Source organism: Saccharopolyspora sp. NPDC003752 (genome assembly GCF_053605825.1).
Map to the genome: position 1 here is coordinate 222,987 of NZ_JBSGJZ010000006.1, position 82,840 is coordinate 305,826.

An 82,840-nucleotide genomic window follows, 5' to 3' on the forward strand; every position below is an offset into this window, starting at 1 on the left:
GCACCGGATCTGCCGCGGCTACGCCGTCGCGGGCATCGCGGTCCCGGTCTTCGGTCTCGCGACCGGAGCCCAGCTCGGCGTCCTCGCCGACCCCTGGCTGATCATCTCGATCGTGCTGACGGCGATCGCCGCGGCCATCCTGGTGATGGCGATCCTCCCGGCCCAGCGGCGCATGCTCGGCTCGGCCGACGACCTGAGCGCCACGGCGACCCGGCTGGCCATGCTCACCGGCATCTTCAACGTGCTCTGGGTGATCGTCGTCGTGCTCATGATCGTCCGCCCCGGCTCGACGACGGGAGCGTGACGGCCGTGCTGACGCTGCGAATCGCGGCCGGCATTGAGGCGGCCTCGCTGGTGATCCTGCTGCTCAACCTGTTCACCGCGCACCTGTCCGCGATCACGTCGCTGGGCGGCCCGGTCCACGGCATGGCCTACCTCGTCACCATCGCGGCGACATTCCTCGTCCCGGCCCCGCCGAGCGCCCGATGGCTCGCGGTCATCCCGGGCATCGGCGGCCTCCTCGCCCTGCGCCGGATCTCCGTCGCTCACCAGCGCTGACGCGCACCGCGCCGTTTTCGCGCGAAACCAGCGTCCTCGCGCGTGGCGGGTGGCGGTTTCGCGCGAAATCGCCGCCATCTCGCTCAGCCGAGCGCGGCGCGGTCGGCGTCGGGGAGCCAGTGGTGGGCGGCGTCGTAGTCGAGCCAGCCGCGCCGGGTCGCGGCTTCGGCGCAGGAGCGGCGAAGCGCGTCGAGGGAGCGGCTCGGGTTTCCCCGTCGCCAGAGCAGGGACCAGGCGTACAGCGGCGTGGGCCGGGTGAGGCGGACCCGGCTCAGCGGCGCGTTCTCCGGCAGCGGGACGCCGCTGGGCAGGATCGCGACGCGCTCCGGTTCCGCGCGGATCTGGTCGAGGAAGTGGTCCAGTCCCAGGTTGACCCCGGCCGCCTCCGCGTCGAGTCCGAAGTGGACGGTAAAGCGGTCGAGGAAGTCCAGGCGATCCAGCGCGGCCGGGCACCAGATCGTGCTGCCGCGCAGGTCGGCGGGCCGGAGCTCCGCCGAGCCCGCCAGGGGATGGGCCGGGCCGACGATGGCGTCGACCGGTTCGAGGCGCACCACCTGGTGCTCGAACTCCTCGCCGAGCGGAGGAACCCGGCCGAACCCGGCGTCGATCTCGCCGCGCGCCAATGCCGTCCTCGCAGCCGCCAGATCGCGGCTGAGCCCCAGCTCGGCGCCGAGGGAGTTCTCGACGACGAGCCCGATCGTGCGCATCGGGGCGTACAGATGGCCCCAGACATCGACCCGCAACGACCGCTGCTCGCGGCGGGCCTCGGTCACCGCGAAGTCGGCGGCGGCGAGGGTCTGCTGCGCCGGTTCGAGGAAGCGGCGCCCGGCCTCGGTCAGCGCCACGCCGTGCTTGTCGCGGTCGAACAGCCGGACGCCCAACTGGCGTTCCAGGCGGGCGATCCGCTTCGACAGCGCCTGCTGGCTGACGAAGAGCTGCGCGGCGGCTCGCCCGAAGTGCGACTCCCGGGCGGCCGCGACGAACGCCCGAACCTGCGCCAGATCAAGATCCACGCCCTCACCTCGAACGACAACCATCGGTTGTCACAGCGTACGGATCGCTGTTGGACCGCCACGCCTCGGCCGATGTCTGCTTGGGGCGCAGCAGAACTTCCAGACGGAGCCGACGTGCACACCTTCTTCGACCAGCCGGACCTCCTCCCCGGCTTCGCCGACGCCAACCGCCCGCGCGCCATCGCAGCGGGCATCGACCCCTTCCAGTACGACGCCGTGACCGCCGAGCTCGCGTCGATCCGGGACTGGCCGACGGCGTTCGTCCGCGCCGGCCGCGAACACCTCGCCCGTGCCGAGCGGGCCGATGAGCAGGACCTGAGCGCTTCGGCGGCGGAGGCGTACCGCGATGCCGCGCTGTGGTTCCACTTCGCCACCGTGCTGCCGAACCCGGACCTCGACGCGCACGCCGCAGCCGCCAAGGCATCCGCCGAAGCGCAACGCCGCGCCGACCCGACCGCCGAGCACATCGCCGACCCCGACTTCACCGGAATCCTGCGACGCCCGCCGGGCACCCGCGCGCCCGTCGTCGTGCTGATCCCGGGCATGAACTCCGGGAAGGTCGAGTTCATGCCGATCGCGGACAGCCTGCTCCGGCGCGGCGTCGCGGTCCTCGCCATCGACGGGCCGGGCCAGGGCGAGCTCGCGACGCGGAGCCACTGGGAACCCGAGTACCAGAAGGTGGTCCACCGGGTGCTCGACGCCATCGCCGATCGGTCCGATGTGGACGGACAGCGGGTCGGCGCGATGGCGCTGAGCATGGGCGGCTACCTCGGAGCCCTCGCGGCGGCGCACGAACCGCGCATCCGCGCTCTGGTCAGCGTCAGCGGCCCCTCGGCCCTGCACTGGGACCAGCTGGCGCCCTACGTGACGGACACCTTCGCGCTGCGCACGGGCAGCGCCGCGGCGGGCCGCGACTTCGCCAGCAGGATCAACGCCGCCGAGATCGCCCCGCGCATCGTCCAGCCGATGCGGGTCATCGACGGCGGCCTCGACGTGATCCCGGGAGTCACCAACGCCGAACCCCTGGCGCGCCACGCCCCGAACGCCGAGTACCTCCTGATCCCGGAGGGCAACCACCTGCTGGAGACCACCCGCTGGAAGTGGCTCCCCGACACGGCCGACTGGCTCGCAGACCACCTCCGCAGTTGACCTGCCAGAACACCGGAGCGCTGAGCCCTCCGGCAGCGCGGACACTTGCTCCGTGCGCCGGTTTCGCGCGAAACCCGGCATTCCTCGTGCCTGCGGATGGCGATTTCGCGCGAAATCGACATTCTCCACGCCTGCGGAGCGGCGATTTCGCGCGAAATCGCCCGCGGCGTCAGGCCGGCGCCCGGTAGGACACGACGTCGCCGGGCTGGCAGTCGAGTTCGCGGCAGATGGCGGTGAGGGTGCTGAAGCGGATCGCCTTGGCGCGGTTGTTCTTCAGGATGGACAGGTTGGCGATCGTCACGTCGACGCGCGCGGCGAGCTCGGCGAGGGTCATGCCGCGCTCGGCGAGCAGCCGGTCCAGGTGGCACTCGATCTGGTGCGGTTCCTCCGGCGGCATCAGACCAGTCCTTCGGTGTCGGCGCGCAGCCGGGCGCCGTTGCGGAACGCCACGGCGGCGGCCGCGACGAGCAGGCCCAGGAACAGCGAGGTCAGGTCGAACTCGGCGACGACGCGAATGGCATTCTCCGCCGGCGTCCCGGCGGCCAGCAGATCCGTGGTGACCATGTCCGCCAGTGGAACCAGGAACCCCCGCAGCGGAAGGGCGATCGCGATTGCGAGCAGGCGCGGCGCGTTCCGAGGCGTGAAGAGGTCGCCGTCGCGGAAGGTCCTGGCGATCTGGAGCAGGATCGACAAGATCGCCACGAGCAGCAGGTTGCCGACGAGTTCGGGCAGGACGAGCAGCAGCCGGTCCGCGAAGCCGGGCGCGGTGAAGATCAGTTCGGCGTGGTCGGTTCCGCGCAGCGCGATCGCACCCGGGACGCCGGGCAGCTGCGCGGCGTCGGCGAGCCGAACCTCACGTGTGTCGACCGGTGGCAGCGGGCCGGTCACGCCGAGGACCGGGAAGAGGACGCCGAACAGGCCCACCAGCAGCAGCCCGAGCCCGATCGCGGCCTCCAGGGCCCGGCTGTCGGCCCGCGTCCACCAAGACGTGCTTCCCATGTGCGCCACCCCTCCGACATATCGTTTCTCGATAATATCGAAAAACGATATGACCAGGGAGTCGGGTGGCTCAGAACAGCGGCTCGCCCCAGGTGTCGGTGAAGACCAGCTCGGACAGCGGCTTGCGGATGCGCGGGCGCAGCTCCTTCTCCTGCAGCCGCTCCGGCATGCCGTTCAAGGTGCCCAGGCCGCCGACCGCGATCGCGATCACCGGCTCGAACTCGGCGGGCACGCCGAACTCGGCGCGCGCGGCGTCCCGGTCCATCCCGGCCATCTGGTGCGCGTAAAGCCCCTCGGCGACGGCCTGCAGCACGAGGTTCTGGGCCGCCAGCGCCAGCCCGTACTCGCCGTAGGGCATCGGCTCGCCGTCCTCGTCGACCACCCGCGCGACGCCGATCGCGAGCGCCGCCGCATTGGCGGTCCACCCCTTGTTGCCGCGCGACAGCGTGCCGTGGATCCGCTCGAAGGTCGCCTCGCCCCGGCGCGCCGCGATGAACCGCGCGGGCTGGGTGTTGCCCCACGAGGGCGCCCACCTGGCCGCCTCGAACAACGCCGTGAACTGCCGGTCGCTGATCGTCGTGGCCGGATCCAGCGCGCGCGGGCTCCACCGCTCGGCCAGCAGCGGGTGCAGCGGCACCGACGTCTCGGCGGGCTTGCTCACCGGAACCTCGGCGGTGTATTCCTCGGCAGTCACGGGCACCTCCTGGATCGCTGGTGGCGAGTCTGTCCGCCGCCCGCGCCGATGTCCATCAGATCGCGTACTGCCACGCCGTCAGCGAGTAGGCGCCGAACCACGACCCGAAGAACACCAGCAGCACCGCGGTGGTCACCGCCGTCGTCGTCCGGCGTCGCGCCAACCCGATCGCGACCGGGATGAGCAGCGGGAACGCCGGCAGCATCAGGCGGACCTTGGAGTACATCAAGCCGTCCGAACCCAGGTCCAGCACCACCACGGCGGCCGCGAACGCCACCAGCGGCCACGGCATCCGCTGCCGCACGCACAGCACCAGCAGCACCAGCGCGGCCAGCACGATCCACACCGTGAACGTCTCGAACACCGACTTGTCCGTGGTCAGCGCCTCGATCATGAACTTGAACGTGGCCTGCCCGCCGTCGAACGCCGACGACCAGCCCCGCTGCTGGAGCGCGAAGTAACCGGTGAGGCTGTCCGTCTGCAACCCCACCCAGCCGATGTAGGCCAGCATCCCGGCGGGAGCCAGCACGATCGCCAGCCACGGGCGCCAGGTGTCCCGGCGGCGCACGATCGCCACCAGCGCGGCCAGCCCGACGACCCCGATCAGCGCCGCGGCCGTCGGCCGCACCAGCCCGGCACCGGCGCAGCACAGCCCGGCCAGCAGCCAGTTCCGCTCGACGACCCCGACCATCGCCCAGATCGCCAACGCGCAGAACAGCGCCTCGGAGTACGCCATCGACAGCACCACGGACATCGGGGCCGCCGCGAACAGCACGACCAGCAGCAACCCGGCGAGGTGCGAGCCGCCGACCAGGCGACCCAGCCGGGCCAGCCCGTACGCGGCCACCACGCCGCAGGCCAGGCTCGCGGTGATCGCCGCACCGACGACGCTGACGCCCGGGACCAGCGACAACGCCATGATCAGCCACGGATAGCCGGGGAAGAACGCCATCGGAGTCTCGGGATAGCGGTTCCCGAAACCGTCGACCATGCTCGGGTCGACGCCGGCGTACCCGTTCGCCGCGATCTCCAGGTACCAGTGGCCGTCCCAGGCCTGCAGGTTGTCGACCAAGGCTTCGTCGTTCGCGGCCGACAGCCACGCCAGCACCAGCAGTCCGACCAGCCGGATTGCGAGGTAAACCACAGCAGGGGCGAAAGCGACGATCATCCGGCGCTGCCGCGGCGAGCCCCGGCGCGGCCACTCGGACAACCCTGAGTCCGGTTGTTTCCGCAGCGTAGCCGCGGTGTTTCCAACATCACTCAGAGGTGGATCGATCGCTCCTGGAGGGGTGGACAACCCGGTCCTCCGCTCTTGTCGACAATCGCGTCCCACAGGGTAGTGGCGGCATTTGGGATTGGGGTCGGGCGGTACCGGTTCGGTAGGCTAGTCCGGCAGCGGAGCGACCTGGTAGGAGGCCGTTTCGGCCCGGTGGGCCGACGCTGTCACCTGCCCGGTCGCGGGGCCCTCCGGCCCGCCACGCGGTGTGCCGGGGTGCTCCTTCGTCCACTCGGTGTCAGTGCGGGGACAACCCGCGCCCGGGACGACCGCACGGTCGAGGAGGTTTGTTTCACGTGGCGCTCGTCGTCCAGAAGTACGGCGGTTCCTCACTCGAAAGTGCTGATCGCATCAAACGGGTAGCCGAACGCATCGTGGAGACCCGCAAGGCGGGCCACGACGTGGTCGTCGTGTGCTCTGCGATGGGCGACACCACTGATGAGCTGCTCGACCTCGCCAAGCAGGTCAACCCGGCTCCGCCGGAGCGGGAACTCGACATGTTGCTGACCGCCGGGGAGCGGATCTCCAACGCGCTCGTCGCGATGGCGATCGAGTCGCTCGGCGCGGAGGCGCGCTCGTTCTCCGGCTCCCAGGCCGGCGTGATCACGACCTCGGCGCACCAGAACGCGCGGATCATCGACGTCACCCCGGGCCGGGTGCAGGAAGCGCTGGAGCAGGGGCAGGTCGTCCTGATCGCCGGTTTCCAGGGCGTCTCCCAGGACACCAAGGACATCACGACGCTCGGCCGCGGCGGCTCGGACACCACGGCGGTCGCGGTGGCCGCCGCGATGAACGCCGACGTCTGCGAGATCTACACCGACGTCGACGGCGTGTACACGGCGGACCCGCGCATCGTGCCCGACGCCCAGCACCTCGAGCGGATCACCTACGAGGAGATGCTGGAGATGGCGGCGACCGGCGCGAAGGTGCTGCACCTGCGCGCCGTCGAGTACGCCCGCCGCTACGGCGTGCCGTTGCACGTCCGCTCTTCCTACTCACCCAAGCCCGGAACGATCGTGTCCGGCTCAGTGGAGGACCTTTCCGTGGAACAGGCGATGATCACCGGCGTCTCGCACGACCGGTCGGAGGCCAAGGTCACCGTGCGCGGTGTGCCCGACAACCCGGGCGTCGCGGGCCGGATCTTCCGCGTGGTCGCGGACGCCGAGATCGACATCGACATGGTGCTGCAGAACGTCTCCAGCACCTCTTCCGGCCTGACCGACATCACCTTCACGGTGGCGCGCAGCAACGGTGAGGTGGCCGTCACCGAGCTGGAGAAGATCAAGGACGAGGTCGGCTTCGAGCAGGTCGTCTACGACGACAAGGTCGGCAAGGTCTCGCTGGTCGGCGCCGGGATGCGGTCGCACCCGGGCGTCACCGCGACGTTCTGCGAGGCGCTGTCCAACGCCGGGGTGAACATCGACATCATCAACACCTCGGAGATCCGGATCTCGGTGCTGATCCGCGACACCCAGCTCGACGACGCGGTGCGTGCCCTGCACAACGCGTTCGAGCTCGGCAGCGACGAGGAAGCCGTCGTGTACGCGGGGAGTGGTCGCTGATGGCCCCGACGCTGGCAATCGTGGGTGCCACCGGCGCGGTCGGCACCGTCATGATCGACATCATCAACAACCGCGCGTCGGTGCCGTGGGGCGAGATCCGGCTGATCGCCTCGGCCCGGTCCGCGGGCAAGAAGATCACCGTGCGCGGCCAGGAGCTCACCGTCGTGGAGCTCGCGCCGGAGGCGTTCGACGGCGTGGACATCGCGCTGTTCGACGTGCCGGACGAGGTATCCGCGCAGTGGGCGCCGGTGGCCGCCGAGCGCGGCGCCGTCGCGGTGGACAACTCCGGCGCGTTCCGGATGGACCCCGACGTGCCGCTGGTGGTGCCCGAGGTCAACGCCGAGAAGGTGCACGAGCGCCCGAAGGGGATCATCGCGAACCCCAACTGCACGACGCTGTCGATGATGGCCGCGCTGGGCGCGCTGCACCGCGAGTTCGGCCTCCGCGAACTGGTCGTCTCCTCCTACCAGGCCGCCTCCGGTGCCGGTCAGGAAGGCATCGACCGGCTGTACGCGGAGATCGCGGCGGTGGCGGGCAAGGGCGTCGGCCAGCGGGCCGGCGACGTCGCCGAGGCGCTGGCCGCGGCCGGGCTGCCGGAGGAGACGCCGTTCAAGGCGCCGCTGGCGCTCAACGTGGTGCCGTGGGCGGGTTCGCGCAAGGATGACGGCTGGACCTCCGAGGAGCTGAAGGTCCGCAACGAGTCCCGCAAGATCCTCGGCATCTCGGACCTGAAGGTCTCCGCGACCTGCGTCCGGGTGCCGGTGGTGACCACGCACTCGCTGGCGGTGCACGCCACCTTCGAGCGCGAGGTGACCGTCGAGCAGGCGCACCGCGTGTTCGAGGCGCAGCCGACGATCGTCCTGCAGGACGACCACGACAACGGCGTGTTCCCGACCCCGGCCGGCGTGGTCGGCGGCGACCCGACGTACGTGGGCCGGGTCCGGCAGGCGCTGGACTTCCCGAACACGCTGGACTTCTTCGTCTGCGGCGACAACCTCCGCAAGGGCGCGGCGCTCAACACCTACGAGATCGCCGAAACCCTCGCGAAGTAAGCCCCACGGGCTCGAAAGGGCGCCTTCCCCTGGTAGACGGGGGAGGGCGTCCTTTTGTGATACGGGTTCATTCGAACGTGTGTTTGTGTCTGATTCTCCTTGAACGCGGGAACCGGCGCCCGCCACAGTGGACCCATGAACATCATTTCCTGGCCCGATCACCTGCTGACCCTGGACGAATTCACGGCGCTACCGGAGGACAAGTCGCGCCACTACGAACTGCAGGAAGGAGTACTGACCGGAGCTCCCCGGCCCAGTGAATGGCACCAGCGCATGGCGCTCTCGATGGCCGTCGCTCTCGATGATGCATTGCCGCCCGAGTGGGAGCCGATATTCAGCACCGGAGTCGTCGTAGAGGAGCGATGGCCGCCCACGGTTCGTGCACCGGACATCGTGATCGCCTCCGCGCCGGCGATCGACGAGGGGCGTCCGCTGCTGTTCGCGTCGGATGTCGTCGGCGTAATCGAGGTGAGCGAGCCCGGCTCTCGAATGCTTGATTCGGTCTGCAAGCGTGATGAGCACGCCGTGGCGGGCATTCCGCTCTACTGGATCGTCGACGTTGGCCCGCCGGTGACGCTGGTGGACCACCGTCTCGCAGGTGCCGCGTATCGCGAGGTGTGGCGGGGTGGTGGAACGTACACGTCGAGCGAGTTGGTGGCTGTAAGTGTTGAGCTCGATTCGCTCGGTTTACGACCACGCACGGCCGCGACCTGAGCGGCTTGGTTGCGACATCCGGCGGTTAGGTTGGGGGCATGAGTCATGCTCCGGTCGTCCTCGGAATCGATCTCGGTACCACCGCGACGAAGGTCGTCGCGGCGGGCAGCGATGCTCACGTGCTGCACCAGACCGAGCGCGGTTATCCGCTGCGCACCGAGGAGCCCGGGGAGGCGACGCAGGACGCCGTCCAGGTCCGGGACGCGGCGATCGCGGCGCTGGCCGAGTGCGTGGCCTGGGCGAAGGAGCACGGCCACCCGGTCGCGGCGCTGTCGTTCAGCACCTCGATGCACACGGTCGTCGGGCTCGACTCGGCCGGCGAACCGGCCACGCCGTCGTTCAACTGGGCCGACACCCAGGCGGCCGAGGTGGCGGCGCGGCTGCGGTCCGACTGGGACACCTCGTCGGCCCTGCACCGGGCCACCGGGACGCCGGTGCACACCCAGTCGGTCATGGTGAAGCTGGCTTGGTTGACCGGAAGTCGCCCGGACCTGACGCGTGACGTGGTGCGGTGGTGCGCGCTGAAGGACTTCGTCGTCGCCGACTTCGTGGGCGGGTTCGTCACCGAGTACTCGCTGAGCTCGGGCAGCGGCCTGCAGGACATGACGACGCTGCGGTGGCACGAGCCGGCGCTGGAGGTCGCGGGCGTCCGCGCCGACCAGCTGCCGGAGATCCACGCGCCGACCGACACGCTGCCGCTGAAATCGCAGGTGGCCAAGGCCGTCGGCCTGCCGGAGGGGCTGCCGGTGGTGCTCGGCGGCGGGGACGGCCCGCTGGCGAACCTCGGCGTCGGGGCGGTCAGCCCCGGTGTCGCCGCGCTGTCGCTCGGCACCAGCGGGGCGCTGCGGGTGACGCGCGACCGGCCGGGAGTCGACGACCGATGCCGGACGTTCAGCTACGCGATGGGCGACGGGCTCTGGGTGATCGGCGGCGCCGTGAGCAACGGCGCGGTGGTCGCCCAGTGGGCGTCGGAGACCTTCGGGGCCGACGTCGCGGACCTGCTCGACGAGGCCGCCGCGGTGCCGGCGGGGGCGAACGGGCTGATGGCCCTGCCGTACCTGCTCGGTGAGCGGGCCCCGTGGTGGGAGCCGGGCCTGACCGGCTCGTTCGTCGGGCTGCGGCACTCGCACGGCCGCGCCGAGATGACGCGTGCCGTGGTGGAGGGTGTCGCGCAGCAGCTCGCGCTGGTGCGGGACGCGGTGGTCGATTCCGGGGCCGAGGTGCGTGCGGTGCGAGCCACCGGCGGGGGCTTCCGCAGCGCGTTGTGGGCCGATGCCATCGCCGCGGCGCTCGACATCGACCTGGAGCTGGCCGAGGGCAGCGGCGGGTCCGGGCTCGGCGCGGTGCTGCTGGGCTGGCGGGCGCTCGGCGAGTTCGACTCGCTGGAGCGCGCCGCGGAGCTGGTGACGCCGGAGGGCAAGGTCTCGCCGGACCCGGCGGCGGCCCGGGAGATGGCCCGCCGTCGACCGCTGGTGGAGCAGCTGCACGCGACGCTGCGCGACTTCGAGCTCTGACCAGCGCCGGTCGGATGCGCCGATCGGTTGAGCCAACCGGTCGCAACCGGTGGGCCGGGTGCAGCAATCCGGAGCGCCAACCGGGTTAAGTTCTGGTTCAGACCAATTTTTCGGTGGCATACTGGCCTCGCTATGACCCTCAGCGCGGCCGAGAGCAACCACGCCACCAGCGCGGACGACCCGCGCGAGCGGTTGCGCGCCGCCGGACTCCGGGTCACCAAGCCACGGCTCGCCGTGCTGCGGTGGCTGGTCGGTCACCCGCACGCGACGGCCGACCAGGTGGCGACAGCGGTGCGCCGGCAGCTGGGTTCGGTGTCCACGCAGGCCGTCTACGACGTGCTCAACGCGTGCAGCAACGCCGGGCTGCTGCGGCGGATCGAGCCCGCCGGCCACCCGGCGCGCTTCGAGACCCGGACCTCTGACAACCACCACCACCTGGTGTGCCGCAACTGCGGCCGGACCGAGGACGTGGACTGCGTCCACGGCGAGGCCCCGTGCCTGACGCCTTCGTCCACGTCGGGCTACGAGGTGGACGAAGCGGAAGTCGTGTTCTGGGGCTACTGCCCGGGCTGCCGCTCCTCGGCGACCGCGCCAGAGTAGTCCGGCTGCCGCGACGAGGAACGATCATGACCCGGCATGACGTGCATCCCTGCGGCCGGGGGCGTCGCGACGGCCGGGGAGCTCCGCCCGGATCCGAAACTCCGCATCCACTGAACTGGGGTGTTGCGACGACTCCTAGAACCCAAGCGGGCCCCAGGTCTTCGCGCTTTCCGGTATTGCGGCGTCGTCATCGACTTCGCCGTCCGGCGCTGGTGAGCTCATGAATGCACTTCTCGGTCGGGTCTCGTACGTCCTGTTCTCCGCACTGGGCTCGGATCGGGTTCACGAGTGATCCGACCGGGACGACGATTCGGCTCGCCCGCGCCGCTACGTGACCTGGGGTTCTGGGCGCTCGCAGGGCCTGAGTGGGACGGGCGGGTGCGGGCGATCGGGTGAGTCCGAACACGGCGGGCCCATTTTCTTGACTAATTCCAGTTTTCTGATGGCATACTGGAGCGCGTCATGATCCGCGGCGAGCGAGCCGGGCCGCACTGGCGATGAGATCGCCGCCGAGGTCAAGGGCCGACGACGTCGGCCCGCCGCTGCTGACTGTGGCAACCACCACGAGCGAAGACCCGGGAGCCCCCGTCTCCCGGGTCTTCGCCCATCCGGGCCGGTGATCGCGCCCGACCGCCCTGTCGCTTCAGGCGAAATCGGCTACCGCGGCCGAGGTCATGGCCAATCCACAATGGATGGTGATGACCCGCGGGAGTGCGCCGGGGTGCGCTGATCCATGGCAGTTTCAATTGAAACTGCCATGGATCACGCCTGCACCGGCGTTGCCCTGCGCCGATGGGGATCCCCGAACCCCTCGTGCCGGTCAGGGGCGCTGGCGGACCTCGTCGACGAACGCGGTCTCCACTTCGGCCGAGAACGTCGAGCCGAGGTAGGCGTAGGTGGCGGGATCGAAGACCAGGATCTCCTCGCGGATGTTCTCGCCGTCGGGCTTCGGGAACGAGATGCCGACACCGGTCCTGCCGATCGCGTCCTTCGCGTCCTTGACTACGGAGATGCCGGGGACCTTGGTCGCAGCCTCGAACACGGCTGCCCTCGATTCCGGTCGCACGTACGACTCGGCGACGATGTCGCGGATCTCCTCGCCGATGAGCCACGCGCTATCGGGGTCGGAGCTGCGCTCCTTCAGGTAGTCGAGCATTCCGGCGGCGTCGGTCGGCAGGACGTAGATGTGCCCGGGAACCGGCGAGCAGTATCCGGTCTCCTCGGTTGCGGGGGTGTATGTCTTGCTGTCCCCGCAGCGGGGCACCTCCAGCTCGGTTTCCCCGCCGTACTGCACGATGAGGCCGTCACGCGTCCCGTCGGCGGACAGCCACGTCTCGCGGATTCCGGCTGCGCTCTGGGACTTCGTGTAGACGAACTGATCGGGCCGCGGCGGGTGGTCGGGGAGATCCGGCGCCGCGGTGACCAGCGCCGATTCGGCGTTCGCCGTCGGGGTGCCCCCATCGCTCTCCCCGAGCGGAGCGAGCGTGAGCACGCCGGAGATCGCGGCGGCGAGACCAACCGCGACCGCGCCCGGCCACGCCATCCGTCGCAGCGGTCGGCGCTGTCGCGCCACGGCGGGTGCGTCGCCGGATCGTTCCGCGGCGGCCAGGTGGTCGTGTGCCGGCGCGAGTGTCTCGTCGAATTCCGTCATGAACTGCCCCAAAGAGGTCTGCGAGTGATCTGGTGTTTCGCGACCCGATCGACTTGGCAGGCCGAGACCCCGCCGGCCGAGCGCACTGGCGAGGCCATCGACGTCCTCCTCGATCCGATCAGGTACATCTCGTTATCCGCACGGAATCGACATCTGGTTCACGCTTGATGCGGCAGGCGGCATCGCGAGGCGCAGCCGCCTGCCGCGCGGGAAGGCTCCGTGCCGGGGCGAGCAGGGCGGCTCGCGGCAGATCTCCCGCAGCCCGAGCGGAATCTGGACATCGCGAAAACCGGTGCGTGCACCATGTCCACAATGGATCGTGGTTAGTCGCGGGCGTGGGCTCCCGGGGCGTTCTGGGGCTGGCCGGGTTGTGGGTGGTGGTGCCGCTGCGGGTGCCCTTGCTGCGGGTGCTGGGGGCCCGGTTGCGAGTGAGCGCCGCGCTGTGCCGAAGCGCCGTGCGCGCCAGGGGAACCCTGCTGACCCGAAGAACCGTGCTGACCGTGGGCGGATTGCTGGCGTTGAGGATTCTGCTGGTGCTGCGAGCTCTGCGGCGTCTGTGGGGTCTGTGGCTGCTGCGGGCCGTGGGTTTGGTGGAGGATCAGCCGTTCGCAGCTGCGCAGGACCGTGCGGACCGCGTCGCGGTGCGGCCGGTCGTGCAGCGGGTTCACCGCCTGCTCCCGCCAGCGCGACAGCGCCGCGGCCGCTTCGTCGGCCAGATCCACGGCCAGGGCCGTCTCGTCCCGGCCGAGCCGCGCGTGCGGCGCGCTGCCGAACGCTCCCAGCAGCCGCTTCGCTTCCGTCTGCAGCGGACGGGAGAACCGCACCTGCCCGGAATCCAGCGCCGACAGCAGCCGCAGCTCGTTCCACTCGTGCGCGTTCGCCAGCAGCCGCTCGAACTCGCCGCGCAACTGCTGCACGCCGGGACGGGGATTCGCGCGCAGCACCATGTCGACGGCCAGCAACGCCGACCGCGCGCGCAACGCGTCTTGCCGCTCGACGAACTGCTGGTGCACGGTCTCCTGCAGCAGGTTCATTCCGCTCTCGTCGAGCAGTGCCGACTGCAGCTTCTTCAGCTCCGTCACGCCGCTGCGGATCAGCGTCAACGCGCGCACGACGCCGTAGTGGCCGAATCGTTCGAGGAGGCGCTGACGGGCCGGTCCCGGCGTCGATTCCATGGTGCTGTTGATGAATCGATCCGCCGAAAGAAGCAGCGCGTCCTGGTCGTTCTGGGGGAGTCGGGCAACGTTGTGCAGAGCCCGGAAGTCGTCGTCGGTCATCGTCGCCACGGCCTGCCCGAGCAGCCCGATCACCGGGATCAGGTGCTGCGCGAACGAACGCAGCGTGGGGTCGTTGCGGTAGCGGTCGGCGATCCGCTCGGCGGCTTCGAGCGCCTCCGCGCCGCCGCTGCCCGTCTCGTCGGCGCGCGAGAACGCGACGATCGTGTTGATCGGCACGCACCGGGCGGTCTGCAATTCGTTGACGGACTGGAGGAACTGCAGGTCCGTCTGCCGCGGGTACCGCGTCAGGTACAGCACCGCGTCCGCCTCGGACAGGATCTGCGCGAGCGCGGAGCGGCCCGTCTCCTGCACCGCCGCGGACGCGACGCCGGGCGTTTCGATCAGGGTGATCGCCTGCAGTCCCGGCGTCGGCGATTCGATGACCAGCCGGGACACCTCGTCCGGCCGCCAGTGCTGCAGGTCGCGGATGGTGCCCGTGTCCAAAGTGGTCACCGGCACGTTCTGCACCGCGCCGTGCGGGGTGTGCAGCAGGATCTTCGGTTCCGGCCCGTACTGGTAGAAGGTGCTGACCTGGGTGCGCTCCTCGGCGTCGGTGGGCGCGAGCTCCGCGCCGACCAGCGCGTTGATCAGCGTCGACTTGCCCGCCTTCACGCGCCCGCCGACGGCGATGCGCAGCGGCTGGTCCAGCCTCTCCAGCCGGCCGCGCAGCCACGTCGAGGTGCGCGGATCGTCCCGGTAGAAGGTCATGGTGCGGATCAGCAGCGCCCGGGCGCGTTCCAGCAGGGGATCGCCGCTCATGCCGCGGTGATCCGGTTCTGCGTCAGCATCGTCGCGCGCCGCTGCAGCACCGCGAGTTCTTCCAGCTTCCGCCGGATCTCCCTGGCGCGCTGGTCGCGGTCGACCGCGCTGCGTTCCGCCGATCGCTTGATCTCCTGGATGGCCCGGCTGATCTCCATCTGGGCATCTTCGGTGATCTGCATGTAGTGCGCGTGCAGGCCCCGGTGGACGCCGCGGATGGCGTCCCTGGCCTCCTTGTTCACGTGGAAGATGACCTGCTCCACGTAGCGCTGCACGGCGGCCTTGGCCTCGGCCTGGCGGCGGCGCAGCCGCAGGTCCTTGTCCTCGCCGAGGCTCTTGAGGCCCAGCAGCACGCCCGCCGAGATCGACACCACGTTGATCAGCGGCAGGAACGCCGAGGTGATCAGGCCGAACATCAGCACGCCGCCGTAGGAGCCGCGCAGACCGGTGAGGAACTGGTCGAAGCGCTTGTACTCCGAGCCGGGCGGCAGCTTCGGCTCGGGAACCTCGCCCAGCGGTTCCGGCTGCTGGAGCTCCGTCAGGTCGGGCAGGCTGCGCCCGTGTTCGGCGAGCATCTCGTTGGCGACCTGCTCGGCGAGCCGGGCCTGCCGTTGGTCCAGCCACTCGAAGGTTTCGACGATCGCGTCGGTGAGCCGTGCTTCGAGCCAGTCGAGGAACTCGTCCCAGACCTCCAGCGGATCCGCGGTTTCGAAGGCCTCGTTGACCTGGTGCAACACCGCCCAGCTGCGTTCCCGGAAGTCGAACTCGATGTCGGTGTACAGCTCGGAAATGCCGTCGTTGAGCGCCTTCTGCCAACGGGCCGAGACGCGCCGGAGGTCTTCGGCGCGGTGCTGCGCGGTCTCCAGCTCGATGAGGGTTTCGGCCGCGGTGCGCGGGTTCTGCGCCGCCAGCTCGGCGCGCAGCGCGTCGTTGACCTGGGTCAGCGCCTCGGAAACGTTGTGCGCCACCAGGCGCCGGGTCATGTTGTCGTGCTTGCCCGCCATCTCCTTGAGGAACTCCAGCAGCGGCGGGAATCCGGACTCGGCGTTGAGGTTGGCGTCCCTGGCCTGCATCGCGTGCATCCGGATGTTGGCCGAAACCGGGAAGATCTTGGCCGCTATCCCGGCGTTCTCCAGGTGCTTCCGGTTGACTTCGAGGACTTTCCGCCAGTGCGGCGTGCGGTCGATCTTCGGCAGCACCAGCGCGACGTTCGGGCACAACGCGGTGGCCTGCTTGAGGAACGTCAGCTCGTTGGTGGTCAGTTCCTGGGTCGCGTCGGAGACCATCAGCAACGCGTCGGCCTCGGCGACGACGGAGAGCGTGGTGGCCGTCAACGACGAAGACACGCTGCCGACGCCGGGCGTGTCCATCAGCGCGAGGCCGTTCTGCAGCACGGCGCGGGGGATGCCGACCTCGCCGCGGGTGACCGGGCGCCCGAGCGAGAGGGCGCGTTCCAGCTGCTCGCCGACCTGTTCTATCGGCACCGGCACGCGATCCAGGGCGGCCGGGCCGCGCTTCGCCTCGTGCTCGATGAGCAGGGCGGACGGCTCGTCGGAATACCGGACGAGGGTGGGCACGACGGTGGTGACGTCGTCGCCGGAGGCGCACACGGACGCGTTCACGATGGCGTTGACCAGGGCGCTCTTGCCCTGCTTCGACTCGCCGACGACCAGCACGAGCTGCGTCGGGTCGAGCACGCGGGTGCGGATCTGCCGCAGCCTTCCGTGCAGATCAGCGCGTTGCTGCTCGGCACATTCCGCAGTCGCGCGATCGATCAGTTCCACCAACGCCGTCTCGATCACGGCGTCGATTGTGGCGTGCCGCGGCGAATAGAGAAACCCAAACGGCTGAACTCACATCACAGGCGTGCACTGGGAGTACCAAAAGTGCAAGTTTCCCGAGCGAAAGGCGAAGAATGCCGGGATCCGCGAATCGCGGATCCCGGCATTCAGTTGCTCACTGCGTTCAGAGCACGCCGTCCAGCGGCAGGGCGCCCGTCACGGTGTCGAGAGCGCCACCGGCGACGTCGCCGACGACCGGCAGGTCCTGCGGGGCCGGCAGCGGCAGCGCGGCGGTCACGTCGTCGACCGGGAGGGCCGAGGTCACGTCGTCGACCGGCAGAGCCGAGGTCACGTCGTCGACCGGCAGGGCGGAGACGTCGCCAGCGCCACCGGCGATGCCACCCACGGTGTCGACCACGCCGCCGACGACCGGGACGTCGCCCAGGACACCGGTCACGTTGTCGGTCACGTTGGTGATGTCGCCACCGGCGACGTTGGAGACCAGGTCACCGGCGACCGGGATGTTGGTGGCGACCGAGGTGACGTCGCCGACCACGTTGCCCACGACCGGAGCGTTGGTGACGACCGAGGTCAGGTCGCCGTTGCTCACGTTGGTGGTCACGTCGCCCAGCACGTTGGTGACGTTGTTGGCGATGTCGCCGACGACCGGGGCCTCGTTCACGACGTTGAGGACGTCGATGTTGGTCGAGTTGTCGACCACGTTGGTGACGTCGCCGTGCACGACGGTGGCGGCACCGGCGGTCAGGTCGACGCTGGTGTCGAAGACGTGCGTCGCGGTCTGGTTGACCTCGCTGACGGTGTTGCCCACGACGTTGGTGACGTCGCCCAGGGCGAGGCTGTCGCCGACCTGGCCGACGGTGTTGCCCACGACGCTGCCGACGATGTTGCCGTTGGCGATGTCGTTGCCGCTGGCGATGTCGTGGATGCTGATGAAGTTGTGCGAGTCCGTGTCGTTGTGACGCACGTCGATGTCGACGTTGTTCGACGGAGCCGGGGTCGCCGGGACGGCCGGGATGGTGGGCTCGACGTCGCCGTTCTTACCGAAGTCTTCGGCGGGGGCGGGGTTCTTCAGCATGCTCAGATCTTCCTGCTCGTTCGGATGTGCGGGATGCAGTTGGTTGATCGCGACGTGTTGGGTGCTCGCAGCGAACTTCTCGACGCTGCTCTGGAGTGAGCGGTCGTACTCGGTCACGACCTCGACCGGCGCGTAGTCGAGGACGAGTGACGTGGCTTGCAGTACGTCCGTCGCGGTCATGCCCCCGAGGCCGGCCTGATCCAGCGTGGCTTGCGGATCAGAGTCGAAGGCCGATCGGGCTGCCGGGTCGCTGACGAGGCGCGTGAGGAACTCGTGCAGCGTCGGCTCGTCCGACGGGCCGGTGGTGGAGTGCGTCCCCGGGTCGGGAGTGGAGGACTCGGCCGCGTGCTGAGGGTTCACCATCGTTGGGCCTCCCGATGCTCAGCGGTTACTCGGCTGGGTGTCCGAGTGAGGTCGTGTCCCTCACTCCCCTGTGTTGATCACGTTAGGGCGACGGGGCCCCCTAGCCATCGGGTACGACTCCTAGTTATTCGAACCTCTATTAGGGGATCCAGTAGGTGGCCCATTGGGGGGTAGGTTGGGGCATCTGACACCTGTGAGTAACCGAGTACGCGCTAAATTGTGTCCACCATCGGGCCGCGCGGCATCGCCCGATGGTGGCCGATCCGGTGACACGAAGGGATTGCATGCCTTACGTCCTGGGCATTCATCTAGGCGCGACGGCGACCACGGCCGCCATCGCCCGTCGGGACGGCAGCCGGTGGGCGGCGGCCGTGCCGGTCCCGCTGGCGGCCGGGCCGGTGGTGCCGACGGTGCTGTGCAAGGTGCAGGACGGCTCGTTCGTGGCTGGTGAAGCCGCCCAACGGCAGGAGATCACCCACCACGAATGGGTCGCCCGCGGCTTCACCGGGCGGCTCGGGGACGACCTGCCGCTGCTGGTGGGCAGCGAGTTCATCCCGGCGCAGCGGCTGGTCGCGACGATGGTCGAGTGGGTGGCCGACGCGGTCGCCCACCGGCAGGGACACCCCGCCGAGCACATCGCCATCGCGCACAGCGCCACCTGGGGTCCGCACCGCACCCGGCTCGTCCACCAGGCGCTGATCCAGCTCGGGCTGACCGATGTGACGCTGGTGGCCGAGCCGATGGCCGTCGCCCTGGACTACGCCGCCAAGCAACGGGTCGCCGAGCACGAGCCGATCGTCATCGCCAACGTCGGCGGCAGCGGCTTCGACGCGACCGTGCTGCGGCGGCGCGAGCGCGGGTTCGAGGTGGTCGGGTCGCCGCTGAACGCCGACCACCCCAGCGGCCAGGACCTGGACGACGAGATCTTCGCCGCCGTGCGCGCCGAGTTCGGCGACCGGCTGGACGCGCTGGACCTCACCGATCTCAACCAGCGGGCCGCCCTCGCGCACCTGCGCGCGGAGTGCGTCCGGGCGAAGGAAGCGCTGTCGCACCAGTCCGGCGTGCAGCTGCGGGTGGAATTGCCCGGTCTGCGCACGGAATTCGCGTTGTCCCGTTCGCGGTACGAGCAGCTCGCCCGGCCGCACCTGGAGCGGGTTCCCGAGCTGATCCTGCAAGCGGTGCAGTCGGCGACGCTGTCGCCGGACGACCTCGATTCCGTCGTGCTGGCGGGTGGAACCGCGCGCACGCCGCTGCTGAAGCAGCTGGTGGCCGAGCGGTTGCAGCTGCCGCCGCAGGTCGACGTCGCGCCCGAGCTGGCGGCGGCCGGCGGGGCGGCGCTGGCGGCGGTGCAGGTGCTTTCCACCGACACCGACCAGGGTTCGGTGGCCGAGACCAGCGTGCTGATGCGCATCGAGGGCCCCGACGAGTCGTTCGACGACGATGCGGAACCGGTGGCGGCGCCGCGCCCGCCGGTCGACGTGGAGCCGCTGCCGCTGGAACCGCCGGACGAGGACCGGGCGCGGCGGATCAAGATCATTAAACTGTCGATCGCCGCCGTGCTGATCATCGGCGGGCTGCTGCTCACCTACTTCCTGCCCAACAACGCGCCACTCGGCGGCGTCCTCAGCGCGATCCAGCACATGCGCCAGTGACCCGGATGACAAGGAATCCAGGCGTGAACCACTCGACGACATCCCGTCCCGCCCTGCTGCCGGACGGGCACGCGGCCGGGCTGCGGTCGGTGATCGCCGCCGATCCGGCCGCGTCGCTCGTCGTCGGAGTGCAAGGTGCGGGCGGATACGGGAAGACGGCGCTGCTGGAGCAGCTCGCCCGCACCTACCACGACGCCGGGATCCCGGTGTTCGACGCGAATGCGCTCGACCGGGCCGACGACGGCGCGGTGCTGGTCGACGATGCCCACCGGCTCGACGACGCGGTGCTCGGCGAGCTCCGCGAGGTCGCCCGGCGGCCCGGCGCGCGGCTGGTCGTCGCCTACCGGCCGGGCCCGCGGCCCGTGGCGCTGGCGGAGCTGATCGGCGAGCTCGGCGCACCGGTGCTGCTCGCCGCGCTCGGGCGGGACGAGATCGCGGCGCAGGCCGGGGCGGTCGCGCCGGAGTGGATCGGCTGGCTGCAGGCGCAGACCGGCGGCGTGCCGCGCTACGTGAGCCGGGTGCTCGCGGCGGCCGAGCCGGGCGCGGCGGAGCTGCCGGCGCGCGCGCTCGACCAGTTCCAGCACGACCTGGACCAGCTCGGCGAGGCGGGCCGGGAATGCGTGATGGCGATGGCGATCGGTGCGACCCCGCACCCCGATCTGCTCGCCGCGCTGCTCGACCTCGACCCGGCGGAGGTCGGCTCCGCGCTGCTCGCGGTGCGAGCCGCCGGCCTGGTCGGCGCCGACGACGTGCTGCTGCCGATCGTCCGGGCGGCAGCGCTGCGGCTGGCGCCGTGGGAACGGCGGCTCCGGGTGACCCGTCGCCTCGTCGAAACCCAACTGGCCCGCGGCGGTTCGGTGTTGCCGCTGGTTGCTCCGCTGCTCGGGGCCGACATCGCGTTGCTGCCGGAAGCGACCCTGGCCGCGGCGTTCGAGAAGGCGGGCGACGAGGCCCTGCGCGATGCCCCGCACCTGGCGCGGCCGCTGTTCGCCGCCGCGGTTTCGGCGGGGACTCCGGTGGTGTCGGTGGCCGCGCGGCAGGCGCGCGCCGCCGCCGTGGCCGGCGACCTCGACGAGGCGTTGCGCCTGGCGGATCAGGTGATCGTCGACGACGCGGTGCCGGACAAGGAACTCGGCGTGCAGGTCGCGGCGAGCGTCCTGGCGCACCGCGGGCTGCTGGAGCGTTCGGCCGAGCTGTGCCGGTGGTCGGTGGGGAAGCTGCGCTGGCCCGGCGACCGCGCGTTCGCCGCGCTGGGCCTGATCGGCTCCGGTCGGCTGGGCGAGGCCGACGAGCTGCTCAGCTCCTCCGACGACGCCGGGCCGCCGACGTCGATGACCGGCGCCGCCGCGCAACTCGCCGCCGGAGTGCGGGAATCGGTCGTCGGCTCGGCCGCGGCGGCACTGTCCACATTGGTGCGATCGGCCTCGCTTTCGGAACCGGTGGGCCGCGGCATCCTGGCGCCGGACAGCCCGGCTGCGATCGCAGCCCTGGTCGCGCTGCATTGCGGTGAGCTGGACGTCGCGCAGTCCACGCTGGACAGGGCGATCGGTGCGGACGCGGGCGGCCCGCTGCTGCACCACCGGCACCGGCTGCTGGCGGCCTGGCTGCCCCTCGTGCGCGGCGACACGGTGACGGCGCGCGTGAAACTCCAGGCTGCCGCCGGTCCGGCGGCGCGCGACCGGCTGCTGGCCACCGCGATCGAGGCGGGCATCGCGAGCCGGGACAACGACATGGGGGCCCTCGCCGCTGCCCGGGGGCAGGCGAGACAGGCCGTCGCCGAGCACTCGGTGGACCTGTTCGCCCTGCTGCCGCTGGGCGAACTCGTGGTCGCGGCGGCGCGACTGCGCGACCAGGACTGGATCGCGCCGTACCTGGCGGAGGCGCGCAGCCTGCTGGAACGGCTCGGCAACCCTCCACTGTGGACGTCGATGCTCACCTGGAAGCGCCTGCAGGCCGCGATCGTGCTGGAAGATCTGGACGACGCGCGGCATCTCGCGGCGGACCTGGACGGCATGGCGCACCACAACCCGCTGGCCACGGCGATGGCCGAAGCCGCCCGCGTGTGGCTGCAGATCCTCACCGGCCAGGTGGACCAGGACGAGGTGGAACAGGCGGCGAGAGGGCTGCACTCGGCCGGGCTGGCCTGGGACGGGGCGCGGCTGGCGGGGCAGGCGGCGATCCACACGAAGGACCGGCGCGCGATGCTCGCGCTGCTGGAATGCGCGCGGGCCCTGCAGGGCAAGCCGCCGCGGCCGCGGGCGGTGCGCGGCGGCGACACCGACCTGCTCAGCGAGCGGGAGAAGGAGGTCGCCGAGCTGGTGCTGGCCGGACTGACCTACAAGCAGGTCGGCAAGCGCCTGTTCATCTCGGCGAAGACGGTGGAGCACCACATAAGCCGCATAAAGCAACGCCTGGGCTGCGCCAACCGCGAAGATCTCCTCAACCGCCTCCGCGAACTCCTGGGCCGGTGACGACCCGGTCCGGAGCCCGGGTCCGGCGGCGATTTCGCGCGAAATCGCCAACCCACACGCGTCAGGACCGCTGATTTCGCGCGAAATCGGCGTCCGCCACGCCTGCCAGGCGGCGGTTTCGCGCGAAATCGTCGTTCTGCCCGCGTCGGGACGCCGGTTTCGCGCGAAAAGGGCGCCTTCGCCCGGTTAGCCGACAGGCGCCAACCGCATCCATCGGCGTCCACGGGCCCTGCGATCAGGCCTTCTGGAGTTCCAGCCCGGCCCGGAGGGTGCCGACGATCTCGAACAGCGCCTCCTGGAAGCGGTCGCCGATCGGGCGGAGGTTGGCGAAGCCGTGGATCAGGTCCGGGAACCGCCGCGCGATCACCGGCACCCCGGCCTCGGCCAGCCGCCGCGCGTACTCCTCGCCCTCGTCGCGCAGCGGGTCGAAGCCCGCCGTGACGACGTGCGCCGTCGGCAGCCCGCTGAGGTCCTCGGCGAGCAGCACCGACAGCCGCGGGTCGCCGCGGACGTCCTCCTCCGGCGCGTAGTGGTTCATGAACCAGTCCATGTCGCCGTCGGTGAGCAGGAATCCGTTGGCGAACAACTCGCGCGACCGGCGCCGCGTGGTGGCGTCGACGGCGGGGTAGATCAGCAGCTGGAACACCGGCTTCGCGGACCCGGACCGGGTGGCGTGCAGGGCGACCGAGGCGGCCAGGTTGCCGCCCGCGCTGTCCCCGCCGACCGCGATCGCGTCGGGGCTGGTGCCCAGCTCGGCGGCGTTCTCGACGGCGAACCGGTAGGCGTCGAGGGCGTCGTCCAGGGCGGCCGGGTACGGGAACTCCGGCGCGAGCCGGTAGCCCACGGACAGCACCCGGATGCCGGCGTGCTTGGCGAGGAACCGGCACAGGTCGTCGTGGCTGTCCAGGTCGCCGATGACCCAGCCGCCGCCGTGGAAGAAGACCAGCAGCGGACCCGGCTCGGAGAGCTCGCGCGGCCGGTACAGCCGCGCGGTCAGATCGCCCGACGCGGTCGGGATCCGGCGGTCCGCCACCACCACGCCGGGCACCTGGCCGGCGGTGATCTTGGTCGACCGCCGCATCGCGGCGCGGGCGATCTCGGGCGTGGCCGCCGACAGCTGCTCGTGGCCGGCCAGCCGCATCAACTTGAGCAGCAGTTGAGCATCGAGCGCGAGTTCCTGGTCGTCCAGTCGAATCGCGCGCCCCGCGAGGAGCCGCCGCGCCGGCTTGGGGAGCGCGAAAACGCCGCGTACGACCGCGGCCTCCAGCGTTGGCTGCACCAGTTCGAGGACCTTCGACATCGGCGTTGACCTCCCCGGAAGGCGACAAGTGGTGCTGAGGTTACCCGCAGGTAGCTGTGGTCCGGGACACGGCCGGTTGGCTTTGACCTCCAGCGCGCTCGAAGTTCTAGCGTGGCGGACAGCCCCGCAGGAGGGGGGACAGACGCGGGCAGCGGGTGAAAGGATCGAACGCATGACGGTGACCGTGGTGGGAATCGGCGGATCGGTGCGACCGGACTCGCAATCCGAGCGGGTGCTGCACGCGGCGCTCGCCGGGGCTCGAGAGGCCGGGGCCAAGGTCCACGCGATCACCGGCAGCAGCCTGGCGATGCCGTTCTACGACCCGCACCTGACCGAGCGCACCGACAACGCGCTGGAGCTGGTCGACGCCCTGCGCTCGGCGGACGGCGTCATCCTCGCCTCGCCCGGCTACCACGGCACGATCTCCGGGCTGATCAAGAACGCCCTGGACTACGCCGAGGACCTGCGCGGCGACGAGCGCCCCTACCTGGACGGCCGGGCGGTGGGCTGCATCGGCATCGCCTACGGCTGGCAGGCGACGGTGACGACGCTGCAGGCGCTCCGCTCGGTGGTGCACGCCCTGCGCGGCTGGCCGACGCCGCTGGGCGGCGCGGTGAACTCGGCCGAAACCCAGTTCGAGGCCGGCGGCGAGTGCGCCGACGAGAAGGTGGCGAACGTCCTGCGCACCATCGGCCACCAGGTCGTCGACTTCGCCAACCGCACCTGACCCCTGCTCCCGGCCGCCCGCACCACGCTCCGCCAGGCGCGGAGGTCATCAGTTTCAATTGAAACTGATGAACCCCAGTTTCAATTGAAACTGGGGTGGGGACTGATCTCACGGCAGGTCACACCGCTTCGAAGTGCGAGGGCACCGCCGAGGCAGGACCCTCGAAGGGTCTGCTCGCGTTCGAGGAGGTAGCCCAGCTCATGGCCCAGAAGACCGTCAAGAAGGCCCCGATCTCCAGCCCGCTGGCCGACCAGGACCGGGAGATCACCGGCAAGGTGCTGCAAGGCACCCTGCTGGACCTCATCGACCTGCACCTGGTGGCGAAGCAGGCGCACTGGAACGTCGTCGGCAGGTTGTTCCACGACGTGCACCTCCACCTGGACGAACTGGTCACCACCGCGCGCGGCTTCGCCGACGACGTCGCCGAGCGCGCCGCCGCCATCGGCGTCTCGCCCGACGGGCGTGCCGCGACCGTCGCCGACGGCTCCGGCGTGCCGAAGTTCGACTCGGACTGGCGCAGCGACCGCGAGGTGGTCGCGGCGATCGTGGCCGCGCTGGCGGAGCTGATCCGCCGGCTGCGGGCCCGCATCGACGAGACCGACAAGACCGACCTCGTCACCCAGGACCTGCTGATCGGCATCGCCCGGGAACTGGAGAAGTCGCACTGGATGTGGCAGGCCCAACTCGCCGAATAGCCGCATCTTCGCAGTTCAGAGCCCGTGCGTACGTACGTTGTGCCGCGAGAGCGGCGCAAAGTGCGCACGGGCTTTCTGCGGCCGGAACGGGGAGTTCAGCGGCCCGCGTCGCGGACCAGGAGCGCGAGCTGGACCCGGTTCGACAGGTTCAGCTTCGCCAGCGCCCGGCTGACGTGCACCTTCACCGTCCCCTCGCTCATCGCCAGCTCGGCCCCGACCTCGGCGTTCGACAGGCCCCTGGCCACCGCGCGCACCACGGCGCCCTCCCGCTCGGTCAGCGCCGCCAGCCGCTGCCGCGCCTCCGCTGCCGCAGGCGACTCCAGCTCCGCGAAGGTGTCGAGCAGTCGCTTGGTGATGCTGGGGGTGAGCATGGCGCTGCCTTCGGCGATGATCCGGACGGCGTTGGCCAGATCGCGCGGCGACGTGTCCTTGAGCAGGAATCCCGCCGCGCCGTTGCGCAGCGCGGTGTGCACGTAGTCGTCCAGGTCGAACGTCGTCAGCATGATCACCCGGGGCGGGGCGGGGGAACGCCGCAGCTCCCGCAGCGCGGTCAGCCCGTCCACGCCCGGCATGCGGACGTCCATCAGCACCACGTCCGGCCGGTGCTTCGCGACGGCGGTGATCGCTTCGCCGCCGTCGCCCGCCTCGCCGACCACCTCGATGTCCGCCGCCGGTTCCAGGATCATCCGCAGCCCGGCCCGGACCAGCGCCTCGTCGTCGACCACCAGGACCCGGATCACGCGCGCTCCTCCAGCGGGAACCGGACGGACACCGCGAACCCGCCGTCGGCGCGCGGTTCGGCCGCGAACGAGCCGTCGAGCAGCTCGACGCGTTCGCGCAGGCCGACGAGCCCCATGCCGCTGCCGGGCAGCGGCTCGACCGGCTCCCGCGGTGCTTCGTTGATCACGTCGACCTCCAGAACCGAGTCCAGGTAACGCAATTCGACGTCGGTGCGAGCCGTTCCGGCGTGCTTGTGGACGTTGGTGAGCGCCTCCTGCACGACGCGGTACGCGGCCTGCTCCACCAGGGTGGGCAGCGGCTGCGGTGCCCCTTCGTCGTGCCGGTGCACCGGGATGCCGGCTTCCCGGGACCGGTCGAGCAGGCCGTCGAGGTCCACCAGCGTCGGCTGCGGCCCGAGGCGGGTGTCCGAGGTCGCGCTCTTGAGGACGCCGATGGAATCCCTGAGCTGCGCCAAGGCTTCCCGGCCGGTGGTGCGGATGAGCTCCGCGGTCGCGGCGGTGCCCGGGTCCACGGCGTTGACCTCCAGCGCGCCCGCGTGCAGCACCATCAGCGACACCCGGTGGGCGACCACGTCGTGCATGTCTCGGGCGATCCGCGCCCGCTCCTGCATCCGCGCCTGCTCCGCGCGGGCGGCCTGCTCGCGCTCCAGCTGCGCGCTGCGTTCGCGGAGGCCGTCCAGCACGTCGTGGCGGGAGCGGCTCCACAGGCCGAGCACGAACGGCAGCGCGACGAACAAGCCGACGCCGCCGAGCGCGGCCAACATGTCGTCCAACGCCAGGCCCGCTCGGCCGAAAGCCAGGCCGATGGTGGTCGGCAGGAGCACCGCCGCGCTCGCCACCGCGAAGCAACCGATCAGCCGTCGCTGTTCGCGGATCGTGCGGGCGGCCAGGTACGAGCTGACGCACAGCGGCACCCAGGCCGAGATCAGCAGCCAGGCCACCAGCCCGGCCACGATCGTCGGCCAGGGCTTGCGCGGCAGCAGCAGAACGCAGATCACCGATGCGGCCGCCAGCACGGCGGACAGCAGGCCGCCGAAGATCGGCGGCGCGCCGGAAACCGCCAGCTGGTACGGGATCGGCCCGCCGCTGACCGGCACGAACGTCCCCGCCGCGACCACCGCCGCCAGCAGCACCACCTGCATGCGCTTCGCCACGCCACGACCGTAGCCGGGCCGGCCCGCTCCGGCGTCCCACCGAAGTTGAGGCCCGGTGTAACCAAAGTTAGCGCTGGCCGTGGCCTTTCCGGTGACGTGCCGGAGCGGCCTCAGCGCGCACGATTCCGTGCCATGACATCGAAATCGGCCGTTCGGGCAACGGGCCTGGCGAAGCACTACGGCGCGGGAGGTTCCCGGGTGACTGCGCTCGCGGGCGTCGACGTGGCGTTCCGGCACGGCGAGCTCACCGCGATCATGGGGCCGTCCGGCTCCGGCAAGTCGACCCTGCTGCACTGCGTCGCGGGCCTGGACGAGCCCGACGAGGGCCGGGTGTGGATCGGCGACACCGAACTCACCGGCCTGCGCGACGACGAGCTGACCAGGCTCCGCCGGGACCGCGTGGGATTCGTCTTCCAGGCCTACAACCTGCTGCCCGCGCTCACCGCGCTGGAGAACATCACGCTGCCGTTCGACCTGGCCGGCCGCAAGCCAGACCGGGACGTGCTGCGGAAGGTCGTCGAGGCGGTCGACCTGCAGGACCGGCTGCACCACCGGCCCAGCCAGCTCTCCGGCGGCCAGCAGCAGCGGGTGGCCTGCGCGCGGGCCCTGGTGACCCGGCCCGAGGTGGTCTTCGCCGACGAGCCGACCGGCGCCCTGGATTCCGCGACCGCCGAGGAGCTGCTCGGCTTCCTGCGCCGCAGCGTCGACGAGCTCGGGCAGGCCGTCGTGCTGGTGACCCACGAGCCGAGCGTCGCCGCGCACGCCGACCGCGTGCTGTTCCTCAAGGACGGCCGGATCGTGGATGAGATCTCCGCGCCGACGTCCGACAGCGTGCTGGAGCGCATGAAGTCGATGGAGAGGACCGCATCCCGATGCTGAGGACCATGCTGCGCGACCTGCTCGCGCACCGGGCGCGGTTGGCGATGACGCTGTTCGCCATCGCGCTCGGCGTGGCCGCGACGGTCGGGAGCTGGGTGGTCACCGATTCCATCGCGGCCACCCTCGCCGCCCGCGAAATCCGCCACGACGTCGGCGTTTCCGTGCAAAGCCCCGGCAAGGAGCCGGTGCTCGCGCCCGCGGACCGGGACCGGCTGGCCGCGGTGCCCGGGGTGGCGCGGGCCGAGGGCGTGATCGTCGGCCGGGCGGGGATCGTCGGCCGCGACGGCAAGCTCGTCCAGACCGGCACGGTCCTGGACCGGGCGGCCACGAACTGGAGCGGCGACGAGCGCTTCGAACTGGTTGCGGGCAGCCCGCCCGCCGGGCCGGGGCAGGTCGCGCTGAACGCGTCGGATGCGCGGACCGCCGGGCTCGCCGTGGGCGATACCGCGCGGATCCTGCTGGCCGAGGGGAAGGTCGACGAGGCCACGGTGACCGCGCTGTTCGGCTACCGCCAGCTGGGACCGGAGTCCATAGTGGACTCCAATGGTCCCTCGGATGCGGTGCCGGTCGTGGCCTACGAGTCGGCGACCGCGGCGGGCCTGCTCGGCGACCGCTTCCACCGGATCGAGCTGACCGGCGCGGATCCCGGAGCGATCGCGGACGCCGTGCGCGCGCTGGTCCCCGACGACCACCACGTGACGACCGGCCGCGCCCTGGCCGGCGCGCTCGCCGAGCAGTCGGCCTCCGACGTGCAGGACCTCCGGATGACGATGCTGCCGTTCGCGGCGGTCGTGCTGCTGGTCGGCATGTTCGTCATCGCCAACACCTTCGCGGTGCTGGTGACCCAGCGGACCCGCCAGTTCGCGCTGCTGCGCGCCGTCGGCGCCCGGAAGCGGCAGGTCAGGGTGGGGATCGCCGCCGAAGCCGCGGCGCTCGGCGTGGCGGGCGGCACGATCGGCACGCTGGCCGGGGTGGCGATCGCCCCGCTGCTGCTCTCGGCGCTGCGCCCGGACGACGAGGTCGCGTTCACCGTCACTCCGTACGCAGTCCTGCTCGGCTACGCCGTCGCAGTGCTGGTGACGGTGCTGGCCGCCAACGGCTCCGCGCGGCGCGCGGCCGCCGTGCCGCCCGTCGCCGCACTGCGCATGGACGCGGTCGTGCCGCGAGGAGTCAAGCGCAGCAGGAACTTCCTCGGCCTCGGCTGCCTCCTCATCGCCGCCGGGCTGATCGCCGCCACGGCGGATCCCAGCTCGTCGAACGCCGCGCGGATCATCGCGCTGGTGGGCGCGGTCGTCGGCGTGATCGGGGTGATCGTGCTCGCGCCGCAGCTCGCCGAGCTGGTGCTGCGCCCGCTCGCGCGGACCTTCGCGAGATCGGGGCCGGCCGTGCGGCTCGGGCTGCGCAACGCGGCGGGCGATCCGCGGCGCACCGCGGGCACGGCGACGGCGATCACCATCGGATTGGCCCTGGTGTGCTCGTTCGCCACGATCAGTTCGACGTTCGCCGCGCTGATCGCCTCGACGACCCGCGCGAACCTGCCGGACCGGACGACGGTCCTGCAGTCCGCCGCCGGCGGCGAATCCGCGCTCACCCCGGCCGAGCTGCGCAAAGCCATCGGCCTGCCGGGCGTCACCGAGGTGGCGGGGAGCCGCGACGTGCTCATCGAGCTCGCGTACCCGGGAGGCGAGACGGTGCGGCGGATCTCCGCGATCGAACCCGCGGCCCTGGGCACCGTGCTCACGCCGAAGCTGACCGCGGGCAGCGCGGATCTCTCGCGCGGCGTGGTCGTTTCGCAGAACCAGGCCGACATGCTGGGCCTGCGGATGAACGACGAGGTCACCCTGGAACTGGATGCCAAGACCTCGGTCACGCAGCGCGTGGTGGGCGTCTACGACGCGACGGAACTGGGCGCCAGCCTCTTCCTGGACGTCGGCCTGGCGCCCGAATCCCTGCGCAAGCAGGTCACGACGGTGTACGCCTCCGGGCCAGACCCCGCCGCCGCGCGGCAGAGCATCGAGAACGCCTTCCGCGACCGGCCGGACGTGACCATCGGCGACCGCGAGTCGATGGTCCAGGACGGCGTCGACCAGCAGGCGTTCGCCTTCGCCCTGATGTACGCCATGTTCGGCGTCGCGATCGTCATCGCGCTGTTCGGCGTCGTGAACACGCTGATGCTCTCGGTCGCGGAGCGCACCCGCGAGATCGGCGTGTTCCGCGCGGTGGGCGCCACGCGGCTGCTGGTGCGCCGGACGATCCGGGTGGAGAGCACGGTGGTGTCGATCTTCGGCGCGCTGCTCGGGGTGCTGGTGGGCGTGCCGGTGGGGGCGGTGATGCAGCACGCGATGTTCGGCCAGCGCCTGGGGGACTTCACGATGCCGACCGAAGTCATCGCGGCGTCCCTGGTGGCCATCGCGATCTGCGCGGTGCTGGCGGCGATGTGGCCCGCCCGCAGAGCGGCCAGGACCGACGTCCTGAAGGCGATAGCCGCGGAGTGACCGCCACCTGCGCGCGTAACGGCCCGTGCGTGTTTTGTGCTGCTATAGCGACACAAAACACGCACGGGCCAAGCCTCCCGAGCAGGGGCCGGTGCGGTGATCTCCCCACCGGTCCACCCCGGTGACCGGGCGCGACACGTCCCCGACCCGCACCCGGTCGCCGGTTCTTCCGCGACGGGTCAGATCCGGCGGGCTCGTTCGTACTGCTTCGGCCAGATGTTGTCCGCGTGCAGCGCGTCGGCCGCGCGCAGCGGCCAGTGCGGGTCGCGCAGGAGCTCGCGGCCGAGCAGGACCGCGTCCGCCGATCCCGACGAGACGATCTCCTCCGCCTGCTCCGGCGAGGTGATCAGGCCGACCGCCGCCGTCGGGACGTTCGCCTCCGCGCGGATCTGCCGGGCGAATCGCACCTGGTAGCCGGCGCCGATCGGGATGTCCGCCTTCGGCACCGCGCCGCCGGTCGACGTGTCGACGAGGTCCACCCCGCGCTCCGCCAGCAGCCCGGCCAGCCGGACCGAGTCCTCGCCGGTCCAGCCGCCCTCGACCCAGTCGGTCGCCGAGAGGCGGGCGAGCAGCGGCCGGTCCGCGGGCCAGGCCGCGCGCACCGCTTCGGTGATCTCCAGCAGCACCCGCACCCGGTTCTCGAAGTCGCCGCCGTAGCGGTCGGTCCGGTCGTTGACCAGCGGCGAGTAGAACTGGTGCGCCAGGTAGCCGTGCGCGAAGTGCAGCTCGATCACGTCGAATCCCGCCGCTTCGGCCCGGCGCGCGGCCGCGGCGAACTGCTCGGGCAGCTCGGCGATCTCGGCCTCGGTCAGCGCGCGCGGCGCGGGCAGGTTGCCGAAGGCGTTGCCGGTCGAGCTGACCGTCTCCCAGCCGCCTTCGGACGCCGGCACCGCATTGCTGCCCTCCCACGGCGGGGTCGTGGACGCCTTGCGCCCGGCGTGCGCGAGCTGCACACCGGTCGCCGCGCCCTGCGCGTGCAGGAAGTCGTTGATCCGCCGCCACGCCGCGACCTGGTCGTCGTTCCACAGCCCGGTGTCCTGCGGGCTGATCCGGCCTTCCGGGACCACCGCGGTCGCCTCGGTGATGATCAGCCCGGCCCCGCCGGTGGCGAACTGGCCGAGGTGCACCAGGTGCCAGTCGTCGGGCAGGCCGTCGACGGCCGAGTACTGGCACATCGGCGCGACCCACACGCGGTTGCGGACGACGACGTCGCGAAGCTTGATCGGTTCGAAGAGATGGCTCACGGCCAGCTCTGACGCCCTGGCGGAACGAGGTATTCCGAGGCTCCGGCCATCTCACAATCCGGGCGCTCAGAGCGCGCGCAGCAGATCCTCGAAAGCGGCCTCGACGCGGTCGGTGTCGCCGGTGGCGAGCAGGTCGAGCAGCAGGCCGCGCAGCGCCGCGAGCGCCAGCGTCGCCTCGGTATCGGAGCCGCCGAATGCCTGGCGGAGCCGCGGCAGCCACTCGCGGACGCTCGCCTCGCCGAAGCCGTCCCACGCGCCGCCGTGGGCGTGCAGCGAGCGGGCATAGCTCTCGAAGAAGAACCGGATGATGTTGTGGTGCGCCGGATCGCTGAGCCACCGCCACAGGGCGCGTAGCACCTCGGCCCGGTCCGCGCAGTCGCCGATGGTGTCGGCGAGGAGCCGGAGCTGGACGTCGCGGGCGTGCCGGTGGACTTCCCGCACCAGTTCTTCTTTGGAGCCGAAGAAGTACAGCAGCATCCGCGGACTGGAGCCGACCGCCGCCGCCAGCGGCCGCAGCGACACCTCGGAGAGCCCGTGCGTCGCGGAGTAGTCCAGGAGCTTCGCGAGCAGTTCGCCGCGGCGGCCGTCGTCCTGCTGGGTCATCTTCGCCCTCTGTTCCGTTCCTGGTCAGGCTGCTAGCCTACGACTGAAACGATTGTTTCACTCGGCTGGAGCTCCGCATGCCCGACATCACCATCCGGATCGGCCCGCGCCCAGGTGATCTGGGCACCGTGCTCGCCATGCACGGCGAGCTCTACGCGCGCGAGCACGGCTTCGATGAACGTTTCGAGGCGCACGTCGCGCACGGGCTCGCCGCCTTCGCCGCCGCCCTGGGCGATGCCCGGGACGAGGCGGGCGCCGAACCCGGCCGTCTGTGGGTCGCCGAGCGCGACGGCGAGGTCGTCGGCACGGTCGCGCTGACCGACGAAGGCGACGGCGTCGCGCAGCTCCGCTGGTTCTTGGTCGCACCGGCCGCGCGCGGCGCCGGGGTCGGCCGGAAGTTGTTGCACGCCCTGCTCGATCACGCGCGCGACCAGGGCTTCGAGCACGTGAAGCTGTGGACGGTCGGCTCGCTGGAATCGGCCGCCCGGCTGTACCTGGATGCGGGATTCCGCTGCACCGAACGAAATCCCGTCCGGCAGTGGGGTCACCGGCTCGAAGAGCTGAGGTACGACCTCGAATTGGGGTGACGGCCATGCGGACCCGAACATGGCTGCGCGCGGTGGCCGAGCACGTGCGGACGATGAACGACCTGTACGACCGCTACCTGCTGGCCTGGCCGCCGCAACCGGAGCCGCTGCACTGGATCCGCCGCGGCGACGCCTGGATCCTGCGCGGCGAGGTGCTCCCCGGGCAACGCCCCGACTGATGCAGGAACGGCCCGCACGAGCACAGCCGTGAGCGTTTTGGGGTGCTATGGCGCCCCAAAGCACTCACGGCCCCGGCGGCCCCGGCTGATCAGCCCAGGTCGGGTTCCGGGCGGAGTTCGATCGAGCCGCCGGGCTGGTGCAGCTCCAGCACGACGAGCTCGTTCTCCCCGGCCCTCCACAGTGGACTCGGGGCGTAGAGCGTGCGCTGCGGGCCGATCGACCAGTAGCGGCCGAGCAGGAAACCGTTCAGCCACACCATGCCCTTCTCCCAGCCGGGCAGCGCCAGGAAACCATCGGCGGGCTCGCCGATCCGCAGCGTCGCGCGGTGGAAAGCGGGACCGCTCGCGGTGCCGGGCCGGAACCGCAGGCCGGACAGGTCGTCCAGCGGTAGCGGCCGGATCTCCCAGCCGAACAGCGCCTGCGAGCCGTGCAGGACGCGGTCGGTGATGCCCTTGGGATCGTTGAGCCGATGCCCGTAGTTGACCCGGCCCCCGGTGTCGACGAGCAGATCCAGCTGCACCGACTCGCGCGGTACCGGCACCTCCACAGAACCCTTCGGATCGTTGCGGTCGAGCGTGCCGAGCGGCGCGCCGTCGGCGAAGACCAGCGCCCGGTCGGCCAGCCCGCGCACCCGGAGCCCGGCCGTCTCGCGCGGGCCCTGCACGCGCGTCCGGTAGTGGATCAACCCGTACGGCTGGCCCAGCGCCTCCATGTGCACCGGCGCGGACCGGTGGACCGGCTTGCTGAGCGCGTCGAGGGACTCCAGCAGCCCGACCGCCGCGTTCGGTCGCACGCGCTGCGCCGGTAGCCGCGGTGGCGGCGCGGGCAACGGCTCGTCCGGGACCGGTTCGTGGCGTGCGATGACCTCGCGGATCCGGTGGAACTTCGCGGTCAGCTCGCCGGCCTCGCCGATCGGCGCGTCGTAGTCGTAACTGGTGATCGTGGACTGGTACGTGCCGTTCTCGTCGTCGAAGTTCGCGCCCGCCCACCAACCGAAGTTCGTGCTGCCGACCGCCATGTAGAGCGACACGGATGCCCCGGCGGCCAGCATCTTCTCGACGTCCGCGGCCGTCTCGACCGGGTCGGTGGTGTGGTGCGGCTTGCCCCACTGGTCGAACCAGCCGTCCCAGAACTCCGTGCACCACAACGGCCCTTCCGGCTGGTACCGGCGCAGCGCGGCGAAGGGTTCCGTCGGATCGCCGCTGAAGTTCACCGTCGCCAGCTCGTCCGGCAGGTTCCCGCCGCGCAGCATCCACTCCGACGGCCCGTTCGAGCAGAACAGCAGGCTGTCGATCCCGTTGCCGCGCATGGTGCTCCGCAGGTGGTCCAGGTGCGCCCGGTCGTTGCCGTAGCTGCCGTACTCGTTCTCCACCTGGAACGCGATCACCGGGCCGCCGCGCGTCGCCTGCAGCGGCGCCAGCCGCGGCAGCAGCTCGCCGAACCACTCGTCGACCAGGTCGCGGTAGGCCGGCTCGTCGCAGCGCAGCGGCAGGTCCGGGTCGGCCAGCAGCCAGGCGGGCAGCCCGCCGAAGTCCCACTCCGCGCAGATGTACGGGCCGGGCCGGACGACGACCTTCAGCCCGACCTCGGCGGCCGTCTCGACGAACCGGACGATGTCGCGCCAGCCGGTGAAGTCGATCGCGCCGCGCCGCGGCTCGTGGAAGTTCCAGGCCACGTACGTGTCGACGCTGTTGAGCCCGAGCGCGCGCATCCGGGCCAGCCGGTCGCGCCAGTGGTCGGGATGGGTGCGGAAGTAGTGCATCTCGCCGGCCATGATCCGGAACGGCTCACCGTCGAGCAGGAATTCGTCGCCGCGGACGGTCAGCCCGGACCGCTGCTGGGCCTGCGCGACGACCTGGTTGGTGCCCACCATGCCGAGGGCGAGGCCGCCGAGCGCGATCGAGCCGAGGAATCCCCGCCGGTTGACGCTTCCCATCGCCACCCCTTTTTTCGATGTTGCGCGAAACTGCCTAGATTCTTGCAATTTCGAGCACTCTGAGGCCAGAGGTGCAACCGGATCGGACCAGCGACCACGGGCCGGAAGCCCCTGGCGATCTGTCCCCGCGAGTGCTCATGCTGCGGACATGACGTCGGGCGACGCCGTCCGCTCCGCCACCGTGTGCCACTACAAGCGGGCCGGGGTGGCACCGCCGATCGAGATGATCGAGCGGTTCCGGGTGCTGACCGGGAAGCGGGCCGCCGGACGGGTGCTGGACATCGGCGCGTTCCTCCTCGAAGACCTGCTGGCCTACCGCCACATCTGCTACCTCGCGATGCTCGGCGCCAAACCGGAACTGCGCGGCGAGCGCCCGGACCTGGACCCCGAGTTCGTCGACGGCGATCCGGCGGACCTGCCGTTCCCGGACGACGCCTTCGACGTGGTGGTCTGCCGGTTCGCCTTGTGCAGCACGGAGAAACCGCAGTCGGCGCTGAGCGAGATCGGCCGGGTGCTGCGGCCGGTCGGCCAACTGCTGTTCCTCGAGCACACCCGGGCGCCCGGCGTCGTGGGGCAGGCGCAGGACCGGGCGCAGGAGATGCTGCGCGGCTGCCGGCGCTGCCGCCTCAACGTCGAGGTGATGCCGCAGCTCTACCGGGCGGGCCTGGTGGTGCGCCGCGCCGACTGGTACTGGCCGTCCGCGCACGTGCGCGCGCCGCTGGTGCAGGGCATCGCCACCCGCCCGGACCCGCAGTACGAGCGCGAACTCGCGTGGCTGCGCAATCCGATTCGCAAACCAGGAGATCCGCCGTGGTCAGGAAGATAGCGGACTGCCGCAAGTACCCGAGCGAGAGCAACTGCTCGCTCACCATCAGCGGCGAGGAGGAAGAGGTGCTGCGCGCCGCCACCGAACACGCGGTGACGGTGCACCGGCACGAGGACACCCCGGAGCTGCGCGAGCAGATCCGGGAACTGCTGGAGGACGAGACCCCGGCCGGCGAGCCGGACGGCATGAACTTCCTGCAGCTCATCGAGTTCAAGACCGGCAAGTTGGACCAGCTCGACGAGCTCCTGGACGAATGGGAGGAAGCCACCGGCGGCAAGCGCACGGCGAAGCGAGCGGTGCTCACCCAGGACCACGAGCACCCGGGCAGCTACTACGAACTCGTCGAATTCCCGTCCTACGAAGAGGCGATGCGCAACTCCCGGCTACCGGAAACGGATGCGCTGTCCCGCAAGATGAGGGACCTCTGCGACGGAGAGCCGACCTTCCACAACCTCGACGTGGTCCGGGCCGAACGACTCTGACCCGAGCACCACGCCACCGGACGAACCCCACCGGCCACCCCACCCCGCGGACCCCGAGTCCCGTCCGGTGCAGTTTCAATTGAAACTGCACCCCAGGTATCCGCTGGAACCGGATCCCCAGCCCCAATGGAACCCTGGGGACCATCGGTGTGTCGGGACCACGGCACACCGACACCTGTGGAGAACTCCCGGTGGCTGTGGACAACTTCCGCAATTTCAATGGAAATCGGACCTCTGATTTCCATTGAAATTGCGGACCTCCGAGACCTGGGGAGCAGTGGGGGTGGGATGGCCGGGGGAGGGGTCAGCCCTGGCCGACGGCGCGGCGGGCGAAGTGGATCTCCGCCGCCACCTGGCGCAGCGTCTCCGACACCACCAGCGAACCGTGCCCGGCGTCGTAGCGGTAGAACTCGAACGGGATCTCCCGCCGCCCCAGCCGGTCCAGGTAGTTCAGGATCTGCTGGATCGGGCAGCGCGGATCGTTGTCCCCGGCCAGCACCAGCACCGGCGCCCGCACCTCGTCCACGTAGGTGATCGGCGAAGCCTTCTCGTAGATCTCCGGGACGTCCTCCGGCGAGCCGCCGAACAGCGCCCGGTCGTAGGCCCGCAGCGGCTCCATCTCGTCGGCGTACGCCGACACGTAGTCGGCCACCGGCACCCCGGCGACGCCGCCCGCCCACCGCTCCGGCTGCGTGCCCAGCGCCAGCAGCGTCAGGTAGCCGCCCCACGACGCGCCCGCGACGACGCTCAGCGCCGGCGTGGTCAGGCCCGCGTCGATCGCCCAGTCGTGCACCCGCGCGACGTCGGCCAGCTCGGTCAGGCCCGGGCGGCCCTCGATGGCGTCCCGCCACGCCGAGCCGTACCCGGTCGAGCCCCGGTAGTTGATCTCCACGACCGCGAACCCGGCGTCCAGCCAGGCAGCCCGGTAGGCGGAGAACCGGTCCTCGTCGGCCGCGTGCGGGCCGCCGTGCAGGTTGAACACCGTCGGCAGCGGCCCGTCGCCGGCATCGGCCGGGCGCGCCACCAGCGCGTGCACCGTCTCGTTCGGCCCGTACGGGACCTCCACGAAGACGTCGGTGACGGCCTCCGAGCCCGGCGGGCGCTCACCGGGCGGCGTCAGCAGCACCCGGTCGTCGCCGTCCCGCGAGACCGTGCGCACCAGCGACGGCGTCGCCGCCGACGACCACACGTACTCCACCGAGTGGTCCGGGCGCACCGACGCCCCGGCCACCGTGCCCGGCTGGGTCGGCAGCTCGGTGAGGGTGTCCGCAGCCAGGTCGTAGCGGTGCATCGTGGTCCGCGCGTGGTGGGTGTGCGCGATCAGCAGCGCCTTGCCGTCCGGGTACCAGTCGGCGGAGACCTCGCCGGGCAGGTCGAGCTTGATCTCGCTCTCGGTGTCCTCGGCGACGTCCCAGACCAGCAGTTCTTCCTTGCCGCGCCGCTCGTGCAGCACCAGCAGCCGCGGGTCGCCGGTGACCGGCGCGAACGCCAGCGCGTCCAGGCCCTTGCCCGGACCGTCCCACTTCTCGGCGACCTCGGATCCGTCGACGCGCAGCACCCGCAGCGCGGGGTGGCGGCTGTCGCCGTGCTCGGAGTGCGAGATCACCACCATCGACTCGTCCCAGGACATCGCGGACAGCCCGCCGTCCTGCTCGTGCTCGTAGAGCACCTCCGGCCGCCCGCCGTCGCGCGCCACCCACACCGTCACGCCGTCGTCGGTGGACATCCCGATGCCGATCACCGACGAACCGAGCTCCAGCCCCGCCGGGTAACCGGGGTGCGTGCCCGGCAGGGCGGGCCGGGACTCGCCGGCGGCGAAGGGCTCGACCACCCAGCTGCCGAACTCGTCGCCGTCGGTGTCGTCGAACCACCAGATCTGCTCGCCGTCGGCGGACAACGTCCCGTGGAACGTCCCTTGTGGACGGTCAGTGACCTGGCGGTGCTTGTCCGCGTCGCGGTCCCAGGTGTAGATCTCCCAGGTGCCGCTGAAGTTCGACACGTACAGGCTGCGTTGCGGGGCGTCCCGCGCCCAGTCGGGTAGCGACACGCGGGGCGCGCTGAACCGGGCCCGCCAGCGGGCCTCCCGCTCCGGGTCGTCGAACAGCTTCTCTGGGATCTTCGCCTCGGGGTAGGTGCTCACGCCCCGATACTGCCCGATGGAGCGGCCGACTGCGGAGCAGGCAGGCGCTCAGCGCCGGACCTCGAAGAAGAAGCAGCCGTACTCCACCGCCCGCACGTGCACCAGCGCGACCTCCGGGTCCATCAGGAGGTCCTCGGCGGTGCGCTCGGAGAGCTGGGTTTTCCGGTCGAGCAGGCAGCCGCCGAGGATGTGGCCGTCCTTGGAGTAGGCGCGCAGCACGCGTCGGCTGCCGCGCAGTTCCTCGGGCCACTCCGCCGAAGCCGGGCCGTCGCAGGACTCGGCGTGGATGAAGACGGGCCCGACCTCGTCGTAAGCGCCCGGATCGGCCCCGGTCGCCTGAGCCCAGCGCCGCAGCGGGGCGTAGGAGACGAGCGCGATCCGCTCGCCGGGCTGGGCGCGCCGCAGGCAGCAGCGCAGGTGAGCGCCGTCCTTCGCGTCTTCGATGCGGATGGAAAGTTCGCGCCCGGCGTCATCGAGCTTGCGGAGTTCGTCGAGCACGTCAGGCCCGATGGGCAACACGCGGAAGGTCATACCTCGATCGTCGTCGCGTCCCGCGGCGGATTCTGGCGGGAAACGGCCGCCTCATTCAGGAAGCCGTCCGGTGAGCACCTCGGCGCGGCTGCGCCACGCGGTCCGGAGGAGCGTCCGCCGGAGTTCCTCGTCGCCTCCGGTGTGCTCGCAGACCCAGTCGAGCTCCTCGTCGAGCGTGGTGTCGAAGATGCCGGGGTCGTCGGAGGAGATCACCACGGGCAACCCGGCGGCGAGGAACCGGTGCACCGGGTGTTGCGCCGGGTCCGAGATCCCGGCGACCCGCCGGTTCGACGTCGGGCACACTTCGAGCACCGCCGCGGTCGAGCGGACGCGGCTCATCGCGTAGTCCTGGCGGCGCCGGACCTCCGCGAGCCGCGCGCCGTCGTACTCGACGTCGACGGTGGCGGTGCCGGGCAGCGCGACGAGCCGGTCCTGTTCGTCTTGCAGCGCAATCGGATCGACCAGGACTCCGGCGGCGCGCAGCCCGTCGCGATGGCGCAGGCCGTAGGCGATCTGGTCGCGGCGTTCCGCGACGGATTCGGTGCGGATGTGGCGGCCGAACATGGCGGGCTCCACGCCGAGCGCGATGCCGTGGCCCAACCGGTGCACGCCGAGCTCGGCCGCCTCGTGCACCCAGCGCACCGCGCTTTCCAGGCTCTTGTCGCCGAAGCTCTCCCCGACGTGGTACAGGATCGCCAGCGCGCGATGCCCGATCACGTGCGGATCATGCGCGCCTACCGCGAACGCGGCGCCCTGCGGTCGACGATGTGGCGGACCGAGCGCTTCGGCCGGCCCGCCGTCCGCGAAGCCGCCCGCGCACTCATCACCGGGCGCTCCGCTTGGCCGGCGTAGGCGAGAACGAGAAAGGGCCTTGGCCGGAAACTCCGGCCAAGGCCCTCTTCTGCGTCGGGGTGGCGGGATTTGAACCCACGACCTCTTCGACCCGAACGAAGAACACACTGCGGCGCTATCTGCGCGGTTGTGCATCGGCGCAGGTCAGCGCATTGGTTTCCGTTGGTCTCCGGAGGTGTGATTCGGCCTACGAGGCAAGATCATCTCCCAGATTTCTCCCCAGGCCACCCCATGAGTCAGGTTGGGATCTGTCGGTCACCCACGGCCGACCAACCTGTGTAGCGACCCTGCTGCGGCCAGGCCGCTCGCGACGGCGGCGGCAAGCCCAGTCAGCACCCCGATCGCGAGGCCGGCACCCGGCCCGGCGATCGGCGCCACTCCAATGCCTGCCGGGACCCCGGCGGCAAGACCCGTCAACACGCCGACAGTCATCGCGACTGCGGTGATCAGCAACATCCGAACCGAGAGAAGGCTGACTTCCTGTTCACGATCTGCCTGCGAAACGTCTACAGTCATACGCGCACCCTTAGCTACTCGAACCCGTGGATAAGGCGTGAAGGCGGCTCCCGTTGGCGCGGGGGCCGTCTGTTGTTTGTCAACAGTCCGGCCGCGCCGTCTTCGGTATAAAGGTTCGCACATGGGGACGACGACTTCCGTCAAATAGACTTGACGAATGAGCGACGGTGTGGCGTGGCCCCGGTCAGGGCCAGGAGATGAGTACTGGGTGGAGTTCAGTCCTTCGGGAGGCGGTAAAGCGCTTCGCCGGGGAATGGAGTACGTGCTGTCCGATGGTCGGATGGGGTGGGAGTCTTACTCCGAACCGCTCAAGGCGCTAGTCGCCTTGGACTGGATGGAACGCGCTTTGAAGTTCGAGCGGGCCATGTTGGTCGCGCAGGCGAGGGCCGAGGGGTCCAGCTGGGGTCGAATCGCCCAGGCTGCCCGGACAAGCAAGCAGAACTTGCACAGCCAGTACCGCCAGATCGTCGAGGACCTAACCGAGGTTGCCGAGAACGACGACGATCTTCTTGACTACATCGACCGTCACTTCGACATGTGGGGTCCGTTGGATTTTTAGTCGTGGTCGCCTGCGCAGTCGATATGAGAGGGGTGCATCGCTTCGGGTGCGGCGATCGGCCGCGTGGCTGGCGGCAGGCTTCGCCTCCGACGCGGCAGTGCAAGTCCGGAACTCGCGTTCGATTGATCGTCAGGGGTCTCGCCCGTGTCATGCTCGGCGCTGGGCTGTCACGAACGTGCCACGACCGTGCACCACAGTCACCACGTCGGACTCAGTCAGCGCGGCCAGCGCGCGCCGCACCGTTCCCCTGGCGACTCCGTACAGCTCGGCAAGTTCGGCCTCGCTCGGCAGGCGGGAGCCCGGCGACAGCTCGCCTGACTCGATGTCGGCCGTGATGTCGTCGGCAACTTGCTGCCAAACGGTCGTCGGGCCGTCGTGATCGATGCGGCCGGACCGGTCGTTCCAAGACATGCCTCCCAGCCTGGATACCCACTGACCTGTACGGATGAACCTCTACGACCAGAGATGTCCAGAGACGTACATAGTCGTCTACTCTCGGACCATGTCGGAGAACACGCGCCTGGCCGTCGTGCTTCGCACTGCTCAGTGGGAGTTGGACGAAGTTGCGTTCGCGCTTCCTCGCGGCGAGGTCACACACGAGCAGCGCGCCCATCTCGCGGAAACCTTGGCGGCCCTCGCCCGCCTGCTGGCAACGCCGTTGCCGGGCGAACCCACTTCTGCCTCAGTTGTTGCAGTTGAAGCCACCCGGACCGCTTAGAAGCGATTTCAGCGGGCTCTCAGATCGCCGCAGAAGCGACGAAAGTCGCCTGCCTATGCCTTTCCTCAGGCCAGGCGAACGGTTCAGCAGGCCGAACCGCGTCGGACGAGACCACAATGGCCGCATGGACGCCAACCGCCTGCGCCGTCTTGAATCACCCAGGGCAGAGCGAACAGCCGCGGACCTGCCGGCACCCGAACACCAACGCCCCGACGGCGTCGACAGCTCGACGGTGGCCGCCGTCGGCAAGCTCACCGAGGCGCTGGAAACCGTTGAGCGGGCGCGCGGGCACCTCTACTCGTTCCACCAGTTGATCGGTTCCGGCGCGGCGGCCCTCTCCGAGGCTGTGGCGGCTCTGAAGAGCTGTGGCCACGGCGAGCTCGCCGACACGATCGAGCGCGAGCTCGTTGGCCGCAACGTCATCCCAGGACGATGGACCTTCCAGGTCGTCGAGGAATTCGACGACGGCTTCTGGACCCACTTCCGCGAACACGAACAGCGAGCACGTGACCTGCTGTTGCAAGGTCGGCGGCACGTTTTCGAGGCAGAGATGAAGGAACGGGAGCGGAGCGTCGACGAACACGGGTTGCCGCTCCCGGGGCATGAGGCGACGCCGGATTGAGCACGTAAAGCAAACGGCCGCCATGGTGCGCACCATGGCGGCCGTTTGCGTCGCGATCAGCGGCCCGGGTAGTTCTCTTTCGGGATGAGCTGGCCGACCTCGACCGCTTCAACCGCGGTCCCGTCGACCGGCACGTTCGGCTCTGCCGCGAAGATCCCAGCGGCGCGGACCGCGGCTGCGCGCTGAAGGGCGATCCTTCGGCCGGCACCGCCCCATGCCTTCCAGGCCTGCGCCTTGTGGGTCTGGTTGGGGTGTTGCCGGTAAAGCCAGGTCAAGGCGGGGTCGTTGTAGCCGTCGACCACTTCGGACAACGCCGCGAGCATCACCAGGTCGTCATCCGCAGGGGAAGCGGCCCAGCCGCCAAGAGCGCGGAGGGTCGCGGTGCGCATCATCAGCCCGGCGCAGTGAATTGGCCAGTTCCCGCCGTTGTCGGCAGCCCATTCGTTGACGCGGCCAGCCGGGACGACGCCGTGATCGAGCATCGATGCGAACGAAGCTCGACTGCCGTCCGGCATTAGGTCGTCGGCCTGCCCGATCGCCCAGTGGATCGAGGGGGCGGCGAACCGTGGAATCAGGGTCGTGAAGGCGTCGGGCAGCAAGATGTCGTCGTGGTCGAGGATCTGCACCAGGTCGCCGGTCACCCTCGACAGTGCGAGGTTGCGCGTCATCGCGAGACCCAGCTGTGCTTCGTTGGCCTCGTAACGAGCGAAGTCGAGCCCGTCGAACTGCGCAGCCAGGGACGGGCCGGCCCCGTCTTCCTGGACGACCCATTCGAGCTCCCAACCGGTTGGGAGCGCTTGAGCCTTGACGCTCTCGATCGTGTCACCCAGGTAGGTCGCGGTGGGTCCGTACGCTGCCGTGACGATCGAAATCCGGGGCATGAGGTCTCCGTTCCTGCGCAGTTCGGGAAGGGTGGTCACCACAAGTTCAGTGGTGTTGAGAAGTGCAGCTTGGTTCGATCGGCGGGGAAGTCGGCATCGGAGATTTCAACGGTCCGTCCCTGGGTGTCGATGGAGATTCGACGGACGCGGATCATGGGAATGCCGGGGTCCATGCCCCACAGCTGCGCCGTGACCGTGCTCGGCATGGCCGCCGTGACGTCGTCATCGATGCGGGCAAGCTCGATCCCGGCCGCCGCGTAGAGCTGGTGCTGAGTGCCGCCCGGGTGGGGCTTGGTCGATTCGAAGACCTCAGGCTTTGCGCTGACCAGGTCGTACGGGATGTACGAGACGCTCCATGCCTCGAGGTGGCCTGACTTCGGGTCGGTCCACTCGAACACGCGGCGAAGGACGTCGGCGCCCTGCTCGATGCCAAACCCTTCTGCGAGGTCGGCATCAGCCTTGATGACGTCGTGCGCGGCCGCGAACTTCAGATCATCGAGTGAGACCTTGAGCTCGTTCTCGGCAACGCCGTTCTGACCCCGGTCATCTTCCCCTGCCAGCACTAGATCCTTCTCGGCCTGGTGCCGCTCCGAGGAGCGAACAACTTGCCGGGGCTGGGTGCGTACAACCGGCGCTTTCCCTCGGCCTCCGGTGATCAGGCCCTGCTGTTTGAGCAGGGAAATCGCTGACCGAGCGGAGCTGAGCGAGCACCCCCACCTGTCGGCCAGCTCGTGCAACGTCGGCAGCGGGTCGCCCGGTGCAAGCTCACCGCGCTCGATCTGCATTCGGATGTCGTCCGCAATGCGCAGCTGCATCGGCGCTGCGACGGCGGTCGGTCGAGGTTCCATGCATCGCATAGTACGCCGGTTTGAAGGTTTGTACGCAAACCCCCTTGCGCATGATCCGTGGCCGGGCTAGCGTGTTCAACATCGCCAGTTTGCAGGCAAACCTTCAAACCGGCAGACCTGCAAAGTTAGGAGAGTCATGAAGTACGGATCGGTCCCCCGCTCGATCGCCAAGTGGCTGGACGAGGCCCCGGTCGAGTCGTACAACGCGCCGGACGGGCTGAACGAAACCGCGATCAACATCCTGATCGGCGAGGCCTACACCGAGCTGGACGAGACCGCCCTCCGGCTCCCGTCGTCCTTCACGGCGGACCTCGCCGTGAAGCGCCGCAACCGACGCACCGAGCGGCGAGTGCTCCGAGCCCTGCCGACGATGAACGCGCCCCGCGCCCCGTTCCCGGCGAGCGACGAGGTGGCTGCGTGATGACGTCGTCGGTGAAGCCCGAGTGGCTGGGTGCGGCGGTGCGGGCGGTGATGCACCGGTTGGAGGGCCAGCGGTCGGCGTTGCGGAACTCGCGTTCGTCGGCGGCGTTGGAGCAGATCGCGGCGCTGTACAAGCGTCAGGCACGGTGCTGGCGGGTCCTGGCGAACCACGTTGACGAGCCGATTGTGTTCAAGGCGATGCTCCACGCGGAGGCGCACTGCAACAACTCCGCGTGGAACTACCGGGAAATGGCCGACATCCGCCGTACGTCCGAGCAGTGGGCCGAGGCCCGCGCCTCGTACACGGGGGTGGCGTGATGACCTCGGCGCTGGTGTTCGCGTCGGTGCTGCCGGCGCTGTTGGTGGCGCACAACGTGGCGGACCACTGGGTGCAGACCTCGCACCAGGCGGCGAACAAGGGCCGCCCGGACTGGTCGGGCCGGTGGGCGTGCTTCAAGCACGTGGCCAGCTACACGCTGGTCACCGCCCTGGCGGTGGGTCTGGTGTGGACGGTGCTGGGCCTGCCGATCACGGCCACCGGGTTCGTGGCCGGCCAGGTGGTGTCGGCGGTGACGCACTACTGGGCCGACCGCCGCTTCACGCTCTCCCGGCTGGCGGAGCTGCTGGGCAACGGCGAGTTCTACAGCCTCGGCGCACCGCGCACCGGGCGCGACGACAACCCCAGCCTCGGCACCGGCGCTTACGTGCTCGATCAGTCCTGGCACTGGGCGTGGCTGTTCGTGGCCGCGCTGATCACCGCAACCATCTGACACGCGAAGAGAGAAATCCGTTATGGGTAAGGGCTTCCGGATCCAGGTCGGTGGCAGGACCTACACCGACGAGAGCCTGCACGAGCTGGCCGACGACCCGAACGTCACCCCGGCCGACGACCGCACCGTCAACGTCTCCTACGGCGAGAACCACGGCATTCAGGCCGGGACCATCAACGGCCCGATCCACTTCGGGCGGTAGCGCTGATGAAGTTCTTCAGCAAGAAGCAGCCGCAGGAGTACCTGGTCGGGGACTCGTCAAAGGGCGGTCGACGGCGTGAGGAGCTGACCTGCCCGGGGCATAAGCCGCACTACGGCGAGCAGGTCACGGGCATGACGGTGCGCTGGCACTGCGAGTGCGGCGCCTACCGGGACGAGATCGACGCGCCGCCCCCGCACGGAGCGGACATGCCGTCCGGGGACTACCTGGAAATGCGGGTCAGGGGCCTGCAAGGCGACACCGGTCCGTGGCGTTCCCAGGTCACCGGCAAGCCCTTGCCGACCGGTCGATCCAAGACCGCGAAGACACCCGAACCGTCATCGCAGCAGCAATCCGTTTCTGAAGGGAGTTCCGCCATGGCCGGTATCGAGGACATCCGCATCGCGATCTCGAGCACCAGCGACAAGAGCGGGCAGATCCAGGCCGCGTTGGCCCAGGTGAAGGAGTGGGCCGGGGAGATCGCCGGGCACCTGAACACCGCGCTCGGTCAGGCCGGGGCGCACGAGGTGCAGCAGGTCATCGGGGCGTTCCAGGAGCTCTCCGGGCAGCGCATCGACGAGCTGCACCAGCTCGTTTCCGGTGCCGTCAGCGAGATCGAGCAGTACGGCCAGCGCCTCTGAATCTGCCCACTGTGGAGGTTTCCCAGTCATGTCCGACGTGAACTACGTCCGCAATGCGTTGATCCAGACCGGTGAGCACTGCGGCGAGCTGATCGCCCGGCTCGTCGAGATCCAGCAGGAGATGGACCACATCACCGAGACGATCACCAGCGTCACCAGCGGTTCGGAGAGCCCCGAGATCCAGCAGGCCCTGGCGACCTACGCCCTGGCCAGGGAGAACATCGCCGCCCACGTGCAGGGCCCGATGGGCGCCGCGCACGAGCACGTCCAGAACTACTTCTCGCAGCTCTGACAGGAGGAAAACCGCGATGAACTCGCCTGTCGTGGTGGTCACCAGCTTCGGCTACGGCCACGCCCCGGCCCCCGGGCGTGCGGACGTCACGCTCGACGTGCGCCGGCACTTCCGTAACCCGCACCGCGACCCCGCGATGCGGTACCTGACCGGCCAGCACGACGCGGTCCGCAAGCACGTGCTCAACACCCCCGGCGTCCTGCGGCTGGTCGAGTACACCGCCGAGCTGGCGCGGGACCTGCTCAACGCGTCCGCCGCCACCCGCCAGGTGATGATCGCGGTCGGCTGCGTCGGCGGCCGGCACCGCAGCGTCGCCATCGCCGACGAGATCGCCGACGCCCTGAGGGATGCCGGGATCACCGCCGCCGTCCAGCACCGCGACATCACGCGCGACGTCCTGCCCACCGGCACCCACCAGCGCCTCGCCTGAACCGAAAGGAACACCGTCATGAGCATGAACAAGAAGGACGCCGTCGCCGAGTACAAGGCCGCTCAGGCGGAGCTGGAGGCCGTCAGCCGCCGGGACCGGGCCGAGACCGACGAGTACCTGCGGGCGAACGACCGCGTCGCTGAGGCCGCCGAGAACGTGTCGTGGTGGCGGCGCTGAGAAGGACGCGAAGAACCGCGGTTAGCACCGCCCCGGCCCAGCAGCACATTCCGCCAAGAACACCTGCTGGGCCGGGTCCCCAACCAATCAGCGAACTGATCAGGAGGACTTCAGATGCTAGGCGAGAGGTGGACCGACTACGACGGGTTGGTCCTGGATTCGATGGGGATCGACGGCACCGATCTGGTGCTGGGCACCGGACCAGCGCCGCGTTCGGAGATCGTGCCGGAGCGGGTTTTGCAGGCCGCTGCGGACGGCGAGTTGCAGGTCTCCGGCTTGGACGAGGGCTGGGAAATCGTGCGGGTGTACCTGGATCAGCGCCCGGTGACGGTGCGAGAGCAGGAGTACATCAACGAACTGATCACCGAAGACCACCTGGTGATCATCGGCACGCGAATCGCCTTGACCGCGTTCGGCCGGGAAACGCTCGCCCGCTGGTCGAAGAACTCGGACCTCAAGGGAAAGCGGGGGGAGCAGTGATGGCGCGGCTGCTGGAAGACCTGCTCTGGTGGATCGGCTACCTGGCGGTGGCGCTGCTGGCGCTGGTGTTGGTGCTGACGTGGCGGGCGGTGCTGCCCGGCGTGGTGATCGGCGCGGTGGCCATCGCCACCGGCCTGGTGCGCACGGTCGCGTTGGGCTGGTTCCTCGGCGGTGCCGGCCTTCGAGCGCTGATGCTCGGCCTGGAGCGGCTCGGCGAGCTCGTCCCGGCCCCGCGACTGCGGGCGGAGGTGACCGGCCGATGACCACGATCTACGACCCGCGTGCGGCCCGGCAGATCGCCAAGGCAGAAGCGGCGAAGACGAACGCCCAGACCGAGGCGCTGCGGGAGCAGATCCGCCAGGGCCGCGAGGACCGGCAGGCCGAGAACGCCCGCCGGGAACGGCAGGAACGGCGAGAGGAACGCCGCCAGCGGTGGGAGCGGTGGCGCAAGACGGCCCCGGACACCACCCTGAACGGGCTGTGGGCGGCGCTGATCGTCGCTCCGCTGCTGCTGGCCTGGGACGCCCAAGCCCGCTTCGCCAACACGGTGCTGCACGTCCCGGCCGGAATGGCCTGGTTGTTCCCGCTGGCGATCGAGGCCGGGGCGTGGGTGTGTGCGTTCGAGGCGCACCGCCGCGCCGGCACGGGTGCTCCGGTGGGGTCTCTGCCGCGGTGGATGTGGGTGCTGGCGGGGATCGCCGCCACGATCAACGCCGCGCACGGCACCGCCGACTTCGGCATCGTGGCCGGGCTCGCGCTGGGCACCCTGTCGCTGCTCGGTGTGCTGCTGCACCACATCCGGCAGAACCTCAACGCCGCCGCAGCCACCGGCGTCCCGACCGGGTCCCGGCTGGCGCGGTGGCTGCACTTCCCGCGACTGGCCCTCGCCGCGGCGCGGATCGCGATCCGCGCCGGAGTCGACCACCCGACGGCGTGGGAGGCGGCGTGGATCGACCGGCACGGCGTCGGCCCCGCCGCCACCAAACGGGACCGGAAGCTCGCCAAGGTGATCGTCAAGCGGCAGATGGCCGCCGATCGTAAGGCCGCCGAAAACGGCGAGTTCACGATCATCAACGGCGTCATCCTCCGCACCGTCCTGCCCCCGCTGGGCACGCCCGCCGATCAGGTTCCGGCGGCGGAGATCTCCGAGGTTTCTACCCCGATCGAACAGCCAAAACTCTCCCCGCGCGGTGGCGCGCTGATCATCAAGACCCATGCCGCGATCGAGGCGGGAGAGCTTCCGGAAAGGCCCTCGGCGAACGCCATCCGCAAGCGCTTCGGCGGCGCGATGGAGACCGCCCAAGAGGTCCGCGACTTCATGAACCACATGCGCCCGGTGGCGACCGAAAGCGAGGCCGCGTGATGACCGAACAGCACACTGACCACACCGAGCGGACCGAGGCTGCCGACGACGCGCGGGTGCTGCGCTTCCCGGCGCAGCGGGTCGACACCGCCGACGCCGAGGCAGGCGAGGTGATCGAAGGCGAGCTGGTGGAGCCGGCCTCCGTCGACCAGCCCGAGAAGCACCAGCCCGGAACCGCCCTGGTGCGGGCGGAGAAGCGACGCGCGATCCTGCCCGCGTGGGCGAAGGACACCCAGGAGTTCCGCGAGGCCGCACGGTGGGCTGCGGGCTACACCGGGCACACCGTCGCGTATCACGCGGTGCGCTGCCCGGTCTACATCGCCCGCATCCTCGCCCGGGTCCCCAACGGGTCGCTGCGCCTGATCCGTGGCCTGGTGGCGTGGCTGACCGACGCCGAGGGCCGTCCGGTACGCGGTGCGTCGGCCCGCCGCGAGGACGCCGGGGAGTACCTGAAACTGTCGATCCAGCGTGACCACCGCATCCGCGCCCGAGCCCTGATGACGGTGGGGCTGGGTGCGGCTGGGATCGCTGCGTTCCTGGTGGGTCGGGCGATGCTGCCTGAGCTGGTGCAGTGGGCGATCGTGGCCGGCGCGGTCGGCGGTCTGGGCTGGTTGGGAGCGCCTGCGGACAAGCCGATCGCCAGCCGGGCGGTGGAGGCCACCAAGGTGCCCAAGCTGACCAGCGACGCGGTGACCCGTGCCCTGTCCGCGCTGGGGATTTCGCAGATCAACCAGGCCCTCGGCAAGGGTGGGGAGGGGATCGGGTTCCCCCGGCCGATCAGCCGGGACGGCAAGGGATGGCGCGCCGATGTCGACCTGCCGTACGGGGTCACGGCGGGCGACATCATGGACCGCCGCGAGAAGCTCGCGTCCGGCCTGCGCCGCCCGCTGGGGTGCGTGTGGCCCGAGGCCGACAACTCCGAGCACGCCGGGCGGATGGTGCTGTGGGTCGGTGACCAGGACATGCGCAAGGCCAAGCAGCCCGCGTGGGCGCTGCGCAGCGGCAAACAGGTCGACCTGTTCCAGCCCCAGCCCTTCGGCACCGACCAGCGCGGCCGGTGGGTCGACCTGCGGCTGATGTTCACCAGCGTCGCCATCGGCGCGATCCCGCGCATGGGCAAGACCTTCGCCCTGCGTGAGCTGCTGATCATCGCCGCCCTCGACCCGCGCGCCGAGCTGCACACCTACGACCTCAAGGGAACCGGCGACCTCGACCCGCTGGAGAAGGTCACCCACGTCCACGGCGTCGGCGACGACGAGACCGAGATCGAAAAGGCCGTCGCAGACCTGCGCGGACTCCGCGAGGAGCTGCGCCGTCGGGCCAAGCTCATCCGGGACCTGGCCAAGCAGGGCCTCGCCCCCGAGAACAAGGTCACCCCGGACCTGGCCAGCAAGAAGTCCCTGAAGCTGCACCCGATCGTCATCGGCGTGGACGAGTGCCAGGTGTGGTTCGAGCACCCCGACTACGGCGAGGAGCTGGCCGGGATCTGCACCGACCTGGTCAAACGCGGCCCGGCACTGGGAATCATCCTGATCCTGGCCACCCAGCGCCCGGACGCCAAGAGCCTGCCCACCGGCATCAGCGCGAACGTCAGCACCCGGTTCTGCCTCAAGGTGCAGGGCCAGACCGAAAACGACATGGTGCTCGGGACCTCGAAGTACAAGCAGGGCGTGCGCGCCACCACGTTCGCGTGGGCGGACAAGGGCATCGGCTACCTCGTCGGCGAAGGCTCCGACGCCCAGATCGTGCGCACCGTCGCCGGACTCGACGGCCCGACCTCGGAAAAGGTCGTCGCCTACGCCCGCGCCCTGCGCGAAAAGGCCGGCACCCTCACCGGGCACGCCATCGGCGAAACGACCCAGGCCGAGGAGACCGCCACGCGTCGGGACACGCTGCTCGAAGACATCCTGGCTGTGGTGCCCGAGACCGAGAAGAAGCTGTGGAACGAGCGCGTCATCGCCCGGCTCTACGAGCTGCGCCCCGACATCTACGACACCTACCGGGAAGCCGCGGACCTCACCGCCGCCCTCAAGCGCCACGGCATCAAGACGGTCCAGGTGTGGGGCAGCACCGACGATGGCAAGGGCGCCAACCGGATCGGCATCACCCGCGCCGACATCGCCAAGAAAATCACGGAACGTGACAGTGAGCGGGAAGCGAGCTAGCCCGCAGGCGGCCTCTAGGCCTAGACCCCAGCCCCTCTAGGTCTAGAGGCCCCGCTAGACACCCCTCCCATTTCCCACCAGCGCCCTAGTTCCTAGCGGCGCCTGGCTCAACACGCCCAAAAACACCCACAGGAGCCCTTTGTGACCCCTTCCGGCCTCGCTAGCTCGGCCCTGACCATAGCCCTCACTCTGTTCACTCTCGGTTACCTGCTGACGTGCGTGATCTGGCCGTTCAAGGCCTGCCGCACCTGCCGAGGCGCCGGCCGAATCCGCTCCCCGTTCCTGCGGAGCTACCGGCTCTGCACCGTCTGCAAGGCCACCGGACTGCGCCTGCGCGCCGGACGCAAGGCCTACAACGCCGCACGCCGCCTCACCCGCGCCAACCGCCGCCGCTGACCACCCGAGAGCCCCGAGACCTGGAGGTGAACCCATGACGACTCCGCTGCACATCGCCACGTGGCTAGCAAACCGCGGAATGCACGTCTTCCCGCTGCGGCCGGGCAGTAAGCGGCCGTTCGGCAACTGCCCGCGCTGCACCGCCGGGCAGTGCACCCCGGCCGAGTGCCCGTGCCTGACCGCCGACCGGCCGTGCCACGGGCTGCTGGCCGCCACTCTCGACCTCGACCAGATCCACCGGTGGGGAATCCGCAACCCACGCGCCAACTTCGGCATCAACACCGAGCTGTCGGACCTGGTGGTGCTCGACCTCGACCGCAAGCCCAAGCCACCCGCGCCCGCCGCGCACGACGTGCCCGAGCTCGTCACCGACGGGTTGGGAGCTCTGCACGCCATCACCGCCATCGAGGGTGTGCCGTGGCCGGACACGCTCACCACCGCCACACCCAGCGACGGACGACACCTGATCTTCCGGTGCCCCGAAGGCCTGCGGGTGACCAGTGACAGCAAAGGCCGTGTCGGGCACCAGATCGACATCCGCGCCGAAGGCGGCTACATCGTCGCCCCCGGCGGCCGGATCACCGCCCCGCCCGAGGACGTCACCGGCACCTACACCCGGGTATCGGTGACCACCGAGATCGAGCTGTTGCCGGACTGGTTGCGACCGCGCGTCACCCCGCCGCCCCCGGCGGCCGAGCCGGTCAAGGCTCCCAACCTCGGGGAACTCCGGCCGGGCAACCACACGCCCGGTTACTGGCAGCGGATCTGGAATGGCGTGCTGTCCGAAGTAGAGACCGAGGACGGCGAGCGGTGGCGCCTGGTCTACAACGCCGCCCGGCGCCTGGCCAACCTCGCCATCCACGACCACGCCCCGTGGGGCGACCGCGACGCGATCGACGCGCTGGTGGCGGCAGCGGTTCGTCGGCGGCAGCGCACCGGCAAGCCGATCGAGGAAGCTGCCGCGGTCCGCAACGCCACCCGTGGCTGGCAGCGCGGCACCCAGGACGGCCCGGACTCGCTGCGCGGGTTGGGCGGTGCGGCATGACCGAGGCACACAGCAGCACCGGCCGGTCGTTGTGGCCGGTCGGTGACGACGGCCGGCCGACGGTGCGGGTCAAGACGAACCCGGACGCGATCCGGGTGCTCACCAACGCGGTGGGCTCCCGGATCATCCCCGACACCTACGTCCAGGACGGTGTGCCGGTCGTCGTCGAGGCCGTGTCCGGCGCGGGGGACCCGACCGCCGGTGACGACGACGTGGCCCTGCCGCTGGCGGCAACGTCGCTGCGGGCGCCGTTGCTGGCCAGCCTGCTGGCTGAGCACGCCCACGTCGTGCGACCAGAGATGGACAAAGAAGGCGTGCCTACCGAGGTCGAGATCTCCCCAGCCGGGCCAGTGCTCAATGCGGTGCTCTCGCGCCGCTCGTGGCCGGACCTGCCGGTGCTGCGGCGGATCATCTCCACCCCGGTACTGCGGCCGGACGGCACCCTGCTGCAGCGTCCCGGATACGACCCGGCGACCGGGTTCCTGCTGGCCACTCGCGCGCATCTCGACCCTGTCCCAGAACGGCCGACGGCGGAGCAGGTCGAGGAGTCGCGGCAGTTCCTGCTGGAGCGGTTCCTGCGGGACTTCCCCTGGCGCACCCCTGCGGACCGGGCCAACTACCTCGGACTCCTGGTGACTCCGATCATCCGGCCGTTCACCCGGGCGCTGTCGCCATTCGGGGTGATCGACGCGACCATGCCCGGCAGCGGCAAAACTATTCTCTCCGGCTGTGTCGGGTTGCTCGTCGGGCAGCGGGTGATGACCTGGACCGACTCCGAGGACGAGCTGCGCAAGGCCATCACCACCGTGCTGGCCGACCAGGTCGGAGTGGTGGTCTACGACAACCTCGAAGAGGGCGCCGTCATCAACTCCGCCGTGCTCGCGCGGCTGGTGACTGAACGGACCTGGACCGACCGCAAGCTCGGCTCCAACACCGCCTCGACATTCCCCAACGACCGGCTGTGGCTGGCCACCGGCAACAACCTGCGCGTCGGCGGGGACATGGCCAGCCGCACCGTGTGGGTACGCCTCGACCCTGACTGCCCCCGCCCCGAAGCCCGCAGCGGGTTCACCATTCCCAACCTCGACAACTGGATCCTCGACCCCGCCAACCAGGCCACCGTCCTGCGCCACGTACTCACGCTGATCCTGGACTGGACGGCCGCCGGCGCACCGATCTCCACCAGCGTTCCGCAGATGCGGCAGTTCACCCGCTGGGCCCAGCACATCGGTGGGTTCCTGGAACACCACGGCATCGGCGGGTTCCTGGCCAACGCCGAGGACTCACGCGAGCTCGACGACGATGCCGCCGAATGGCGCGCGTTCCTGCTGCGCTGGCACGCACTTCACGGTCAGAAGCGGTTGACCGCCAACGAACTTCGGGCCAGCGCCGAACCCGAGCTTGGCACCGACCCCTGGGTTGGGAGCTTCCCCACCACCAACACTGGCAAGTTGCCCAGCGCCAAGTCCCTCGGACGTCGTCTAACTGGCCAGATTGGACGGTGGCGCGGCGACATCGTTCTACGCAGCGCGATGGATACGGACACCAACGCGCGGGCCTACTGGGTCGAACGCCCAACCGGAGCATCGAAGCCCTCCCTTTCAAACCCGGAAACCCGGAAACCCGGAGGGACCCAGGATGAGCTGCGATAACGTCGCCAAATCGTCCCAGCGTTCAAACCCGGAGGGGACACCGGCAAACCCGGAACTTCCGGTTCTGCAAACCCGGAAACCCGGGTCAAAGCCGGAGCCAAATCCCCAGGTCATCGACCCGTCCCGGGTTTGCGGGTTTGAAATCGCAACTCCTCAGCCTGAGAGAAATTCCAGGAGATGCGAGGCCCTCCCGTGCACCACCAGCGCCTCGGATGTCACCAGCCGTAGCCAGTCCAGATCCATAGCTCCCAACCTCAGGGGATCCGCAGGAGGTATGTATGAGCACCGATCGCGCGGTCGGCGGTCTGCCGATCCTGTTCACGGCGGAAGAGGTGGCCAGGTCGCTCGGCCGCTCCGGGTGGTGGGTCAAGGAGCAGTGCCGACGCGATCGCTTCCCCCATACGCGGGCGGCAGGCGCTATCCGGTTCACCCGCGCGCAGTTCGAGGAGATCCTCCAACTCTTGGAACGTCGACCCGAGCAGCCGAAGCAGGGCCGGTCGGCCGCTCGGCGGCCTAGTCGCCGGGCCACCTCGGGGACGTCGGTCGTTGAGCTGCGAGCTCGCCCGCCGCGTAGGGCTCGGTCTGCGGCTGCGCCGGCGGACGTTGGCCGCACGGCGTGAGGCTTCGAGTCCAAACAGGACAACAGCGAAGAGAATGACCAGCAAGAGAGGAACAACCCCACGTCATGGGCTACGCGGAGAACCGCGGTAACTACTTCCGCGCCAGGTTCAAGATCGCGTCTGGACGCTACGGCACCGTCCGGGACGCGTCCGGCGTGACAGCGAAGTTCCGCACCAAGCGTGAGGCCGAGACGGCCGCGAACGACGAAGAGGCGAAGATTCGATCGGGTGGTTGGCGCGACCCGTCGGCCGGCCGGATCACCTTCGGTGCCTACGTGCGGCGTTGGTACGCCACCCAGGACTTGGCAGCGTCAACGATGCAGAACTACCGCCGACACATTGAGGAACACCTGCTGCCGGAGTTCGAGCACCACGCATTGGCCGACATCTCGACTGCGGACGTAGATGGATGGGAGCGCAAGGAGCGGGAGCGCGGCTACGCGGTGTCCAGCATCAAGACTTGGCGGGGAACGTTGCATTTGATGTTGGCCGACGCGGTCGAGGAGAAGCTGATCGGCGCGAATCCGGCCACGAAGCGACGGGGGCGAGGCAAGCGCGCTGGCCGTTCCAGCGACCGAGGCCCGGAGAAGGTCATCACGACGCCGCTCGGGCTGTTGCTGATCGCCGAGCGTGCCGCCTTGCTCTCTGGTCGCGATGATGAGTTCGTCGCCGTCGTGCTGGCCGGATTTACCGGACTGAGGTGGGGTGAGCTCGTCGGGCTGGAAACGCATTTCGTCCGTTCAACGTCGGTGCGGATCGAGTGGCAGCTCTACGAGCTGGACACCGGCGAGCTGCTGCGCTGCCCACCGAAGGACGACTCCTACCGCACGATCGACACACCGCCGTGGTTGTCGAGGTTGGTGTCCGACCACATCGCGCAAACTGCGCCGGCGCCGTGTCCATGCCACGGCCGGACGTACGTGTTCCGTGGTTTCGGCACTGCGAACGGCGCTACTGGCCGACCGGGGGCGAGATTGGCTGATGTGGCGCGCCGGGCCGGGGTGTCCACGGGCACGGTGTCCAACGTGCTGAACCGGCCGACAGCGGTCGCCGAGGACACCCGGACGCGAGTGGAGAAGGCGATTGCCGATCTCGGGTACGTGCGTGGCGTTGGCGCGCCGGCGCCCGCGCCACACTGGAGGCGCACCGGCTTCGCCACCTGGCTGTTCCAGCCTGCTGCCACGGGGTGGTACCCGAAGAAAAGCCCACAGCCAGCGCGGCCCGTCCCGGTGCTGGCCGAGCCATGGCCGGGCGTGCCCGCACGTGGGCGAGGCGCGCACGGGCGGGCTGACGCCTGCTGGCTGCCGATTGCGCCAGGACTGACCCCGCATGGGCTTCGCCACACCCACAAAACGCTGATGGAGGAGCTGGGTACGCCCCCGGTCTTGGCCGACGAACGCATCGGGCACACGGACGGTTCGGTTCAACGGCGCTACACACACGTCACGGCAGGGATGCGAACCCGACTGGCCGAGGGCTTGACGCAGCACTGGGAAGCGGCGCTGGACGCTCGACTGGCCATGTCGTCAGGGTCACCAGTGGCAGTTCTGGACGAGCTCTTGCGGGCGCGGGCAGGCAGCCGATAGGGGAGACGATTCCAAGATCTTCTCCCAGAATTCTCCCAACGGCGGGATCCAGGCACGAAGAAAGGGCCTGGTCAGAACTTCTCTCGAAGCTCTGACCAGGCCCTTTCACCTGTCGGGGTGGCGGGATTTGAACCCACGACCTCTTCGACCCGAACGAAGCGCGCTCCCAAGCTGCGCCACACCCCGATCTTCCAGCGGTGAACATCTCGGGTGCTCGTTCAACCGCTGGATCATAGTCTAGCGGACGCTTTCACCCGCTCCGAACGGGGTCCTCTTAGCGGCGTTATTACTGGTAGGAACCGGTTTTTGGGTCCTCGGCAGCAGCGTCAGCAAGGTCGCCTCCGGCGGGCACGCGAAGCGCACCGGCGCGTACGGCGAGGTGCCCAGTCCGGCCGACACGTGCAGGTGCATGTGCTCGCCCCAGGTGGACGCGCCGCGCGCCCGCGACCGGTCCAGCTCGCAGTTGGTCACCAGCGCCCCGTAGCCCGGCAGCCGCAGCTGCCCGCCGTGGGTGTGGCCGGCCATCACCAAGTCGTAGCCGTCCTCGGCGAACGAGTCCAGCACTCGCGGCTCGGGGGAGTGCGTCACGCCCAGGCGCAGGTGGGCGTCGGACGGCACCGGGCCGGCGATCAGGTCGTAGCGGTCCAGGTGCAGGTGCGGGTCGTCGAGCCCGGCCAGGTGGATCCGCATCCCGGCGACCTCGATCTCGTGCCGGCGGTGCGTCGCGTCCAGCCAGCCGCGCTCGGTCATCGCCGCCCGCAGGTCCCGCCACGGCAGCGGCTCCCCGTGGAGCCGCTTCGCCTTCCACGACGGCACCAGGTAGCGGGCCGGGTTCTTCTTGGTCGGCCCGTAGTAGTCGTTGCTGCCGAAGACGAACACGCCGGGCTTGTCCAGCAGCGGTCCCATCGCGCGCAGCGCCGCGGGCACCGCCTGCGGGTGCGCCAGGTTGTCGCCGGTGTTGACCACCAGATCCGGGTCCAGGTCGGCGAGCTCGGCCACCCACCGCTGCTTGGACCGCTGGTTCGGGGTCATGTGCAGGTCGGAGATGTGCAGCACGCGAAGCGGTGCCGCGTCCTCGGCGAGCACCGGCAGCGTCGCCTGCCGGAGCGTCCAGTGGCGCCGTTCGATCGCGGCCGAGTAGGTGACCGCGGCGGCGCCGAGGGCGCCCGTGCTGAGCAGAATCCGCCCGAACTTGTTCACCCCACCAACCCTACGACGACACCGGCCCGGGTGGCGTTCGGCCTGACGCCGGGCTGCCCGGCGCGCAGCGGGATAATCACCACATGGCCGAGCTCAAGGACAAGCTGCGGGCGGACCTCTCCGCCGCGATGAAGCAACGCGACACCGTCGTCACCGGGGTCCTGCGGATGGCGCTGGCCGCCGTCGGCAAGGAGGAGGTCGCGGGCAAGCAGGCGCGCGAGCTCACCGACGAAGAGGTGCAGCGCGTGCTGAACAAGGAGGCGAAGAAGCGCGACGAGGCCGCCGAGGCGTTCCGCGGCGCCGGTCGCGCGGAGCAGGCCGACGCCGAGGTCGGCGAGGCCGAGATCCTGCGGCGCTACCTGCCGCAGCCGCTCGGCGACGACGAGCTGGCGCAGCTCGTGCGGGACGCGGTCGCGGAGGTCGAAGGCGAGCTCGGCGAGCGCCCGGGCATGAAGCAGATGGGCCAGGTCATGAAGGCGGCGAACGCCAAGGTGGCGGGCCGCGCCGAGGGCGGCAAGGTTGCGGCCCTGGTCAAGGCCCAGCTGGCGGGCTGACTCCCGAGGTCATGTTTGCGCTGGTCACGGGGCCGTGAGTGTTTCGGGGTGGCATAGCGCCCCAAAGCACTCACAGCCCCGTGCCTGCTGAAACCGTCGTGACACCGCGGTGAAACCCGCATCCTCGGCGTGGTCATGGACCTCGGTCCGTTCCACGCGAAGAGGAGCCACGATGCAGCACGAACCGAACGAGGGCGCCGCGCCACCGCCGGTACGAGGTCGACGGGCGGCGGCTGTTCCTGCACCGCTCGGGCACCGGCGGTCCGCCGCTTGTGTTCCTACCCAGCGCCGACGGCCTGGACTACCTGAACGTTCTATTCGCCTGCGGCGTTGTGGCGCCAGTAGGCGAGGGCGTAGAGGCGGCGCCGGTCCAGGCCGAGTTCCCGTTGGCAGTGCTCGCGGAGCTGGTGCACCACGTCGGCCTCCGCGCCGATCCACACGTGCGGGTCCGGGCCCAGCTCGGCGGACCGCAGCGCATCCACGAGCAGCGTGCTCTCCGCCGCCGGAACGCCGTCGCGGTGCAGCCAGTGCCAGGTGACATCGGCGGCGGAACCGAGCGACTGCTCCTCCGCCGCATCGGCGACCTCGGCGAACACCTGCACGCGGGCCTCGGCGGGCAGCTCCTCCAAGATCGCCGCGATCGCCGGCAGCGCCGTCTCGTCGCCGACCAGCACCAGCGGATCGGCGTCCGGCTGCGGCCGGTACGCGGGGCTGGGGCCGACGGTGACGATCTGCTCGCCCGGCGCGGCCTGCGTCGCCCACGTGCTGCCCGGCCCCTCGTGGTCGTGCACGACGAAGTCGATCGCCAGCTCCTGCCGCTGCGGGTCGAACCAGCGGACGGTGTAGGTGCGCTGCCGGGGCTGCTGCTCGCGGGGCAGCGCGAACACCTCGGCACGGGTCCGGCCCAGCGGCATCGGCTGGCCGGGCTGCGGCAGGCACAGCTTGATGCGCTGGTCGCTGCCGTTGCTGACGAAGTCCGAGAGCTCCGGGCCGCCGAGCGTGACGCGCACCATCCGAGGCGTGATGCGCTCGGTCGACCGCACGTCCAGCAACCGGTATCGGGATCGCGCGCGCCTGGTGCTCGCCTGCGTGTTCGTCACACCTCCGAGTCTAAGAACCGCCGGTCCGGCCGATCGCGCGACCGCAGTTTCAATTGAAACTGGGAACCCCCGGTACGTCGGGCCCCCGGTGCCTCGGGCCTCCGGCGTGTCGGGGTCCGACACGCCGGAGATCCGCAATTTCCATTGAAATCGAAGGTCCAATTTCAATGGAAATTGCGGCTGGTCACGGCGGAAGCAGCCGGTCACGAGCAGCTGGTCACGGCGGGAAGATGCCCGGCGGCAGCACGGGTTGTTCCGGCTGCTGCGGCGGCCGGTCGCCCGGCGGCTGCGGTGGTTGCTGCGGCGGGCCGGGCGGCGGCCTCTCCGGCGATGGCGGCGGCACGTACCCGGTGCTCACCGAGATCGTCACGATCTCGCCCGGCAACGCGAAGCCGCGGGGCGTCTGGCTGGTCACCGTGCCCTGCTTGCGCGTGCTGCTCACCGCGCGCTCCTGGACCTGGTAGCCCGCCTTCTGCAGCGTTTCCGAAGCCCGCTTGCGGTCCATGCCGACGACGTTGGGCACCTGGAACTCGTCGCCGCCGTTCTCGTACCGGTCGGTCGTCGGCGGCAGCGGCAGGACGGGCAGGCCCTCGTGGATGACCTTCATCGCGTCGAAGAACGTCCGCGCCGGCACCTTGCCGCCGTAGATGTTCCCGCCGTTGACCCCGCACAACCGCGGCGGATCGGAGTCGCAGATGCCCTGCGGCGAGGTTCCGTCGCTGAAGGTCAGCACCGCGCCCGCGAACTGCGGGGTGGCACCCAGGAATCCGGCCGACTGGTGGGCCTCGGTGGTGCCGGTCTTGGCGGCCAGCGGGCGGGTCCACCCGGCCCCGTTGGCCGCCGCGTAGGCGGTGCCGCCCGGCTGGTCGTCGCGGCTCATCCCGACGGCCATCGCGTTCGCCAGGCCCTCGTCCACCGCCTGCTCGCACGGGTCCTCGGTGATCGACATCGGGTTGCCGTTGCGGTCCAGGATCTGCTCGATCGGCGTCGGCGGGCACCACACGCCGCCGCTCATGATCGTGGCGGCGACGTTGCTGAGCTCCAGCGGACTGGTCGGCGCGTAGCCGAGCGTGAAGGCGCCGATGTTGCGCTGCTTGACCTGGTCGGCCTGGGACAGCCCGTTCGCGCCGCCGGGCGCCAGCGGATCGCCGCCCGCGGTGTGGCTGAGCAGCGTCTCGCGCATCCCGAGCCGCGCCGCCATGTCCACCGTCTGCGCGAGCCCGACGCGTTCCTGCAGCGCCACGAAACCGGTGTTCGGCGAGGTCGCCAGCGCCATCTGCAGGGTGCGCGGACCGGGCCGCACGCCTTCGGCGTTGCCGACGGTGTAGGGCGCGGTGCCGTTCTTGTACACCGACGACGTGTAGGAACCCGGCGCCTGGATGGTGTTGTAGATGCCCATCCCCTTCTCCAGCGCCGCCGCCGAGGTGAACACCTTGTAGATCGAGCCCGCGCCGAACTTGACCACGCCGCTGGGCAGCGCGTACGCGGTCTGGCCCTTGGTGGCGTCGAGCCCGAAGTCGCGGTTGGCGACCAGCGCGCGGACCCGGTGCTTGTCCTTGCCGGGCTCCACCACGCTCATCACGTTGGCGACGCCCTTGGTCGTTTTCGGCACGCCGCGCTCGGCGGCGGCCTTCGCCGCGTCGGTGGCGCGCGAGTCGAGGGTGGTGCGGATGGTGTAGCCGCCGCGCTTGAGCTGCTCCTCGGTGAACCCGGAGCGCTCCAGGTAGTCGATCACGTACTTGCAGAAGAAGCCGTCCGACGGCCCGGCGCCGACGCACCCGTTGGGCGGGCTGTTCAGCGGTTGCACGAGCCCGAGCGGCGAGTTGCGGGCCTCCTCCGCGGCCTGCGGCGTGATCCGGCGCTGGTCCTCCATCGCCTTGATCACCAGGTTGCGGCGGTTGAGCGCTTCGCCGGGGTTGTTCTGCGGGTTCAGCGCGCTCGGGCTGTTGACCATGCCGGCCAGCAGCGCGGCCTGCGCGATGGTCAGCTGGTCGGGCGTGGTGTCGAAGTAGGTGCGCGAGGCGGCGGCGATCCCGTACGCCTGGTTCCCGTAGGGCACCACGTTGAGGTACCGGGTGAGCACGTCCTCCTTGCTGAGCTGCTTCTCCAGCTGCAGCGCGATCCGGATCTCGCGGAGCTTCCGCGCCGGGGTCTGCTCGATGGCCTTGGCCTGCTTGACCGGGTCGCCGCCGGCGACCACGTGGACCATGTAGTTCTTCACGTACTGCTGGGTCAGCGTCGAGCCGCCCTGGGCGATCGCGCCGGACATCTGGTTGGTCACCGCGGCGCGGACGGTGCCCGCCCAGTCGACGCCGTGGTGGTCGAAGAACCGGCGGTCCTCGATCGCCACGATCGCCGCCTTCATGGTGTCGGCGATCTGGTCCGGCTGGGCCGGGGACCGGTTCTGGTCGAAGAGGTACGCGATGGGCAACCCATCCCGGTCTGTGACGGTCGTCACAAGAGGTGGTTCCTTGGTCATCAGGTCGGTGGAGATGCTGTTGACCGCGTCGCTGGCGCGGTTGGAGACCACTCCGAGTGACCCCGCTGCCGGGAACAGCAGGCCGGCCACCAGGACCCCGGCCAGCACACACAGGCCGAACAACTTCAGCAAGCCGTCTCGGACACGCACTTCGCCAGAGTAAATCGAGGTTGCTTCGTGACGGAGTGTCACGGCGTAGATCCGCCCGATGTGATGAGCAAGAAAGATAACGGAGCGACAACCGTTGGTTGGTTGTGGAACCAGCGGGCTCTACAGTCCGTCTACGTCCAGCGACAGCACTGTTGTGGTTGAAGCAGTTCTGAGCACAACATCCGGTGCCGGGGGGCTCCGGACGAAAACGGTCGCCGACGATCCAGTGAGGAGCTGGGGGAACTCTATGTTCGAGCAGGGGGACTGGCGGGTCAACGCCGCATGCCGTGACCAGAATCCGGACCAATTGTTCGTCCGGGGCGCCGAGCAGCGCAAGGCGCGAATGGTCTGCTTCGGCTGCCCGGTCCGTACCGAGTGCCTCAGTGAGGCACTAGACAACAAGATCGAATTCGGTGTGTGGGGCGGAATGACGGAGCGGGAGCGGCGTGCGTTGTTGCGGCGCCGGCCCGACGTCCGGAACTGGCGGGAATTGCTGGAAGCCGCCCGGCAGGATTACGCCGATTTCACCGAGTACCAAGTGAGCTAGTCCGTTCGAGGTCGGTTCGGTCAATTCGCCACGGCGGATTGACCGAACCGACTTCTGCTATTCACCGGCCAGTCGCCGGCCGATCTCCCGGAGTCCGGCCAGGTCGTGCACGTCCGACGGCAGCGCCGGAACGCCGATCAGCGACACCTCCGGATGGGCCCGGGTGAACCGGGCGAGCATCCGCTTCTCCCGCTCGGCCACCGCGACGCGGTCGGCGTGCACCCGCAGCACCGCCGCGGCCAGCGGCGCCGAGCCGGCCTGCTCCACCTCTTCGGCGGCGGTGGCCGCCCGGGGTCCGGCGAGCCCGGCGAGCACCGGGTGGGTGCGGTTGGCGACCAGGCCGACCAGCGGCATCCCCTCCCCGGCCAGCCGCTCCACGAAGTAGGCGGCCTCCCGCAGCGCGTCCGGTTCCGGCGCGGCGACCACCAGGAACGCGGTGCCGGGGGAGCGCAGCAGCCGGTAGGTCTGGTCGGCGCGCTCCCGGAACCCGCCGAAGGTCGAGTCGAAGGCCTGCACGAACGCGGCGGCGTCGGCCAGCAGCTGCCCGCCGATCACGGTCGACACGGCCTTCGCGAACAGCCCGAACCCCGCGCCGACGATCTTGCGCAGGCCCTTGCCGCCGACCCGCGCCGGGCTGGACAGCATCTTGATCAGGCGCCCGTCGAGCACGGTGGACAGCCGCTGCGGCGCGTCCAGGAAGTCCAGCGCCGACCGGCTCGGCGGGGTGTCCACCACGATGAGGTCCCAGGTGCCGGTGGCGGCGAGCTGGCCGAGCTTCTCCATCGCCATGTACTCCTGCGTGCCGGAGAACGACGTGGAGATCGTTTGGTAGAAGGGGTTGTTCAGGATCTGCTCGGCGCGTTCCCGGCCGGCGTGCGCGAGCACCATGTCGTCGAAGGTGCGGCGCATGTCCAGCATCATCGCGTTGAGGTCGCCGGCCGGTTCGAAGTCCTCCAGCACCACCTGCTTGGGCTGGTTGCTGAGTTCTCGCAGGCCGAGCGCCTGGGCCAGCCGCTTGGCGGGGTCGATGGTGAGCACCACGGTCTTGCGGCCGCGCTCGGCGGCGCGCACCGCGAGGGCCGCCGCGGTGGTCGTCTTGCCCACGCCGCCGGACCCGCAGCAGACGACGATGTTCGTGTTCGGGTCGTCCAGCAACGCGTCGACGTCGACCTGCGCGGGTCGCAGCGGTTCGCTCATCGTGGGCTCCGGATGCCGTGTTCGTTGAGTATCTCGGCGAGTTCGTAGAGCTCGGCGACGTCGATCCCGGTGAGGTCGGGCAGCGAGACGGTCGGCAGGTCGGCGTCGGCGAGCTGCGCGCGGGCGGCGTCCTCGGTCTGCGTCCGGATGGCGTGCTCGACCGTCTCGTGCACCAGCCCGTCCAGCGTCTCGTCGTCGACCTTGAGCCCGGCGGCGGCCAGCCCGGCGCGCACCCGCTCCGCGTCCACCCGGCCGCTCGCGGCCGCGGCGGCCGAGCGGGCCGGCAGCCGGTTGGGCCGGACCCGGTTGCACACCACGCCGCCGGGCCGCAGGTCGGCGGCGTCGAGTTCGGCGACGGCCTCCAGGGTCTCCCGCACCGGCAGTTCCTCCAGCAGCGTCACCAGGTGCACGACGGTGTCGCTGGAGTGCAGCAGGCGCACCACGCCGTCGCTGTGGTCGCGGATCGGCCCGGCCTTGGCGAGGTCGGCCATCGCGCGGGTGACGTCGAGGAACTTGACCACCCGGCCGGTCGGCGGCGCGTCGACCACGACCGCGTCGTAGACGTGGCGGCCGCGCTCGTCGGTCCGGCCGACGCATTCCTTGATCTTCCCGGTGAACAGCACGTCGCGCAGGCCCGGCGCGAGCGTGGTGGCGAACTCGATCGCGCCCATCTTGCGCAGCGTGCGACCGGCGAAACCGAGGTTGTAGAACATCGACAGGTACTCCAGCAGCGCCGCCTCGGCGTCGATGGCCAGCGCGCGGAGCTCGCCGCCGCCGGGCGCCGCGGCGATCCACTCCTCGGCGTAGGGCAGCGGCGCGGTGTCGAAGAGCTGGGCGATGCCCTGCCTTCCTTCCACCTCGATCAGCAGCACCTTGTGACCGCCGGTGGCCAAGGCGAGGGCCAACGCGGCGGCGACGGTGGTCTTGCCGGTGCCGCCTTTGCCGCTGACGACGTGCAGTCGGGCGTGATTCAGTTCCCCGTCCCAGTCGGTCACACGATCAGCGTAAGTGCCGCGTTCCCCGGATGTCTGCCGACCGCGAACTCCCGCCACGCCGTGGGATCGGCGCCGATCAGCGCAGGGCGCGCGCTGCCAGGTCGCGGACGCCCGCGCGCAGCCGCGCCCAGCTGTAATCCGCCTCCCGCAGGGCGAAGTTGAGGTCCGCGTCGACCGCTGCCAGCAGCGCGTGCGCGAGGTGCTCCGGATCCGCTGCGGCGCCGCAGTGGAGGGTCAGGTGCTGGTGCCAGAACCGGTAGGAACCGATGCGGTACCGGGCGCCCGGCGCGGCGGTTTCCGAGAGCCGGACCAGTTCCAGGTGCTCGGTCAGGTAGTCGACGTAGGCGTCGAGGAAGGCCAGCACGCGTTCCGCGTCGGCAGCCCCGGGCCCGAGCGGCGGCGGTCCGTTGAGCACCGCGTCCTGGAGCGCTCGTTCCCGCTCGTCGAGCAGCGCGGCCACCAGCCCGGACTTGTCACCGAAACGGCGGAAGACCGTGCCCTTGCCGACTCCCGCGGCCTGCGCGACCGCGTCCATCGTCACGCCGTCCACGCCGTGCTCGGCGAACAGGCCGGCGGCGGCGGACAGCACGCGCTGCCGGTTGCGGGCGGCGTCGGCGCGCTCCTGCGGTGGTCGGCTCGCGATCTGGTGCAGCTCGTCGGTCGCATCGGTCACGGAGGCAATCGTACTCGACAACCGGACCGTGGTCCGGTAACTTCGACGCAGTAATCGGACCACGGTCCGGATAAAACCGAGGAGGCTGTCATGACCGAGCTGATCAGCAGGGAAGAGCTCAAGCGGCGGATCGACGCCGGGGAGGTGACCGTCGTCGATGCGCTCGGCGGGGCCTACTACGAGCAGCAGCACCTGCCCGGAGCCATCGCGCTGACCGAGGACCGCGTCGAGGAGGAGGCGGGCGAGCTGCTGCCGGACAAGGACGCCGCCATCGTCGTCTACTGCTCGAACACCGCCTGCGGCAACAGCCAGGCCGTCGCCACGAGGTTGGAGCGGCTCGGCTACACCGGCGTCCGAAAGTACCGCGAAGGCATCCAGGACTGGGTCGAGGCTGGCCTGCCCGTCAAGACCGGAGCGTGAGCGCGGCGGCGCGGAGGGCGGGCGGCCGGTCTCCTAAGCTGCACGCATGCAGAAGTGGGAGTACGCGACGGTTCCGCTGTTGATCCACGCGACCAAGCAGATCCTCGACCAGTGGGGCGAGGACGGCTGGGAGCTGGTCTCCGTCCTGCCCGGTCCGACCGGCGAGCAGATGGTGGCCTACCTGAAGCGGCCGAAGGGGGCCTGACATGGGGCGCTGGACGGATCGCCTCGCGGAGCTGGGCGTCCCGCTGCCGGAGGTGGTGCCGCCGGTCGCGGCCTACGTGCCCGCGGTGCGCACCGGCTCGCTGGTCTACACGGCGGGCCAGGTTCCGATGGTCGCCGGCAAGCCCGCCGGGATCGGCAAGGTCGGCGCGGAGATCAGCGCCGAGGAGGCCAAGCAGCACGCCGCGATCTGCGCGCTCAACGCGCTCGCCGCGGTGGACGCGCTGGTCGGCCTGGACTCGGTGGTGCGGATCGTCAAGGTCGTCGGGTTCGTGGCCTCGGCCGAGGGCTTCACCGGGCAGCCCGGGGTGGTCAACGGCGCGTCGGAACTGCTCGGCGAGATCTTCGGCGAGGCCGGGCAGCACGCCCGCTCGGCGGTGGGTGTCGCCGAGCTGCCGCTCGGCGTCCCGGTCGAGGTGGAGCTGATCGTCGAGGTCGAATAGGCGGAGCGCGGCCAGCCGGCCGCTCGCCACGTCATTTGCGCGGCGTTGCCCGATTTCGGGTGACGCCGCGTTTCGTACACGTCACGGCGGGTCGTCGGCGAATACCGCCGGCCCCGAATTCGGCGGCTCGGACACGCGGCGCCGCCTTCGACCAGTACGCTGCGATCATCTCCTGCTCGGGTTCGTCAGATCTGGCGTAACCCGAATAGGGGTAGATCGATTCCAGTGTGTCGCGAAAAGACCGTTCAAGGGCTTGATTGATCCGGTTATCGCGGCCAAAGTTCACCTGGACGGGTGTAGCTGGTCGGGGGGCGGCGAGCGACACCCGCGTCGATGGAGTACGAGCCTTGGGAGGGGCCGACGTGGCGGTGCGCGAAACCGATCTGCTGTGCCACGAACTACTTCTCCGACTCGCCGGCCGACTGCCCGACCGGCACCTGTGGCGCTTCCGCGACTGGCTGGCCGGAGACGCCGCCGACGTGGTCGCGCGGATGCTGCCGGGCACGCTCGTCCGGGAGCGCATCGCGCTCGACGACGCCGAACACCAGCTGCTGGCCAACGCGCTGGCCCCGCTGGGCGCCGACCCCGCGATGGTCAACGCGGTCCTCCCGGTCGATCCGGCCGAAGCCCCGCAGTACACCTTCAGCGGCGAACGGCCGGCGGACAGCGCCACCGACTCCGCGGTGCTGGTGCTCGGCGCCACGCTGCGCGGCCGCCCCGGCGTCCGCGAGGTGCGCAGCAGCTGGCGGCGTGCCGACGGCGGCGCGGCGAAGCTGGTCGTGCTGGTGACCGCGTCCGCCGACGTCGTCGGCCTGACCGGGGAGATCCAGCGCGTTCTGCGGGCGCTCGGCGAACCCGAACCCTGCGTCGAGGTGCTCCCGCCCGACCTGGAACCCGCCGCGTACCACCACGCCGCGCTCGCCGAGTCGGCGCTGGTGTGCACGGGGGCCGAAGAATTCGCCGGCCGCCGCGGTTGAGCGGCCGACATCCTGAAGGAGGCGTGCGTGGTGGACGTGGCTGAGGGGGCCGGGCCGGTGGACCGGTTGCACAACCTCTTGCTGGCCATGACAGGCCGGGTGGACGACGACGGGATCAACTCGGTCCGCGAACTGCTCGGCATCGGCCAGCCAGGCGCCGCGGCCGAATACCTCACCGGCTGCCTGCTGGCCGGCCGCATCCCGGTGACCTCCAGCGAGCAGTACCACCTGCGCCGGGTCCTCGACGAGACCCGCTCGACGCACGTCCTCGCGGACCGGGTGAACGTGGTCGACTCGGTGCCGGTCGACGCGCACCGGTTCGGCGAACCGGCCGAGGACGACGGAGACCTGGTGGCGGCGCTCGCGCCGGTCGCGGCACGGCTCCAGGGCGTGCGCGGGCTGTGGTGCGCCTCCCGGACGACGCCGGCCGGCGTCAGCTACGGCGCGGTGCCCCGGCGCATCCTGCTCGCCGAGGTCAGCCCGGAGGGCTCCACCACGGCGGTGGCCTACCAGCTGATCGAAGCCCTGCGCCGGGCCGGCATCAACTGCTCCGTCGACGTCTTCGACAGCGGCGCCGAACTGCCCGAATACCACCGGGAAGCCCTCGCGGCCGCGCACCGCGTCCGCCTCGACGCGCCGCCCGCGCCGCCGGCGGAGCGCCCGGCCCGGGAGGAACGCCCCGTCGAGCGCCCCGCGGAGCAGCAGCGCGCGGCGGAGCCGCAGCGGCGGGCGGTGGAGGAGCGGCCGGCGGAGCCGGAGCGCTCGATCCCGCAGCCGGCGCAGCCGGTGAGCCAGCCGGAGCACGAGACGGCGCTGGCGCAGGCCGCCGAGGCGCAGGCCGAGGCGAACGCCATGCGGGTGCCGCCGGCGGTCGACGCGAAGCTGACCGACCGGGAGCGCAACCTGCTGCGCAAGCTGCACGAGGAGCTCGCGCAGCGAGAGCAGGACCGTTCCGGCGGGTCGCGGCGGCAGAACGGGGCGAACAACGGCGAGGAGGGCTGGACGTCCACCATGCCGGGCGGCACCGGCGGCTTCCCGCCGATCGGCGCGGCCCCGGCCAACAACCAGGCCTACACGCCCCAGCAGCAGCGCTCCTAGCCAACCGCCAGGGGCGCCGTTTTGTCTGGCTGCTCACCTGCAGAAACGCCGCTCCGAACCAGCCGTGAGCGAACCGCGTCCCGGCGGCTACACCGCTGCCAGGACATCGGCGATGATCTGCTGCAGGTGCAGGCCCCGGCGGACGTCGCAGGGGTGCTCCGTGCGCTCCTCGCGGATCATCGCGAGGAGGTCGTCGAGCATCCGGGCGTAGCACTCGCGCGCGGCGGTCCGGCGGCCGACCAGCGGTGCCTGGCCGTGCTCGCCGTACACCGCGAAGTCGACCATCGCCGGCTGCACCGGCATCCGCAGCGACAGGGTCAACGTGCTGGTCAGGTCGCCGTCGTGGCCGAACACGAGCTGCCAGAGGCCGTCGCTGCTGCGGTGCGCGAAGTGCACCTGCTCGATCTCGCCGAGCGCCGCGTCGAGCAGGTCGATCGCGTGCGGCCCCGCGTCGATCAGCGCGCCGTCCTGCTGCTGGCGCCACTCCGACGCGGCGTAGTCGCCCGCCAGCAGCCCGCCCGCGAGCCACCGTCCCGTGCCGCCCTGCACACCGTCGAGACTGCGCACGCCGGCCAGCCACTCTTGCACCTCCGGCGCGAACCGGCGGGTGAGCATCAGCAGCGCGGCCACCCCGGCCTCGTCCACCGCCTCGACGATCTCGCGGGCACCGGCCGGATCCGCGGCCAGCGGCTTCTCCAGCACCAGGTGCTTGCCCGCGCGAGCCGCCCTCGGCGCGAGCTCGGCCTGCACCGCGGGCGGAACCGCGAAGGCCACCGCGTCGACCGATTCGAGCAGCTCGTCGAAGCCGTCGACGACGGCCGCGTCGTACGGCTCGGCGAAGGTCTTGGCCGCGTCCGGTCGCCGCGCCCACACAGCCGCCAACCGCGTTCCCGGGTGCGCGGACAAGCCGGGTCCGTGCGCCCGGTGCGCCCAGGGACCCGCTCCGACCACGCCGACTCGCAGTGCTTCGTCCATGCCCGCAATGGTGCCGTTGACCCATCGCGGTTACTGCAGTTGGGGGTCCGAACGCCACGATCGGATGGCGGGGGCGCTGCGCTCTCCGTGCGAAAAATCAATTCTGGAATCACTTTCTAGTGGTTTTCCGGCATAGGGTGGCCCGCATGGAGCAACTGCCCGAAGATCGCGTCCTGCCAACGGGATTCGTGCCCGATGAGCTCCCCGCGCAGCCGGCCGCGCCCAAGGACGCGGCCACCGTGATGCTGCTCCGGGAGGGCTCCGCGGGCCCGGAAGTGTTCCTGCAGCGCAGGGTGAAGGGCATGGCCTTCGCAGGTGGCATGACGGTGTTCCCCGGTGGCGGCGTCGACCAGCGCGACGCGGACGCCTCGGTGGCCTGGAGCGGCCCGGACGCGGACTGGTGGGCCGAGCGGTTCGGCTGCACCCAGGACGTGGCCCGCGCCTTGGTGTGCGCGGCGGTGCGCGAGACGTTCGAGGAATCCGGCGTGCTGCTGGCCGGGCCGGACCCGGCGACGGTTGTCGGCGACACGAGCCACTACACCGGGGCCCGCGCCGCGCTGGTCTCCCGCGAGATGTCGCTGGCGAAGTTCCTCGCCGACGAAGGGCTGGTGCTGCGCGCCGACCTGCTGCGGCCGTGGGCGAACTGGGTGACGCCCGAGCGCGAGCCGCGCCGCTACGACACGCGGTTCTTCCTCGCCGCGATGCCCGCCGGGCAGCGGGCCGACGCGGTCACCTCGGAGGCGTCCGAGGCGTACTGGTCCACCCCGCAGCAGGCGCTGGCGGACTTCGAGGCGGGTCGCTGCCACCTGCTCCCGCCGACCCAAGTCACGCTCGGCGAGCTCGCCGAGTGCGGCAGCCTGCCCGCGGCGCTGGCCGCGGAGCGCACCCTCGCCAAGGTCATGCCGAAGCTGGTGCGCCGCAACGGCCGGTGGCACGCGGTGCTGCCGGGCGAACCCGGATTCGAGGAGGCGAAGTGATGGAGCACCCGGCCTACGGAACGCTGCGCCAGGTCACCCCGTACGCGTCGGTGCTGCTCGCGCACAACCCGTCGCCGATGACCCTGGAAGGCACCAACACGTGGGTGGTGCGCGACCCGGGCGCGGGCGACTGCGTGGTGATCGACCCGGGCCCGGACGACGCCGAACACCTGCGCCGGGTCGCCGACCAGGGCCCGGTGTCGCTGGTGCTGCTCACGCACCACCACGGCGACCACACCGACGGCGTCGAGCAGTTCGTCGAGCTCACCGGGGCACCGGTGCGCGCGCTCGACCCGGCGCTGTGCCGGGGCGCGGAGGCGTTCCGCGACGGCGAGGCCATCAAGGCCTGCGGCGTGGAGCTCCGGGTGGTCGCCACGGCTGGCCACACGGCCGACTCGGTGTGCTTCATCGCCGACCACGACGAACCGGCCGTGTTCACCGGCGACAGCATCCTGGGCCGGGGCACGACGGTCGTGGCGCAGCCCGACGGCCACCTCGGCTCCTACCTCGCATCGCTGCGCCTGCTCGCCGAGCTGCCGCCGGGCCTGCGGGTGCTGCCAGGCCACGGCCCGGAGCTGCCCGACGCCCGGGCGATCGCGACGGCCTACCTGGAGCACCGCGAACAGCGCCTCGACCAGGTCCGCGCGGCCGTCCGAGACCACGGGCCGGAGGTCACGCCGCGCCAGGTGGTGGAGGTCGTCTACGCGGACGTCGACCGCTCGGTCTGGCCAGCGGCGGAGTGGACGGTCCAAGCCCAACTCGCCTACCTGCGAGAACAGGGTGAGCTCCGGGGCTGACCGTCAGGTCCGCTTGGGCATCAGCACGTAGTGCAGTTCGGCGCCGGACGGGTCCGGCTCCGCGCCGGTGATCACCGTCGAACGGCGGTTGCCCGCGCGGAGACCGATGCGGACGGTCTGCGCGCCGAACGCCTGCAGCGCATCCGAGAGGTATCGGGGCTGGTAGGCGGTGGTGATGCGATCGCCGCTGGTGGTGGCCTTGACCGCCTCCTCGGCGTCGCCGAACTGCTGGTCTGCCGCGCGCACGCGCACCTCGGCGTCGCCGACCTCCAGCAGCAGCGTGCCCTGCGCCCCGGCGAACGGCGTCACCCGGCGCACGGCTCCGGCGAGCTCGGCGGCCGCGACGTCGACGGTGCCGTCGAAGGCGTCGGCGAGGTGGCGCGCCTCGCTCGGGAACGGCGCGTCCAGCACGGTGCTGCTGACTTCGGTCGTCGGCCAGCTCATGCCGACCCGGTCCGCGTCGGCGTGCAGCACGACCTCGGCGTCGTCGGCCTGCTTGGCGATCTCGGCGAGCAGGTTCGCCGGGATCAGCACGTCGAGCTCGGCCACCTCGGATTCCCACGGCACGCTCGCCACCGCCATCCGGAACCGGTCGGTCCCGACGAACACCAACCGCTCACCGAGCTGCTTGACGTGCACGCCGGTGAACACGGGGAGCGCGTCGTCGCGCGACGCGGTGGACGCCGCGACAGCGGCCAGCGGCAGGACGTCGGTGCCGAGCACGCCGACGCGCGGCGGAGCCTCGCGGATGCCGGGGTGGGACGGCAGGTCGAGGAGGGGGAGCGCGAAGCGCGCATTCGGCGTGCGCAGCGCGAGCTTGCGGCCCTCGACGACGAGCCGCACTTCAGGGCTGTCGATGTTGCGCAGCGTCTCGGCGAAGGGACGGCCGGGCACGAGCACGCGGCCTTCGGCGTGCGTCCGCGCCCCGCGGCTCAACCGCATGCTGCGTTCCCGGTCGGTGCCTGCGAGCACGAAGCCGTGTGCGTCGGCTTCGAGCACGATGCCGCTGAGCACCGGGTCGAGCACCCGGCCACGCAGCAGGCGAACAAGATCGTTGGCGGCGGACGCAAGCGTCCGGGTCGCCGAGGTGACGTCGAGGTCCATGCGCGCAAGCTAGCCACCAGCACCGACAGCCCGAGCCGCACGACGTTTCCGCGGGTGATGGCTCGTGAGTGGTTTGGAGCGCCATAGCACTCCAAACCGTTCACGAGTCCTGACCAGGCAGAACGGTTACTTGCCGGCGAGGGAGAGGTCGGCGCGGGACGTGGCGGGGACCAGGGTGCCCCGGCGCAGCCAGAGGACCGCGGCGACGATGACGCCGACCGCGCTCGCGGTCAGGAACGACGCCGCCGGGCCGCTGATCTCGACCAGCTGCCCGCTGATCGACTGGCCGATGGCCGCGCCCAGCGTCACCGAGGTGACCACCCAGCCGAACGCCTCGGTGGCGGTGCCCGCCGGCGCCGCGATCTCGATCGCCACCGAGTGCGCGGTGGACTGCGGCGTGATCAGGCTGCCGGCCACCAGCAGCGCCAGGCACAGGCCCCACAGCGTCGACGGCACGGCCAGCAGCGTGAGCAGCACGGCGAAGCCGAACAGCAGCGCGGGCAGCCGCAGGTGCATCGGTCGAGGCCAGGGCCGCAGTCCGTAGGCGACGCCGACGATCACCGAGCTGACCGACAGCAGGCTCAGCAGCAGGCCGCCGGCCGTCGGGTGGCCCGCGTCCACCGCGGCCGCGGGCACCCCGACCTCGATGAAGCCGATCAGCATGCCGAAGCCCAGCGCGGCCAGCGCCACGGTCCGCATTCCGGGGCTGGCGATCGCCCCGAGCAGGCTGCCGCCGCCGCTGGGCAGGGGCTCCGGGCGGTGGCTGCGCGCGGCGCGGGTGGAGGCGAAGCCGACGCTGCCGACGACCATGCACGTGGCACCGACGACGACCCCGGTCCCCGGCCACGGCATCGCGACCATGAGCCCGGCCAGGCCCGGGCCGAGGATGAAGAAGACCTCCATGCTGATCGCCTCGTACGAGTAGGCCGCGTCCCGCGCCGGGCCGGGCGGCAGCAGCCGCCCCCACAGCGCCCGCGACGCCGGGCCCACCATCGGCTCGCTGATCCCGACCAGGAACGCCAGTGCGGTCATCATCGCCACCGGGGCGTGCAGCTCGATGGCCACCACCTCGATGGCCACCAGCGTCGCGAACACGCCGGACATCACGTACAGCGGGATGGTCGGTCCCACCCGGTCCATCACCCGGCCCTGCGCGACCGAGCCGCAGGCGACGCCGATCAGCGCGCCCGCCGACACCATTCCGGCCGCCGCGAACGATCCGGTCTGGCGCTGCACGTAGAGCATCAGGGCGAGGCCGACCATCGCGATCGGCAGGCGGCCGAGCAGCGAGGTGATGACGGGCCCGCGGGCGCCGGGGGCGGTCAGGGCCGTGCGGTAGTCGGTGAGGGACGTGGATTGGGACACGCGAACCAGTATTCCAATTGTGGTACGACAGTACCAACTCGGTTTCGGGTAATCCGCCTCACGCGCGCCGGAAAAGGACCTTCTACCCGGTTCGTTCGGCGCCGAAACAGGGCACACTCATAAAAGAGCGGCTACGCAATCCGGGTGAACTCTGCAACCGGGCTGAGGGTGGCTGCGTCCTGGAAGGTGAGAGGGGTTGCTGGTGGCACCGGCCGTCCAGCATCTTCGACAAGAGAGCTTTCCTCTGGTGCCAAGGATTCGGGGCCGACGCATCGGAGGATCGGGGGAGCGTGGTTGGTCGTCGGGGGACGAACCACGCACATGTGAAGGGGCTGGAGCGCCGCGTCGGGGGCGGCGCCCAGCCCCTTCACATGCACCAAGTGCAGGCGCGGGCGTCAGAAGCCGCCACCGCCGCCGTCGCCACCACCGCTGAACCCGCCCCCGCTGTCGCCGCCGCTGAAGCCGCCGCCGCTGTCGCCGCCGAAGCCGCTCCCGCTGTCACTGCTCCCGCTGTCGCTGCTGCCGTAATCGCTGCTCGAGTCGATGTAGGTCGCGGAGGTCGCGGTCGCGCCGGAAGAACGACGACGCCCGTTGTCCCTGGACGTGGAGGCGATGATCGCCGCCATGACCAATCCGGCGCCCGCGACCACGGCGACCAGGACCAATGCTCGGACTAAGGCCGGTTCCACCTGTTCGATCCCCTCGGCTCGGTCCGGTCCTAGGTCCACGGTTGGACGCGCGTCGCCAGCTCAGGGTTGCGACCCGGACACGAAAAGTGAAGGAATCTCAGTCGCCCCCGCCGCCACCGGAGTCGCCACCCCCACCGGAGTCGCTGCCGCCGCCGGAATCCCAGCCACCACCCGAGTCGTGCCCCCAGCCCGAGTCGTGCCCCCAGCTCGAGTCGCCGTGGTGCCAGGTGGTGCCGGAATCGACGGCGCCGCCGCTGTCCGTCGAGCCGTGCCGCCGACGCGCGGCGTAGTTGCGGTTGCGCTGCATGCGCGCGCGGCGCCGCGAAGGCCGGCGTTGGATCCGGTCCCAGATGATCGCGATCCCGAGGAGCAGCAGCATCGCTGCCCCGACGTAGCCGATCCAGTGCATGTCGCCCCCAGCCTGTCGGTCAACCGATCAAGGTTTACACGGGGCAGGTGTCCGATGGGTTGTCTTTCGGACACGAAAAAAAACGCGCGTCGACTGAGGAGCCCGGGAAGGAACCCCGGACCCGTCGGCCGACGCGCGTCAGTTCGCGGCGTCGCTGGTGTCAGCGGGCGCGGCGGGCCAACCGCTCCGGGTCGAGGATGAGCACGCTCTTGCCCTCGAGCCGCAGCCAACCGCGGTGCGCGAAGTCGGCCAGCGCCTTGTTCACGGTCTCCCGCGATGCGCCGACGTACTGCGCGATCTCTTCCTGCGTCAGGTCGTGGGTGACCCGCAGCAGGCCGGCCTCCTGGCTGCCGAACCGCTGCGCGAGCTGCAGCAGCGCCTTGGCGACCCGGCCCGGCACATCGGTGAAGATGAGGTCGGCCAGCATGCCGTTGGTCCGGCGCAGCCTGCGAGCGACCACGCGCAGCAGCTGCTCGGCGATCTCCGGGCGAGTGGCGATCCACTGCCGCAGCGCCGTCCGGTCCATGCTCAGCGCGCGGACCTCGGTGACCGTGGTCGCCGTCGAGGTGCGCGGCCCCGGATCGAAGATGGACAGCTCGCCGAACATGTCCGACGGGCCCATGATCGCCAGCAGGTTCTCCCTGCCGTCCGGCGACTTGCGTCCGAGCTTCACCTTGCCGGACTGAATGATGTAAAGCCGGTCTCCCGGCTCGCCCTCGGCGAAGATCACGTGTCCTCGCGGGAACTCGACCGGTTCCAGCGACTGGGCCAGTGCCTCTGCCGCGGCCGGCTCAACGCCCTGGAAGATGCCGGCCCGGGCCAGTGTCTCGTCCACCTCGTCCCTCCATGTTGAGACGCGGCGGCTGTCTGTGGTGCCGGACCCGCGAGTGCGAATCTAGCGGTGTGCCGCCGATCACTACCAGTAATTCTAAGACTGGTCGCGGGAACGGCGAGTACGCAGCCTACCGGCGCGTCCCACCCTGCGAAGCTGGAACAACTCCAGCGCGCGTCCAATACCTTGCCGGAACAGCGCCCGCACCTCGTCGGGGCGAGCGTTCTCCAGCAGCTCCTCCACCTCGTTCTCCTGCACCGCCACGTGCCGCAGGCGAGCCTCCACGCGCTCCATGAAGAGGGTGAAGAACATGATCACGAGCGGCACGACGATGACGAACCAGGCAGCCATCATGAGTTAAATCCTCGCTCATACCTTCGGGGCGGGTGCAACCGGGGTCGGGTTCCCGGCGAGCGTGACGATCCGACCACCTCTGGTGACGGTCGGTGCCCATGGTCCGGTGGGGTGCCCGGACCGTGTCCGCAGCGCAGCCTATCCGGATGCGTAAGGCCCCCTGCGCCCGACACACCTCGGCGGCCGGGAGCAGCGCCGGTGCGGCCGGTGGGCCGAGGCGATCGGATCCGTAGTCTGGTGGGGTGTCAGACCTGGCTCGGAACAAGCGCAAGAGTGCCGCCGCCGGCTCGGGCGGTGAGACCCGGCTGGGGCTGGTCCGGCGAGCCCGCCGGATGCTGCGGGCGCTGGCCGAGGCGTATCCGGACGCGCACTGCGAGCTGGACTTCGAGACGCCCCTGGAACTGGCGGTCGCCACGATCCTGTCCGCCCAGTGCACCGACAAGCGGGTCAACGAGGTCACCCCGGCCCTGTTCCGGCGGTACCCGACGGCCGCCGCCTACGCGGGGGCCGACCGCACCGAGCTGGAGGAGATGATCCGCTCCACCGGCTTCTACCGGAACAAGGCCGCGTCGTTGATGGGCCTGGGCGCGGCGCTGGTGGAGAAATACGACGGCGAGGTGCCGCGGAAGCTGGACCAGCTGGTCAAGCTGCCGGGCATCGGCCGGAAGACGGCCAACGTGATCCTCGGCAACGCCTTCGACGTCCCGGGCATCACGGTGGACACCCACTTCGGACGGCTGGTCCGGCGCTGGGGCTGGACCGCGGAGGAGGACCCGGTCAAGGTCGAGCACGCCATCGGCGAGCTGATCCCGCGCAAGGAGTGGACGATGCTCTCGCACCGGGTGATCTTCCACGGCCGCCGCGTCTGCCACGCCCGCAAGCCCGCCTGCGGCGCCTGCCTGCTGGCCAAGGACTGCCCGTCGTACGGGCTGGGCCCGACCGAGGCCGTCCCGGCGGCGAAGCTGGTCCGCGGCCCGGAGACGCCGCGGCTGCTGGCGCTGGCCGGAGTCGTCGACGAGGTCCCGGAGAGCACCGTCGAACAGGCCGCGGCGAAGGAGCCGGTGGCGTGAACCTGCGCGCCTACGGCAACGAGATCCGCTGGACGATCGTAGTGCTCGTGCTCGCCGTGGTCGGCGTGATCGCGCTCTGGCCGCGCGACGCCGACCAGCAGCAGGAGCAGACCGCCGCGCCCGCTCCGCCGCCGGCGGCCCGCGCCATCGACCCCGCGCAGCGAGCGGCGGCGGCGCTCCAGCCCTGCCCGGCGGCCGAAGGCGGCCCGGCGGAGCTGGCCGGGATCGCCGGCAGCTGCCTGGCCGACGGGCGGCCCGCCGACGCGGGCTCCGCCGTCGCCGGTGGACCGACGCTGGTCAACCTCTGGGCGACCTGGTGCGCGCCGTGCCGCACCGAGCTGCCCGCGCTGCAGGCCTACGCCGAGCAGCCGGGCGCGATCCGGGTGCTGGGCGTCCAAGTGCAGAGCGATCCGGCGGACGGTCTTGACCTCCTGACCCAGCTGGGCGTTCACTTCCCCAACGTGCATGACGGGGACAACCGCATCAGGGCCGCGCTGAAGGCGCCGAACGTGCTGCCGATCAGCTACGTGGTGACCGCCTCCGGCGAGGTGCGCCGCATCGATCCGCCAGTCGCGTTCAAGAGCCCGGAGGAGATCCGGGCGGCCGTCGACCGGACCTTGGGGAGCGCTCGGTGAACCCGCTGCGAACGGGCCCGCTGGTCGACCCGGCGGAGCTGCCGGACTGGCTGCGCGGCCTGGTCGAGCGATCCGCCGACCTCGATCCGGGGCACTTCGGCTGGCCGCGCGAGAACCCGCCGGCGGAGGCCCGCCCGGCCGCGGTGCTGGTGCTCTTCGGCGAGGGCGCCGACGGCCCGGACGTGCTGCTGCTGCGCCGCGCCGACGGGCTGAGCTCGCATCCCGGCCAGGTTGCTTTCCCGGGTGGCTCGCTCGACGATGTTGATCGCGGGCCGGTCGACGCCGCGTTGCGGGAAGCCGTCGAGGAGGTGGGGTTGCGGCCGGAGGGCGTCCGCCCGGTGGCGACGCTGCCGGAACTGCACGTGGCGCACAGCGGCTTCCGGGTGACCCCGGTGCTGGCGCACTGGGCCGAGCCGTCCCCGGTCGCGCCGGTGGATCCCGGCGAGACGGCGGCGGTGGCCAGGGTGCCGATCTCCTGGCTCACCGATCCGGCGAACCGGCTGCGGGTGGAGCTGACCGGTCGGCACGCGAGCCCGGCGTTCCTGGTGCCCGGGATGCTGGTGTGGGGTTTCACCGGCGGCCTGCTGTCGGGGCTGCTGGACCTGGCCGGCTGGTCGCGGCGCTGGAACCGCGCCGACGTGCGAGAACTCGACGAGGCGTGGCGGGCCGCGGAGGAGGCCGAGGACATCGGCTTCGGGCGTTCGTGAACGGTTTGGGAACCTGTTCTCGTCTTCCAGCACGCGCGGGACCGCTTCGAGGACGGGTTGTGGGACCGTGGTGCGCCGCCGATCGTCGGCGAGATTGAGGTGAGCGGGTGAACTGGGTCGACCTGCTGGTGGTGCTTCTGGCGCTGCTCGCCGCGGTGTCGGGGGCCCGCAGCGGCCTGGTCACCGCGCTGTTCTCGTTCCTGGGCGTGTTCATCGGCGCGGTGGTGGGCCTCAAGGTCGCGCCGCTGATCCTGGACCGCCTGGACAGCCCGGTCGCCCGCCTCGCCTTCGGCGTCGGAATCGTGGTGCTGCTGGTCGCCTTCGGCGAGACCTTCGGCATGTGGGCCGGCCGGGAACTGCGGGACCGGATCACCTCCCCGAAGCTGACCGGCGTGGACAACGCGCTCGGCGCGGTCCTGCAGTTCATCGCGGTGCTCGTGGTGGCGTGGCTGATCGCGCTGCCGTTCACGTCGGCGTCGGCGCTGCCCGGCCTCGCGGCCGCGATAAGCCGGTCGAAGGTGCTGACCGCGGTGAACTCGGTGATGCCCGCCTCGGCCAAGGCGCTGCCGGACGACCTGCGCGAAATGCTCGGGGTGTCCGGTTTTCCGCAGGCGCTGGAGCCCTTCTCGGAGACCCCGGTCGCGGAGATCGCGCCGCCGGACATGGCGCTGGCCAACAGCCAGGCGGTGCGCAACGCGCGGACCAGCGTGGTGAAGGTCCGGGGCCGGGCCACGTCCTGCGCGCGGGCGCTGGAGGGCACCGGCTTCGTGATCTCGCCGCACCGGGTGATGACGAACGCGCACGTGGTCGCGGGTACCGATCGGGTGGCGATCGAGATCGGCCGCGGCGAGTTCGACGCGAAGGTCGTGCTCTACAAGCCGGACGTGGACGTCGCGATCCTGGCGGTGCCGGACCTGGACGCGGACGCGATGACCTTCGTGCCGGGACCGGCCAGCCCGGGCAACGACGTGATCGCCCTGGGCTACCCGCTGGACGGGCCCTACACGGCGTCGGCGGGCCGCATCCGGGAGCAGATCAGGCTGCGCGGCCCGGACATCTACGACGCGAACACCGTGGTCCGCGACGTGTACACGGTGCGCGGCCGGGTGCAGAGCGGGAACTCCGGCGGGCCGCTGATCGATCCGTCCGGCAAGGTCGTGGGCGTGGTCTTCGGAGCGGCGGTGGACGACCCGGAAACGGGCTTCGCGCTCACGGCGAAGGAAGTGGCGGACGAGGTCGCGGCGGCCCCGAACCTGACCGCGGAGGTCGACACCGGCCCCTGCACCAGCTGACCCGCGCGAGCGGGAGGTCTTGCGGGCAGAGTGCTTCGGAGGCGCTTTTCGCGCGAAAACGGCGCGCCAAGGGGCTTCGCCGCCACGACGCATGGAGCCTCGCGTACCGCGCTTCCGACCAGCTCGACAGCCGATCGACGGGCTCGTGGCCCGGTGATCGGCGGGAGCGTCAGGACGCGGCCGGGGTTTCCTCGTCGTGCTTGCGCTTGGTGATCTTCGTGGTGTCCTTGAGCGTTTCGATGGTGCGCTTCGGCGCCCGGATCTTGCGCACCCGCATGTAGCCGAGCAGCGCCAGCAGGCCCGCGACCAGCAGCATCACCAGGAACACGATGCCGAAGGCCGCCCAGCGCCACAGGCCGAGCTGGGCCAGCCCCTCGGCCAGCGTGAAGAACAGGAAGAACAGGCTGAAACCGAGCACGGTCAGCGCGAGGACGAAGTAGACGCTGCCCTTGACGGCCTTCTTCATCTCGCCGGCGAGCTCGGTCTTGGCCAGCTCGACCTCGGACCTGACCAATGTGGACAGGTGCGTCGTGGCATCGCGTACCAACTCGCCGATGGACTGCCCGTCGGGAGCAGTGCCCTCTTCGGACAGCGGGATGGACGTGACCGCGGTCCACCCCGCACCGTCACGGCTGCCGTTGGTGCTCTTCTGGGCGCTGTTCACGTGCCCCATCGTGCCACGCGCGATCAGTACGCCACCGGGCGACTCGCGGTGCGTTACCCGCGAGTGACCCGCGACGCCAGGTGTTCCGCAGTTTCAATTGAAACCTCGTGCCGGGCCTCGGGCCCGCAGTTTCAATTGAAACTGCGGTCTCCCGGGGGCTGGACGTGGAGGTCAGGCGTCGTCGGAGACGTCGCCGTTCTTGAGCTTGCGACCGCGGCGCAGCAGCACCGCCGCTGCTAGCAGCGATGCGATGGCGGAGGCGATCAGCACCGCGGCCTTGGCCCGTTCCGCCGCCGCGCCGGTCAGCGACAGGTCGGCGATCAGCAGGCTGACCGTGAAGCCGACGCCGCCGAGCATCGCCAGCGCCGCCATGTCGCGCCACTGCACCGATTCCGGCTTCGCGCCGATGCCCAGCTTGACCGCGAGGAAGGAGCTGCCGAAGATGCCGATCAGCTTGCCGGCCACCAGGCCGACGATGATCGCGATCGCGACCCGGTCCTCGCCGATCGCGGCCAGCGCCTCGCCGTCCACGGGCACGCCCGCGGCGAAGAACGCGAACACCGGCACGATCAGCCCGGCCGACCAGGGCTGCAGCCGGTGCTCCAGGCGCATCGCCGGCGAAGCAGGCTCGTGCGGGTCGCGCCGGACGCGGGTGAGCAGCCCGAGCGCCACGCCGGCGATCGTCGCGTGGATGCCGCTGGTGTGCACCGCGATCCAGGTGGCCACGGCCAGCGGCACGTACAGCCACGGCGTGGTGACCCGCTTGCGCTGCAGGTACCAGTAGACGACGCAGAGCACGACCGCCGCGAGCAGCGCGAGCACGCTGAGCCCGTCGGTGAACAGCACGGCGATCACGACGATCGCGCCGAGGTCGTCGACGACGGCGAGGCTGAGCAGGAAAACCCGCGCCGCGGTGGGCATCCAGGAGCCGGTCAGCGACAGCACGCCCAGGGCGAAGGCGATGTCGGTCGCGACCGGGATCGCCCACGCGGCGTGCGCGCCGGGCGCGCCGTGGCCGATCGCGAAGGCGAGCGCCGCGGGCACGATCATGCCGCCGATCGCGGCGATCACGGGTAGCAGCGCGTTCTTGACGTTGGAGAGCTCGCCGACCACGAGCTCGCGCTTGAGCTCCAGCCCGGCGACGAAGAAGAAGATCGCGAGCAGGCCGTCCTTGGCCCAGTCTCCGACGGACAGCCCCAGGTGCAGGGACTGCGGCCCGATCTCGAAGTCGCGGACGGCGTGGTAGATCCCGGCGGCGGGGGAGTTCGCCAGCAGCAGTGCGAGGGCGGTCGCGGCCAGCAGGACCATGCCGCCGACGGTTTCGGTCCGCAGGTAGGAGCCGAAGTCGAAGGTTCGAGCCGACTTGGCGGGGCGGGGCTGGTTGCGGGCGGCTTTTGACACTGGCGGCTCCGATCGCGGATAGCACGAACTGCGACGCCGACCAGTCTTCCCGGCACACCTTTACCGGAATCCTAACATCCGCGGCGCGCGTGATTGTCGGCGCAAACAAGATCGGGAAGGCGTCTTCCCAGGTCAAAGCGCCATTTCCGAATCGGAGAGGTCGCGAACGCAACAGGGGCGCCCTCCGTGCGGGAGGGCGCCCCTGGCGCGTCGGGCGTGCCGGTCAGTCGTCGCTGGACTTGTTCAGGCCCTTGGAGATCAGCGACATGACGGACGAGTCGGCGAGCGTGGTGACGTCGCCGACCTCGCGGTTCTCCGCGACGTCGCGCAGCAGCCGCCGCATGATCTTGCCGGAGCGCGTCTTGGGCAGCTCGGGCACGACCATGATCTGGCGGGGCTTGGCGATCGGGCCGATCTCGTGGGAGACGTGCTCGCGCAGCTCCTTGAGCGCGGCCTCGCCGCTGGCGGTGTCGTCGGTGCCGCCGCGCAGGATCACGAACGCGACGATGCCCTGGCCGGTGGTGGGGTCGGAGGCCCCGACCACGGCGGCCTCGGCGACGTTGGGGTGCGACACCAGGGCGGACTCGACCTCGGTGGTGGAGATGCGGTGCCCGGAGACGTTCATGACGTCGTCCACCCGGCCCAGCAGCCAGATGTCGCCGTCGTCGTCGTACTTGGCGCCGTCACCGGCGAAGTAGAAGCCCAGGTCGGCGAACTTCGACCAGTAGGTGTCGCGGTAGCGCTCGTCGTCGCCCCAGATGCCGCGCAGCATCGACGGCCACGGCTGGTCGAGGACCAGCAGCCCGCCGCCGCCGTTGCCGACCTGGGTGCCGGTCTCGTCGACGACCTTGGCCGAGATGCCGGGCAGCGGCTGCTGCGCGGAGCCGGGCTTGGCGGCGGTGACGCCGGGCAGCGGCGAGATCATGATCGCGCCGGTCTCGGTCTGCCACCAGGTGTCCACGATCGGCGTGCGGTCGCCGCCGATGTTCTTGCGGTACCAGATCCAGGCCTCGGGGTTGATCGGCTCGCCGACCGACCCCAGCAGGCGCAGGGAGGACAGGTCGTACTTGGCGGGGATCTCCGCGCCCCACTTCATGAAGGTGCGGATGGTCGTCGGGGCGGTGTAGTAGATCGTCACCCCGTACTTCTGCACGACCTCCCAGTGCCGGCCCTCGTGCGGCGCGTTGGGGGTGCCCTCGTAGACGACCTGCGTCGCCCCGTTGGCCAGCGGGCCGTAGACGATGTAGCTGTGGCCGGTGACCCAGCCGATGTCCGCGGTGCACCAGAACACGTCCGACTCGGGCTTGAGGTCGAAGACGTTGTGGTGCGTGTAGGCGACCTGGGTGAGGTAGCCGCCGGAGGTGTGCAGGATGCCCTTGGGGCGTCCGGTGGTGCCCGAGGTGTAGAGGATGAACAGCGGGTTCTCGGCGTCGAAGGCTTCCGGGGTGTGCACGTCCGGCTGGCCGGCGACGACGTCGTCCCACCACTTGTCGCGCGAGTCGTCCCAGGCCACCTCGCCGCTGGTGCGGCGCACCACGACCACGTGCTGGACGCTGGGGGTCTCCGCGACGGCCTCGTCGAC

Annotated in this window: 89 protein-coding genes and 1 tRNA gene (1 of these 90 running past the window's edge); 51 read left to right on the top strand and 39 right to left on the bottom strand. The window is 70.6% G+C overall.

What is annotated here, in order from left to right:
* Window positions 1-304, top strand: partial view of a hypothetical protein gene (locus ACWEV3_RS10730; RefSeq protein ID WP_452613626.1) — the 3' portion only. Its footprint begins 140 nt before the window's first position; the window shows 304 of its 444 coding nt (coding positions 141-444); its start codon lies off the left edge, out of view; the stop codon is at window positions 302-304.
* Window positions 305-309: 5 nt separating this feature from the next.
* On the top strand, window positions 310-558 hold the full coding sequence (locus tag ACWEV3_RS10735; protein ID WP_452613627.1) for a hypothetical protein: 249 nt from the start codon (window positions 310-312) through the stop codon (window positions 556-558).
* Between the two features lie 83 nt (window positions 559-641).
* Here the strand turns inward: ACWEV3_RS10735 and ACWEV3_RS10740 are convergent, their stop codons facing one another.
* On the bottom strand, window positions 642-1,571 hold the full coding sequence (locus ACWEV3_RS10740) for a LysR family transcriptional regulator (protein ID WP_452613628.1): 930 nt from the start codon (window positions 1,569-1,571) through the stop codon (window positions 642-644).
* A 114-nt stretch (window positions 1,572-1,685) separates the two neighbouring features.
* On the opposite strand from ACWEV3_RS10740, the gene ACWEV3_RS10745 reads away from it, so the two are divergent.
* Entirely contained in the window at window positions 1,686-2,720 is a 1,035-nt protein-coding gene (locus ACWEV3_RS10745; RefSeq protein ID WP_452613629.1) for an alpha/beta hydrolase family protein, read from the top strand.
* 169 nt (window positions 2,721-2,889) lie between these two features.
* On the opposite strand, the gene ACWEV3_RS10750 is transcribed toward ACWEV3_RS10745, so the two are convergent.
* The 4 genes from ACWEV3_RS10750 to ACWEV3_RS10765 form a co-directional block, all read right to left on the bottom strand.
* Window positions 2,890-3,117, bottom strand: a complete 228-nt coding sequence (locus ACWEV3_RS10750; protein ID WP_452613630.1) for a helix-turn-helix domain-containing protein — start codon at window positions 3,115-3,117, stop codon at window positions 2,890-2,892.
* On the bottom strand, window positions 3,117-3,719 hold the full coding sequence (locus ACWEV3_RS10755; protein WP_452613631.1) for a DUF2975 domain-containing protein: 603 nt from the start codon (window positions 3,717-3,719) through the stop codon (window positions 3,117-3,119). Before ACWEV3_RS10755 ends, ACWEV3_RS10750 begins: the two co-directional genes overlap by 1 nt.
* A 70-nt stretch (window positions 3,720-3,789) precedes the next feature.
* Entirely contained in the window at window positions 3,790-4,413 is a 624-nt protein-coding gene (locus tag ACWEV3_RS10760; protein WP_452613632.1) for a nitroreductase family protein, read from the bottom strand.
* A 55-nt stretch (window positions 4,414-4,468) separates the two neighbouring features.
* Window positions 4,469-5,557: a mannosyltransferase family protein gene (locus ACWEV3_RS10765; RefSeq protein WP_452613633.1), complete on the bottom strand. Its 1,089-nt coding sequence runs from the start codon at window positions 5,555-5,557 to the stop codon at window positions 4,469-4,471.
* Between the two features lie 428 nt (window positions 5,558-5,985).
* On the opposite strand from ACWEV3_RS10765, the gene ACWEV3_RS10770 reads away from it, so the two are divergent.
* The 5 genes from ACWEV3_RS10770 to ACWEV3_RS10790 all read left to right on the top strand — a co-directional run bounded on the left by ACWEV3_RS10770 (window position 5,986) and on the right by ACWEV3_RS10790 (window position 11,131).
* Window positions 5,986-7,251: an aspartate kinase gene (locus ACWEV3_RS10770; protein WP_452613634.1), complete on the top strand. Its 1,266-nt coding sequence runs from the start codon at window positions 5,986-5,988 to the stop codon at window positions 7,249-7,251.
* Complete coding sequence (locus tag ACWEV3_RS10775; protein WP_452613635.1) at window positions 7,251-8,303, top strand: aspartate-semialdehyde dehydrogenase; 1,053 nt, start codon at window positions 7,251-7,253, stop codon at window positions 8,301-8,303. The genes ACWEV3_RS10770 and ACWEV3_RS10775 overlap by 1 nt, the downstream gene beginning before the upstream one ends.
* Before the next feature lie 135 nt (window positions 8,304-8,438).
* Window positions 8,439-9,017, top strand: coding sequence for a Uma2 family endonuclease (locus ACWEV3_RS10780; protein ID WP_452613636.1), 579 nt, complete (start codon window positions 8,439-8,441; stop codon window positions 9,015-9,017).
* A gap of 38 nt (window positions 9,018-9,055) precedes the next feature.
* Window positions 9,056-10,531 (top strand): gluconokinase, encoded by a 1,476-nt coding sequence (locus tag ACWEV3_RS10785; protein ID WP_452613637.1) that lies wholly within the window; start codon window positions 9,056-9,058, stop codon window positions 10,529-10,531.
* A 132-nt stretch (window positions 10,532-10,663) separates the two neighbouring features.
* Window positions 10,664-11,131, top strand: a complete 468-nt coding sequence (locus tag ACWEV3_RS10790; RefSeq protein ID WP_452613638.1) for a Fur family transcriptional regulator — start codon at window positions 10,664-10,666, stop codon at window positions 11,129-11,131.
* An 820-nt stretch (window positions 11,132-11,951) separates the two neighbouring features.
* Here ACWEV3_RS10790 and ACWEV3_RS10795 read toward each other — a convergent pair.
* The 4 genes from ACWEV3_RS10795 to ACWEV3_RS10810 all read right to left on the bottom strand — a co-directional run bounded on the left by ACWEV3_RS10795 (window position 11,952) and on the right by ACWEV3_RS10810 (window position 18,058).
* Window positions 11,952-12,782: a CU044_5270 family protein gene (locus ACWEV3_RS10795; protein WP_452613639.1), complete on the bottom strand. Its 831-nt coding sequence runs from the start codon at window positions 12,780-12,782 to the stop codon at window positions 11,952-11,954.
* A 323-nt stretch (window positions 12,783-13,105) separates the two neighbouring features.
* On the bottom strand, window positions 13,106-14,818 hold the full coding sequence (locus tag ACWEV3_RS10800; protein ID WP_452613640.1) for a dynamin family protein: 1,713 nt from the start codon (window positions 14,816-14,818) through the stop codon (window positions 13,106-13,108).
* Window positions 14,815-16,620: a dynamin family protein gene (locus ACWEV3_RS10805; protein WP_452613641.1), complete on the bottom strand. Its 1,806-nt coding sequence runs from the start codon at window positions 16,618-16,620 to the stop codon at window positions 14,815-14,817. Before ACWEV3_RS10805 ends, ACWEV3_RS10800 begins: the two co-directional genes overlap by 4 nt.
* Before the next feature lie 163 nt (window positions 16,621-16,783).
* Window positions 16,784-18,058 carry an IniB N-terminal domain-containing protein gene (locus ACWEV3_RS10810; protein WP_452613642.1) on the bottom strand — a complete coding sequence of 425 codons (1,275 nt, stop codon included), beginning with the start codon at window positions 18,056-18,058 and terminating at the stop codon, window positions 16,784-16,786.
* 284 nt (window positions 18,059-18,342) lie between these two features.
* Here ACWEV3_RS10810 and ACWEV3_RS10815 point away from each other — a divergent pair, with 284 nt between their 5' ends.
* Window positions 18,343-19,710, top strand: a complete 1,368-nt coding sequence (locus ACWEV3_RS10815) for an Hsp70 family protein (protein ID WP_452613643.1) — start codon at window positions 18,343-18,345, stop codon at window positions 19,708-19,710.
* A gap of 23 nt (window positions 19,711-19,733) precedes the next feature.
* Window positions 19,734-22,181, top strand: coding sequence for a LuxR C-terminal-related transcriptional regulator (locus ACWEV3_RS10820; protein ID WP_452613644.1), 2,448 nt, complete (start codon window positions 19,734-19,736; stop codon window positions 22,179-22,181).
* A gap of 235 nt (window positions 22,182-22,416) precedes the next feature.
* On the opposite strand, the gene ACWEV3_RS10825 is transcribed toward ACWEV3_RS10820, so the two are convergent.
* Window positions 22,417-23,481 (bottom strand): alpha/beta hydrolase, encoded by a 1,065-nt coding sequence (locus tag ACWEV3_RS10825; RefSeq protein ID WP_452613645.1) that lies wholly within the window; start codon window positions 23,479-23,481, stop codon window positions 22,417-22,419.
* A gap of 172 nt (window positions 23,482-23,653) precedes the next feature.
* Between ACWEV3_RS10825 and ACWEV3_RS10830 the strand changes: the two genes are divergently transcribed.
* Window positions 23,654-24,208: an NADPH-dependent FMN reductase gene (locus tag ACWEV3_RS10830; protein ID WP_452613646.1), complete on the top strand. Its 555-nt coding sequence runs from the start codon at window positions 23,654-23,656 to the stop codon at window positions 24,206-24,208.
* Between the two features lie 200 nt (window positions 24,209-24,408).
* The gene (locus tag ACWEV3_RS10835; protein ID WP_358498845.1) at window positions 24,409-24,903 is read left to right on the top strand and encodes a Dps family protein; all 495 of its coding nucleotides are present in this window, start codon (window positions 24,409-24,411) and stop codon (window positions 24,901-24,903) included.
* Between the two features lie 95 nt (window positions 24,904-24,998).
* Here the strand turns inward: ACWEV3_RS10835 and ACWEV3_RS10840 are convergent, their stop codons facing one another.
* Together ACWEV3_RS10840 and ACWEV3_RS10845 are read right to left on the bottom strand one after the other, a co-directional pair.
* Complete coding sequence (locus tag ACWEV3_RS10840; protein ID WP_132491774.1) at window positions 24,999-25,643, bottom strand: response regulator; 645 nt, start codon at window positions 25,641-25,643, stop codon at window positions 24,999-25,001.
* A complete protein-coding gene (locus ACWEV3_RS10845; protein ID WP_452613647.1) occupies window positions 25,640-26,797 on the bottom strand; it encodes a sensor histidine kinase in 1,158 nt (385 codons plus the stop codon). Before ACWEV3_RS10845 ends, ACWEV3_RS10840 begins: the two co-directional genes overlap by 4 nt.
* 132 nt (window positions 26,798-26,929) lie before the next feature.
* On the opposite strand from ACWEV3_RS10845, the gene ACWEV3_RS10850 reads away from it, so the two are divergent.
* Both ACWEV3_RS10850 and ACWEV3_RS10855 read left to right on the top strand, forming a co-directional pair.
* Window positions 26,930-27,676, top strand: a complete 747-nt coding sequence (locus ACWEV3_RS10850; protein WP_452613648.1) for an ABC transporter ATP-binding protein — start codon at window positions 26,930-26,932, stop codon at window positions 27,674-27,676.
* Window positions 27,670-30,171, top strand: a complete 2,502-nt coding sequence (locus ACWEV3_RS10855) for an ABC transporter permease (RefSeq protein WP_452613649.1) — start codon at window positions 27,670-27,672, stop codon at window positions 30,169-30,171. Before ACWEV3_RS10850 ends, ACWEV3_RS10855 begins: the two co-directional genes overlap by 7 nt.
* A 179-nt stretch (window positions 30,172-30,350) precedes the next feature.
* Here the strand turns inward: ACWEV3_RS10855 and ACWEV3_RS10860 are convergent, their stop codons facing one another.
* A complete protein-coding gene (locus tag ACWEV3_RS10860; protein ID WP_452613650.1) occupies window positions 30,351-31,415 on the bottom strand; it encodes an NADH:flavin oxidoreductase/NADH oxidase in 1,065 nt (354 codons plus the stop codon).
* A 66-nt stretch (window positions 31,416-31,481) separates the two neighbouring features.
* Window positions 31,482-32,018: a TetR/AcrR family transcriptional regulator gene (locus ACWEV3_RS10865; protein WP_452613651.1), complete on the bottom strand. Its 537-nt coding sequence runs from the start codon at window positions 32,016-32,018 to the stop codon at window positions 31,482-31,484.
* A gap of 77 nt (window positions 32,019-32,095) precedes the next feature.
* Between ACWEV3_RS10865 and ACWEV3_RS10870 the strand changes: the two genes are divergently transcribed.
* Both ACWEV3_RS10870 and ACWEV3_RS10875 read left to right on the top strand, forming a co-directional pair.
* Window positions 32,096-32,605, top strand: coding sequence for a GNAT family N-acetyltransferase (locus ACWEV3_RS10870; RefSeq protein ID WP_452613652.1), 510 nt, complete (start codon window positions 32,096-32,098; stop codon window positions 32,603-32,605).
* Window positions 32,606-32,610: 5 nt separating this feature from the next.
* The gene (locus tag ACWEV3_RS10875) at window positions 32,611-32,784 is read left to right on the top strand and encodes a hypothetical protein (protein WP_397530132.1); all 174 of its coding nucleotides are present in this window, start codon (window positions 32,611-32,613) and stop codon (window positions 32,782-32,784) included.
* 89 nt (window positions 32,785-32,873) lie between these two features.
* On the opposite strand, the gene ACWEV3_RS10880 is transcribed toward ACWEV3_RS10875, so the two are convergent.
* Complete coding sequence (locus tag ACWEV3_RS10880; RefSeq protein WP_452613653.1) at window positions 32,874-34,721, bottom strand: glycoside hydrolase family 35 protein; 1,848 nt, start codon at window positions 34,719-34,721, stop codon at window positions 32,874-32,876.
* A gap of 148 nt (window positions 34,722-34,869) precedes the next feature.
* Here ACWEV3_RS10880 and ACWEV3_RS10885 point away from each other — a divergent pair, with 148 nt between their 5' ends.
* Both ACWEV3_RS10885 and ACWEV3_RS10890 read left to right on the top strand, forming a co-directional pair.
* On the top strand, window positions 34,870-35,547 hold the full coding sequence (locus ACWEV3_RS10885) for a class I SAM-dependent methyltransferase (RefSeq protein ID WP_452613654.1): 678 nt from the start codon (window positions 34,870-34,872) through the stop codon (window positions 35,545-35,547).
* Window positions 35,532-36,029 (top strand): DUF1059 domain-containing protein, encoded by a 498-nt coding sequence (locus ACWEV3_RS10890; protein WP_452613655.1) that lies wholly within the window; start codon window positions 35,532-35,534, stop codon window positions 36,027-36,029. Before ACWEV3_RS10885 ends, ACWEV3_RS10890 begins: the two co-directional genes overlap by 16 nt.
* Window positions 36,030-36,333: 304 nt before the next feature.
* On the opposite strand, the gene ACWEV3_RS10895 is transcribed toward ACWEV3_RS10890, so the two are convergent.
* The 3 genes from ACWEV3_RS10895 to ACWEV3_RS10905 are packed head-to-tail and all read right to left on the bottom strand — an operon-like array spanning window position 36,334 to window position 39,417.
* On the bottom strand, window positions 36,334-38,169 hold the full coding sequence (locus tag ACWEV3_RS10895; protein ID WP_358567502.1) for a S9 family peptidase: 1,836 nt from the start codon (window positions 38,167-38,169) through the stop codon (window positions 36,334-36,336).
* 48 nt (window positions 38,170-38,217) lie between these two features.
* Window positions 38,218-38,700 carry a DUF1203 domain-containing protein gene (locus ACWEV3_RS10900; protein ID WP_452613656.1) on the bottom strand — a complete coding sequence of 161 codons (483 nt, stop codon included), beginning with the start codon at window positions 38,698-38,700 and terminating at the stop codon, window positions 38,218-38,220.
* A 51-nt stretch (window positions 38,701-38,751) separates the two neighbouring features.
* A complete protein-coding gene (locus tag ACWEV3_RS10905) occupies window positions 38,752-39,417 on the bottom strand; it encodes a hypothetical protein (RefSeq protein WP_452613657.1) in 666 nt (221 codons plus the stop codon).
* On the opposite strand from ACWEV3_RS10905, the gene ACWEV3_RS10910 reads away from it, so the two are divergent.
* Window positions 39,406-39,552 (top strand): hypothetical protein, encoded by a 147-nt coding sequence (locus ACWEV3_RS10910; protein WP_452613658.1) that lies wholly within the window; start codon window positions 39,406-39,408, stop codon window positions 39,550-39,552. The two genes, ACWEV3_RS10905 and ACWEV3_RS10910, sit on opposite strands and share 12 nt — an antisense overlap.
* 255 nt (window positions 39,553-39,807) lie before the next feature.
* Here ACWEV3_RS10910 and ACWEV3_RS10915 read toward each other — a convergent pair whose 3' ends face one another.
* Window positions 39,808-40,068 carry a hypothetical protein gene (locus ACWEV3_RS10915; RefSeq protein WP_452613659.1) on the bottom strand — a complete coding sequence of 87 codons (261 nt, stop codon included), beginning with the start codon at window positions 40,066-40,068 and terminating at the stop codon, window positions 39,808-39,810.
* Window positions 40,069-40,225: 157 nt separating this feature from the next.
* Here ACWEV3_RS10915 and ACWEV3_RS10920 point away from each other — a divergent pair, with 157 nt between their 5' ends.
* Entirely contained in the window at window positions 40,226-40,627 is a 402-nt protein-coding gene (locus ACWEV3_RS10920) for a hypothetical protein (RefSeq protein ID WP_452613660.1), read from the top strand.
* Between the two features lie 147 nt (window positions 40,628-40,774).
* On the opposite strand, the gene ACWEV3_RS10925 is transcribed toward ACWEV3_RS10920, so the two are convergent.
* Complete coding sequence (locus ACWEV3_RS10925; protein WP_452613661.1) at window positions 40,775-41,038, bottom strand: GntR family transcriptional regulator; 264 nt, start codon at window positions 41,036-41,038, stop codon at window positions 40,775-40,777.
* A gap of 91 nt (window positions 41,039-41,129) precedes the next feature.
* Between ACWEV3_RS10925 and ACWEV3_RS10930 the strand changes: the two genes are divergently transcribed.
* Both ACWEV3_RS10930 and ACWEV3_RS10935 read left to right on the top strand, forming a co-directional pair.
* Complete coding sequence (locus tag ACWEV3_RS10930) at window positions 41,130-41,345, top strand: hypothetical protein (RefSeq protein WP_452613662.1); 216 nt, start codon at window positions 41,130-41,132, stop codon at window positions 41,343-41,345.
* 124 nt (window positions 41,346-41,469) lie between these two features.
* Entirely contained in the window at window positions 41,470-41,967 is a 498-nt protein-coding gene (locus ACWEV3_RS10935) for a hypothetical protein (protein WP_452613663.1), read from the top strand.
* A 56-nt stretch (window positions 41,968-42,023) separates the two neighbouring features.
* Here ACWEV3_RS10935 and ACWEV3_RS10940 read toward each other — a convergent pair whose 3' ends face one another.
* Window positions 42,024-42,887 carry a glycosyltransferase family 2 protein gene (locus tag ACWEV3_RS10940; protein ID WP_452613664.1) on the bottom strand — a complete coding sequence of 288 codons (864 nt, stop codon included), beginning with the start codon at window positions 42,885-42,887 and terminating at the stop codon, window positions 42,024-42,026.
* Window positions 42,884-43,696, bottom strand: a complete 813-nt coding sequence (locus ACWEV3_RS10945) for a GntR family transcriptional regulator (RefSeq protein WP_452613665.1) — start codon at window positions 43,694-43,696, stop codon at window positions 42,884-42,886. Before ACWEV3_RS10945 ends, ACWEV3_RS10940 begins: the two co-directional genes overlap by 4 nt.
* A 136-nt stretch (window positions 43,697-43,832) precedes the next feature.
* Between ACWEV3_RS10945 and ACWEV3_RS10950 the strand changes: the two genes are divergently transcribed.
* From ACWEV3_RS10950 to ACWEV3_RS11025, 16 genes are all read left to right on the top strand, one after another.
* Entirely contained in the window at window positions 43,833-44,117 is a 285-nt protein-coding gene (locus ACWEV3_RS10950) for a hypothetical protein (RefSeq protein ID WP_452613666.1), read from the top strand.
* Window positions 44,117-44,434, top strand: a complete 318-nt coding sequence (locus ACWEV3_RS10955) for a hypothetical protein (protein WP_452613667.1) — start codon at window positions 44,117-44,119, stop codon at window positions 44,432-44,434. The genes ACWEV3_RS10950 and ACWEV3_RS10955 overlap by 1 nt, the downstream gene beginning before the upstream one ends.
* On the top strand, window positions 44,434-44,886 hold the full coding sequence (locus ACWEV3_RS10960; protein WP_452613668.1) for a DUF3307 domain-containing protein: 453 nt from the start codon (window positions 44,434-44,436) through the stop codon (window positions 44,884-44,886). Before ACWEV3_RS10955 ends, ACWEV3_RS10960 begins: the two co-directional genes overlap by 1 nt.
* A 22-nt stretch (window positions 44,887-44,908) precedes the next feature.
* Entirely contained in the window at window positions 44,909-45,088 is a 180-nt protein-coding gene (locus tag ACWEV3_RS10965) for a hypothetical protein (protein WP_452613669.1), read from the top strand.
* 5 nt (window positions 45,089-45,093) lie between these two features.
* A complete protein-coding gene (locus ACWEV3_RS10970; protein ID WP_452613670.1) occupies window positions 45,094-45,726 on the top strand; it encodes a hypothetical protein in 633 nt (210 codons plus the stop codon).
* A gap of 28 nt (window positions 45,727-45,754) precedes the next feature.
* Window positions 45,755-46,018 (top strand): hypothetical protein, encoded by a 264-nt coding sequence (locus ACWEV3_RS10975; protein ID WP_452613671.1) that lies wholly within the window; start codon window positions 45,755-45,757, stop codon window positions 46,016-46,018.
* A gap of 16 nt (window positions 46,019-46,034) precedes the next feature.
* Window positions 46,035-46,448: a RapZ C-terminal domain-containing protein gene (locus tag ACWEV3_RS10980; protein ID WP_452613672.1), complete on the top strand. Its 414-nt coding sequence runs from the start codon at window positions 46,035-46,037 to the stop codon at window positions 46,446-46,448.
* Between the two features lie 18 nt (window positions 46,449-46,466).
* Complete coding sequence (locus ACWEV3_RS10985) at window positions 46,467-46,625, top strand: hypothetical protein (protein ID WP_452613673.1); 159 nt, start codon at window positions 46,467-46,469, stop codon at window positions 46,623-46,625.
* Between the two features lie 114 nt (window positions 46,626-46,739).
* Window positions 46,740-47,105 (top strand): hypothetical protein, encoded by a 366-nt coding sequence (locus ACWEV3_RS10990; protein WP_452613674.1) that lies wholly within the window; start codon window positions 46,740-46,742, stop codon window positions 47,103-47,105.
* Window positions 47,105-47,368: a hypothetical protein gene (locus ACWEV3_RS10995; protein ID WP_452613675.1), complete on the top strand. Its 264-nt coding sequence runs from the start codon at window positions 47,105-47,107 to the stop codon at window positions 47,366-47,368. Before ACWEV3_RS10990 ends, ACWEV3_RS10995 begins: the two co-directional genes overlap by 1 nt.
* Window positions 47,365-48,468, top strand: a complete 1,104-nt coding sequence (locus ACWEV3_RS11000; protein WP_452613676.1) for a hypothetical protein — start codon at window positions 47,365-47,367, stop codon at window positions 48,466-48,468. The genes ACWEV3_RS10995 and ACWEV3_RS11000 overlap by 4 nt, the downstream gene beginning before the upstream one ends.
* Window positions 48,468-50,633 carry a cell division protein FtsK gene (locus ACWEV3_RS11005; RefSeq protein ID WP_452613677.1) on the top strand — a complete coding sequence of 722 codons (2,166 nt, stop codon included), beginning with the start codon at window positions 48,468-48,470 and terminating at the stop codon, window positions 50,631-50,633. The genes ACWEV3_RS11000 and ACWEV3_RS11005 overlap by 1 nt, the downstream gene beginning before the upstream one ends.
* Window positions 50,634-50,852: 219 nt before the next feature.
* Window positions 50,853-51,029, top strand: coding sequence for a hypothetical protein (locus ACWEV3_RS11010; protein WP_452613678.1), 177 nt, complete (start codon window positions 50,853-50,855; stop codon window positions 51,027-51,029).
* A 34-nt stretch (window positions 51,030-51,063) separates the two neighbouring features.
* The gene (locus ACWEV3_RS11015) at window positions 51,064-52,074 is read left to right on the top strand and encodes a bifunctional DNA primase/polymerase (protein ID WP_452613679.1); all 1,011 of its coding nucleotides are present in this window, start codon (window positions 51,064-51,066) and stop codon (window positions 52,072-52,074) included.
* Window positions 52,071-53,726, top strand: coding sequence for a hypothetical protein (locus ACWEV3_RS11020; RefSeq protein WP_452613680.1), 1,656 nt, complete (start codon window positions 52,071-52,073; stop codon window positions 53,724-53,726). The genes ACWEV3_RS11015 and ACWEV3_RS11020 overlap by 4 nt, the downstream gene beginning before the upstream one ends.
* Window positions 53,727-54,411: 685 nt before the next feature.
* Window positions 54,412-55,932 (top strand): tyrosine-type recombinase/integrase, encoded by a 1,521-nt coding sequence (locus ACWEV3_RS11025; RefSeq protein ID WP_452613681.1) that lies wholly within the window; start codon window positions 54,412-54,414, stop codon window positions 55,930-55,932.
* Between the two features lie 112 nt (window positions 55,933-56,044).
* Here ACWEV3_RS11025 and ACWEV3_RS11030 read toward each other — a convergent pair.
* Together ACWEV3_RS11030 and ACWEV3_RS11035 are read right to left on the bottom strand one after the other, a co-directional pair.
* Window positions 56,045-56,118, bottom strand: a tRNA-Pro gene (locus ACWEV3_RS11030).
* Between the two features lie 51 nt (window positions 56,119-56,169).
* Complete coding sequence (locus ACWEV3_RS11035; protein WP_452613682.1) at window positions 56,170-57,132, bottom strand: metallophosphoesterase; 963 nt, start codon at window positions 57,130-57,132, stop codon at window positions 56,170-56,172.
* An 83-nt stretch (window positions 57,133-57,215) separates the two neighbouring features.
* On the opposite strand from ACWEV3_RS11035, the gene ACWEV3_RS11040 reads away from it, so the two are divergent.
* A complete protein-coding gene (locus tag ACWEV3_RS11040) occupies window positions 57,216-57,686 on the top strand; it encodes a GatB/YqeY domain-containing protein (protein WP_132491800.1) in 471 nt (156 codons plus the stop codon).
* A 314-nt stretch (window positions 57,687-58,000) separates the two neighbouring features.
* On the opposite strand, the gene ACWEV3_RS11045 is transcribed toward ACWEV3_RS11040, so the two are convergent.
* On the bottom strand, window positions 58,001-58,786 hold the full coding sequence (locus ACWEV3_RS11045) for a siderophore-interacting protein (RefSeq protein WP_452613683.1): 786 nt from the start codon (window positions 58,784-58,786) through the stop codon (window positions 58,001-58,003).
* A 217-nt stretch (window positions 58,787-59,003) separates the two neighbouring features.
* A complete protein-coding gene (locus tag ACWEV3_RS11050; RefSeq protein ID WP_452613684.1) occupies window positions 59,004-61,415 on the bottom strand; it encodes a penicillin-binding protein in 2,412 nt (803 codons plus the stop codon).
* Between the two features lie 247 nt (window positions 61,416-61,662).
* Between ACWEV3_RS11050 and ACWEV3_RS11055 the strand changes: the two genes are divergently transcribed.
* On the top strand, window positions 61,663-61,962 hold the full coding sequence (locus ACWEV3_RS11055; protein WP_010307833.1) for a WhiB family transcriptional regulator: 300 nt from the start codon (window positions 61,663-61,665) through the stop codon (window positions 61,960-61,962).
* A gap of 57 nt (window positions 61,963-62,019) precedes the next feature.
* Here ACWEV3_RS11055 and ACWEV3_RS11060 read toward each other — a convergent pair whose 3' ends face one another.
* The 3 genes from ACWEV3_RS11060 to ACWEV3_RS11070 form a co-directional block, all read right to left on the bottom strand.
* Entirely contained in the window at window positions 62,020-63,159 is a 1,140-nt protein-coding gene (locus ACWEV3_RS11060; RefSeq protein ID WP_452613685.1) for an ArsA family ATPase, read from the bottom strand.
* Complete coding sequence (locus tag ACWEV3_RS11065) at window positions 63,156-64,154, bottom strand: ArsA-related P-loop ATPase (protein WP_452613686.1); 999 nt, start codon at window positions 64,152-64,154, stop codon at window positions 63,156-63,158. The genes ACWEV3_RS11060 and ACWEV3_RS11065 overlap by 4 nt, the downstream gene beginning before the upstream one ends.
* A 76-nt stretch (window positions 64,155-64,230) precedes the next feature.
* The gene (locus tag ACWEV3_RS11070) at window positions 64,231-64,827 is read right to left on the bottom strand and encodes a TetR/AcrR family transcriptional regulator (protein ID WP_452613687.1); all 597 of its coding nucleotides are present in this window, start codon (window positions 64,825-64,827) and stop codon (window positions 64,231-64,233) included.
* 90 nt (window positions 64,828-64,917) lie between these two features.
* Here ACWEV3_RS11070 and ACWEV3_RS11075 point away from each other — a divergent pair, with 90 nt between their 5' ends.
* From ACWEV3_RS11075 to ACWEV3_RS11095, 5 genes are all read left to right on the top strand, one after another.
* Window positions 64,918-65,247 carry a rhodanese-like domain-containing protein gene (locus ACWEV3_RS11075; RefSeq protein ID WP_452613688.1) on the top strand — a complete coding sequence of 110 codons (330 nt, stop codon included), beginning with the start codon at window positions 64,918-64,920 and terminating at the stop codon, window positions 65,245-65,247.
* 46 nt (window positions 65,248-65,293) lie between these two features.
* Window positions 65,294-65,452 (top strand): DUF4177 domain-containing protein, encoded by a 159-nt coding sequence (locus ACWEV3_RS11080; RefSeq protein ID WP_093267385.1) that lies wholly within the window; start codon window positions 65,294-65,296, stop codon window positions 65,450-65,452.
* Between the two features lies 1 nt (window position 65,453).
* Entirely contained in the window at window positions 65,454-65,912 is a 459-nt protein-coding gene (locus ACWEV3_RS11085; RefSeq protein WP_358567460.1) for a RidA family protein, read from the top strand.
* Between the two features lie 362 nt (window positions 65,913-66,274).
* Window positions 66,275-66,889 carry a hypothetical protein gene (locus ACWEV3_RS11090; protein ID WP_452613689.1) on the top strand — a complete coding sequence of 205 codons (615 nt, stop codon included), beginning with the start codon at window positions 66,275-66,277 and terminating at the stop codon, window positions 66,887-66,889.
* Between the two features lie 27 nt (window positions 66,890-66,916).
* A complete protein-coding gene (locus ACWEV3_RS11095) occupies window positions 66,917-67,987 on the top strand; it encodes a hypothetical protein (protein WP_452613690.1) in 1,071 nt (356 codons plus the stop codon).
* A gap of 87 nt (window positions 67,988-68,074) precedes the next feature.
* On the opposite strand, the gene ACWEV3_RS11100 is transcribed toward ACWEV3_RS11095, so the two are convergent.
* On the bottom strand, window positions 68,075-68,962 hold the full coding sequence (locus tag ACWEV3_RS11100; RefSeq protein WP_452613691.1) for a Gfo/Idh/MocA family protein: 888 nt from the start codon (window positions 68,960-68,962) through the stop codon (window positions 68,075-68,077).
* A 146-nt stretch (window positions 68,963-69,108) separates the two neighbouring features.
* Between ACWEV3_RS11100 and ACWEV3_RS11105 the strand changes: the two genes are divergently transcribed.
* The gene (locus ACWEV3_RS11105; protein ID WP_452613692.1) at window positions 69,109-69,939 is read left to right on the top strand and encodes an NUDIX hydrolase; all 831 of its coding nucleotides are present in this window, start codon (window positions 69,109-69,111) and stop codon (window positions 69,937-69,939) included.
* A complete protein-coding gene (locus tag ACWEV3_RS11110; RefSeq protein WP_452613715.1) occupies window positions 69,939-70,736 on the top strand; it encodes an MBL fold metallo-hydrolase in 798 nt (265 codons plus the stop codon). Before ACWEV3_RS11105 ends, ACWEV3_RS11110 begins: the two co-directional genes overlap by 1 nt.
* A 3-nt stretch (window positions 70,737-70,739) precedes the next feature.
* Here ACWEV3_RS11110 and dnaN read toward each other — a convergent pair whose 3' ends face one another.
* The 6 genes from dnaN to ACWEV3_RS11140 all read right to left on the bottom strand — a co-directional run bounded on the left by dnaN (window position 70,740) and on the right by ACWEV3_RS11140 (window position 75,486).
* The gene (gene dnaN, locus ACWEV3_RS11115) at window positions 70,740-71,840 is read right to left on the bottom strand and encodes a DNA polymerase III subunit beta (RefSeq protein WP_452613693.1); all 1,101 of its coding nucleotides are present in this window, start codon (window positions 71,838-71,840) and stop codon (window positions 70,740-70,742) included.
* Window positions 71,841-71,966: 126 nt separating this feature from the next.
* Complete coding sequence (locus tag ACWEV3_RS11120) at window positions 71,967-73,205, bottom strand: MFS transporter (protein WP_452613694.1); 1,239 nt, start codon at window positions 73,203-73,205, stop codon at window positions 71,967-71,969.
* Between the two features lie 395 nt (window positions 73,206-73,600).
* Complete coding sequence (locus ACWEV3_RS11125) at window positions 73,601-73,894, bottom strand: hypothetical protein (RefSeq protein ID WP_452613695.1); 294 nt, start codon at window positions 73,892-73,894, stop codon at window positions 73,601-73,603.
* A gap of 97 nt (window positions 73,895-73,991) precedes the next feature.
* Window positions 73,992-74,303 (bottom strand): hypothetical protein, encoded by a 312-nt coding sequence (locus ACWEV3_RS11130; protein ID WP_452613696.1) that lies wholly within the window; start codon window positions 74,301-74,303, stop codon window positions 73,992-73,994.
* Between the two features lie 160 nt (window positions 74,304-74,463).
* Window positions 74,464-75,138 (bottom strand): Crp/Fnr family transcriptional regulator, encoded by a 675-nt coding sequence (locus ACWEV3_RS11135; protein ID WP_093267402.1) that lies wholly within the window; start codon window positions 75,136-75,138, stop codon window positions 74,464-74,466.
* 93 nt (window positions 75,139-75,231) lie between these two features.
* A complete protein-coding gene (locus ACWEV3_RS11140) occupies window positions 75,232-75,486 on the bottom strand; it encodes a hypothetical protein (protein ID WP_029535541.1) in 255 nt (84 codons plus the stop codon).
* A gap of 245 nt (window positions 75,487-75,731) precedes the next feature.
* Here ACWEV3_RS11140 and nth point away from each other — a divergent pair, with 245 nt between their 5' ends.
* The 4 genes from nth to ACWEV3_RS11160 all read left to right on the top strand — a co-directional run bounded on the left by nth (window position 75,732) and on the right by ACWEV3_RS11160 (window position 79,193).
* On the top strand, window positions 75,732-76,559 hold the full coding sequence (gene nth, locus ACWEV3_RS11145) for an endonuclease III (protein WP_452613697.1): 828 nt from the start codon (window positions 75,732-75,734) through the stop codon (window positions 76,557-76,559).
* Window positions 76,556-77,194, top strand: a complete 639-nt coding sequence (locus ACWEV3_RS11150; protein ID WP_452613698.1) for a TlpA family protein disulfide reductase — start codon at window positions 76,556-76,558, stop codon at window positions 77,192-77,194. Before nth ends, ACWEV3_RS11150 begins: the two co-directional genes overlap by 4 nt.
* Window positions 77,191-77,901: an NUDIX hydrolase gene (locus tag ACWEV3_RS11155; protein WP_452613699.1), complete on the top strand. Its 711-nt coding sequence runs from the start codon at window positions 77,191-77,193 to the stop codon at window positions 77,899-77,901. The genes ACWEV3_RS11150 and ACWEV3_RS11155 overlap by 4 nt, the downstream gene beginning before the upstream one ends.
* Window positions 77,902-78,008: 107 nt before the next feature.
* Window positions 78,009-79,193, top strand: coding sequence for a MarP family serine protease (locus tag ACWEV3_RS11160; RefSeq protein WP_452613700.1), 1,185 nt, complete (start codon window positions 78,009-78,011; stop codon window positions 79,191-79,193).
* 169 nt (window positions 79,194-79,362) lie between these two features.
* On the opposite strand, the gene ACWEV3_RS11165 is transcribed toward ACWEV3_RS11160, so the two are convergent.
* The 3 genes from ACWEV3_RS11165 to ACWEV3_RS11175 all read right to left on the bottom strand — a co-directional run.
* Entirely contained in the window at window positions 79,363-79,866 is a 504-nt protein-coding gene (locus tag ACWEV3_RS11165) for a phage holin family protein (protein ID WP_452613701.1), read from the bottom strand.
* Window positions 79,867-80,028: 162 nt separating this feature from the next.
* Window positions 80,029-81,258: a Na+/H+ antiporter NhaA gene (nhaA, locus tag ACWEV3_RS11170; RefSeq protein ID WP_452613702.1), complete on the bottom strand. Its 1,230-nt coding sequence runs from the start codon at window positions 81,256-81,258 to the stop codon at window positions 80,029-80,031.
* A 223-nt stretch (window positions 81,259-81,481) separates the two neighbouring features.
* Window positions 81,482-82,840 (bottom strand): acetate--CoA ligase (locus tag ACWEV3_RS11175; RefSeq protein WP_452613703.1); only part of this gene is annotated, 1,359 nt, incomplete at its 5' end.

Coding starts and splice junctions, on each gene's coding strand:
- ACWEV3_RS10915 (WP_452613659.1), bottom strand. CDS start 40,068: ATGACTGTAGACGTTTCGCAGGCAGATCGTGAACAGGAAGTCAGCCTT.
- ACWEV3_RS10910 (WP_452613658.1), top strand. CDS start 39,406: ATGCCCGATCACGTGCGGATCATGCGCGCCTACCGCGAACGCGGCGCC.
- ACWEV3_RS10800 (WP_452613640.1), bottom strand. CDS start 14,818: ATGAGCGGCGATCCCCTGCTGGAACGCGCCCGGGCGCTGCTGATCCGC.
- ACWEV3_RS11040 (WP_132491800.1), top strand. CDS start 57,216: ATGGCCGAGCTCAAGGACAAGCTGCGGGCGGACCTCTCCGCCGCGATG.
- ACWEV3_RS11000 (WP_452613676.1), top strand. CDS start 47,365: ATGACCACGATCTACGACCCGCGTGCGGCCCGGCAGATCGCCAAGGCA.
- ACWEV3_RS10880 (WP_452613653.1), bottom strand. CDS start 34,721: ATGGGAAGCGTCAACCGGCGGGGATTCCTCGGCTCGATCGCGCTCGGC.
- ACWEV3_RS11060 (WP_452613685.1), bottom strand. CDS start 63,159: ATGAGCGAACCGCTGCGACCCGCGCAGGTCGACGTCGACGCGTTGCTG.
- ACWEV3_RS10950 (WP_452613666.1), top strand. CDS start 43,833: ATGAAGTACGGATCGGTCCCCCGCTCGATCGCCAAGTGGCTGGACGAG.
- ACWEV3_RS11055 (WP_010307833.1), top strand. CDS start 61,663: ATGTTCGAGCAGGGGGACTGGCGGGTCAACGCCGCATGCCGTGACCAG.
- ACWEV3_RS10980 (WP_452613672.1), top strand. CDS start 46,035: ATGAACTCGCCTGTCGTGGTGGTCACCAGCTTCGGCTACGGCCACGCC.
- ACWEV3_RS11075 (WP_452613688.1), top strand. CDS start 64,918: ATGACCGAGCTGATCAGCAGGGAAGAGCTCAAGCGGCGGATCGACGCC.
- ACWEV3_RS10755 (WP_452613631.1), bottom strand. CDS start 3,719: ATGGGAAGCACGTCTTGGTGGACGCGGGCCGACAGCCGGGCCCTGGAG.
- ACWEV3_RS11080 (WP_093267385.1), top strand. CDS start 65,294: ATGCAGAAGTGGGAGTACGCGACGGTTCCGCTGTTGATCCACGCGACC.
- ACWEV3_RS10810 (WP_452613642.1), bottom strand. CDS start 18,058: ATGGTGAACCCTCAGCACGCGGCCGAGTCCTCCACTCCCGACCCGGGG.
- ACWEV3_RS11100 (WP_452613691.1), bottom strand. CDS start 68,962: ATGGACGAAGCACTGCGAGTCGGCGTGGTCGGAGCGGGTCCCTGGGCG.
- ACWEV3_RS11110 (WP_452613715.1), top strand. CDS start 69,939: ATGGAGCACCCGGCCTACGGAACGCTGCGCCAGGTCACCCCGTACGCG.
- ACWEV3_RS11105 (WP_452613692.1), top strand. CDS start 69,109: ATGGAGCAACTGCCCGAAGATCGCGTCCTGCCAACGGGATTCGTGCCC.
- ACWEV3_RS10780 (WP_452613636.1), top strand. CDS start 8,439: ATGAACATCATTTCCTGGCCCGATCACCTGCTGACCCTGGACGAATTC.
- ACWEV3_RS10925 (WP_452613661.1), bottom strand. CDS start 41,038: ATGTCTTGGAACGACCGGTCCGGCCGCATCGATCACGACGGCCCGACG.
- ACWEV3_RS10775 (WP_452613635.1), top strand. CDS start 7,251: ATGGCCCCGACGCTGGCAATCGTGGGTGCCACCGGCGCGGTCGGCACC.
- ACWEV3_RS10825 (WP_452613645.1), bottom strand. CDS start 23,481: ATGTCGAAGGTCCTCGAACTGGTGCAGCCAACGCTGGAGGCCGCGGTC.
- ACWEV3_RS10975 (WP_452613671.1), top strand. CDS start 45,755: ATGTCCGACGTGAACTACGTCCGCAATGCGTTGATCCAGACCGGTGAG.
- ACWEV3_RS10945 (WP_452613665.1), bottom strand. CDS start 43,696: ATGGAACCTCGACCGACCGCCGTCGCAGCGCCGATGCAGCTGCGCATT.
- ACWEV3_RS11140 (WP_029535541.1), bottom strand. CDS start 75,486: ATGGCTGCCTGGTTCGTCATCGTCGTGCCGCTCGTGATCATGTTCTTC.
- ACWEV3_RS10985 (WP_452613673.1), top strand. CDS start 46,467: ATGAGCATGAACAAGAAGGACGCCGTCGCCGAGTACAAGGCCGCTCAG.
- ACWEV3_RS10885 (WP_452613654.1), top strand. CDS start 34,870: ATGACGTCGGGCGACGCCGTCCGCTCCGCCACCGTGTGCCACTACAAG.
- ACWEV3_RS11130 (WP_452613696.1), bottom strand. CDS start 74,303: ATGCACTGGATCGGCTACGTCGGGGCAGCGATGCTGCTGCTCCTCGGG.
- ACWEV3_RS10935 (WP_452613663.1), top strand. CDS start 41,470: ATGGACGCCAACCGCCTGCGCCGTCTTGAATCACCCAGGGCAGAGCGA.
- ACWEV3_RS10875 (WP_397530132.1), top strand. CDS start 32,611: ATGCGGACCCGAACATGGCTGCGCGCGGTGGCCGAGCACGTGCGGACG.
- ACWEV3_RS10870 (WP_452613652.1), top strand. CDS start 32,096: ATGCCCGACATCACCATCCGGATCGGCCCGCGCCCAGGTGATCTGGGC.
- ACWEV3_RS10790 (WP_452613638.1), top strand. CDS start 10,664: ATGACCCTCAGCGCGGCCGAGAGCAACCACGCCACCAGCGCGGACGAC.
- ACWEV3_RS10960 (WP_452613668.1), top strand. CDS start 44,434: ATGACCTCGGCGCTGGTGTTCGCGTCGGTGCTGCCGGCGCTGTTGGTG.
- ACWEV3_RS10990 (WP_452613674.1), top strand. CDS start 46,740: ATGCTAGGCGAGAGGTGGACCGACTACGACGGGTTGGTCCTGGATTCG.
- ACWEV3_RS10795 (WP_452613639.1), bottom strand. CDS start 12,782: ATGACGGAATTCGACGAGACACTCGCGCCGGCACACGACCACCTGGCC.
- ACWEV3_RS10830 (WP_452613646.1), top strand. CDS start 23,654: ATGACGGTGACCGTGGTGGGAATCGGCGGATCGGTGCGACCGGACTCG.
- ACWEV3_RS10855 (WP_452613649.1), top strand. CDS start 27,670: ATGCTGAGGACCATGCTGCGCGACCTGCTCGCGCACCGGGCGCGGTTG.
- ACWEV3_RS10920 (WP_452613660.1), top strand. CDS start 40,226: ATGAGCGACGGTGTGGCGTGGCCCCGGTCAGGGCCAGGAGATGAGTAC.
- dnaN (WP_452613693.1), bottom strand. CDS start 71,840: ATGGACCTCGACGTCACCTCGGCGACCCGGACGCTTGCGTCCGCCGCC.
- ACWEV3_RS11025 (WP_452613681.1), top strand. CDS start 54,412: ATGGGCTACGCGGAGAACCGCGGTAACTACTTCCGCGCCAGGTTCAAG.
- ACWEV3_RS10900 (WP_452613656.1), bottom strand. CDS start 38,700: ATGACCTTCCGCGTGTTGCCCATCGGGCCTGACGTGCTCGACGAACTC.
- ACWEV3_RS11020 (WP_452613680.1), top strand. CDS start 52,071: ATGACCGAGGCACACAGCAGCACCGGCCGGTCGTTGTGGCCGGTCGGT.
- ACWEV3_RS10850 (WP_452613648.1), top strand. CDS start 26,930: ATGACATCGAAATCGGCCGTTCGGGCAACGGGCCTGGCGAAGCACTAC.
- ACWEV3_RS10865 (WP_452613651.1), bottom strand. CDS start 32,018: ATGACCCAGCAGGACGACGGCCGCCGCGGCGAACTGCTCGCGAAGCTC.
- ACWEV3_RS10930 (WP_452613662.1), top strand. CDS start 41,130: ATGTCGGAGAACACGCGCCTGGCCGTCGTGCTTCGCACTGCTCAGTGG.
- ACWEV3_RS11015 (WP_452613679.1), top strand. CDS start 51,064: ATGACGACTCCGCTGCACATCGCCACGTGGCTAGCAAACCGCGGAATG.
- ACWEV3_RS10815 (WP_452613643.1), top strand. CDS start 18,343: ATGCCTTACGTCCTGGGCATTCATCTAGGCGCGACGGCGACCACGGCC.
- ACWEV3_RS10965 (WP_452613669.1), top strand. CDS start 44,909: ATGGGTAAGGGCTTCCGGATCCAGGTCGGTGGCAGGACCTACACCGAC.
- ACWEV3_RS11085 (WP_358567460.1), top strand. CDS start 65,454: ATGGGGCGCTGGACGGATCGCCTCGCGGAGCTGGGCGTCCCGCTGCCG.
- ACWEV3_RS10750 (WP_452613630.1), bottom strand. CDS start 3,117: ATGCCGCCGGAGGAACCGCACCAGATCGAGTGCCACCTGGACCGGCTG.
- ACWEV3_RS10995 (WP_452613675.1), top strand. CDS start 47,105: ATGGCGCGGCTGCTGGAAGACCTGCTCTGGTGGATCGGCTACCTGGCG.
- ACWEV3_RS10955 (WP_452613667.1), top strand. CDS start 44,117: ATGACGTCGTCGGTGAAGCCCGAGTGGCTGGGTGCGGCGGTGCGGGCG.
- ACWEV3_RS10970 (WP_452613670.1), top strand. CDS start 45,094: ATGAAGTTCTTCAGCAAGAAGCAGCCGCAGGAGTACCTGGTCGGGGAC.
- ACWEV3_RS10785 (WP_452613637.1), top strand. CDS start 9,056: ATGAGTCATGCTCCGGTCGTCCTCGGAATCGATCTCGGTACCACCGCG.
- ACWEV3_RS11005 (WP_452613677.1), top strand. CDS start 48,468: ATGACCGAACAGCACACTGACCACACCGAGCGGACCGAGGCTGCCGAC.
- ACWEV3_RS11165 (WP_452613701.1), bottom strand. CDS start 79,866: ATGGGGCACGTGAACAGCGCCCAGAAGAGCACCAACGGCAGCCGTGAC.
- ACWEV3_RS10835 (WP_358498845.1), top strand. CDS start 24,409: ATGGCCCAGAAGACCGTCAAGAAGGCCCCGATCTCCAGCCCGCTGGCC.